General features: G+C 40.3%; 106 protein-coding genes, 1 pseudogene, 2 riboswitches and 1 other annotated feature (2 of these 110 only partly in view). Of the genes and pseudogenes, 78 read left to right on the forward strand and 29 right to left on the reverse strand.

The window, feature by feature from the left end; all coding sequences use genetic code 11:
* From L1999_RS11270 to L1999_RS11310, 9 genes are all read left to right on the forward strand, one after another.
* Window positions 1–847, forward strand: partial view of a Glu/Leu/Phe/Val family dehydrogenase gene (locus L1999_RS11270; RefSeq protein ID WP_235744320.1) — the 3' portion only. 419 nt of this gene lie to the left of the window's left edge; 847 of the gene's 1,266 nt are visible here — the last part of the coding sequence; the start codon falls outside the window, past its left edge; its stop codon occupies window positions 845–847.
* A gap of 53 nt (window positions 848–900) precedes the next feature.
* Complete coding sequence (locus L1999_RS11275; RefSeq protein ID WP_345790891.1) at window positions 901–1,155, forward strand: biotin/lipoyl attachment domain-containing protein; 255 nt, start codon at window positions 901–903, stop codon at window positions 1,153–1,155.
* Between the two features lie 317 nt (window positions 1,156–1,472).
* On the forward strand, window positions 1,473–2,915 hold the full coding sequence (locus tag L1999_RS11280; RefSeq protein ID WP_235743628.1) for an amino acid permease: 1,443 nt from the start codon (window positions 1,473–1,475) through the stop codon (window positions 2,913–2,915).
* 90 nt (window positions 2,916–3,005) lie between these two features.
* On the forward strand, window positions 3,006–3,179 hold the full coding sequence (locus tag L1999_RS11285) for a hypothetical protein (RefSeq protein WP_215046277.1): 174 nt from the start codon (window positions 3,006–3,008) through the stop codon (window positions 3,177–3,179).
* Window positions 3,180–3,304: 125 nt separating this feature from the next.
* Window positions 3,305–3,652: a PadR family transcriptional regulator gene (locus L1999_RS11290; RefSeq protein ID WP_215046275.1), complete on the forward strand. Its 348-nt coding sequence runs from the start codon at window positions 3,305–3,307 to the stop codon at window positions 3,650–3,652.
* Complete coding sequence (locus L1999_RS11295; RefSeq protein ID WP_235743629.1) at window positions 3,633–4,271, forward strand: HAAS signaling domain-containing protein; 639 nt, start codon at window positions 3,633–3,635, stop codon at window positions 4,269–4,271. The genes L1999_RS11290 and L1999_RS11295 overlap by 20 nt, the downstream gene beginning before the upstream one ends.
* A 72-nt stretch (window positions 4,272–4,343) precedes the next feature.
* A complete protein-coding gene (locus tag L1999_RS11300) occupies window positions 4,344–5,804 on the forward strand; it encodes a DUF4153 domain-containing protein (protein ID WP_235743630.1) in 1,461 nt (486 codons plus the stop codon).
* A 140-nt stretch (window positions 5,805–5,944) separates the two neighbouring features.
* Window positions 5,945–6,820, forward strand: coding sequence for an ABC transporter permease subunit (locus tag L1999_RS11305; RefSeq protein ID WP_235743631.1), 876 nt, complete (start codon window positions 5,945–5,947; stop codon window positions 6,818–6,820).
* Complete coding sequence (locus L1999_RS11310; RefSeq protein ID WP_235743632.1) at window positions 6,817–7,827, forward strand: ABC transporter permease subunit; 1,011 nt, start codon at window positions 6,817–6,819, stop codon at window positions 7,825–7,827. Before L1999_RS11305 ends, L1999_RS11310 begins: the two co-directional genes overlap by 4 nt.
* A gap of 76 nt (window positions 7,828–7,903) precedes the next feature.
* Here L1999_RS11310 and L1999_RS11315 read toward each other — a convergent pair whose 3' ends face one another.
* Window positions 7,904–8,695, reverse strand: a complete 792-nt coding sequence (locus L1999_RS11315; RefSeq protein ID WP_235743633.1) for a TIGR00266 family protein — start codon at window positions 8,693–8,695, stop codon at window positions 7,904–7,906.
* Between the two features lie 482 nt (window positions 8,696–9,177).
* Between L1999_RS11315 and L1999_RS11320 the strand changes: the two genes are divergently transcribed.
* The 6 genes from L1999_RS11320 (at window position 9,178) to L1999_RS11345 (ending at window position 18,031) form a co-directional block, all read left to right on the forward strand.
* Window positions 9,178–10,539: an IS1182 family transposase gene (locus L1999_RS11320; protein ID WP_235740079.1), complete on the forward strand. Its 1,362-nt coding sequence runs from the start codon at window positions 9,178–9,180 to the stop codon at window positions 10,537–10,539.
* A 341-nt stretch (window positions 10,540–10,880) separates the two neighbouring features.
* Window positions 10,881–12,626 carry a SulP family inorganic anion transporter gene (locus tag L1999_RS11325; protein WP_235743634.1) on the forward strand — a complete coding sequence of 582 codons (1,746 nt, stop codon included), beginning with the start codon at window positions 10,881–10,883 and terminating at the stop codon, window positions 12,624–12,626.
* A gap of 19 nt (window positions 12,627–12,645) precedes the next feature.
* Window positions 12,646–13,002 (forward strand): ArsR/SmtB family transcription factor, encoded by a 357-nt coding sequence (locus L1999_RS11330; RefSeq protein WP_215046265.1) that lies wholly within the window; start codon window positions 12,646–12,648, stop codon window positions 13,000–13,002.
* 404 nt (window positions 13,003–13,406) lie between these two features.
* Window positions 13,407–13,607, forward strand: a complete 201-nt coding sequence (locus L1999_RS11335) for a cold-shock protein (protein ID WP_007083969.1) — start codon at window positions 13,407–13,409, stop codon at window positions 13,605–13,607.
* Between the two features lie 144 nt (window positions 13,608–13,751).
* Window positions 13,752–14,897 (forward strand): exonuclease SbcCD subunit D, encoded by a 1,146-nt coding sequence (locus L1999_RS11340; protein ID WP_235743635.1) that lies wholly within the window; start codon window positions 13,752–13,754, stop codon window positions 14,895–14,897.
* A complete protein-coding gene (locus L1999_RS11345; protein WP_235743636.1) occupies window positions 14,894–18,031 on the forward strand; it encodes an AAA family ATPase in 3,138 nt (1,045 codons plus the stop codon). Before L1999_RS11340 ends, L1999_RS11345 begins: the two co-directional genes overlap by 4 nt.
* Window positions 18,032–18,295: 264 nt before the next feature.
* Here the strand turns inward: L1999_RS11345 and L1999_RS11350 are convergent, their stop codons facing one another.
* Window positions 18,296–19,954 carry an FAD-binding dehydrogenase gene (locus L1999_RS11350; protein WP_235743637.1) on the reverse strand — a complete coding sequence of 553 codons (1,659 nt, stop codon included), beginning with the start codon at window positions 19,952–19,954 and terminating at the stop codon, window positions 18,296–18,298.
* 178 nt (window positions 19,955–20,132) lie between these two features.
* On the opposite strand from L1999_RS11350, the gene L1999_RS11355 reads away from it, so the two are divergent.
* The 4 genes from L1999_RS11355 (at window position 20,133) to L1999_RS11370 (ending at window position 22,353) form a co-directional block, all read left to right on the forward strand.
* Window positions 20,133–20,642 carry a hypothetical protein gene (locus L1999_RS11355; protein ID WP_235743638.1) on the forward strand — a complete coding sequence of 170 codons (510 nt, stop codon included), beginning with the start codon at window positions 20,133–20,135 and terminating at the stop codon, window positions 20,640–20,642.
* Between the two features lie 113 nt (window positions 20,643–20,755).
* Window positions 20,756–21,334, forward strand: a complete 579-nt coding sequence (locus L1999_RS11360) for a uracil-DNA glycosylase (protein ID WP_235743639.1) — start codon at window positions 20,756–20,758, stop codon at window positions 21,332–21,334.
* A gap of 120 nt (window positions 21,335–21,454) precedes the next feature.
* Window positions 21,455–21,838 (forward strand): vWA domain-containing protein, encoded by a 384-nt coding sequence (locus tag L1999_RS11365; RefSeq protein WP_430540031.1) that lies wholly within the window; start codon window positions 21,455–21,457, stop codon window positions 21,836–21,838.
* 50 nt (window positions 21,839–21,888) lie between these two features.
* Window positions 21,889–22,353 (forward strand): GNAT family N-acetyltransferase, encoded by a 465-nt coding sequence (locus L1999_RS11370; protein WP_235743641.1) that lies wholly within the window; start codon window positions 21,889–21,891, stop codon window positions 22,351–22,353.
* A gap of 29 nt (window positions 22,354–22,382) precedes the next feature.
* Here L1999_RS11370 and L1999_RS11375 read toward each other — a convergent pair whose 3' ends face one another.
* Both L1999_RS11375 and L1999_RS11380 read right to left on the reverse strand, forming a co-directional pair.
* A complete protein-coding gene (locus L1999_RS11375) occupies window positions 22,383–23,687 on the reverse strand; it encodes an Nramp family divalent metal transporter (protein ID WP_235743642.1) in 1,305 nt (434 codons plus the stop codon).
* 177 nt (window positions 23,688–23,864) lie between these two features.
* Window positions 23,865–24,329, reverse strand: coding sequence for a hypothetical protein (locus L1999_RS11380; RefSeq protein WP_235743643.1), 465 nt, complete (start codon window positions 24,327–24,329; stop codon window positions 23,865–23,867).
* A gap of 143 nt (window positions 24,330–24,472) precedes the next feature.
* Between L1999_RS11380 and selB the strand changes: the two genes are divergently transcribed.
* Window positions 24,473–26,356 (forward strand): selenocysteine-specific translation elongation factor, encoded by a 1,884-nt coding sequence (gene selB / locus L1999_RS11385; RefSeq protein ID WP_235743644.1) that lies wholly within the window; start codon window positions 24,473–24,475, stop codon window positions 26,354–26,356.
* 41 nt (window positions 26,357–26,397) lie between these two features.
* Here the strand turns inward: selB and L1999_RS29585 are convergent, their stop codons facing one another.
* From L1999_RS29585 to L1999_RS11405, 3 genes are all read right to left on the reverse strand, one after another.
* Window positions 26,398–27,852 (reverse strand): TerD family protein, encoded by a 1,455-nt coding sequence (locus L1999_RS29585; protein ID WP_275677557.1) that lies wholly within the window; start codon window positions 27,850–27,852, stop codon window positions 26,398–26,400.
* Window positions 27,853–28,028: 176 nt separating this feature from the next.
* Window positions 28,029–31,196, reverse strand: a complete 3,168-nt coding sequence (locus L1999_RS11400) for an MMPL family transporter (RefSeq protein WP_235743645.1) — start codon at window positions 31,194–31,196, stop codon at window positions 28,029–28,031.
* 3 nt (window positions 31,197–31,199) lie between these two features.
* Complete coding sequence (locus tag L1999_RS11405; RefSeq protein WP_235743646.1) at window positions 31,200–31,661, reverse strand: MarR family winged helix-turn-helix transcriptional regulator; 462 nt, start codon at window positions 31,659–31,661, stop codon at window positions 31,200–31,202.
* A 169-nt stretch (window positions 31,662–31,830) separates the two neighbouring features.
* On the opposite strand from L1999_RS11405, the gene L1999_RS11410 reads away from it, so the two are divergent.
* The 6 genes from L1999_RS11410 to L1999_RS11435 all read left to right on the forward strand — a co-directional run bounded on the left by L1999_RS11410 (window position 31,831) and on the right by L1999_RS11435 (window position 37,344).
* Window positions 31,831–32,787, forward strand: a complete 957-nt coding sequence (locus tag L1999_RS11410; RefSeq protein WP_235743647.1) for an efflux RND transporter periplasmic adaptor subunit — start codon at window positions 31,831–31,833, stop codon at window positions 32,785–32,787.
* Window positions 32,787–33,497 carry an ABC transporter ATP-binding protein gene (locus L1999_RS11415; RefSeq protein ID WP_275677558.1) on the forward strand — a complete coding sequence of 237 codons (711 nt, stop codon included), beginning with the start codon at window positions 32,787–32,789 and terminating at the stop codon, window positions 33,495–33,497. The genes L1999_RS11410 and L1999_RS11415 overlap by 1 nt, the downstream gene beginning before the upstream one ends.
* Window positions 33,475–34,641 (forward strand): ABC transporter permease, encoded by a 1,167-nt coding sequence (locus tag L1999_RS11420; RefSeq protein ID WP_235743648.1) that lies wholly within the window; start codon window positions 33,475–33,477, stop codon window positions 34,639–34,641. Before L1999_RS11415 ends, L1999_RS11420 begins: the two co-directional genes overlap by 23 nt.
* An 86-nt stretch (window positions 34,642–34,727) precedes the next feature.
* A complete protein-coding gene (locus L1999_RS11425) occupies window positions 34,728–35,399 on the forward strand; it encodes a response regulator transcription factor (RefSeq protein WP_215046239.1) in 672 nt (223 codons plus the stop codon).
* 9 nt (window positions 35,400–35,408) lie between these two features.
* Entirely contained in the window at window positions 35,409–36,677 is a 1,269-nt protein-coding gene (locus tag L1999_RS11430; RefSeq protein WP_235743649.1) for a sensor histidine kinase, read from the forward strand.
* A 103-nt stretch (window positions 36,678–36,780) separates the two neighbouring features.
* Window positions 36,781–37,344 (forward strand): PepSY-associated TM helix domain-containing protein, encoded by a 564-nt coding sequence (locus L1999_RS11435; RefSeq protein ID WP_235743650.1) that lies wholly within the window; start codon window positions 36,781–36,783, stop codon window positions 37,342–37,344.
* A 42-nt stretch (window positions 37,345–37,386) separates the two neighbouring features.
* Here L1999_RS11435 and L1999_RS11440 read toward each other — a convergent pair whose 3' ends face one another.
* Together L1999_RS11440 and L1999_RS11445 are read right to left on the reverse strand one after the other, a co-directional pair.
* Window positions 37,387–38,271 carry a cupredoxin domain-containing protein gene (locus L1999_RS11440; RefSeq protein ID WP_235743651.1) on the reverse strand — a complete coding sequence of 295 codons (885 nt, stop codon included), beginning with the start codon at window positions 38,269–38,271 and terminating at the stop codon, window positions 37,387–37,389.
* A 115-nt stretch (window positions 38,272–38,386) separates the two neighbouring features.
* Window positions 38,387–38,527 carry a hypothetical protein gene (locus tag L1999_RS11445; RefSeq protein WP_235743652.1) on the reverse strand — a complete coding sequence of 47 codons (141 nt, stop codon included), beginning with the start codon at window positions 38,525–38,527 and terminating at the stop codon, window positions 38,387–38,389.
* Window positions 38,528–38,630: 103 nt separating this feature from the next.
* Window positions 38,631–38,850: a binding site (T-box leader), on the forward strand.
* 84 nt (window positions 38,851–38,934) lie between these two features.
* Between L1999_RS11445 and proS the strand changes: the two genes are divergently transcribed.
* Together proS and L1999_RS11455 are read left to right on the forward strand one after the other, a co-directional pair.
* Entirely contained in the window at window positions 38,935–40,365 is a 1,431-nt protein-coding gene (proS, locus tag L1999_RS11450) for a proline--tRNA ligase (protein WP_235743653.1), read from the forward strand.
* Between the two features lie 671 nt (window positions 40,366–41,036).
* Window positions 41,037–41,597, forward strand: coding sequence for a GNAT family N-acetyltransferase (locus L1999_RS11455; protein WP_235743654.1), 561 nt, complete (start codon window positions 41,037–41,039; stop codon window positions 41,595–41,597).
* Window positions 41,598–41,627: 30 nt separating this feature from the next.
* Here L1999_RS11455 and L1999_RS11460 read toward each other — a convergent pair whose 3' ends face one another.
* Window positions 41,628–42,221, reverse strand: coding sequence for a YdcF family protein (locus L1999_RS11460; RefSeq protein WP_235743655.1), 594 nt, complete (start codon window positions 42,219–42,221; stop codon window positions 41,628–41,630).
* 133 nt (window positions 42,222–42,354) lie between these two features.
* Here L1999_RS11460 and L1999_RS11465 point away from each other — a divergent pair, with 133 nt between their 5' ends.
* Window positions 42,355–43,020 (forward strand): vWA domain-containing protein, encoded by a 666-nt coding sequence (locus tag L1999_RS11465; protein WP_235743656.1) that lies wholly within the window; start codon window positions 42,355–42,357, stop codon window positions 43,018–43,020.
* A 31-nt stretch (window positions 43,021–43,051) separates the two neighbouring features.
* Here L1999_RS11465 and L1999_RS11470 read toward each other — a convergent pair whose 3' ends face one another.
* On the reverse strand, window positions 43,052–43,900 hold the full coding sequence (locus L1999_RS11470; protein ID WP_235743657.1) for a DegV family protein: 849 nt from the start codon (window positions 43,898–43,900) through the stop codon (window positions 43,052–43,054).
* Between the two features lie 219 nt (window positions 43,901–44,119).
* Here L1999_RS11470 and hmpA point away from each other — a divergent pair, with 219 nt between their 5' ends.
* From hmpA to L1999_RS11495, 5 genes are all read left to right on the forward strand, one after another.
* Window positions 44,120–45,334, forward strand: coding sequence for an NO-inducible flavohemoprotein (gene hmpA / locus L1999_RS11475; RefSeq protein ID WP_235743658.1), 1,215 nt, complete (start codon window positions 44,120–44,122; stop codon window positions 45,332–45,334).
* Between the two features lie 361 nt (window positions 45,335–45,695).
* Window positions 45,696–46,472, forward strand: coding sequence for an SGNH/GDSL hydrolase family protein (locus tag L1999_RS11480; protein WP_235743659.1), 777 nt, complete (start codon window positions 45,696–45,698; stop codon window positions 46,470–46,472).
* A gap of 12 nt (window positions 46,473–46,484) precedes the next feature.
* Window positions 46,485–47,399: an ABC transporter ATP-binding protein gene (locus tag L1999_RS11485; RefSeq protein WP_235743660.1), complete on the forward strand. Its 915-nt coding sequence runs from the start codon at window positions 46,485–46,487 to the stop codon at window positions 47,397–47,399.
* Entirely contained in the window at window positions 47,392–48,372 is a 981-nt protein-coding gene (locus tag L1999_RS11490) for an ABC transporter permease (protein WP_235743661.1), read from the forward strand. The genes L1999_RS11485 and L1999_RS11490 overlap by 8 nt, the downstream gene beginning before the upstream one ends.
* Before the next feature lie 147 nt (window positions 48,373–48,519).
* Complete coding sequence (locus L1999_RS11495; RefSeq protein WP_235743662.1) at window positions 48,520–48,888, forward strand: VOC family protein; 369 nt, start codon at window positions 48,520–48,522, stop codon at window positions 48,886–48,888.
* Between the two features lie 154 nt (window positions 48,889–49,042).
* Here L1999_RS11495 and L1999_RS11500 read toward each other — a convergent pair whose 3' ends face one another.
* Window positions 49,043–50,275 (reverse strand): NAD(P)/FAD-dependent oxidoreductase, encoded by a 1,233-nt coding sequence (locus L1999_RS11500; RefSeq protein ID WP_235743663.1) that lies wholly within the window; start codon window positions 50,273–50,275, stop codon window positions 49,043–49,045.
* A 265-nt stretch (window positions 50,276–50,540) separates the two neighbouring features.
* Between L1999_RS11500 and L1999_RS11505 the strand changes: the two genes are divergently transcribed.
* A complete protein-coding gene (locus L1999_RS11505) occupies window positions 50,541–51,086 on the forward strand; it encodes a hypothetical protein (protein ID WP_235743664.1) in 546 nt (181 codons plus the stop codon).
* A gap of 306 nt (window positions 51,087–51,392) precedes the next feature.
* Here L1999_RS11505 and L1999_RS11510 read toward each other — a convergent pair whose 3' ends face one another.
* The 3 genes from L1999_RS11510 to L1999_RS11520 all read right to left on the reverse strand — a co-directional run bounded on the left by L1999_RS11510 (window position 51,393) and on the right by L1999_RS11520 (window position 53,439).
* Window positions 51,393–51,608: a twin-arginine translocase TatA/TatE family subunit gene (locus L1999_RS11510; protein ID WP_235743665.1), complete on the reverse strand. Its 216-nt coding sequence runs from the start codon at window positions 51,606–51,608 to the stop codon at window positions 51,393–51,395.
* An 81-nt stretch (window positions 51,609–51,689) separates the two neighbouring features.
* A complete protein-coding gene (locus L1999_RS11515) occupies window positions 51,690–52,274 on the reverse strand; it encodes a hypothetical protein (protein WP_235743666.1) in 585 nt (194 codons plus the stop codon).
* 142 nt (window positions 52,275–52,416) lie between these two features.
* Complete coding sequence (locus L1999_RS11520; protein ID WP_235744323.1) at window positions 52,417–53,439, reverse strand: M42 family metallopeptidase; 1,023 nt, start codon at window positions 53,437–53,439, stop codon at window positions 52,417–52,419.
* A gap of 268 nt (window positions 53,440–53,707) precedes the next feature.
* On the opposite strand from L1999_RS11520, the gene L1999_RS11525 reads away from it, so the two are divergent.
* The 4 genes from L1999_RS11525 (at window position 53,708) to L1999_RS11540 (ending at window position 59,215) form a co-directional block, all read left to right on the forward strand.
* Window positions 53,708–54,022 (forward strand): hypothetical protein, encoded by a 315-nt coding sequence (locus L1999_RS11525; RefSeq protein ID WP_235743667.1) that lies wholly within the window; start codon window positions 53,708–53,710, stop codon window positions 54,020–54,022.
* 599 nt (window positions 54,023–54,621) lie between these two features.
* Window positions 54,622–55,755 (forward strand): MGDG synthase family glycosyltransferase, encoded by a 1,134-nt coding sequence (locus tag L1999_RS11530; RefSeq protein ID WP_235743668.1) that lies wholly within the window; start codon window positions 54,622–54,624, stop codon window positions 55,753–55,755.
* 123 nt (window positions 55,756–55,878) lie between these two features.
* On the forward strand, window positions 55,879–57,291 hold the full coding sequence (locus tag L1999_RS11535) for an MFS transporter (protein WP_235743669.1): 1,413 nt from the start codon (window positions 55,879–55,881) through the stop codon (window positions 57,289–57,291).
* Complete coding sequence (locus tag L1999_RS11540) at window positions 57,284–59,215, forward strand: lipoteichoic acid synthase (RefSeq protein WP_235743670.1); 1,932 nt, start codon at window positions 57,284–57,286, stop codon at window positions 59,213–59,215. The genes L1999_RS11535 and L1999_RS11540 overlap by 8 nt, the downstream gene beginning before the upstream one ends.
* Window positions 59,216–59,291: 76 nt before the next feature.
* Here L1999_RS11540 and corA read toward each other — a convergent pair whose 3' ends face one another.
* Complete coding sequence (corA, locus tag L1999_RS11545) at window positions 59,292–60,248, reverse strand: magnesium/cobalt transporter CorA (protein WP_235743671.1); 957 nt, start codon at window positions 60,246–60,248, stop codon at window positions 59,292–59,294.
* 262 nt (window positions 60,249–60,510) lie between these two features.
* The gene (locus tag L1999_RS11550) at window positions 60,511–61,692 is read right to left on the reverse strand and encodes a TIGR04053 family radical SAM/SPASM domain-containing protein (RefSeq protein ID WP_235744324.1); all 1,182 of its coding nucleotides are present in this window, start codon (window positions 61,690–61,692) and stop codon (window positions 60,511–60,513) included.
* Window positions 61,693–62,057: 365 nt separating this feature from the next.
* Here L1999_RS11550 and L1999_RS11555 point away from each other — a divergent pair, with 365 nt between their 5' ends.
* Both L1999_RS11555 and L1999_RS11560 read left to right on the forward strand, forming a co-directional pair.
* The gene (locus L1999_RS11555) at window positions 62,058–62,825 is read left to right on the forward strand and encodes a C40 family peptidase (protein ID WP_235743672.1); all 768 of its coding nucleotides are present in this window, start codon (window positions 62,058–62,060) and stop codon (window positions 62,823–62,825) included.
* Window positions 62,826–63,015: 190 nt separating this feature from the next.
* Window positions 63,016–64,443, forward strand: coding sequence for a PAS domain-containing sensor histidine kinase (locus tag L1999_RS11560; protein ID WP_235743673.1), 1,428 nt, complete (start codon window positions 63,016–63,018; stop codon window positions 64,441–64,443).
* On the opposite strand, the gene L1999_RS11565 is transcribed toward L1999_RS11560, so the two are convergent.
* Entirely contained in the window at window positions 64,440–64,790 is a 351-nt protein-coding gene (locus tag L1999_RS11565; RefSeq protein WP_235743674.1) for a hypothetical protein, read from the reverse strand. The genes L1999_RS11560 and L1999_RS11565 overlap by 4 nt on opposite strands.
* A gap of 266 nt (window positions 64,791–65,056) precedes the next feature.
* Here L1999_RS11565 and L1999_RS11570 point away from each other — a divergent pair, with 266 nt between their 5' ends.
* From L1999_RS11570 to L1999_RS11590, 5 genes are all read left to right on the forward strand, one after another.
* Entirely contained in the window at window positions 65,057–65,419 is a 363-nt protein-coding gene (locus L1999_RS11570) for a hypothetical protein (RefSeq protein WP_235743675.1), read from the forward strand.
* Window positions 65,420–65,815: 396 nt separating this feature from the next.
* Complete coding sequence (locus L1999_RS11575; protein WP_235743676.1) at window positions 65,816–66,832, forward strand: XdhC family protein; 1,017 nt, start codon at window positions 65,816–65,818, stop codon at window positions 66,830–66,832.
* Window positions 66,833–66,920: 88 nt separating this feature from the next.
* Window positions 66,921–69,188: a xanthine dehydrogenase family protein molybdopterin-binding subunit gene (locus L1999_RS11580; RefSeq protein ID WP_235744325.1), complete on the forward strand. Its 2,268-nt coding sequence runs from the start codon at window positions 66,921–66,923 to the stop codon at window positions 69,186–69,188.
* Entirely contained in the window at window positions 69,175–70,014 is an 840-nt protein-coding gene (locus L1999_RS11585; RefSeq protein WP_235743677.1) for an FAD binding domain-containing protein, read from the forward strand. Before L1999_RS11580 ends, L1999_RS11585 begins: the two co-directional genes overlap by 14 nt.
* Before the next feature lie 18 nt (window positions 70,015–70,032).
* Window positions 70,033–70,488 carry a (2Fe-2S)-binding protein gene (locus L1999_RS11590; protein ID WP_235743678.1) on the forward strand — a complete coding sequence of 152 codons (456 nt, stop codon included), beginning with the start codon at window positions 70,033–70,035 and terminating at the stop codon, window positions 70,486–70,488.
* Between the two features lie 71 nt (window positions 70,489–70,559).
* On the opposite strand, the gene L1999_RS11595 is transcribed toward L1999_RS11590, so the two are convergent.
* Window positions 70,560–72,629 carry a peptidoglycan D,D-transpeptidase FtsI family protein gene (locus tag L1999_RS11595; protein WP_235743679.1) on the reverse strand — a complete coding sequence of 690 codons (2,070 nt, stop codon included), beginning with the start codon at window positions 72,627–72,629 and terminating at the stop codon, window positions 70,560–70,562.
* Window positions 72,630–72,849: 220 nt separating this feature from the next.
* Here L1999_RS11595 and L1999_RS11600 point away from each other — a divergent pair, with 220 nt between their 5' ends.
* The 4 genes from L1999_RS11600 to pssA all read left to right on the forward strand — a co-directional run bounded on the left by L1999_RS11600 (window position 72,850) and on the right by pssA (window position 76,944).
* Window positions 72,850–74,385, forward strand: a complete 1,536-nt coding sequence (locus tag L1999_RS11600; RefSeq protein ID WP_235743680.1) for a carboxypeptidase M32 — start codon at window positions 72,850–72,852, stop codon at window positions 74,383–74,385.
* Between the two features lie 266 nt (window positions 74,386–74,651).
* Window positions 74,652–75,425: a TerC family protein gene (locus tag L1999_RS11605; protein WP_235743681.1), complete on the forward strand. Its 774-nt coding sequence runs from the start codon at window positions 74,652–74,654 to the stop codon at window positions 75,423–75,425.
* Between the two features lie 127 nt (window positions 75,426–75,552).
* Entirely contained in the window at window positions 75,553–76,224 is a 672-nt protein-coding gene (locus L1999_RS11610; RefSeq protein ID WP_235743682.1) for a phosphatase PAP2 family protein, read from the forward strand.
* A gap of 93 nt (window positions 76,225–76,317) precedes the next feature.
* Window positions 76,318–76,944 carry a CDP-diacylglycerol--serine O-phosphatidyltransferase gene (pssA, locus tag L1999_RS11615; RefSeq protein WP_235743683.1) on the forward strand — a complete coding sequence of 209 codons (627 nt, stop codon included), beginning with the start codon at window positions 76,318–76,320 and terminating at the stop codon, window positions 76,942–76,944.
* Between the two features lie 74 nt (window positions 76,945–77,018).
* Here pssA and qoxD read toward each other — a convergent pair whose 3' ends face one another.
* Genes qoxD through qoxA form a run of 4 tightly spaced genes read right to left on the reverse strand, consistent with a single transcriptional unit; the run spans window position 77,019 to window position 80,859 of the window.
* Window positions 77,019–77,312 (reverse strand): cytochrome aa3 quinol oxidase subunit IV, encoded by a 294-nt coding sequence (gene qoxD / locus L1999_RS11620; protein ID WP_235743684.1) that lies wholly within the window; start codon window positions 77,310–77,312, stop codon window positions 77,019–77,021.
* 1 nt (window position 77,313) lies between these two features.
* Window positions 77,314–77,919 (reverse strand): cytochrome aa3 quinol oxidase subunit III, encoded by a 606-nt coding sequence (qoxC, locus tag L1999_RS11625; protein WP_235743685.1) that lies wholly within the window; start codon window positions 77,917–77,919, stop codon window positions 77,314–77,316.
* Complete coding sequence (gene qoxB, locus L1999_RS11630; protein WP_430540012.1) at window positions 77,909–79,891, reverse strand: cytochrome aa3 quinol oxidase subunit I; 1,983 nt, start codon at window positions 79,889–79,891, stop codon at window positions 77,909–77,911. The genes qoxC and qoxB overlap by 11 nt, the downstream gene beginning before the upstream one ends.
* A complete protein-coding gene (qoxA, locus tag L1999_RS11635) occupies window positions 79,888–80,859 on the reverse strand; it encodes a cytochrome aa3 quinol oxidase subunit II (protein WP_235743686.1) in 972 nt (323 codons plus the stop codon). The genes qoxB and qoxA overlap by 4 nt, the downstream gene beginning before the upstream one ends.
* A 376-nt stretch (window positions 80,860–81,235) precedes the next feature.
* On the opposite strand from qoxA, the gene L1999_RS11640 reads away from it, so the two are divergent.
* From L1999_RS11640 to L1999_RS11705, 14 genes and pseudogenes are all read left to right on the forward strand, one after another.
* On the forward strand, window positions 81,236–81,541 hold the full coding sequence (locus tag L1999_RS11640; RefSeq protein ID WP_235744327.1) for an iron-sulfur cluster assembly accessory protein: 306 nt from the start codon (window positions 81,236–81,238) through the stop codon (window positions 81,539–81,541).
* A 151-nt stretch (window positions 81,542–81,692) separates the two neighbouring features.
* Entirely contained in the window at window positions 81,693–82,445 is a 753-nt protein-coding gene (locus tag L1999_RS11645) for a Cof-type HAD-IIB family hydrolase (RefSeq protein WP_235744328.1), read from the forward strand.
* A gap of 106 nt (window positions 82,446–82,551) precedes the next feature.
* On the forward strand, window positions 82,552–82,752 hold the full coding sequence (locus tag L1999_RS11650; RefSeq protein ID WP_215046162.1) for a cold-shock protein: 201 nt from the start codon (window positions 82,552–82,554) through the stop codon (window positions 82,750–82,752).
* A 286-nt stretch (window positions 82,753–83,038) separates the two neighbouring features.
* Window positions 83,039–84,499: a catalase KatA gene (gene katA / locus L1999_RS11655; protein ID WP_235743687.1), complete on the forward strand. Its 1,461-nt coding sequence runs from the start codon at window positions 83,039–83,041 to the stop codon at window positions 84,497–84,499.
* Window positions 84,500–84,827: 328 nt separating this feature from the next.
* A complete protein-coding gene (locus L1999_RS11660; protein WP_235743688.1) occupies window positions 84,828–86,075 on the forward strand; it encodes a CapA family protein in 1,248 nt (415 codons plus the stop codon).
* A 112-nt stretch (window positions 86,076–86,187) separates the two neighbouring features.
* On the forward strand, window positions 86,188–86,658 hold the full coding sequence (locus tag L1999_RS11665) for a GyrI-like domain-containing protein (RefSeq protein ID WP_235743689.1): 471 nt from the start codon (window positions 86,188–86,190) through the stop codon (window positions 86,656–86,658).
* A gap of 100 nt (window positions 86,659–86,758) precedes the next feature.
* Window positions 86,759–86,905, forward strand: a riboswitch (FMN riboswitch).
* Window positions 86,906–87,087: 182 nt separating this feature from the next.
* Window positions 87,088–87,747 carry a riboflavin synthase gene (gene ribE, locus L1999_RS11670; RefSeq protein WP_235743690.1) on the forward strand — a complete coding sequence of 220 codons (660 nt, stop codon included), beginning with the start codon at window positions 87,088–87,090 and terminating at the stop codon, window positions 87,745–87,747.
* 27 nt (window positions 87,748–87,774) lie between these two features.
* A pseudogene (gene ribB / locus L1999_RS11675) lies at window positions 87,775–88,401 on the forward strand (3,4-dihydroxy-2-butanone-4-phosphate synthase); the annotation flags it as partial.
* 31 nt (window positions 88,402–88,432) lie between these two features.
* On the forward strand, window positions 88,433–88,903 hold the full coding sequence (ribH, locus tag L1999_RS11680; RefSeq protein ID WP_215046153.1) for a 6,7-dimethyl-8-ribityllumazine synthase: 471 nt from the start codon (window positions 88,433–88,435) through the stop codon (window positions 88,901–88,903).
* Between the two features lie 125 nt (window positions 88,904–89,028).
* Window positions 89,029–89,216, forward strand: a riboswitch (cobalamin riboswitch).
* A 129-nt stretch (window positions 89,217–89,345) separates the two neighbouring features.
* The gene (locus tag L1999_RS11685; RefSeq protein WP_235743691.1) at window positions 89,346–91,175 is read left to right on the forward strand and encodes a DUF4430 domain-containing protein; all 1,830 of its coding nucleotides are present in this window, start codon (window positions 89,346–89,348) and stop codon (window positions 91,173–91,175) included.
* A 54-nt stretch (window positions 91,176–91,229) separates the two neighbouring features.
* Window positions 91,230–92,048 (forward strand): DUF4430 domain-containing protein, encoded by an 819-nt coding sequence (locus L1999_RS11690; protein WP_235743692.1) that lies wholly within the window; start codon window positions 91,230–91,232, stop codon window positions 92,046–92,048.
* Between the two features lie 21 nt (window positions 92,049–92,069).
* Complete coding sequence (locus tag L1999_RS11695) at window positions 92,070–92,948, forward strand: energy-coupling factor transporter transmembrane component T (protein ID WP_235743693.1); 879 nt, start codon at window positions 92,070–92,072, stop codon at window positions 92,946–92,948.
* On the forward strand, window positions 92,930–94,552 hold the full coding sequence (locus L1999_RS11700) for an ABC transporter ATP-binding protein (protein WP_235743694.1): 1,623 nt from the start codon (window positions 92,930–92,932) through the stop codon (window positions 94,550–94,552). The genes L1999_RS11695 and L1999_RS11700 overlap by 19 nt, the downstream gene beginning before the upstream one ends.
* Entirely contained in the window at window positions 94,552–95,244 is a 693-nt protein-coding gene (locus L1999_RS11705) for an ECF transporter S component (protein WP_235743695.1), read from the forward strand. Before L1999_RS11700 ends, L1999_RS11705 begins: the two co-directional genes overlap by 1 nt.
* A gap of 335 nt (window positions 95,245–95,579) precedes the next feature.
* Here L1999_RS11705 and L1999_RS11710 read toward each other — a convergent pair whose 3' ends face one another.
* Window positions 95,580–97,682 carry a transglycosylase domain-containing protein gene (locus tag L1999_RS11710; RefSeq protein ID WP_235743696.1) on the reverse strand — a complete coding sequence of 701 codons (2,103 nt, stop codon included), beginning with the start codon at window positions 97,680–97,682 and terminating at the stop codon, window positions 95,580–95,582.
* A 160-nt stretch (window positions 97,683–97,842) separates the two neighbouring features.
* Here L1999_RS11710 and L1999_RS11715 point away from each other — a divergent pair, with 160 nt between their 5' ends.
* Together L1999_RS11715 and L1999_RS11720 are read left to right on the forward strand one after the other, a co-directional pair.
* A complete protein-coding gene (locus tag L1999_RS11715) occupies window positions 97,843–98,118 on the forward strand; it encodes a phage holin (RefSeq protein ID WP_235743697.1) in 276 nt (91 codons plus the stop codon).
* Between the two features lie 129 nt (window positions 98,119–98,247).
* On the forward strand, window positions 98,248–99,468 hold the full coding sequence (locus L1999_RS11720; RefSeq protein WP_235743698.1) for an MDR family MFS transporter: 1,221 nt from the start codon (window positions 98,248–98,250) through the stop codon (window positions 99,466–99,468).
* A gap of 38 nt (window positions 99,469–99,506) precedes the next feature.
* On the opposite strand, the gene L1999_RS11725 is transcribed toward L1999_RS11720, so the two are convergent.
* Complete coding sequence (locus L1999_RS11725) at window positions 99,507–100,451, reverse strand: aldo/keto reductase family protein (RefSeq protein ID WP_235743699.1); 945 nt, start codon at window positions 100,449–100,451, stop codon at window positions 99,507–99,509.
* 187 nt (window positions 100,452–100,638) lie between these two features.
* Here L1999_RS11725 and L1999_RS11730 point away from each other — a divergent pair, with 187 nt between their 5' ends.
* Complete coding sequence (locus L1999_RS11730) at window positions 100,639–100,851, forward strand: hypothetical protein (protein WP_235743700.1); 213 nt, start codon at window positions 100,639–100,641, stop codon at window positions 100,849–100,851.
* A 35-nt stretch (window positions 100,852–100,886) separates the two neighbouring features.
* Here L1999_RS11730 and L1999_RS11735 read toward each other — a convergent pair whose 3' ends face one another.
* The gene (locus tag L1999_RS11735; protein WP_235743701.1) at window positions 100,887–101,126 is read right to left on the reverse strand and encodes a YczF family membrane protein; all 240 of its coding nucleotides are present in this window, start codon (window positions 101,124–101,126) and stop codon (window positions 100,887–100,889) included.
* A gap of 156 nt (window positions 101,127–101,282) precedes the next feature.
* On the opposite strand from L1999_RS11735, the gene L1999_RS11740 reads away from it, so the two are divergent.
* From L1999_RS11740 to L1999_RS11750, 3 genes are read left to right on the forward strand one after another with little or no spacing between them, the layout of a single operon-like run.
* Entirely contained in the window at window positions 101,283–102,884 is a 1,602-nt protein-coding gene (locus L1999_RS11740) for a spore germination protein (protein ID WP_430540032.1), read from the forward strand.
* Window positions 102,881–104,092, forward strand: a complete 1,212-nt coding sequence (locus L1999_RS11745) for a Ger(x)C family spore germination protein (protein WP_235743703.1) — start codon at window positions 102,881–102,883, stop codon at window positions 104,090–104,092. The genes L1999_RS11740 and L1999_RS11745 overlap by 4 nt, the downstream gene beginning before the upstream one ends.
* A gap of 22 nt (window positions 104,093–104,114) precedes the next feature.
* Window positions 104,115–105,239 carry a GerAB/ArcD/ProY family transporter gene (locus L1999_RS11750; protein WP_235743704.1) on the forward strand — a complete coding sequence of 375 codons (1,125 nt, stop codon included), beginning with the start codon at window positions 104,115–104,117 and terminating at the stop codon, window positions 105,237–105,239.
* 28 nt (window positions 105,240–105,267) lie between these two features.
* Here the strand turns inward: L1999_RS11750 and L1999_RS11755 are convergent, their stop codons facing one another.
* From L1999_RS11755 to L1999_RS11765, 3 genes are all read right to left on the reverse strand, one after another.
* The gene (locus tag L1999_RS11755) at window positions 105,268–106,926 is read right to left on the reverse strand and encodes a PAS domain-containing sensor histidine kinase (protein ID WP_235743705.1); all 1,659 of its coding nucleotides are present in this window, start codon (window positions 106,924–106,926) and stop codon (window positions 105,268–105,270) included.
* Window positions 106,927–107,071: 145 nt separating this feature from the next.
* Window positions 107,072–107,575: a GNAT family N-acetyltransferase gene (locus L1999_RS11760; RefSeq protein ID WP_235743706.1), complete on the reverse strand. Its 504-nt coding sequence runs from the start codon at window positions 107,573–107,575 to the stop codon at window positions 107,072–107,074.
* 479 nt (window positions 107,576–108,054) lie between these two features.
* Complete coding sequence (locus L1999_RS11765) at window positions 108,055–108,207, reverse strand: YpzG family protein (RefSeq protein ID WP_098531610.1); 153 nt, start codon at window positions 108,205–108,207, stop codon at window positions 108,055–108,057.
* A 165-nt stretch (window positions 108,208–108,372) separates the two neighbouring features.
* On the opposite strand from L1999_RS11765, the gene L1999_RS11770 reads away from it, so the two are divergent.
* The 8 genes from L1999_RS11770 to L1999_RS11805 form a co-directional block, all read left to right on the forward strand.
* On the forward strand, window positions 108,373–109,140 hold the full coding sequence (locus L1999_RS11770; RefSeq protein WP_235743707.1) for an SDR family oxidoreductase: 768 nt from the start codon (window positions 108,373–108,375) through the stop codon (window positions 109,138–109,140).
* Window positions 109,141–109,377: 237 nt separating this feature from the next.
* Complete coding sequence (locus tag L1999_RS11775) at window positions 109,378–110,556, forward strand: acyl-CoA dehydrogenase family protein (RefSeq protein WP_235743708.1); 1,179 nt, start codon at window positions 109,378–109,380, stop codon at window positions 110,554–110,556.
* 49 nt (window positions 110,557–110,605) lie between these two features.
* Entirely contained in the window at window positions 110,606–111,370 is a 765-nt protein-coding gene (gene fabG / locus L1999_RS11780; protein ID WP_235743709.1) for a 3-oxoacyl-ACP reductase FabG, read from the forward strand.
* Between the two features lie 19 nt (window positions 111,371–111,389).
* Entirely contained in the window at window positions 111,390–111,839 is a 450-nt protein-coding gene (locus tag L1999_RS11785; protein ID WP_235743710.1) for a MaoC family dehydratase N-terminal domain-containing protein, read from the forward strand.
* A complete protein-coding gene (locus tag L1999_RS11790; RefSeq protein WP_235743711.1) occupies window positions 111,836–112,240 on the forward strand; it encodes a MaoC/PaaZ C-terminal domain-containing protein in 405 nt (134 codons plus the stop codon). The genes L1999_RS11785 and L1999_RS11790 overlap by 4 nt, the downstream gene beginning before the upstream one ends.
* A gap of 119 nt (window positions 112,241–112,359) precedes the next feature.
* Window positions 112,360–113,508: an acyl-CoA dehydrogenase family protein gene (locus L1999_RS11795; RefSeq protein ID WP_235743712.1), complete on the forward strand. Its 1,149-nt coding sequence runs from the start codon at window positions 112,360–112,362 to the stop codon at window positions 113,506–113,508.
* Window positions 113,509–113,631: 123 nt separating this feature from the next.
* Complete coding sequence (locus L1999_RS11800; RefSeq protein WP_235743713.1) at window positions 113,632–114,810, forward strand: thiolase family protein; 1,179 nt, start codon at window positions 113,632–113,634, stop codon at window positions 114,808–114,810.
* A gap of 107 nt (window positions 114,811–114,917) precedes the next feature.
* Window positions 114,918–115,343, forward strand: partial view of an acyl-CoA dehydrogenase family protein gene (locus L1999_RS11805; protein WP_235743714.1) — the start only. The gene runs 780 nt beyond the window's last position; only the first 426 of its 1,206 coding nucleotides appear in the window; the start codon lies at window positions 114,918–114,920; the stop codon falls past the right edge of the window.

A 115,343-nucleotide genomic window follows, 5' to 3' on the forward strand; every position in this document is an offset into this window, starting at 1 on the left:
CCAAATTGTTGGGCCTTCAAAAGATATTCCTGCACCAGACGTGTATACCAATTCACAAATCATGGCCTGGATGATGGATGAGTACAGCCGTTTACGTGAGTTTGACTCACCAGGTTTTATTACAGGAAAGCCATTAGTCCTTGGAGGATCAAAAGGCCGTGAGACGGCAACAGCTGCTGGTGTGACAATCTGTATAGAAGAAGCGGTTAAAAAGAGAGGCATCGAATTAAAAGGCTCACGTGTTGTCATTCAAGGCTTTGGAAATGCTGGCAGTTATCTTGCAAAATTTATGCATGATGCCGGTGCAAAGGTAGTAGCTGTTTCAGATGTATACGGCGGGGTCTACGATTCAAATGGACTAGATATTGATTTCTTGCTTGATAGAAGAGATAGCTTTGGTACTTTCTCGCAATTATTTACTAACACGATTACCAATCAAGAACTGTTAGAGTTAGATTGTGACATACTTGTCCCTGCGGCAATCTCAAACCAGATAACCGCGCAAAATGCCGCCAATATTAAGGCTTCGATTGTTGTGGAAGCTGCTAATGGGCCGACCACATTGGAGGCAACCACAATCTTAACGGAACGAGGTGTCTTGCTTGTTCCCGATATTTTGGCAAGTGCCGGCGGTGTAACGGTTTCCTATTTTGAATGGGTTCAAAACAATCAAGGCTATTACTGGTCGGAGGAAGAAGTGGCTGAAAAGCTAGTAAAGGTAATGACTAAGTCCTTCGAAACGATCTATGAAACGGCCAAGGCACATCAAGTAGATATGCGCCTAGCAGCCTATATGGTCGGGATCAGAAAAGTAGCAGAGGCCTCTAGCTTCCGTGGCTGGGTATAGAAGAATGATTTCGTTTTGTCAATACGAAATTCAAGATATGAGGAGTGAACAATTTGTTAAAGATTGAAGAAACTGTTTACAGTCCATGTTCTGGTACCGTTGAAAAAGTATTAACAGAAAAAGACAGCCATGTATATGAATGGGAGAGGCTGTTTTTAATTAAAGCTCACAACGGTAAAATTGAAGAGATTTCGGTTGGCATAAGCGGACATATCACTTCGTTAAATGTGAAGGATGGCCAAAAAGTGGATACTGAAACTGCCTTGGCAGTGATAGAGGACGATTTAATTATTACGGGTAGTGACTGATCAAGGAACCCCCTTTCCTTAAGCTGGAAAGGGGGTTTTTGCATCAATATGCAAAATTTTTATCAAGGATGCCAAAAAAATTGGCGGTTCAGGTCAAAAAATGTTCACATTTAAGCGTTTTATGTTTGGCACAAAAATTGCAATATAATGATTGGAAAAGTGAAAAAATTAAAAAGATTTAGTTGTTCGTAAAAGGTAGGTCGGCTAAGATCTTTTTATCAACTGGAAGTGTTCCTGTTGAATGTTTACTTTCCAGGTTGGAATGGGATGGGGAAATATTGTAAGCGTATTCTCGAATAGAAAAAGGGGGAAACTTAATGAATTTACAAGAAAACAACACCACACATGAATTAAAACGAACGATGAAGTCGCGGCATCTATTCATGATTTCTTTAGGAGGGGTTATTGGTTCAGGACTTTTCTTGGGTTCTGGCTATACGATTAGTCAGGCCGGTCCAATGGGAGCGATTCTTTCTTACGTTATCGGCGGCTTTATAATGTTCTTAACGATGCTTTGCTTAGGGGAATTATCGGTCGCAATGCCGGTTTCCGGGTCATTTCAAACCTACACCACAAAGTTTATAGGTCCTGGCACAGGGTTTGCACTAGGCTGGCTGTATTGGCTAGGCTGGTCCGTAACCGTTGCATTGGAGTTACTTTCTGCCGGCCAGCTCATGCAAAGATGGTTTCCTGATTCACCTGTTTGGATATGGTGTGCGATTTTTGCCATCGTTCTTTTTTCCCTTAACGCACTTTCTGCCCGTGCATTTGGCGAAACAGAATTTTGGTTCTCGAGCATTAAAATTTTCGCAATCTTAGCATTCATTGTTCTGGGCGGCGCTGCTATGTTTGGGTTAATCAGTTTGAAGGGTGGACAACCCGCGCCATTTTTATCCAACTTCACTGCCCATGGTTTGTTACCTCATGGTATTACCGCCCTTTTAATTACAATGATAACCGTTAACTTTTCGTTTCAAGGAACAGAACTTATTGGGATTGCCGCAGGAGAAAGCGAAGAACCCGAGAAAACGATTCCAAGGTCGATTAAACAAACCGTTTGGCGTACATTGTTTTTCTTTGTCTTAGCCATTTTTGTTTTAGCAAGCTTAATCCCAATGAAACAAGCAGGGGTTGTCGAAAGCCCATTTGTTGTCGTATTTGACAGTATCGGTATTCCATATGCAGCCGATATTATGAACTTTGTTATCTTAACTGCGTTACTTTCAGTTGCTAACTCAGGCCTTTATGCCGCAACAAGGATGTTGTATGCGATGTCAAAAGAGAAGATGGCAAGTGAAGGGTTGGCAAAAGTCAATAAACAAGGGGTTCCGTTTAACGCGCTTGTTTTAACCATTGGAATTGCACTTCTATCATTATTATCAGGCTTTTTTGCCGAAGAAACAGTTTTTGTTTGGCTGTTATCTGTGGCTGGACTGGGTGCACAGGTTGGCTGGATTTCGATTACAGCTTCCCAAATTGCCTTCCGCAGGAAATTTATTCGTGAAGGCGGAAAAGTTGAGGACTTAAAGTTTAGAACACCACTATTCCCAATCTTGCCGATTATTGGTTTAACCTTAAACTGTCTGGTTTTGACAAGTTTAGCGTTTGATTCTGAACAGCGTCTGGCCCTATATTTAGGCGTTCCTTTTGTTGTAGCCTGTTATATAATTTACCATTTTAAAATCAAAAAGAACCGCGAAATGGAACGGGGGGCTGTACAGGAATTAAATCTAAATGAAAATAAAAAAATGATTATCTAAATCAAATCAACAGCGTTTGGCTCCGTCCAAGCGCTTTTGTTTTGGGATAAAGTAACTGAAAAAAAGAATACTATGAAAGAGGTGATTGTTATGAAAGATTGGAATGAACAGGCCGCCCCCAATAATAATTTAGCACCGAAGACGTTAAAAACAGGCGAATTTGTCGGGAAAGTACCAGATCACGAATTTTCCGAGGAATTATCTGATGGCGGCGAGCGAGATCAATTCATTCAAAGACAGAAAAAGAATTTAAAAATGAAATAACGATTGGACAGGTGACGAACATTTCGTCACTTTTATTTTTTGAAAAAGTGGTAAAACCTACTTTACAAAGAAGCAAAATAGCTATAGAATTTCTATGTACCTAAAAATTCTAGGTAGGTGAAAATATGTTTAATCGTGAATTGGTAAAAGGGAGCACTTCCCTAATCCTTCTGCAATTATTAAATGAGCGCGATATGTATGGCTATGAATTAGTAAAAGAGTTAGAACAGCGCAGTGACAATGGGCTAAGCGTAAAGGAAGGCACTTTATATCCGGCGCTTCATAAACTTGAAAAACAGGAATACATTGAATGCTATTGGGTGGAACAGGAAAAGGGACCAGCACGTAAGTACTATCGGATCACCGATGGTGGAAGAGACTTGTTAGGCGAGAAAACGCGGGAATGGCAGGATTTTGTTAAAGTAATGAACAAGGTAATAGGGAGATCAACACATGGAACGGCCGAAGAATGATTTTCTTAGACAATTAGATAAAGGGCTTGGCAGCCATCAAGAGAGGCAGAGTATCCTTCTAGAATATGAATCCCACATTGATGAAATTCTGCTGGAGTCTTTTGATTGTTCAACAGAAGAGCAAGTGATGGACCGACTTGTATCGAGGCTCGGATGCCCTGCGGAAATTGCCGCGATGTGGCAGGAAGAGTTGTCGGTTACTCCTAGTAATATGAAGTGGCTCTTTATTTTCCTAAACATAGTCTTTTTTGGCGGCGGAAGTATGATTACACTCGCACATAATCTTTATGAATGGAGCTGGTTAACGGCCCTTTGGGGTCAATTAACATCCATTCGAACCTTAATTGCTTTTTTATACCTGTTTTTCTGGGCCTTACTTGGGTATGAAATTGGCAAGGGCTTTGGACATGGAGGACGGAGACTTTTAAGAAAAACTTTCTTATTATCTTTGATTCCAAATATCATACTGATGATTTTGACAGTATTTGAAATTATTCCGCATTCTTGGTTCGCGCCACTTCTAACAAAAACCTTTATTATTGCTTGTATCATTTTTACGATTATTCTTTATCCGGTTAGCTGGCTGGGATACCGGTGGGGAAGGAAAGCTTCGATATAAGCAGTTTTTTTTGCTTATATACCTAGTAAAACTATATATATAGAATTTCTATACAAAGGTGAGGGATACACAATGGAAATAAACGTAAACAAAAAAGATTGGCTGTTTTTATTATTATGCTTGCTGCTTGGAGTTTTAGCGGAAGAATCTTTTTTCCGAGGTTTAATTGGAATTTCATATCTTATCTTTATCATGGCGTTTTATGCAGTATTTTTTTGGAGATACAAACGCTTTTCCTTTTCCCACCAACGCTTAGGCTATCTGGTTTTAATCTGTATTTGGTTATTATCCGCGGGTTATGTATTGAATGAAAATATCCTTTTTTACATTTTGAATATCGTGGGGATACCAGTATTGGTTATCTTTCATCTTGTGTTAGTAACCAGCCCAAAACATTTCCGTTGGAACCAGCCGACATTTATTCTTTATATCTGCAAAAAACTTATTGGCGCTATAAAATATAATGTGGCATTTACGGCATCATTGGGAAAATCTGCAAAGAACGGTGTTGACGATCATAAGCTCTTAGTTTGGAAAAAGATCTTAATTGGGGTTGTTATTTCTTTACCTGTTCTAGCCGTCGTATTGCAGCTGTTGATGAAAGCTGATAGCCAGTTTGCGCTGATGGTTGGAGGTATTCCCAATCTGTTTCGAGTGGTTGATGCTGAAGGGGTCATGAGACTGGTCGTTGTTCTAATTTGTATGGGTGCTTTCTTTGGATTGATGCAAGTGCTAGTAAAAAAACAAGTCGAAGCCATGAACCAGCAGGTTTGGCAGGCATCGGTAAAGCTTGATACGATTATTTCGGTAACCGTTCTGGTCTTAATTAATCTGGTTTATATCCTATTTACGATCGTTCAATTTAGATATTTCTTCAGCGGCAGCCTGCAAGGGGATTATACTTACGCAGAATATGCAAGAAAAGGTTTTTTTGAACTGCTTTTTGTGACGCTGATCAATTTATCAATCACCATCGTGGTTCTATCGTTTGGTGAGAGCGGGAAAAATGGAATCAGAAGAATGAGGCAGGTGTTGCTGACCATTCTTGTTCTTTCGAGCGCAGTTATGCTTAGCTCCGCCTTCTTACGATTAGGAATGTATGAGGAAGCCTATGGATTTACCTTCACTAGGGTTTTAGTTCATTCCTTTATGATCTTTCTGGTTGTCATTTTTACCTATACATTGGTCAAAATTTGGGTGGAAAAACTGTCCCTGTTTCACTTTTATTTTATCACGGCGTTGATTTACTATACGACTATAAACGTTATGGATCTGGACCGAATAGTGGTTAAGGAAAATATCAGCCGTTTTGAAGAAACCGGTAAAATTGATGCGTACTACTTAAGTAGTTTATCGGCAACTGGGGTGCTTGGATTAGTAGAATTATATAAACGCGGTGAATCCATTCCTCAATTAGAAAAAATATTACGTGATAAGAAACTCGAATCCCGAGCGGAAAGTCATACTTGGCAATCTTATAATCTAAAAAGAGAACAAGTTTCGGAAAAATTAAACGAACTTCCAATTAAGTAGTTTTTGGTTTCGTGGCATGCATAAACTATGCATGCTTTTTTCAGTTACCAGATTTTGAATTGAGAATATTAGGAAAAATAGGTTACAATGGATAAAGGAAAATTTAGGGAAATACAAAATTATAAGGGATGGGGGATGAAATGAAACGGTTATTCCGTATAGTAATTAGGATTGTACTAATACTAGTAAGTTTTCTTGTTGTCTTTAATTTACCCTCTTTATTAGGGATAGGAACAGACAGAGTTCAAATCCATTTCCATACCTTTTGGAGCAATGTTCGATATGATTTTCATAGTCTTATCACGATAAATGATCCAAGATATTGGGAGTTCCTCCATACGGTAGACATAGTGGAAAGCTACCGTTATACGATGACCATATTATTGCTAAGTTTTATAATAGTCATCATTTTAGCCGTGTCCATGGCTATTGTTGTGATTCTTTCACCGCCCAAAGTGAGGAACGGTTTAAAAAATATTGTCAATTTTTTTGAGGGAGTACCAGATTTACTAATTATTTTTTTATTTATGTTTTTTGTAATAACCCTTTATAAAACAACTGGTTTGAAATTTTTACAACTTTATGGGGTTTTCGGAAATAAACCTTATTTTGTGCCTATTATGACAGTCTCGTTTTTACCATTATTTTTAATGTTACAATTTTTAATCAAAATCATTACGGATGAACAAACAGAGCCCTATGTGGAATATGCAAAAGCGAAAGGAATCGGGCAAGTCAGGGTACTGCTTATCCATATTTTGAGGAACATTTTTCCGCTTGCCATCGTGCAATTAAGGACGATTGTCTGGGTATTATTATCCAATATTTATTTAGTAGAAGCGATCTTAAATATCAATGGGTTTAATCAACAATTATTAAAAGTAGTTTCTTTAGGTGGGAATATAACGACCCTTGTTATCTTCTTACTGATGTTAACGTTTCCCATGCTGGTTATTGAAACAGTGGGCTGGTACTTATCGACAAGGATGATAGGAAAGGAGGAAGCAAATAGATGAAGATGTTTCGAAAAACCATAATGGGGTCCAGCATTTTGTTCGTCCTGTTAATGCTTAGTCTTTTTTATCCTTGTTATGGTCCGATGGATTTTAATCATCAGGTAATTGTTACTAACGAACATGGCGATGTTGTTGGACGTGCACCGTTTCCTCCTTCTGGAGAACATCTGCTGGGAACGGATCGAAATGGTGAGGATATTCATTTATTGTTAGTATACGGTGCAAAGTTTACGCTGATCACGGCATTGAGCGTAGCTTTCATTAGGGTTCTTGGTGGTGGGGTTTTAGGCCTGATTCTCTCCCTTTGGGCCCCGTTTTTAAAAAGCTATATACAGGATCTGTTTATTATTTTTCGGTATATCCCATCTGTCCTTTTAGGTTTTATTTTAATGCTGCCAATCGTAGGGGACTTTACTGATGTTGCGATATCTTCTATTGTTACCTATCAAATTATTATTCTCGTTTTTATTGGGATCCCATCGGTAACGCTGTTTGCTTCAGATGTTACCGATGATCTGTTAAAAACCACCTATGTACAAAGCTCCTATTTAATGGGGGCAGGCAAACTGCATATCATCAGGCGGCAATTATGGCCGCATATCCGCTCATATGGTATCTTGTTTACAGTTCAGCAGATTATCAGTACACTGCACATTACGATGCAGCTTGGCCTATTTGGAATGTTTTTAGGAGGCCGCAACCGGGCAGGGGTTATGGGGTATGATGAACCGCCCAAGCCAGCGACTTTATCGAATGAATGGGCAGGTTTAATTGGCCAAAATTTCAGTGAATTTATCCGTGCACCATGGACGATTTTAGCTCCGATTATTGGCTACTTTGTGGTGATTGTGATCGTGAATATGATTAAAAAGGAATTAGAGGAAAATTTAGATGGACGAGAGGTACTGAAAAGGTATCGGAAAAGGAAAATAGTAAAACAGGTTTCAGTCCAACCTTCATTAGGTGATGACTTTGAATTTGTTGGCCGGAGGAAGGTGGAAGGGTAGCCTAGTTCATTTAGCCATTTGGGACGAATGGAAAACATAAAAAAGCAGGGTCCCGATTTCGACCCTGCCAGAGATATTAATCTCCATTAAACATATCAAAAATTCCACGTGCGAGACTTCCTTCATCTTTAGCGCCGCCGCGTGATGGGGCAGCAGCAAATACTCTGCTTGCCAGCCTGCTAAATGGCAGTGATTGAATCCAAACAGAACCCGGTCCTCGTAACGTTGCAAAGAACAAACCTTCACCGCCGAACAAGGCCGTCTTAACCCCTTTTACAAACTGGATATCATATTGGACATTGCTAGTCATCGCGACTAAACAACCGGTATCTACTTTTAGTGACTGGCCAGGGAGGAGCTCTTTACGAACGATTGTTCCTCCAGCGTGAACAAAACACATGCCGTCGCCTTCGAGTTTTTGCATGATGAAGCCTTCTCCGCCAAAAAAGCCGACACCGATTTTTCGTTGGAACTCAATCCCTACTTGAACCCCTTTAGCTGCTGCTAGAAAGGCATCCTTTTGACAAATGATTTTGCCGCCTAGTTCACTTAAATCCATTGGAATGATTTTACCAGGGTAGGGGGATGCGAATGAAACATGTTTTTTACCAACGCCTGTATTGGTAAAGGTAGTCATAAACAGACTCTCGCCCGTAATAATCCGTTTTCCAGCACTAAATAATTTGCCCATTAGCCCGCTGCCAGCACCGCCTGACCCATCCCCAAATATAGTTTCCATATGTATGTCATCTTCCATCATCATAAAGCTTCCTGCTTCCGCCACAACCGTCTCTTGCGGATCAAGTTCGACCTCAACGAACTGCATATCATCGCCATATATCTTAAAATCGATTTGGTGGTTATTCATCCGGATCCCTCCACATTTAAATAAAATATAAGCCTATTTTTATTATAAAAAAATTAGGAAAAAAGTGCTAATTTTAAATATAACAAATCAGGGAGCATTGTAAATTTAACAGTGTTATGCTTCAAGGTACACTAGGCTTCACCAACCGTGCCCTCCACTTTTTAAAAATGGCTGTGTTAATCTTGAATGTTGATTTCTGCTCCAGGCGGCTTGGCTTTCCGCAGGCGTGCCGGGGAGCCTCCTCGACGCTAAAGCGCCTGTGGGGTCTCCCCAGCCCCGTACTCCCGCAGGAGTCTTCGCCGCCTTCCGCTCCAATCAACGTGCTAAAATTCAACTATAACCTTTAACACAGCTTTAAAAATAAAAAAGACGCCTGTATATACAGGCGTCTCAGACTGTCGACAAATCCGAAAAAATTAAGGGTTTGTAGGCAGTCCTTTTTGTATAATTGGGATATAGATAATTTTTTTGAGGTGGATAAGATGTTAAGTAAGAATACACAGATAAATCGTGACCAATTAGAAATGATAGCTTTAGAACAACTTGTGCCGGCCAACCATTTAGTACGCAAGTTAGAAGCTTCTATTGATTTTTCATTTATCTATCCCCTGGTTCAAGAAATGTATTCTACTGAAAGAGGACGCCCAAGCATTGATCCTGTGATATTAATTAAGATGGCATTCATCCAATACACCTTCGGTATTCGATCTATGCGAAGAACTATTGAAGAAATCGAAACAAATTTGGCTTATCGTTGGTTCTTAGGCTTTGGATTTTATGATAAAGTGCCTCACTTCTCTACCTTCGGTAAAAATTACGAACGACGTTTTAAAGATACAGATTTATTTGAACAGATCTTCTATCGTATTTTGAAGGAAGCCTCTGATAAGAAATTGATTAGTAGCGAGCATGTATTTATAGATTCAACCCATGTAAAAGCAAGTGCAAATAAACATAAATTCGAGAAGAAATTAGTTAGAAAAGAAACGAAAGCATACGAAGCAAGACTACAAGAAGAGATTAATAAAGACCGTGAAGAACATGATAAAAAGCCATTTCCACCAGATAAGTTTGAGAAAGAGGAATTTAAGGAAATAAAAAAAAGTACTACTGACCCTGAGAGTGGTTATTACGTAAAAGACGAGCGTACGAAACAGTTCGCATACTCATTCCATGCGGCCGCTGATCGAAATGGTTTTGTATTAGGGGCAATTGTAACTCCTGGGAATGTCCATGATAGTGTCATTTTCGAACCACTATTGGAAAAGGTAATCGAGAAACAAGGAAAACCTTCTGCTGTTGCTGCTGATGCTGGATATAAAACACCTGCTATTGCCCAATACATATTTGAAAATGATATGACACCTGCTTTACCTTATACTCGCCCTCGTACGAAAGAGGGGTACATGAAAAAATATGAATATGTTTATGATGAATACTACGATTGTTATATCTGTCCGCAAGGACAAATATTGAAGTATGCAACTACGACGAAGGAAGGCTACCGTCAATACTTCTCTAATCCGATTGAATGTGAAAAATGTCCCTTACTTTCAAAATGCACGCAGAGTAAGGAACATAAAAAACTCATTCAGCGTCATGTCTGGGAACACCATATAGAAGAAGCCGAATATCTTCGTTCGACACAAGAGAATAAAAGCATTTACGCAAAACGCAAAGAAACCATTGAACGTGTTTTTGCAGATGCCAAGGAAAAGCATGGTATGCGTTGGACAACCTTAAGAGGCCTAAAAAAATTGTCCATGCAAGCGATGCTTACTTTTGCTGCCATGAATTTAAAAAAGATGGCCAATTGGACTTGGATAAGTCCAGAAATGGCGTAGCAATAAGCATAGGATAGGCCTAACTTTTGCTCTTACGAGCAAAAAAACAACAAAAAGACACCCAGATTGGCACATCCGGATGCCTTTTGTCTACAATCTGAGACGCCTGTATATACAGGCGTCTTTGCGTATTGAGGCGAAAAACCACACTCCACATAGTGTGCTCCAGAAAGGAATGTTTCTCGGCTTACACAACTCAGCTCATCGCTTAATCATTATAACACGATAATAATCAAGAAAACAAGTAAAACTTTTTTAAGTAAACTACTTGAATATTACTTTGTATTCCTCCATATTCAAATAATCAGATATACTAAAATAAAACGATAAGAAGGGTTACTATGTTTTTTGACAAGAGGTTCCAACATTATTCAGTAGGAAGTTTTCAAAAGGATTTGCTTTCAGGCTTAATTGTAGGTGTGATTGCAATTCCTTTGGGGATGGCGTTTGCCATTGCTTCAGGAGTGAAGCCGGAATATGGAATCTATACGACGATCGTAGCTGGGATTCTAATCTCCCTTCTTGGCGGTTCAAAATACCAAATCGGTGGACCAACTGGAGCGTTTATCCCGATTTTATTTGGAATCGTCATGTCATATGGTTATGAAAATCTTCTTATCGCAGGATTTATGGCGGGGATTATTTTAACACTAATGGGGATATTCCGATTAGGCTCATTAATAAAATGGATCCCTAGACCCGTAACAATCGGATTTACAGCAGGAATAGCCGTTACGATTTTCACTGGACAAATTGCTAGTTTTCTAGGATTAACAGGAATCAAAAAACATGAAGAATTTATTCTCAACGTAAAGGAAATCTTTGTTCACTTAGACTCAATCAATCTATTTAGTCTGCTTACGGCAGGGGTTTGTTTAATGATGGTAGTAGTAACGCCAAAAGTTGCGCCAAAAATTCCTGGTCCGTTAATTGGACTTTTGGTTTCAACACTTGTGGCTGCAGTATTTTATCCAGGTCAAGTTGCAACAATCGGTACAGCATATGGGGAAATTCCTAGTACATTACCACAGATACATGTACCTGAACTTAATCTGGACCTAATCACAAAGCTGTTAAAGCCGGCGTTTGTGATTGCGATGCTTGGAGGAATCGAATCCCTTCTTTCTGCTGTTGTAGCTGACGGAATGACCAATAGCCGCCATAACAGTAATAAAGAATTGATAGGTCAAGGGATAGCAAACATGATTACCCCGCTTTTTGGCGGTATTCCAGCCACGGGGGCATTAGCACGGACTGCGACAAATATTAAAAACGGAGCAGTTTCCCCGTTCTCCGGTATGATTCATGGCATCGTGGTTCTACTTGTTTTAATATTCGTTGCCCCAAAGGCATCTTATATACCACTTGCGAGTATGGCGCCCATCTTAATGGTGGTTGCTTGGAATATGAGCGAACGAAAGGTATTTGCTCACATTGTGAAAACAAGATCAACGGATTCAATCGTGCTTTTGGTTACCTTTTTCCTTACCGTATTTGTGAACCTAACAACAGCCGTTGAAATTGGGTTAGTCATGTCTGCGATACTGTTTGTGAAACGAATGAGTGATGTGACTACGACGGCAAAGGCGCTGCCTAATCCACAGAATCGACAAGGAAAAGTTGAAACATCCATGGTTACTGATACTCACGATTGCCCGCAAATTAGTATCTTTAATGTGGAGGGACCGTTATTCTTTGGAGCAGCTCAAACATTTGAGAAGACCATTATGGAAACCATTAACTATCGCCCTAAAATCCTTCTTTTGCGGATGAGCAAGGTACCGTTAATGGATACAACCGGTGAAGCCATCCTTGCAAGCATTGTGAAACATTTTGCCAAAAGTGGTATAGTGTTGGTATCAGGATTGAATTCACAGCCGGAAAATGTTCTTAGAAAGACAGGTCTATTTGATTTAATTGGGCAGGACCATTTTTTTGAACATACAGGGGATGCTATTCAATATGGATTATCACAGATAAATGAAAATAAATGCCTTGGCTGCAAGCATTTTGCTTTTAGAGAATGTAAACAACTATCAACAAAAGAGGTTGTGGAAAATCGGGCAAAATTAACAGCCACCTTTTAAGATAAGAGGAAGTGATGATTTGAATTTAGAGATGCAGCAATTTAAAGCAGAATTTTTCAAGGCACTTGCCCATCCATTAAGAATCCGAATATTGGAGCTGCTGGCAGAAGGGGATAAGAATGTTAATGAAATTCAAACCCTTGTTGGAAGCGAAGGTTCTGCTGTGTCACAGCAGCTGACCATTTTACGGGCGAAAAATATTGTTTCAGGTACAAAGGAAGGAAATAAGGTCATTTATACATTGAAGGATCCTATGATTATTGAACTGCTGGCCGTTGCCCGCCAAATTTTTAATAATCATTTAGTCGATACGATTACCATCCTCGATAAGTTTAAGGAAGAGGAAGAAGAAGTCCTGCCACAGCCGAAGATTTAATGTCTTCGGCTATTTTTATGGATTTAAAGGGAAATTTCTTATAGATAACACAAAATGATCATTCTGGTTATAAAAATTTGTACTACAATAGAAATCCGCCTAACTATTTTTCTTCAAAAATCGACAAAACTGGTTTGTTGCGGATTATAGGAAGGTAGAATGAAATAGATAGATATAGAGATTTGCAGAACCTTGTAAAACTGTGTCATAAAGCCCTTTCTTGACATATTTTAATAGAAATGATAAATTTTAGACAGCCGTTGAACACGAGATTAGATTTATGTTACAGCTTGTTCAAAGTTTTAACTGATGTTTGGATGAGGAAATGAAGTAAAGCTATCACGTTGTCCTTTGGTGAATTTTACACATGGCTTCATTGTAAGCCAATAGGAGGATTTTTTTACATGAAAAACGGTAAAGTAAAATGGTTTAACTCAGAAAAAGGTTTTGGATTCATCGAAGCAGAAGATGGAAACGACGTATTCGTTCACTATTCTGCCATTCAAACAGAAGGTTTCAAAACTTTAGAAGAAGGTCAAGAAGTATCTTTCGAAGTTGTTGAAGGAGCTCGTGGGCCACAAGCTGCTAACGTAACAAAGAAGTAATCCTACCAAAAACTACAATCTCAACAGCCTGGACAAAAAAGTCTCAGGCTGTTTTTTATTGTCCAAATACAAGTGATTACCAAGCTCATTCCAATTGGTATTTTGCTATAATAGAAGTATTCGAATATGCAAGAGGTGACCAAAATGAAATTTATTCACACCGCTGATTGGCATTTAGGTAAATTAGTCCACGGTGTCTATATGACGGAAAATCAACGTGCTGCACTTGAACAATTTGTATCAATTGTGGAAGAAGAAAAGCCGGATGCGGTGGTCATTGCCGGTGACCTTTATGACCGGTCTGTGCCGCCGACTGATGCGGTTGAGTTATTAGATGAAATTCTTTTTAAAATTAATGTTGAGCTAAAAACACCTGTTGTAGCAATTGCTGGGAACCATGACAGTGCAGAGCGGCTATCCTTCGGCAGTTCATGGTATAAACATAGTCAATTCTATTTAACCGGTAAACTATCAAATAACTTCAAGCCCTTTCAGATTAATGGAGTTAATTTTTACCTTGTTCCTTATGCAGAGCCGGGGGTTGTTCGCCAGCTGCTTGACGATGATTCCATTCATTCCCATCAAGAGGCGATGAAGGCTCTGATTGGAAAAATAGAAGAGACCTTGAACCCGAATCAACCAAACGTTTTAGTGGGACATGCCTTTGTTCTAGGCGGCCAAACTTCCGATTCTGAACGGATCTTATCTGTTGGCGGTTCAGGTTGTGTCGGAGCAGAATTATTCGCTCCTTTTTCCTATACAGCTCTTGGACATCTCCATAGTCCGGATGCTATTAACCACGAGAACGTAAAGTATTCAGGGTCTCTCTTAAAGTATTCGTTTTCCGAAGCAAAGCAAAGAAAATCGATATCAATCATTGAAATGGACGAAAAAGGAAATTTCACTCACCGTTACCGTTCACTTACACCAAAACATGACATGCGAGAGATTGAAGGACATATCGAAGAATTACTTGACCCTAACTTTTATGCTAATGAACGAGTGGATGATTATTTAAAAATTACCTTGCTGGATCAAGGGGCCTTGCTCGATCCGATTAATAAATTGCGTCAGGTTTATCCAAATGTTCTTCATCTGGAAAAAAAGATTGAGCTGACAGACAGCAAGAAAAAACAATCCTACATGGCTCTAAAAAGTGAGAAGAAGTCTGAGCTTGAACTGTTCGAACAATTTTATACAGATATGACAACCTCTGAATTTACAACGAAAAAAAGATCTGTTATGACCGAGATCATTGAAAAGGTATTACGAGAGGAGGGAAATAGATGAAACCTTTGAAATTGACTATGCAGGCATTTGGTCCATATGCAGGCAAAGAGGAAATTGATTTTAACCAGCTTGGAAACCGGACCATGTTTGTCATCTCCGGGAAAACGGGCGCGGGAAAAACCACCATTTTTGACGCGATTAGTTATGCCATTTATGGAAAGGCCAGCGGGGAAGACCGAAACGGTCCCGAACTACGGAGCCAATTCGCAACGGAAGAGATGTTAACAGAGGTTTCTCTGGACTTTACCCTGCGTAACAAAGTCTATTCGATTACCCGTTCACCGCAGCAGCTAAAAAAGAAAGATAGAGGCGATGGCTATACCACGATTGGCGCGAAAGCGGAATTATATATGTGGGATGCTGATGGGGAAAGAAAATTGCTTGCCTCGAAAACAAGTGATGTCGAGGAAAAAATTAAAGAAATCATGTTGATTGATGCCAATCAATTTCGGCAAATCCTGATGATTCCACAAGGAGAATTCCGCAAGCTGTTAACGTCAGACAGTAAGGATAAAGAAATGATCCTGCAGCGTCTGTTTCACACCCAGCTTTATAAACTAATAGAAGAAAAGCTGAGAGAGGAAGCAAGTGATTTGAAAAAGACGGTGGAAGAAACTGAGAAATCACGAAATGAATCCTTACGCCGAATCCATGCATTTACAAATGATGAGCTCGGTCAAGCGCTAGAATCGGACCCAGAAAATCACACCATTATCATGCCGCTTTTACAAGTAGAAATTGCCGGCATGGTCGAAAAACTCCAACAATTAGCTAATCAATTAACAGACAAGGAACAAGCCCAAGACAAACTAAAGGCACAGCTATTTGAAGCAGAAGCAATCCTAAAACAGCTGCAAACAAAAGCGGAGTTAAAAGGGAAAATGTCGCGTTTGCTCGCTCAAGAAGATGAGTACAAAGAGAAAGAAATCCAAGTTCAGCGGGCGCAAAAGGCCGCACTTTTAGCGAAACAAGAGGAGTTATGCCACCGGTTAAAACGGGAGGCAGACCAGCTTCAGGAGAATATAAACGTGATTGCTGCCCAGATTGACAAATTAAATGGACTCTCTGAAGAATCTGCACAGCAGCTGCAAAGGGAGCAGGAGCGTGAGGGTGAGCGTCAGTCTGTGCTCGATGAAGTGAATCGATTGGTAAGCATGAAGGAAGATGTCTACTCGTTTTCGGCATTGCTCAAAGAGACAAAACAAAAGGATGCCGAGCTCAAGGAAGCAAAGGAAAAGCAAGCCAATCATGAACAGAGACTTCACCAATTGGATGAACGAATCAGTACGTTAAAGTCTCATAAAGAAGAAATCGAAAGAGGAAAGCTAACCTTTTTAGAAAATGAAAGCAAGCTTGAAAAACTGAAAGTTGATCTTGCTCGGCTCGAAAAGCTAGAAACATTGCTTGCACGTCATCAAAAGGCAGAACAAAACCTAGTTACAACTACAGGACGATTCGAAAATACACTGGCTCGTTATCATGATGCGAAAGCGATTGTCGAAGAGTTGGAGAAAAAATGGATCCATGGTCAAGCAGCCATTCTAGCTGCTAACCTCCATACTGGTGAAGCGTGTCCTGTTTGCGGTTCTTTGGATCATCCTAGACCGTCGATTGAACAAGAAAATCAGATTCCTACGGAAGAAGATTTGAAGTCTGCTAAGGAGCAAGCTTCACAATGGGAAAATGAAAAATCAAAAGTAGAAGCGAGTTTTTATCAGTGTCGCTCGGAAGAAAGTGCACAGAAAGAAGCAGTTCAGGACCTACTTAACGAAATATGCCTGCATCGTCCAGATTTTACTGTTGAAGAGTTGCCAAATGTAAAAATGGAGGCATCTGCGGCTAAAACTCAACTTGTTCAACGTCAAGACAAGCTAGAGGAACAAATGAAGCTCCTTGAACGGCTCAAGTCAGAAATGGAGACAAAAGAGTCAGAAAGAGTAGCCTTACAGTCCGGAATTCAGCAGCTGTCAGCATTGGTGAATGATTTAACGGTTCAGTTTACTGAAAAGAAAACCGATCTTACTAGAATGATGAAGGTGATTCCGGAAAATCTTCGTTCAGAAGTGGAATATGAGAGGATGCTTGCATCATTAAGAAATCGTCATGACATGTTAGTGAAACAGCTGGAAGTAGCACAGAAACGCCTCCAAGAGGTGAATGAAAAGCTATCGAGTGAAACGGCTAGATTACAAGATGCAAAGAAGCATCATGCTGCCAAACAGCAGGAGCTGGAGACGGAACGCGGAATCTTTGTTGCCAAATTATCAGAGCAGGGTTTTGAAAAATATGGGCTTTATGCTGCTTCTAAAAAATCAGAAGGAGAAATTCAGTACCTTCAAGATGAGATTCGGAGCTACCGTGAAGAATTACGATCTGTATCTGACCGCTTGAAAGAACTGACTGAGCTCCTTACTGATGTGAAAACACCGGATGTTGAGGGGATCAAGCTGGAGTTAGCAAAGTTTACTGCCGAAATTGAAAAGCTTACTCAAGAGAGAACCGATTTATATGTTAAAAAGCGGGATAACGAGGAAATTTATCAGCGGGTTGAACGCCTGAATAACGAGGTAAAGGCGCTTGAGGAACGGTTTAGTATTATTGGCGACCTTTCTGATATTTCCAGGGGGCAGAATCATTTACGGATAACATTTGAACGATATGTTCTGGCTGCTTTCTTGGATGATATTTTACATGAAGCCAATATCCGGCTGCGAAAGATGACCTCTGGGCGCTATCTGTTACAGCGGAAGACAGATCGGTCGAAAGGGAATGCCCAGAGCGGTTTGGAATTGCTTGTGTTTGACCAATATACCGGTCAGGAGCGTCATGTTAAAACGTTATCGGGAGGAGAAAGTTTTAAGGCATCGTTGTCGTTGGCCTTGGGGCTTGCTGATGTAGTGCAAAATTATGCCGGCGGCGTTTCGTTGGAGACGATGTTTATTGATGAAGGATTTGGTACGCTTGACCCTGAATCACTTGACCAAGCCATTGAAGCCTTAATGGATATCCAAAGCAGCGGCCGCTTGGTTGGTATCATCTCGCACGTACCCGAACTAAAAGAGCGAATCGATGTTAGACTTGAAGTAATTGCCGGTCAGACGGGCAGCCGGACGGAGTTTATGTTTACGAATTAATTTGAAAAAGCAGTGGGTTTCCTTTGAAAGGGGAATTCACTGCTTTATTGTTGTTGTTGGATTCTAATTGTGCCCGCGAATCGGGTAAAAATAGTTTGGACGGTCAAAATAAAAGGTAATTGTGCCCGTTAACCCGGAGAAATAGTTGAAGCGGTCAAAATAAAGGGTAATTGTGCCCGCTAGCCGGGAAAAATAGTTAGAACGGTCAAAATAAGCAGGGGGACGGTTCTTATGCTTCGGAAGCATAAGAACCGTCCCTTTGCTTCACCCATTTAATTCTTGTACAAGTGCCCGTCCCGCTTGCCGGCCTGTGAATAGACAGCCCCCGACGAATGTTCCTTCAAGGGAGCGGTACCCATGTATCCCTCCGCCGCCAAAGCCTGATACCTCGCCGGCGGCATATAATCCAGGCACTGGGCTGCCTGAAGCATCAAGCACTCTTCCGGATAAATCGGTTTGCAGACCGCCCAGCGTTTTACGACTGACAATATTTAAACGGACAGCAATGAGGGGGCCCATTTTTGGATCAAGAATCTTATGTGGTGGTGCTACGCGAATTAGTTTATCCCCTAAATAATTTCGAGCCCCGCGCATAGCAGTAATTTGCAGATCTTTTGTAAATTTATGATCGATTTCCCTGTCACGTGCTTCAATTTGCCGTCTTACTACATCAACATGGAGGAGCTGATCACCGGTCAGCTTATTCATCCCTGTAACCAATTCATCCAACGTTTTCGCAATAACAAAATCCTCCCCCTTATCCATGAACGCTTTCACTGGTGCCGTCGGACCTGGAAGGACTCGGGCCAATACCTTTTTAATACTCTTTTCTGTCAAATCTGGATTCTGTTCCGATCCGGAAAGGGCAAACTCTTTTTCAATAATTTTCTGAGTTAAAATAAACCACGAATAATCGTAGCCTGATTTCATTATTGCTTCCAGAGTTCCCAGCGTATCAAAGCCTGGGAAATTTGGTGCGGGAAAGCGGTTCCCTTTAGCGTCAAGCCAGAGGGAGGAGGGACCAGGAAGGATTCGAATTCCATGGTTAGACCATACGGGATTCCAATTTTTTATGCCTTCTGTATAGTGCCACATTCGGTCACGATTCACAATTCGGCCGCCGGCTTTTTCAGTAATGGCGAGCATCCTGCCATCAACATGTTCAGGCACGCCGGAAATCATCTGTTTTGGTGCCTCACCTAACCGGGAGGGCCAGTTTTTTCGAATCAGCTCATGGTTTCCGCCGATGCCGCCGCTTGTTACCACAACTGCTTGGGCAAGGAACTCAAAATCCCCAACAACCTCCCGGGAGCTTGCTTCCCCACGAGCAGCGGAACTAGCGATAAGAACATCACCCCTTACCCCAGTGACCGTTCCAGCATTTTTTATTAATTCATTCACACGATGGCGCGGACGATAGTCAACAAGACCTTCCGCTATTGCTTGCCGGACTCGTTCCTCAAACGGCTTGACAAGTCCGGGGCCAGTCCCCCAAACGATATGGAAACGGGGAACAGAGTTACCATGACCTTCTGCTGTATACCCTCCACGCTCAGCCCAGCCAACCACTGGAAAGAAACGGACCCCCATATCATAGAGCCATTGACGTTTTTCGCCAGCAGCAAAATCAACATAGGCCTCTGCCCACTTTTTACCCCAATAATCTTCATCGTACGCACGGTCAAAGCCGGCCGATCCTAGCCAGTCCTGCCAGGCAAGTTCCCTCGAATCCTTTATCCCCAACCTTCTCTGTTCGGGTGAGTCTACTAAAAATAGACCGCCGAATGACCACCATGCTTGGCCGCCAAGAGAGGCTTCCGGTTCTTGATCTAAAAGTAATACTTTTTTACCGGCATCAGCAAGTTCGGCAACGGTTACCAAGCCGGCCAGACCAGCCCCCACTACGATGACATCGTATGGCAATTTTATCCCTCATTTCACAGACGTATTGTTTTCTGAATAGTCAATATTTTCATTATAGCATGTATAATCTATTAAAGCTGTCACTTTCTTATCTAAAAAAAGGGCGTTTTTCCTCTAATTGAATAAATTTTCCAGCCATATCGAATAATAAGTTCAAACATGGTTAGGGGGTTTTTAGATGAAGAAAATGGCAATCCTCTTGTGGAGTCTATTCGTAACTCTCTGTCCACTCAATACACGTGCCGAAGATCTACCTAGGTTGTCTTCCGATTGCCTTGAAGATATGAAAAATCGTGATGTATTATATAATAAAGCCATCATGAGAGATATCATAACTGAACTTGGATTGGATATTGATTCGCAAAACTATTTAGAGGTTTCGGACAAGGATTTAGATGCTGCCCATCTTATCTACGGCGGAAAAGAAGTCGATGAAAATTATCAGTCCTTACATGAACAATTTATTGTCGCATCTCGTGGAAAACCGACTCTTTTTGTGAAACCATCGGAAGCTTATTTACTTTATAAACAGCCCGATAATACAAATGTAGCGGTGCATTTAAAGCTCTCAGACCTTAAGTGGGTGGTTGTAGGGAAGAAAAAGCAAGAAGGAAATATTGTTCATTATAAGCTTTTAAAATGTGAAAAAGAATACTTGAAGAAAAAGCGAGAGTTTTCTAACCATTAAGCTTATTATTAGCGGTAAAACAAAAATTCTCCTGAGAAAATAATCCTGAATTAAAAATGAACTTGACCATGGGTAACATTAGACGAAGAAGCAAGCCATCGGAGGGATAAGCATTGACTGACTTTTGTCCAATATTATGGCCGGAAGAGCCAGCTCCGGAAGCATATATAAATTGTGGTGAATGCGGACTTGATCAGCATGGATCAAGGCTAATCTGGGGGGAAGGAAATCCGAATGCACCAATTATGATTCTTCTTGATAATCCGGGGACCCGTGAAGACCGCGAAGGGAATCCCTTTGTATGCGGTACAAGACAAACACTGCAAAAAGCGGCACAAGAGGCAGGTCTAACAGAAGAGGATTTGTATGTAACCTATATCTTAAAAAGAAAACCAGTCAGGGCTTATGATAAAGATGAGGTCCGGAAAACATGTATGATGCATCTAAATCAACAGCTCTCGGTCAAAATGCCTGAGTTCATTCTTTGTCTTGGAAATGTAGCGGTTCAGTCCTTTTTTCAGGATGCTGAAGTGAATGTAAAGCAATTGCATGGAAAATTACATAAAGTCCATGGTTATCATACTACGGCTAGTTACCATCCTTTGGCAGTAAGACGACGGCCAAATCTTTGGCCGATTTTTATCAAGGATTGGAAGTACTTGGCAGATACCTACAGAAATTCATTAAAATAGACACTATTTTCCCGCAATTAACCAATCATAAACCCTTACCTTAAAACCCAAAATAAGATAGTTCACTCATTCAAAGCAAAGGGGTTGTTGGGGTTGAGATGGCATAAAACAATACTTTCTATGATTCAGCAGAGGCAGGAGAAAAGGATTGCATTAGCAGTAGATACGTCAACAAATGAAGCGCCGGTTATTCTTATTAATAACATAGTCAAACTGTTTGAACAATTAAAACCAGATACGTTGTTAGTTCAAGCGGATTTTAAAATTAGAAGTATTTCCCCCGTTCAAAGCGATTCCATTAAATATCATACACATGGGAAATCTTCCTATACATTAGTTTTAGAGTGGGCAAAGGAAGAGAAGATTGATACACTATTTTATATTACCGATGTTACCGGCTTTTTTTCAGAGGATATGGAAAAGGTTGATTTTGAATTATTTTGGCTTGTACCTGGGGATTTTCTGCCGCGCGTCCCATTTGGAAAAGCAATTAAAGTTGCCTAAAATAGGGTCCCTCACCAGGTGGGGGATTTTTTGTTAGGAGGGGAAACCAAATGATTAAAGAACTGGATTTACATCATCCAGAAATAGTAACAGACGTCTTTGAACTGCAAAGAGCATCGTACATAATTGAGGCACAATTAATCCATTACTATGATATTCCCCCTTTACTAGAAACGATGGCGGAACTAAAAGAGTGTGGAGAAACCTTTTTGGGGTATTATGAAGGTGAAAATCTTGCTGGTGCTATTTCTTACACGATTGAGAAGGATGAACTGACCATTTGCCGGATGGTCGTACATCCAAGCCAATTTCGGAAAGGAATTGCCGAAAAGCTGTTAACGAGAGTGGAAGAGCAGAATCCGGACATTTCCGTTCTATCTGTATCAACAGGAAAGGATAATCCTCCCGCTAAAAATTTATATTTAAAACATGGTTTCAACCATGTATCTGACCTTGAGGTTATCCCAGGATTATTTATTAGCCATTTTAAAAAGGAAAAACACCATCGCCAATGATGGTGTTTTTCCGCTCTATTCTATTCTGTTCAACCCATTACTATTTGCAAAACCATCCAAATATTTAAGCCAAGGATGATGATGGCAAAGAGGGAAGAAAGGATGGTAGTAATTTTCTTATTGGTTAGTACACCCATTAAATCTTTCTTTTGTGTGAAATAAATCAAGGCGATAATCGGGAAGGGTAGTACAATACTTAGAATGACCTGGCTAATAATGAGTGTCTGGGTTGGATCGACTCCGAGTGCCACAATAATGACAGTTGGAAGCATGGTTACCAACCGGCGTATCCATAACGGAATGCTAAAACCTACAAATCCCTGCATAATCACTTGACCCGCCATTGTTCCGACAACTGAACTTGAAAGACCCGAAGCAAGCAATGAGACAAGGAAAACACTAGCGGCAGCTGCGCCTAGCAACGGTGTGAGGGTATGGTAGGCAGTGGTCAAGTCAGCAATATGGCTTTGACCTGTTGTGTTAAAAACAGAGGCCGCCATATACATCATCGCCAGATTAACGAATCCTGCCAATGTCATCGCAATGATAATTTCTTTTGTACTAAATTTTTGGATCTTTATTTTTTCTGTATCATTTCTTGGCACGATTCTATTCTGGGTTAAGCTTGAGTGTAAGTAGATGGCGTGCGGCATAACGGTTGCCCCAATTACGCCGACAGCTAGCATAATACTTTCATTATTACCGAGCCATGGGACCACACTATGATAAGCAATCTGCGAAAAATCAGGCCGTGACAGTATGGTTTCCACCAAGTAGCATAAACCAATTAGCATTGCGAAAGCAGCGATAAATTTCTCTAACGGCCGGAAGCCAAATTTTTCAAGCATTAAGATTAAATAGGTTACTACCCCTGTGATGATTGTGGCATAGATCATGGGAATACCGGCTAGTAAGTTTAGTGCCAGTGTTGCTCCTAAAAATTCAGCGAGATCCGTTGCCATAGCGGCAAATTCTGAGACAATCCACATAATCATCGTGAGCCATTTTGGCATCCGATCACGGCATATTTCAGGTAAACTCCTGCCAGTAGCAATACCAAGCTTGGCTGACATATTCTGCAAGAGCATCGCCATCAAGTTCGCTAAAACAATTACCCAAAGCATTTTATAACCAAAACGGGCTCCACTTTGTATATTAGTGGCAAAGTTTCCCGGATCTACATAAGCAATTGAAGCAATAAAAGCTGGTCCAAGGAAGGGCAATAAGGCCCTGATGCCTTTTACTTTTCCATTTATGGCATCTCTTGCGGCAGAAACTGTTTTTAATTCTGCGGCTCGAGCCTTATCAACTGCAAAGGAATCTGACTGACTCATAAGACACCAACCTTTCTTCATTTGTTTTTCATAGGCGCAAGGTTTGTTCGCTAATCAACAAATGTTGCACTCGTGCAAATTCTTTAGTTTTATTATAATAAATTTCACAATATTTGTGTATATTTTTGCCTAGTTTAATAGTGTTTTTTTAAAATAAAAAAACCAGAAAGCTCTGGTTTAGTTTGCTGGAGGATTTTTTTGTAGAAAACTGATTAGTTCTGGCAGGTTTTTTGCTTGATGAACAATCCCCGTGTGGTTGAAGAGAATATAGGCGATGGTTTTACTAATCTCAAGCTCGGGATACGCTTTTTGGGCTAGTTCCTGACTAGGTAAACTCAAGATGTTTTTTACATGTTCGGTGACCTTTTGATTTTTTTCAATCGGAGTTTGTTCTTCGGTTTCTCCTATGACTAATAGAGAATAAGTCCGTTCGTCTTGAGCAAGCAAATTTGGATAAGGAAAACTTTGCACAGACTTTGTTACGATTGCTATTTTGTGCTGTGGATGGGCTTGTTTTGGTTCGCTTGCCTTTGTGTCATTGCTTTGACAGCCAGCTAATAGGATAAAAGAAGTAAGCATTGTTATCATTATTTTTTTCATTTGTCTTCGTCCCTTGTTGTTTGAATGTAGTATCCTCAACATAGCATATCCTCCTTACCAGTGGACATGAATAATGTGGAGGATTCGTGAAAGAAGAGGCATTTTGTTTTAAAAAAAAGTTCGCTTGTACAAATGCCTATTTAAGGCTACAGTAGAATGGTAGAACGATTAAGAAGGTGTTAATCTTGGAAAAGCGATATTTTACGATTGGGATGGCCGGGCATATTGACCACGGGAAGACCTCCTTAACAAAAGCTTTAACCAATGTGGATACGGACCGGTTAAAGGAAGAAAAGGAACGGCAAATCTCGATTGAATTGGGCTTTGCGCCCCTTTATGAAGACGAAGAAATTCAAATTTCTGTGATCGATGTTCCTGGACATGAACGGTTTATCCGTCAAATGATTGCCGGCGTGGCTGGGATTGATTTAGTCGTCCTCGTGGTGGCAGCAGATGAAGGGGTAATGCCGCAAACGAAGGAGCATCTCGATATTTTAAAGTTTTTAGGCGTGAAAAATGGAATCGTAGCCATTTCAAAAATGGATCGAGTGGATGAAGAATTCATTGAACTGGTGAAAGATGATATTTTAGGTGAGCTTGCTGGGACCGTGTTTGAGGACGCCCCCTTTGTTTTAGTTGATAGTTTATCCAAAAAGGGAATCCCTGAAATCAAAGAATTAATCATTGATACGTTAAAGGGCCTAGAAATGCGTGATGCAAAAGGAGCCTTTCGTCTGCCGATTGACCAGGTTTTTACAGTTAAAGGACAAGGGACGGTTGTGCGCGGAACGGTATATGAAGGAACAGTCGAAGAGGGACAAGTTTTAAAGATCATGCCAAAAGGTCTTGAAGTAAGAGCAAGGCAAGTACAGGTCCATCATCATCCTGCAAAAAAGGCCTATGCTGGTCAAAGGGCAGCGATTAACTTATCAAATGTGTCGAAGGAAGACCTGCAACGCGGCGATGTTTTAGTGTCATCCGAACATTTCATTGTATCCAAAACAGTGGATGTCGCCATTCGAGTTGTTGAGGACCTAGAACATATTGTCAAACAGCGGATGCCGATAAAGCTTCATATAGGAACAGCAGAGGTCATGGGCCGGATTGTGTTTTTCGACCGAAATGAAATTAAAGAAGAAAACGGGGATATCCTTTGTCAGCTTCGACTGGAAGAGGAGATTTTGACCAAGCGGGGGGATCGTTTCATTTTACGTCGTCCAAGTCCACAGGAAACCATTGGCGGTGGCTGGGTGATCGACCCGCGAGCGAATAAATATCGGTTTGGGAACCAGACGATCGAAGAGTTAGAAAAAAAGAAAGCAGGCACGCCTAGAGAGCGGATTACCGCTGCACTCATGGATGCGAAAAGCCTTCCATTAACGGAACTGATTAAGCGGACTGCCCTGGATGACTCAACATTAATGGAACATTTGGTTCACCCTGAATTTGTTTTCTATAATGGGAAGGAATATACACTTAAACTCCTAATCGATTCAATCGAAGAAGACATGTTTGATGTCTTGCAAGAGTTCCATCAATACTATTCAATGAAGGCAGGAATGAATAAAGCGGAACTTTTACAATCACTGCAAAAAAGATTTCCTAAATCCTTGCTTGATTTTGTTGTAGAAAATGGAATTACGAGTGGGGCGTTTAAGAGAAAAGAACAATTTGTTTCTCTTGCAGGATTTGTACCACATGTGCCGAAAAGCTGGGCAAAACGGGCAGAGAATCTCCTCCAAGATCTCAAAAAGGATGGGCTTAAGGTACGCTATCTAAAAGATTATTTTTCTGCTGCAGGAATTCCCGAATCAATCGAATATGATTTAAGAAAATTTCTTGAAGACCAACATTTACTGGTGCAGCTTGATGACCAATTTGCTTACCATGGGGATGTCTTCAAAGAAGCGGTTGAAAAACTGCAAAAGGGGACGAGTGACGAGTTTGAGGTGGGAGCGGCAAAGGATGTCCTCGATTTATCAAGAAAATACATGATCCCATTTTTAGAAAGATTGGACGCCAAAGGAATCACCAAGCGTGTCGAAAATAAACGTGTTTGGAAAAAATAATCAAGAAAAAGCCTCCATCCCTAATGGGTTGGAGGCTTTTGTTAAGAAAGAAACTCCGTTGGATTTAGGCCAAGCTCCCGGCAAATGTCAGCAACCATTTGCTTTTCATTTTGATCAAAATCCCCATCCGCATAGCCAATGGCAATACAATAGCGGGCCACTAATCGAGCTATTTCAGGTTTTGTCCTCATTTTTCCAAGGGCACGAAAAGCCTCGGCACGACCCATCATACGGTCATTTTCCATCCGTGATACAAATAGGTTGAATTTCTGAATAACCTTATTTGTATCAAAAACGCGTAATTCTTCACTTTGATGGACAAATTCCATCATCTTTTGCCGCTCTGCCGGATCTAAATAACCATCTGCCATGGCCACTAACGCACAGGCAGCTGTGACAGCATCAAGAAGGTCCTGACTTTTATACCGAGTGAACAATTCTTGAGCCTTTCTTTTTTGATTATTTGCCCATTCCACATAATCTGTTTGAGAAGGGGACCAGGCATTACCGCAATGATTACAAGTAAACTTTAATTGGTTTTTTCCAATAAAACCACCAAGTAATCCAACCGGTCCAAGGATCAAACCACCGATGGCGGCTTTTCCTAAACCAAATCCCTTTTTTCCCGTTGTCACACTGGTCGAATGACAGCGTGGACACATAATCTCATCTCCGCCGTAAACAGAATGACTGGAAATTGGCGGGGGTGCTTGAGTTGACTGCGGATACCCATAGGCAGGCTGCCGTTGCGTCAATTCGGGCTGAAGAGAAAAGCGCGGTTGGTTTGTATTTGGATTGAACTGGTTTTGCTGGTAGGGATCATAGGTCTGCTGATTTTGTTGATATGGATTTGTGTTAGAAGGTTGAGTTCTCAAATCCTGCTGATAATTTGGCTGCTGAACTTGGGAGTCTTGAGGCGGGTCATCAACCGTAACTCCAAAGTTTCGGCATAAAGCCGCTAATCCACCCTGAAAACCACTGGCAATGGCATTAAATTTCCACTCTCCGTTATGGCGGTAGAGCTCTGCTGCAACAATCGCTGTTTCAACGGTAAAATCTTTTCCTAGGTTAAAACGCAATAATTCCTCATTGGTAAGCTCGTTAAAAATTCGAACGTAAGAATCAGAGATTTGTCCAAAATTTTGCCGTTTTACTTGTGCATCATGGATTGTAATCGTAAAGGCAATTCGGTGGATATGGTCTGGAACCTTTGCCAAATCAATCTTAATTTGTTCATCATCACGGACGCCGGAACCAATCCGATTATCACCACTATAAATAATAGAACCATTGCCGCCCGAAGGGTTATTATAGAAAACAAAATCTTGGTCGCTGTTTACTTTCCCCGAAGGTCCTAATAAAAAGGCCGAAGCGTCCAAGTCAAAAATTGAGCCCAGCTGGCTAATATTCCAGCCTAATCCGACAACCACATTTTTAAGACCGGGGTAAGATTTCGTTAGATCAACTTTTTGCCCCTTGCTAAGAGTTACACCCACAATTTTCACTCCTTCATCATATGTTCTATGTAGATTATACTAGGTAAATCATAAAAGGGAAAAATTTCTAGTTCACCTGATTAGATCGTTTCTTTACTATTTACGAATGACTCGTTAAAAAGTTTCATGCTGATAAGAGAAAACACACTGTTCACGGTCGAACAGTGTGTTTTCTTTTAAAGGGTATGATTGATCCTGCGATCATTATTTTTCATAAACGGCCACCAGTTTGCCTGACCAAACGTTCTTACCATTACCGGTACAAACAATGGTAGAATCACCAAGGAATACAAGGCCAATCCAATCAAGAGAATCGTCGCAATTTCTACCAATGAAAGAACGCCAGACGGCATCATTGCTGCGAATGTACCCCCTAAGATTACCGCAGCAGAAATGATGACACTGCCCATCTTTTTCATTGATAGCAGGATTGCTTGTTGGACAGGCATATCCCGGTATTCGTTGAATCGGTCCATTAAGAAGATGCTGTAGTCAATGCCAAGTGCTACGAGGATCACAAAGGCAAAAAACGGAACAGCCCAGCTTATTCCCGTGTAGCCAAGAATATGGACAAAAATAGACTCTGAAATAGCCATTGCTGTGTAATAGGTTAGAACGAGGGAACCGATTAAATATAGCGGCATGATCAGTGAACGAAGAAGGATAATGAGTATGATGCTGATACCTGCAAGCATTAATATTACTGTTCGTGCATAATCCGCTTTTGAAATCGTATCAAGGTCATGGTGCATACTGGATACACCGCCAACTTCTATTTTCGCATTTTCAAGCTTCGTGTCTGTCACCGCTCGGTTTACTGCTTGCTTGATGTCAGTCACGCTGTTAATGGCTTCATTGGAATAAGGATTTTTATTAAAAATAACATCTATTGTCATGACCTTGCGATCTTGCGACATATAGGAATTTAACACTTTCTGAAAATCCTTGCCATTTAGGACATCTTGTGGAATATAAAAGCCGTTTTGTTTTTGTTTTGAAACATTTGAAAGATAGTCTTGTGCTGAATTAAGGCCGTTTGATACTTGATTTAAGCCGTCTGCACTTTGTGTTAAACCATTTGATAGTTTCGTAATTTGGCCGCCAATATCTTGGAACCCTGACAAAAGCTGCTGCTGACCAGTTGCGAGTGCCTGTAAGCCGCCTGAGAATTTTGGCAGATTGGCGATTGCTGTTCCTTGACCTTTCTCCATTTGGTTAAGCCCAGTTTCAAGCTGCCCAATACCATTGATCAACTGGTCCATTCCATCAATCAGAAGTCCTTGACCGGCAATCATTTTCGTTAAGTTTTGATTGGCAGTTTCAATGCCGTTTTGTGCACTAGTTAAGCCAGCATTGAGAGTGTTTAGGCTTGTAAGTAAAGATACCCTTGGGTCTTTCACCGTGGCATCGGTAGCCGTTTTCACTCCAGCAACTGTCATTTTAATAGCTTGATAGTTTTGATTTTGAGCAATGTCCGCATATTGTTTTTCTAAATTAGCAAAGGCTTGGTCGGTGTTGACAAGATTTTGATGAATGACAGATAAGCCGCCGGCAATTTCATCATAATGTCCTTGAAGTGTGGCAAGACCAGAACTGGCAGCCTTATAACCTGCTAATAACTGTTTGTAACCTGCTAAAAGCTGTTCAGATTGAGATTTTATATTTGCTAACCCGTTACGTGCTTCCTTGGCCCCGATCGAACTATCCTTAAGACCATTTTGTATTCTTGTTAGTCCATCTTGAAGGGAGCCCATTCCTGTTTTAAGTTGATTAGTCCCTGTGATAAGTTGACTAATACCATCTGTTGCTTCCTTCATTTTGGGCTGATTAGCAGCCATTTGGCTGCCGGCATCAGAAAGGCCGGCACTGATTTTCTTAATGCCGTCATTTCCTTGGCCAAGTCCATCACCAAGGCTTGCTGCTTGGTTAGAAATATAAAAATCATCGATCGGTGTGCCGGTCGGACGGGTGACCGAGCGAACAGTTTCCACATTATTAACTTTCAACAATTCCTGGCTGATTTTATCTGTCAGAGTTATATATTCAGAAGTATTGAGTTGATCATCATTTTTAATGACAATCTGCGTTGGCATCGATTCACCGGGACCAAAAGAGTCTGCAATAAGATTAAATCCTTTGATTGAAGGATACTCATCACTTATTTCTTCTAATGAATTAAATGATAGTTGATCTTGGAACGTAAATAAAAATGGAACGGAAATAATCACAACAAGGATAAAAGCCAGCAAAGGCTTCGATAGAGCAAATCTACCCATGGTGCCCCAGATTTTACTGTCACTGTGTTCAAGCTTGCCTTTTGATGGCCAGTAAAGTTTTTTTCCAAGGACAGCCATAAAAAAAGGAACAACTGTAAGTAAGGCAAGTAAAAGAATGGCAACTCCAACAGCTACCGCTGCTGCTGACTTATAAAGCTGGAAGGTGGATAGGCCAATGGAGGCAAACCCAATCATAACAGCAATTCCGCTGAAGAAAACCGTTTTTCCAGCAGTCCGGTAGGTTTCTACAATTGCTTCGATAACATTATCCTTTTTCGCCATTTCTTCTTTAAAGCGGCTTAAAAGTAAGATACAATAGTCAGTTCCGATTCCAAAAAGGACGGCAACTAAGAAGGTTTGCGTAAATGTGGATAATGGGAAATTCACATGGTCGACTAATAAACCAACAACTGATTGAGCTGTTAGATAACTGAATCCTACTGTTACCAACGGTATAATTGGAGCTACTACCGACCTAAATACAAGCAAAAGTACCGCTAAAATAAATACAACGGTAATCCCTTCTGTTTTTTTCAAGCCTTCCTGAGAATTGGTGACAAGATCCTCGCTGATGACCCAATTTCCGGTATAATAATGATCCAGCTTAATGTTATCAATGGCGTGATAGAGATCCCTTGAAATTTCTTTTGCTTCCCGTCCGTTCGCTGTTACCTTTACGGAAACAAGGATGGTTTTCCCGTCTTTTGAAACGAGCTGATCCTTTAACTCCTTTTGATTGAAATGAGTTAGGATCTCAGTAATGCCAAGGTGAGCTTTTTCTTTTTCAAGTGTATGAACCGCTTTTTCAGCGTTCGCAAAGTCTTCCTTTGTCAGTCTCTTATTACTGTGGAAGACCAGCGCAGTTTGTAAACTGCTGCCTGTATTTTCACTTGATTGGACATCTTTCAGAATCTTGGATGCAATCGTGGATGAATATCCATCTGGAACCGATATTTGCCCCTTTTCGCGGACGAGTGACTCCATATTAGGCGCTGCCATAAAGAGGGCAGCGATAACAGCGATCCATGCGATGAGAATAAACCATCTTCCTTTAATAATAGCTCTCACACGCTATTCCTCCATTTCTTCCTTTTTCTTGTTGTCTAAAATAGATGCTAACTTTTCATAGGTATTGATAAAATTCTTTATTTCGACTTCGTCAAATTGAGAAATGATTGACTCTACTAACTGTTCAATTTTTTCCTGACAAGTCTGATAGAGTGTCTTTCCTGCATCTGTTAACGTTAAATAGATGACACGCCTGTCGTTCTGATCCCGAGTTCGCTCAATTAGTCCTCTTTCAGCCATCCGGTTGATAATAGCTGTAATAGCACTTTTATTTACTTCAAAAGCCTCAGCTAATTCAGACGATGTGCATTCTTCAGACTGTGAAATATATCTTAATATGTAGTGCTGATCATTGGTTAACTCATCGCCAATCTGACCCTTGATTAAGGATTCAGCTTTTTTATGAACACGAAAGGAAACGGATACATAGCGATCAATTAACTCTTGAATGGTAGGATTATTCATTCCAGATATCACCTCTTAAAAATTAGTTAAACTCGTTAACTATTCACGTGTTTAACTATAATCGAAAAGAAATTGACCGTCAATTCATTCCTTTAAGGAAAAGTTAAGAAACTAAGATAATAATAGGCTTATTCAAATGAAAACCGTATAGGAAAAGGAGCCAGCACAGATGAAAAAATGGATTTTAATAGCGGTGGCTGCCATAGTCGTTAGTTTCTCGGGCTATCAATGGTACGCAGTAAAAACAAGTGCCAAGACTACATCATCACAAGAACGTACGGCCATGGTGAAAAAAGGAACAGTAGCTGTCAATATCAGTGGGTCCGGAACTGTTCAGGCAGTTACTAGTCAAGACATTATGTCAACATTTAATAATGATGAAATTGATGAAGTATTGGTCGGGACAGGCGAAAAGGTAAATAAAGGTGATGAACTGATTACATTTATGGATGGCAGTGACCCGATCACAGCACCTGCAGCTGGGAAGATTACGACATTATCTGTTTCTGCAGGAGATAGTGTTACTTCCGGACAAGTGGTTGCCCATGTAACGGACTACAGTGGATTGCAAACAGCTGTGCAAATTGATGAACTTGATATTTCTAAAATCCAAAAAGGACAAACGGTCAATTTAAAAGTAAGTTCATTCCCAGATGAGAAATATACTGGAACAGTCAGCGATATTTCAAAAGAAGGTACTTCTTCAAATGGAATTTCTACCTTTACCGTTACAATCACGATTGATAAAATTGCTAACCTTAAAGTAGGTATGAGCGTGGAGGCTAGCATATTAACAGAAAGTAAGCAAAATGTCATGTATGTTCCACTTGATGCAGTCCATTCGTCAAATGGTAAAAAATATGTCAATGTTGTTTCATCAGATGATTCTTCAAACATGACAAAGAAAACCGTAAAAACAGGCATTGCCAATGAAGATTATGTAGAAATAACAGAAGGGCTCTCAGCGGGAGATACCGTACTACTTCCAAAATTAGCGAAAGCAAGTACAACAACTACTGCAACACAAGGAAATAGTTTATTTAGTGGTATAGGAGGAACAAGTAGTATGAGAGGAATGTATCGCAGCAGCGGTACTGGACAGTTTAGTGGAAGGAGTGGAAACTAATGACTAAACCGATTATGCAAATTAGTAACCTAAAAAAAGCATACAGACTGGGCGGAGAAATCGTCCATGCATTAAATGATGTTTCCATTGAAATTCAAAAAGGAGAATTCCTGGCAATTATTGGCCCATCAGGTTCGGGTAAATCAACTTTAATGAATATGATCGGATGTCTAGACAAGCCACAGTCGGGAAAATATCACCTAGATGGTAAGGATATTTTTAGAATGGATGACAATGAATTGGCGACAATTCGAAATCAAAAAATCGGCTTTATCTTCCAAAACTTCAACCTGCTGACAAAATTAACAGCAATTGAAAATGTGGAGCTTCCTTTATTATACGCTGGGGTATCCACAAAGGAACGAAGGGAGAGAGCTTTCGAAGCTTTGGATAAAGTGGGATTAAAGGAGAGGGCTGGTCATTTGCCAACACAGCTGTCGGGCGGACAGCAGCAGCGGGTTGCTATTGCCCGAGCACTCGCAGGTAATCCAGCTATCCTGCTAGCCGATGAACCAACTGGTGCCCTTGACAGTAAAACAAGTAAGGAAATTATGCAGATTATGAAACAACTAAATGAATTGGGCCATACGATTATCCTCATTACTCATGACCTTGAAATTGCCAAACAAGCAAAACGAATGGTCAGTATCCAGGATGGTCAATTACAGGAAAAAGGAGGTGAGCTCATTGGGCATCTTGCAATCCATTAAAATGGCTCTTAAAAGTATCAAGGGAAATAAACTAAGATCGATACTTACCATGCTTGGGATGATTATTGGGGTCTCATCTGTAATTGTTTTAGTGTCCATTGCCCAAGGATCTACAAAAAATGTAACGAGTCAAATCAATCAATTAGGGACCAATCTATTAACCATTAATACATTTAGTACGGATGTGGCTTTAACAGAGGACAAAATTAGCGAAATTAGTAAATTAGATGGTGTAAAAGCAGTATCACCTGTTGTATCAGGACGGGTCAACGTTAAAAAGGGCCGGACAACTTCACAGGTGACGATGACAGGAACCAATGCTGCCTATTCGGAGGTGCGTGATACCAAAATAAGTGCAGGACGATTTATTACTGATTTGGATATTGAATATAGACAAAAGGTTGCTGTTATTGGTTCATCTACGGCGACAACTTTCTTTGGAACAGAAGACCCTGTTGGTCAATATCTGCAAATTGAAGGAACCTCCTATAAAGTTGTTGGTGTTCTTGTTTCGAAAGGAAGCTCAATGGGACAAGGCGGCGACAATACCGTGATCGTTCCACTTAGCACGGGCCAGCGTTTAATTGGAAGTACAACGATTAGCACAGTCTATTTAAAAGGGAAAAGTGAAGACCAAATGGATGCAGTCATGAATTTGGTTGAAACAAAAATGGCGTCCCTTTTCCCAACTCAAACTGATTCTTATAGTGTGACAAATCAGCAGGATGTCATGGACACAATGAGCTCCGTATCGGACACGATGACATTGATGCTCGGCGGTATTGCGAGTATTTCCTTGCTGGTCGGTGGAATTGGTATTATGAATATTATGCTCGTATCTGTTTCTGAACGAACAAAAGAAATAGGTATCCGTAAAGCAATTGGCGCCAAAAGGCGGGATGTCCTTGTCCAGTTCCTAATTGAAGCGGTCGTATTAAGCGGTGTCGGCGGACTAATCGGGATTATCTCAGGGGTAGGGATCGGGAAATTAGTATCATCTCTATTTAGCTTAAGTGTCTCCTTCTCTTCCAACGTAATCCTATTTTCATTTTTGTTCTCGTTAGTAGTTGGAGTCGTATTCGGTGTATTCCCAGCAAATAAAGCTTCCAAGTTAAATCCAATCCAGGCTCTAAGATACGAATGATTAAAAATAGAAGCGGTCGCTGCTGTTGCGTCCGCTTCGTTTCTTATATAATGGGATGAATGAAATTATGTTAAGGAGAGATAGAAATGCGTTTATTGGTGGTAGAGGATAACCTTTCATTATTAGAATCGATTGTTCAACTTTTATCCGATGAATTTGAGGTTGATCAAGCTTCAAACGGAGAGGATGCTTTATTCTTAGCGATGCAAAACATCCATGATGTTATTGTTTTGGATGTCATGATACCTGAAATCGATGGTTTTGAAGTGCTGCAGACGATCCGCAAGGAAGGGTTAAAGATCCCTGTCTTATTCTTGACAGCAAGAGACTCTTTAGAGGACCGTGTAAAAGGACTTGATTTTGGAGGTGATGATTACTTAGTAAAACCGTTTCAAGCTGCCGAATTAAAGGCAAGAATCAGGGCGTTACTAAGAAGAAGCGGCAGCTTAACGACGGATCAAACCATTAAATATCGCGGCATCGAGTTATTAGGCAAGGAACGTGATATTTTGGTCGATGGAGAATCCATTAAACTAACAGCTAAGCAATATGAGCTATTGGAATATTTAATTCAAAATAAGGGAGTTATTTTAACAAAAGAACAAATCTATGATCGTGTATGGGGATTCGACTCCGATACTACGGTTGCGATTGTAGAGGTATTCATGCATCATCTTCGCAAAAAATTAGAGCCGTTCGGCTACCATACGGATATTAAAACGATCCGCGGTGTGGGCTACATGCTGAACGAAGAATAGGGGCCGCCTATGTTTCGTCAAACACATATTCGACTTACTTTTATTAATTCAATCGTATTTATTGTTTTAATTAGTATACTAGGAAGCATTATTTATTTTTATACTGATAATAAACTATATCAGGACGTTAACCAATCCTTAATGGATTCTGTTGAACACTATCAGCAGCCAATCGGGCAAATGGATAAACAAGATGGGAAACCTGATGGGGATGATCAGACAGAACCAAAATTTATGCGTAGAGATCCACGGATTATTACGTTAATTTGGGATGAAAAGGGGAATCTGTTGGCAGGGCAAGATCGCGGTGCAGCTCTGTTTCAGGACAATGAAAAACGGATTCGTCCCAAGAAATACGGCACATTAGAGGACGTCGATGTCGAAAATTTTACTTTTCGCTATGTGGCATTTAAGGCGCAAGTTCCTGAATTAGGAAATATTACAGTCCAAGTAATTCGTAATGTGAATTCAGAAAATGAACTACTTGACAGGCTTCTGTTAATCCTGTTAATTGGCTGCGGTGCAGGGATTATTTGTGCGGTAGCTTCTGGCTATTTCCTTGCTGGAAGAGCATTGGTTCCCATTAAAAAATCATGGAACAAACAGCAAGAGTTTGTTTCCGATGCCTCACATGAGTTGAGAACGCCATTAGCCGTTATTCAGGCCAAAACAGATATCCTGTTTCGCTCACCAACGGCAACCATTCAGGAAAAAATATTAGATATCTCCACGATTTCAAAGGAATCTAGGCGGCTTTCAAAACTGGTAACAAACTTACTTACATTGGCCAGGTCGGATTCTGATCAAATGGAAATGAAAAAATCAGAATTCCAATTGGATGATCTTTTAAAAGAGATTATTCAACAGTACGAAGAGTTTGCGATGTATCAAGAGAAAACCTTGCTCCTAGAAGCTGCTGAGCCTGTTACGTTTCTAGCCGATAAAGAAAGGATTCATCAATTAATTGTCATTCTATTGGACAACGCCATAAAGTATACAAAAGAGGGTGGAGAAATCTCGCTTTCCTGCACGCAAAGTCATTCCTCTATCTATCTAAAAGTAAACGATACAGGAATCGGAATCCCCGAAAATGACATTCCAAAGATATTTGACCGTTTTTATCAAAGTGATAAAGCTCGGACGGAAGCTGACGGCGCTGGACTCGGCTTGTCGATTGCTAAGTGGATTATCGAGAAACATCATGGTAAGACAAGGGTTCAGAGCGCTTTAGGTGAAGGAACAAAAATTGAAATGATCTTTCCGAAGTCCCAAAAATAATTTTTGGGGCTTGTTTAAATCTTAAGAAAAACTTAAGGAAACCGATTCATAATTTGTTTGACTACTTACAATAGCTTTAGGATATTTGAAGGGAGAAAAACAGGTGAAGAATACTAGAAAAACTCATTTATGGATTGGTTTAATTGCGTCTATTTTTATTTTTATGGAGTCGATTACTGGTCTATTGATAAATGAACCATGGTTAATCGGACAAACATCAATGGAAGGCGGCAGGGCCAATTTTCAACAGGGTCAAATGAATCAAAGCCAATTCAATAACGGTCAGACCAATCAGGGACAAGCAAGACAAGGTATGACGCAGAATTCTGGACAAACGTCCGGTCAACCACAAGGACAAAATGGGAATCAAAACCAAAATTTTAATCATAATGGCCAATTTCAAGGACGCCGTAATTTTAGCGGAAATGGGAACTTTCCAGCTGGTATGATGATGAACAGAGGAGGAATGGGACAAACCTCAGTTATGGGAATCATCCGCGGTCTCCATGAAGGGCGAATTGGCAATACCAATATTAAATGGTTAATCGATTTAGTGGCGCTGGCCATGATCGCATTAACAGGTACTGGAATCTACTTGTCAATTAAGGTCCTAGGTGCGGAAGCGAAACGAAAAAAACGTCAAACAGATATGTTTAGTGATATCTGATAAAAACAAGCACACGAGACTTTGCTCGTGTGCTTGTTTGTCTTACTCGACAATGATTTTCCCTTTAAACATTTGCATTCCACAGCTAAATGTATATTCACCTGTTTTATCTGAAGTAAATGACAGTTTTGTTGTTCCGGTCTTCAATTTTATATTGTTAATGTTTAACTCTGGTATCATAAAGGTAGATAAGCAGTTACTGCTGTCTAAAGGATTAGTAATATCAAGTTCGACCATAACCCCTTTTTTAACCCGGATCACGTTGGGGGAATATCCTTTATCTGTTACAAGCATTTGGACCTTTGGGGCAGAACCTCCGGTGACATTTACTTCTGTTTTGGCTGTATCAGCTGCTTGGGAAGTTGGAGTTTGAGCAGCTGCGCTTTTACCAGGAATCTTTACCATATCACTACTGTACATAAATAAGAACAAAGAAACGAGGACAATGCCTCCACTAATTATTGCAAAAGGTGAAAGTTCTTCCGTGTTAATCGAAAATTTGCTGTTTGTCGTGACATGGATATAAACTATTACAAAGCCAATGATGACAACATAAAATCCTAATAAGATGCCCAGCAATATTGTAGGGTTAATATACTGGAGAAAAAGTCCAAGAATAGCGCCATTTATTCCGCCCATTAAACCAGATATGGCTCCCATCAAAATCGCTAAGATCCCAACCGGATGTCCGGCTAAGAAACCAACGAAGAAACCAATAATCATGCTGATTCCTACTGTCAGGAAGGTTTCACCGGAAACCAGCCCAATGATGCTTCCGGCAAGTAACCCAGTGATCACAGCAATTACCATACTTACCAGGATTCCCGGCGTATTGTTCAATTTGCTTTTATTTCGATAAACTAGATAAATTGAATAGCCTGTTCCAATGGCCACAAAAGCGGCTGAAATAATCGAAAATATATTCATGCTTTGTCTCCTCTTATGTGCCTTAATAATTAAACAACATAAGAGTATTATAAATGTAAAGAATAGATTGTAATTTGTATTTTCTGTGATTTATATGAACGTTTTATGACTCTTATCAAGAGTTGCCGTCGCTTTTGTCTTTATCCAGAGTGTTTTTATAAATTCTTTTTAAGACTTCATTTTGAAGTTTCATATATTCGAGTAAGATTTCTTTTTCTGCTTCTTCTTGTGCTAGTTCGTCCTTTTCTTTTGTCATTCTTGTACCCCTTTTTGTCCTAATTTTAGCTCAAAGAGTAGAATAATTCATAATTTATTTGACTTTTATTATAGAGAAATATATAATTTTTTCAAAAATACTATTTGAAACGTTGACGGGGATTAGTAAATTGACGTGGTCTTACCAAGAGAGGAAACCATTGGTGTGAGGTTTCTTAAGACAATCAATTGAACCTGCCTCACGAGTTCTGTATCGGATTATTACTTGAAGATACATGCGGATAAAATCCGTTATCATGCGAGAGAGTTTAAAGCTTTTGCTTTTTGAATTTAGGGTGGTACCGCCAGGCCTTGGTCCCTTTTTTAGGATCAGGGTCTTTTTGTATTCAAAAAGCGAGTAAAGGCTGAATCATTCTTTCGATATAAAAATAATAATGGGGTGTCAAAATGGCAAAGGAATTTGTAAAAGATGTAACCAGTATGGACGAGGATTTCGCCCAGTGGTATACAGATGTTGTCACGAAAGCAGATTTAATTGATTATTCAAGTGTTCGCGGTTCAATGATTATCCGCCCGTATGGGTATGCATTATGGGATAATATTAAAAACGAGTTAGACCGACGCATTAAAGAAACAGGGCATGAAAATGTTTATATGCCATTATTTATTCCTGAGAGCCTGCTTCAAAAGGAAAAAGACCATGTTGAAGGCTTTGCTCCTGAAGTAGCCTGGGTTACTCACGGCGGCTCTGAACCATTAGCCGAACGTTTAGTGGTCCGTCCAACATCAGAGGTATTATTCTGTGAGCATTACAGTAATATCATTCACTCATACCGTGATCTGCCAAAACTATATAATCAATGGGCTAACGTAGTCCGTTGGGAAAAAACAACCCGTCCATTTTTACGGACATTAGAGTTCTTATGGCAGGAAGGCCATACTGCCCATGCAACAGATGAAGATGCAATGGAAGAAACGATTAAGATGTTAAATGTCTATGCGGCTATTTGTGAAGAAATTCTTGCTATTCCTGTGGTAAAGGGTCAGAAAACCGAGAAAGAGAAGTTTGCTGGTGCTAAGGCTACTTTTACGATTGAAAGTTTAATGCATGATGGAAAAGCATTGCAATCCGGAACTTCCCATCACTTTGGTACAGGGTTTGCTGAAGCGTTTAACATTCAGTATACAGACAAAGAAGGCAAGCTGCAGTATGTTCATCAAACGTCATGGGGCTTTACAACCAGAATCATCGGTGCATTAATCATGGTTCACGGCGACGACCGCGGTTTGGTAATACCTCCTAAAGCTGCGCCAACTCAAGTAATGATTGTTCCGATTGCGCAGCATAAAGAAGGCGTGCTTGATTTTGCTTATGATTTGAAAAAGTCTCTAGCTTCTGTTGCTCGCGTTGATATTGATGCCAGCGATAAAAAACCAGGCTGGAAGTTCAATGAGTATGAAATGAAAGGGATTCCTGTTCGTCTTGAGGTCGGACCTAAGGATATTGAAAATAAGCAGGTTGTCTTGGTTCGAAGAGATACATTAGAGAAGATTGTTGTTTCTTTAGACGAGTTAGAAACAAAACTGGTTGAATTGTTAGATGATATTCAATCAAACCTTTACAATAAGGCATTAAATCATCGTGAAGAGAGAACTTCGGTTGCGACGACTCTTGAGGAGTTAAAGGATAGCCTTGAAGCGAAACCAGGGTTTATCAAAGCTATGTGGTGCGGCGATTTAGCCTGTGAAGAAAAGATCAAAGAGGATACTGGCGCAACTTCCCGCTGTATTCCTTTTGAACAGGAAAAAGTGGCTGATAAATGTGTTTGCTGTGGTAAAGAAACAGACAAAATGGTTTATTGGGCTAAGGCTTACTAAAATATTAGAGGACTCTTCCGGTTTCGGGAGGGTCTTTTTTATATAATGGGAGAACGGGCGTGTGGAGGCATGAGGGTTCATGAGGACAATCCAAGAGAGAAAACCGAGCAACTTGTCCTCATGGCGAGTTCGTGAGGACAATCCAAGAGAGGAAACCGAGCAAGTTGTCTTCATGGCGGGTTCATGAGGACAATGCAAGAGAGGAAGGCGAGCAACTTGTCCTCATGACGGATTCATGAGGACAATCAAAGAGAGAAAGCCGAGCAACTTGTCCTCATGATAGGTTCATGAGAACAATTCAAGAGAAGAAACCAAGCAACATGTCCACATGACGGGTTCATGAGGACAATTCAAGAGAAGAAACCAAGCAACCTGTCCACATGACGGGTCCATGAGGGCAATCCGAGAGAAGAAACTAAGCAACCTGTCCACATGACGGGTTCATGAGGACAATCCAAGAGAAGAAACCAAGCAACATGTCCACATGACGGGTTCATGAGGACAATCCAAGAGAAGAAACCAAGCAACCTGTCCACATGATACTTTTATAAAAACCAGGGTCGTCAAATCTAGTGAATGTTTGCAAAAGATCTCTCAAATTGACACTAAAAGAAAGGAAAACTTAAGATCTATGGCGAATTTTAATGATTCAGAAGGGGGGAAGTACCTATATGAAACCAATCTTAATAGATTTTCCAGAAGAAATTTATACGGAGAGACTATATATTCGAAAGCCGATGCCTGGAGATGGAAAAGTGGTCTTTGGAGCCATGCAGGCATCTATAAATGAACTGAAACCGTGGATGCCCTGGGCTAATCGAGAGCAAACGGAGCAAGAGGTAGAGGCAAACATGCGTGAATCCCATGCGAAATTTTTAACCAGAGAGGACCTAAGACTACATATATTCAACCGAGAAACAGGTGAGTTTATCGGTGCCACTGGTTTGCACCGGATGAATTGGGACATACCAAAATTTGAAATCGGCTACTGGATTGATACCAGACAAAGCGGAAATGGATATATTACGGAAGCAGCAGAGTCAATCACGGAATTTGCCTTTCGTGAACTAAACGCAAAACGCGTAGAAATCCGTTGTGATCGTAAAAATAGCAAAAGCCGAGCAATTCCTGAGAAATTAGGTTTTACCTTAGAAGGGATATTAAAAAATGACGGAATTTCTGCCGATCAGCAAGAACTCCGCGATACTTGTATCTACGCAAAAATCAAATAATAAGTAAAAAACTCGACGCCGTCGAGTTTTTTACTTGAAACCGATTATATATCTTTCTAAATAGAATTTTGTAATGGCTAAATATTCACGTGAGTAGGACTTTATTACGGCTGACCAAGGAGTCTCAGCAGAAAGACCTTTCACACGTAAACCTTGGTAATTCGCAATTGAAAGGGCTCGATATATATGGAAAGTATTGGTTACTACTAGACCTAGCTCCGCAGTAGGAGGAATGAATTTCTTCGAGAACTCAATATTTTCATACGTATCCGTAGAATGCTCTTCTAATAGTATACGAGATTTGTTAATACCTTGACTTATTAACTCTCTTTTAATTGCCTCCGCCTCCGTTATATCTTCGCCCGGACCTTTACCCCCGGATGCAATCACAAGTGTATCAGTATTTTCCTTTAAGTACTTTGCTGCAGCATCGATCCTACTGGCTAATACCTTAGATGGTTCCGTACCTTTAACCCTTGCTCCGAGAACAATTAGATAATCGGCGTTTTTAGGAGCAATTAAATGACTATATTGACTAATTATCATGTGTAATATGGCAACATATATCAGACTCATTACAACAAAGGAACTTATAATCCATTGCACTCTTTTGTTTTTCATCATCAGTTCAAATCCATTCCACAAATTTATATGACTATATTATACAAAATAATCTAACATATTTTTGAAATGAAGTATAATAATAGAAGATGCTGATATTCTACGAATAGCACCATAAAGAAATGGGAGGTACATAATGTCATCCATTAGCTTATTGAAACAAAAAGCAGGAATTGTTTTAGAAAAAAAGAAGCTTACGAATGTCGTTGCTAGAGTTGGATTAGTGTTGGATATTTCAGGGTCTATGAGAGGGTTATATAAAAATGGTACTGTCCAAAGGGTAGTGGAGAGAATCCTTGCTGTTGCCAGTCAATTTGATGATGATGGTACTTTAGATGTTTGGGTATATGATAATGAATTTTCCCGATTAAAATCAGTTACCGAACAGGACTTCGTCAATTATGTTGAAGAGTATATTTTAAACAACGACCTGATACATAAATTCGGAAGAAACGATGAACCTCCTGTCATGGAAGATGTAATTAAAAAATATACGATTGAATCACCTTCCTCGGATCCTGCTTTTATCGTTTTCATTAATGATGGAGGATGTAAAAGAACGATTAAGAAACCAGTAGTTGAATCATCGACTAAGCCAATCTTCTGGCAATTTGTTGGCATTGGGGATTCGAATTTTGAGATACTTGAAAAATTGGATACAATGGAAGGTCGCTTTGTAGATAATGCTAACTTTTTTCATATAAAAGAGATTGAAAAAACAACAGATGAGGAATTATTTAACCAGTTGCTAAATGAGTTTCCGGGATGGATAAACGAAGCGAAAACGAAAGGCATTTTATAAAAGGAAAAAAGGACTGATGAGAATCAGTCCTTTACTCACAAACCCACGAAAGCCCCATGGTCCCGACACCAGTATGAACACCAGCAACAGTGATCAGCATCAAAACCTCTGTTTCAATACCAGGAAAATTTTCGTTAATGTATTTTTCAAACTCAGAAGCCTTTTTGGGATCGTTCGCATGAACAACCGCAACTTTTTTTACTGTTTTTGTTTCAAGATCTTCTCTTAATTTAGAAGCCAGCCAGAACATCGCTTTTTTATCGGTACGAACTTTGTCTTTAATCTGTGCAGTACCGTCTTCTATAGCTAAGATTGGTTTTATATTAAAGAGAGAGGCCAAGATTTTTTGGCCGCCAGATACCCGGCCGCTTTTGTGAAGCTGATCCAAATTTGATGGGACTAAATATAATCGAGTATTGCTCCGTAAAGCATTTAGATGTTCAACCACTTCCTCGGCCTCCACACCCTGCTCGACAAGCTCCATTCCTCTTTTTATTAAAAATGAAAGTGGATAGGATCCAATTTTAGAATCGATCGCAAATAACTTGAAATCTTCCATATTAGCGGCCATGAGGGAAGACTGATAGGTCCCTGTTAAAGTACTAGAGGCATGTATGGCGATTCCAAAATCATAGTCTTCTTTCAATTTTTTATAAAGTTCAACAAAGTCGTTAATGGAAGGTTGAGACGACTGGAACTTTCCTTCCTCGTTTTTCATCCGCTCATAAAATTCCTGTTCTGATATATCAATCGTTTCTTTATAAAACTCATCGTTAATGACAACGTGTAAGGGGACGACAAAGATATGATTTTTCTCAATAAAGTCTTTGCTAAGAGAAGCAGTTGTGTCAGTAATCCATGCAATTTTTGCTTTGCTCATATTTTTTCCTCCGGTAAAAACTTTCAATATATTAAACATTACTATATTGAAAACAGTTTCACTAGTTATATTTGTCATATGAAACTTTGAACATTTTGTGAAAATTACAGGAGTTGTTATTTAAAAATATTAAAGTGTGATTTGAATCACTTAGTTGTGATGATTTATTTCATATAATCACTATGGAAATAGTGATAACTAAATAAGGAGTGTTTCATTGTGTTAGATCAAAAAACAATCGATATTATTAAATCAACAGTACCGGTATTAGAAAAACATGGAGAAACCATAACAACCCGCTTTTATCAATTAATGTTTGGTAACCACCCAGAATTATTAAATATCTTCAATCATGCCAATCAAAAACAGGGAAGACAGCAAAAGGCACTTGCAGGGACGGTATATGCCGCTGCTATGTATATTGATAACCTTGCAGCTATCCTGCCAGTAGTTAAACAAATCGCCCATAAACATAGAAGTCTTGGAATTAAGCCAGAGCATTATCCTATTGTCGGAAAACACCTTCTAATGGCTATTAAGGATGTACTGGGCGATGCGGCAACAGACGAAATTATTGATGCTTGGGCACAAGCTTACAATTTAATTGCGGACGCCTTTATCAGTGTGGAAGCAGAAATGTATGATGAAGCTGCACATCAACAAGGGGGCTGGAGCGGCTTCCGTAATTTTGTAGTTGACCGTAAAGTAATCGAAAGCGACGTTATAACCTCTTTTTACTTAAAGCCTGAAGATCAACGCGAAATCGCTGGTTTCATCCCTGGCCAGTACATTAGCATTAAACTAGAAATAGACGGTGAGAAGTTTACTCACATCCGTCAATATAGTTTGTCAGATGCCCCTGGCAAAGATTATTACCGCATCAGTGTAAAGAAAGAGGCTGGAACGGCAAATCCTGATGGAATGGTTTCTAATTACTTACATGACAAGGTGAGCGAAGGAGACATACTTAAAGTCAGCGCACCTGCAGGTGATTTTATTCTTGATACTCAAAAGACGACTCCTGTTGTGCTTTTAAGTGGCGGGGTCGGCTTAACACCTATGATGAGTATGTTAAAAACAGTTGTAGAGGCGCAGCCTGGACGTCAGGTAACGTTTGTCCATGCAGCAGCAAATAGCAATGTTCATGCCCTAGGTGATGAAGTGAAAGGATTATCAAATCTCGATTATGTTAAGTCATATGTGTTTTATGATACACCTACAGAAGAGGACCGCCTAAACAATCGATTTGATGTTGAGGGCTACGTAACTCGTGAGTGGCTAAAGGAAAATGTATTAATAGAGGAAGCAGATTTTTATTTCTGTGGACCAGTGCCTTTTATGAAAGCCATCAACCGTTCATTAAAAGAATTAGGTGTCAATGAAAGCAGAATTCACTTTGAGTTCTTTGGACCAATGGGGAATTTAGAAGAATAGAAAATGAATTAGCCGGTTTCCAATTTGGAAATCGGCTTTTTTTATGGCTGTGTTAAAGGCTATTGTTGATTTTTAGCAAGTTGATTGGAGCGGAAGGCGGCGAAGACTCCTGCGGGAGTAAGGGCCAGGGGAGACCCAACAGGCGCAAGTGCGCCGAGGAGGCTCCCCGGCACGCCCGCGGAAAGCGAAGCCGCCTGGAGGGGAAATCAACATTCAAGATTAACACAGCCTTTTTTATATAAAATAAAATGTTAACAAATAATGAATTTTTTATTTTCACGGGAAAACACAAGCGTCAAAAGTTTGTTTCAAACCACAACTGTGATTAAATAATAGAAAAAGGCCAGAAAGGGTGTCACACATGGGTAAGAATACCATCCGCTCCTTCACGGCCATAGGAGTATTGTTTTGTCTCCTGTGGCTGATTGGACTTGGCTGGGCAGTAGGTCAATATTATGCCGACAAACCGGACAATGTTCCGATGACAAAAACTGTTAGCAAAAAAGTGGAGAACAAAAAAGGTCTAACAATCGTGGCATTAGGGGACTCGTTAACCAGGGGGACTGGTGATGAGACAGGAAAAGGCTACGTTGGGGATCTGACTGATCAAATAAAAGAAAAAACAAAAAAGCAGGTTCAGCTCACCAATTTGGGCATCAATGGGCAGACCTCCGACCAACTTCGGAAACAGGTCCTGCAAACAGAAGTCGGACGGCAAATCCAAAAGGCTGACATAGTGTTAGTAACGATTGGCGGAAATGATTTGTTTCGCGGCGGACAAGGATTAACCGATTATTCAACTGGTAATATCGCAGCCATTGAAAAAAAATATTTAACTAATTTAAAGTTTATCTTTGAGCAGATCCGTAAGAACAACAAAACCGCCAATGTGTTTTTCATTGGATTGTACAATCCATTTATTGAATTAGATCAGGGAAAAGAGATGTCAAAGGTGGTCCGTCATTGGAACTATGATAGTGCCGAGGTAAGTGCTGGCTATCCGAAAATTGTCTTTGTGCCAACATTTGACTTGTTTGAATTAAAAGTAAATGATTATCTATATTCCGATAAGTTTCATCCGAACGCAAAAGGGTATCGTTTAATTGCAGAACGTGTAGCCTCACTGCTTACCTGGTAAGGAGAAGAAAAAATGGAGAAAAAAATCACCTTAGCTGTGGAAAATTTAAAAAAAGTCATTGGAAAACGGGAAATTATTAAAGGATTAACATTTAATTTGCGCGAAGGGGAAGTATTTGGATTTTTGGGACCAAATGGCGCAGGGAAAACGACCACCATCCGGATGCTGGTCGGACTCATCAAACCGACAGCTGGTAAGATCCAAATTTGCGGCTACAATGTAGCGGATCAATTTCAAAAGGCGATGAGCAATCTCGGCTGTATTGTCGAAAATCCAGAATTATACCCGTATCTATCAGGCTATAACAACCTGCTCCATTTTGCCCGTATGCTAGACGGGATCGGCGAAGAGCGCATTAAAGAAGTCACCGAGCTGGTTGGCTTATCGGACCGGGTTCACGATAAAGTGAAAACTTACTCATTGGGGATGCGGCAGCGCCTTGGAATCGCCCAAGCCCTTTTAGGAAGGCCTAAGGTATTAATTCTCGATGAACCGACAAATGGTTTAGATCCTGCTGGAATTCGGGAAATGCGCCAATTTATCCGTTTTCTGGCAGAAAAAGAAGGGCTAAGCGTTCTTGTCTCAAGTCATTTATTAAGTGAGATTCAGTTATTGTGTGATCGGGTTGCGATTATCTCAAAAGGAACGATTATAAAAATTGATACAGTCGAGCAGCTCCTTGCGAATCGTGAACGGGCTGTCTGGCGTGTTTCCCCACTTGAAAAAGGGAAACAGGTATTAAGTACATTAACGGAAATGCAAGTAAGTGACGATGGGACATTTGTAACGGAATATGATGAACAGAAGATACCGGAATGGAATAAACAGCTTGTGACGGCAGGGGTTTCTGTCACGGAAATTAATCGAAAAATGCCTGTGTTGGAAGATTTATTCCTCGAACTAACGGGGGGTGACTCGATTGAGTAAATTAATTCAAAATGAAATGATGAAGCTGATTGCCAAGAAAAGGCTAGTGGTCATTGCCCTGATCATCGGTGTATTAGTGTTATTATTTACATATGCCCAATATAAACAAGTTGAGACACAGCGGGAAAAATTAGGAACAAGTGATTGGCGCACGATTCTCCAGCAGCAGATTGTCGATACGACCAACCGTTTAAGCAGCAGCCGATTATCTGACGAATGGAAAAAGCAGCTGCAAATCTCATTACAGCAGCAACAATATTATTTGGATCATGATATCAACCCATCAGAGCCTGGTGCACCCACGTTTATGCGTATCTTTTTAGAGAATTCTATTGATTTATTTATCCCGTTGATGGTCATGGTTATTGCCAGTGATTTAGTTTCCTCGGAACACAGTCTTGGTTCGATTAAGCTATTGCTGACGAGGCCAGTTAAAAGGTGGAAAGTGCTTTTAAGTAAGTACATTACGCTTTGTTTAGCGGTATCGTTAATTATTGCTATTACCGGTATCCTGTCTTATCTCATTTCTGGATTAGTTTTTGGCTATAAAGGCTGGGGAGCGCCAATCCTGACAGGATTTAACGTGACTGATACAGGATTAAATACCACGGATGTAAAACTTCTCAGCTTATGGAAATTTCTATTGATGGATTTTGGATTAGTTTGGTTTGTCGCGATTGTGGTTGGTACGTTATCGTTTATGTTGTCAGTCCTTATCCGGAGCACGGCCGCCGGGATGGGGGTTATGCTCGCAGCACTCATATCAGGAGCAATCTTAAGCAACATGGTATCTTCATGGGAATCCGCTAAATACTTTTTTATGGTCAATTTACGATTAACGGATTACATGAAGGGGTCAGCGCCGCCGATTGAGGGAATGGATCTGTCCTTTTCCATGATGGTCCTATTTATTTGGTGGGCTGTAGCTTTACTTGTTTCTTTCGCTGTCTTTACAAAAAAAGATGTTTATTAGGCTTAGAAGCTATTCCTATTCTGGGAATAGCTTTATTTTGTGTGTTCCTAGACTATTAGGTAAGTGAAAAGTGGTATTTCTTAAAATTTGATTGAATATTATTAATTTTATAAAATAGTGATGACACACGAAAAAAGGAGGGATCAAATGACATTTGCGATAAAAAAAATTGATCATGTGCAGCTTGCCGGTCCGAAAGGGTGCGAAGATGCTGCAAGAGCATTTTTTTCAGACATCCTTGGATTAACAGAGGTGGAGAAACCAGAAGAGTTAAAAAAACGCGGAGGAGTTTGGTTTGAGTTTGGTACCTTTCAGCTGCATATTGGCATAGAAGAGCCATTTTTACCTGCTAAAAAGGCACATCCAGCATTAATCGTTGAAAATCTAGAAGGTTTAAAAAGCCACCTAAAAGAGCAAGAAGTTGCTTTTACAGAAGATGATAACCTCCCAGGAGCAAGGAGAATTCATGTTATTGACCCATTTGGCAATCGGCTTGAATTTATTGAATGGGATTAAGAGATGCTTGTAAAATAAAAACCCCCGATCCCTTTAGTTTATGGAATCGGGGGTACGCCTTACTATCAGGGGATTTCAGGCCATCACTTTTTGGAATCTATCAAATCAATGGCAGAGAAGAGGGGGATTCCTCTGACCAGGAAAAGAAAACAAATTAATTTATCTTGCTTTTTGCTGCGGCATGAATAGGTGCACGGTTAACCCCAAAATGCTGTTTAAGGATTAAAGATGGACCGCCAAGATTAAACAGATAGCGAGCTTCAATAACTAATTTCATAAAGCCGCCAATTAAGCCGGATAAGCGGACACTTCCAACCTTTCCGACCCCTACTTTTAGCCCAATAGAGGCAACAGAGCCCTTATGATGATAGTCAAAAGCCTTCAAAGATTCTCCGCGAATGGAAGCAATAATATTCTTTGCACATATAGGTGCTTGCTGCAGGGCAACCTGGGCAGTTGGCGCTAATGCATTTTTTTCATCCTTCATAAATAGCGAGCAATCTCCAAGACTAAAGACATTTTTCATGTTTTTCACACGAAGGTATGAATCAACCTCAATTTTTCCTCTTACAATTGGCAGTCCCCAATTATGAACAATCGAATTTCCTTTTACACCACAAGACCAGATTAAAGTCCGGGTTGGGATGTCGATATTTGGATCTATGACAACCTTTTCAGGTGTACATTCAATAATTTTTCTACCTGTAATCAGTTCAATATTCATCTTTTCTAAGACTTCTGTTGTATATTCAATCGATTGCTGAGGGAAGAACGGAATGACAGAAGGTGCCGCCTCAATCGCCACGATTTTTACTTTTTCAAATGGAATATCGTGTTCAGCACATAGTTTTGGCAGTCCATCAGCCAACTCTCCCAGCAGCTCGACACCAGTAAAACCGCCGCCGGCAACAACAAAAGTTAAGCGAGAAGGGTCTTGATCTTGTTTATATAAGTTAAATTGTTTAATAATTTGATTATAAATAGCTTTTGAACTTCGAAAACTTCTAATTTGAAAAGCATTTTCCTTAATACCAGGCGTTCCATATGTTTCAACCTCAAACCCAAGCGCGATTAATAGGTAATCATATTGGACTGAATCGCCGCCTTCAAGGTGTACTTCTTGTTTATGAATGTCCACAGATGAAACAGCTGATTGCAGAAAGCGAGTTTTGCTAGGAGTAATTAGTTCAGGAATGGACATCGCAATTTGACGATCGGCTGCGGTTCCAACTACTGTTTTGTGAAGCTGCGTGGTAATGTAGTGATATTCATGCTTATTAATCAGGGTAACATCTGCTTCTCCTGATTTTAAAAGTTTCTCAAGACTTTTACTGGTGATCATTCCACCATATCCAGCACCTAAGATGACAACTTTCGGCTTATTCATTTAACTCCCCACTCCAAACCTATTTATCTATTTTTATTTTGTGAATTTATTCACATTCAATTTATTAAAAAAGAGAGCAAAGCTCCTTCTTTTTTAATTGTGAAATAATTCACATATAGTTTATGATTTTAGGATACGCTAATCCTAAAAAAATCTCAAGTGGTTTTTAGTTAAAAATTTGTCAGATTGGTAAATTTTTTTTGACAAAGAGGGCATGATAATTCCGTGCAAAAAGAAATTTTAACACAAATGGAGGAGAGTTAGGATGAAGTTTAAAGGCTTAATTTTTACACTAGCATTATTCTTAATGCCTGCTGCTGCGCTGGCTAATGATACGACCCCTGCGAATCATGAGGCAAAACCATGTGATTGCAAAGATGGGAAACGTCACCATATGAATCATAAAGATTGGCAGGTCATGATGGCGGAAAGGGAGCAAAAGCTTCTTGGCTGGGTAAGTCAATATACCCCTGAAAAAAAGGCAGAATGGTCTAGGGTTCTCAAGGAAAAGAAAGACCTCCGTACCCAATGGATGAGCCCGGAAAATTCCGCCAAACGAGAGCAATGGAAAAAAGAGAGAATCGCTAAAATTGAGGGACTGAAGAAGCAGTTTGAATCAGGAAAGATTACAAAAGAGGAGTTTATGAAGCAAGCACATGGCGGGAAAGAAATGGGACATTGGAAAACCTTCCATGAACTTAGAATTGCTATTGATAAAAAGGATAACAAACAAGCAGCGATTCTGTTAAATCGGCTGTTAGAACAAACGAAACAGCATAATAAGCTAATGAAAGAAAAACTAGCTAAGTAGAACCGGTGAATTACCGTTTTCGACTAAGTGTTATGAAAAGTCAATTTCCATCTGGGGTTGGCTTTTTTCCCTTTTGTGTTTTAATAGCACACTTAAAGGGAAAATTAATAAGGAAAGAAATTCCGAGGAGGTTGATGATTTGAAAAGAAAAACACTGATGATGACCACTATTGGTTTAGGTGCAGCCTATTTATTACGAAATCCCGATTCGCGAAAAAAATTAATGGATCAATTCCAGGCAATGGCAAAAAAACGGTAAACGCAGAGGCATCCCTTGACGAGTCAGGAGATGCCTCTATTTATTCCCTATTTTTTTAAATTGATTTGGTCTTTCTTTGCTTCAATAAGATCCTCTTTAATTTCTTCCTTGATATCATCTGCGATTCCCTCTGTTGCTCGTTTGAATTCGCGGATCGATTTCCCAAATGCTCGTCCGATTTCAGGAAGTTTGTTTGGTCCAAAAATGACTAATGCTACTACTAAAATTAAGATTAAGCCAGGTACACCAATATTAGAAAACATATCTTCATCTCCTAGTGATGAGTTGTAATTATTCAACCGCTATTATAACGTTTTTTTGTCGATTGTACTAGGGAGAATGTTTTAAGAGAAATTCGCATGAATGAAAAATATAATCAAGAAAGTGATGCCAAGTTTGAAATGCCAATTGCGGTCATTTCTCTTAAAACGCTTAAGTCCCATATAGATTAAGGGGAGAAGAATAAGGACTGTCATAATTCCTGAAATATAAGTAAAATCAAGCTTAAACCCCCGTAAAATGGCCATATAAACATGGAGAAATATGACTCCTGTAGAAAGTAATGCAATTGGAACATGCCAAGTTCGGACCAGCTTACCGACAAATTGTAAGATGGTTTTTAACTCAATTTTTCCCCATTTAATCCCTTTGAGCTGTTTATTTTTTACTAGTAGAAAAACAGGATAAATAGAGACTGCGGCATAGAAACCGATTTGTGCAATGGAACCAAACTGTTTAAATGTCCCTTTGTATTGTCGGAAATCTTGGGCCATTAGCTGTTCTCGATCCAAATAAACAAACAATACTTCAGCCAAAATTATGACAACCATCATCATTAAAAATAAATTGGTTCTTCGTCTTTCTTTCGGATTAGCGATGAAATTCGCTAAGAAGCCGGTTTTTCTCTGTGAAAGGGAACCCTGTTTCATTTTTATCACCTTCCTTACAACTTTTCTTTGATTATAAATGACAAATAGGAAAAATGTTTAATTTTAAGGGGAATTTAATGTACGGGAGTTTTAAGCATCGGCCGGGAGAATGCATTCCGGCCGATGTTTGATGATGACAATACTAAATAACAAGTTTAGATTGAACGTAATAATATAAAAGTTTGGCCGTATTTTCAATCGAAGATACATGTGTCCGTTCAAATGCATGTGATGAGTCAATTCCAGGTCCGATTAAGCCATGAACGATATCATGTCCGGAGCGAATTGCCGCAGAGGCATCTGAACCATAGAAGGGATAAATGTCCAGTTTGTAGCCTATCTTATGTTCTTCGGCAAGACGAACCAGGTGTTTCCGGAGTTCATAATGATAAGGGCCGCTAGAATCCTTTGCACAGATTGAAACCGTGTATTCATCTGTGGACTGACCATCACCCATAGCCCCCATGTCGACTGCTAAGTATTCGACTGTCTCTGGTGTAATATTGGAATTTCCGCCATAGCCAATTTCCTCATTGTTTGAAATTAAGAAATGTGTCGTATATGGCAAAGTAATTCCTTCTTTTTTGATTTGTTTAATCAATTGTAAAAGAATCCCTACACTTGCTTTATCATCTAAATGGCGTGATTTTAGATAGCCGCTCGGGGTAAGTTCTACACGCGGATCAAACGCAACAAAATCACCAACTTCAATTCCAAGTGCACGCACTTCTTCAGCAGTATGTACTTTCTCATCAATACGTATTTCGATATTATCTTGGTTCCGCTCGGCTTTGCCCGCATCTTTATACACATGGACAGAGGTTTGGTGCATCAGGATGGTTCCGGTATATTTTTTGCCATTTTGCGTTTCAATTTGGCAGTATTCACCTTCGATTGAGTTGTATTTAAATCCGCCGATTAAGTCAATTTTTAATCTGCCATTTGCTTTTACTTCTTTTACCATCGCTCCAAGAGTATCTACATGGGCGGTGAGCATTCGATGTTTGCTGCTATCTTGTCCTTTTATAGTGGCAATTAAGCCGCCTTTTCGATTCCGATATGTATCAACCTCTAACTCCTTAAGGAATTTCTCTACAAAAGTGATGACTTCATTCGTATTTCCGGTTGGGCTCGGAATAGAGACTAAATCTGCAATTAACTTCATTGTTTCATCTGAGTTTAGTTGAACCACTTGCAATACCCCTTTCTGTTTTCTCTCTCTTTTATTATACCTAATCTTGTCTAAAGAAGTGTTTTTAAACCATTTTAGGTTCAACTTTTTGCTATTGATGCATAGGTTAACAAAGGTCGTATTTTTAATCTTTAGGAATAAGAATAATAGAATCTGGGAATAAAGGGAATATGACATATATAGAAAAATCAATGGTTGGACCTTGATTCAACCTGCTTTATAGAATAGGGAGGAGAAGAAGTTGACCAGATTAGAGCTATATCATCAACAAAAAACGAAGCAGTTTCCGTGGAAGGGTCTAATTATTTCCATAGCAGTAAGTTTAATCTTAACTGCCGGTTTCTTTGTTTTTCGCTTTTACGATCAAAGTTCCATTAAAATTGACGCACCTTCAGAGCAACTAGGAGAAAAAGTGGTGATTCACTTGCCAAATGGGCAAAAGGTCTACACCTATGATAATTTTATTATTAAAAAAAATGGAAAGACTTATTATAAAGGGGAACGAAATACCATTGATCTAACGGGAGGCACCGTTACATACGAGGATTGGAAGTGAATAGTTTGGAAAACATCAGCGGATGCAGCAGCGTGTACTTTTATATTCCCTTTTTCGTTATGGACAATCTAGTTTTAGATCATGTTAAATGGTAATCTATTAATAATCGTGTAGGAGTATTTTATTTTATTTTAACACCTCTAAATATATAAAAGGATGATTATGACATGAAATACTTCGTTTGGACACTAATCATAGTAGATTTCCTTATCATTTTGGCTGTCATTTGTGGTGAAATATTTTTTAGTATATGATGTTTCTCTAAGTCTATTAGATTTACCAATAGGAAAAACAGCTTTTATTTTTTTTCGATAAAAAGACTTTAGTGTCCATCCGCTTGAGTCTTTTTTCTTACCTAAGGTTGTTTGGTCTATAGTGATTGAGGGTCTTAGGCGATAAATTAATAAACTTTTAATAGTAAATTCCTTTTATTAAAAATAGAAAGGGTATATATTTAAGTTTAAGTCTGTAATTAGATTTATTTCAAATTTGGATATTTCTACCTCTTTTGAAGGTGATTAAACGTTTCAGTTTTGTTATTATAGAATTATAATGGGATACCTTCCATGAATATTCGGTTTTAAGTGAGGGTCATAAGTATGGTAAAAAAAATTTTAATTATTTCTTCTGATAATACAGGACATGGACATAAAAGTATTACAGAATCTTTGAATGAAAAACTCAAACTCGACCCTAATATCGAGGTTAAAGTAATAGACGGCTTTTCACTTGGCGGACCATTTTTGATGCGAATTGGCAAGTCGTATGGCCCAATAACAAGAATGTCAGAAAATTTATGGAAAATGGTCTTTAACTTTTCGGCTAAAAACCCAGAATTGATTAATAAATTTATAGAAAATCTCATAAAAAATACTTTTTTAAAAGTATTGACGGAAGAAAAACCTGATTTAATTTTATCTGTTCATCCCAATTTTAATGGGTCAATTTTAAATATTTTAGAAAAACTTCCTATTAAAATACCATTTTTTGTTCTTATTGCCGATCTTGTGAACATATCCCCGCTTTGGGCCGATAAGAGAGTTGATTATACGATTTGTCCAACGATGGAAGCAAGGGACAAGTGTATCGAATATGGCATACCAGTAGAGAGACTTAAAATGTTAGGATTTCCTGTACGCTCAAGATTTTTTAGAGACAGTACGAATAAAAAGGTAAGTTATAGTGGTGGGGAACCCTTAAAATGTTTAATCATGAGCGGTGGCGAGGGTGTTGGCAATATGTTGAATATTGCCGAAGTTCTGCTTGATCATTTTGATTGCCATGTAAAAATTGTAGCAGGAAGAAATAAAAAGTTAAAATCAATGTTAAAGGAATCGCTCTCAAGCAAGTATGGAGACAAAGTGGAGATTTTTGGATTTACCGAAAACATTCAAGATCTTATGTTCGATTCCGATATCGCATTTACCAGAGGAAGCCCAAATGTTATGTTTGAGGCCATTTCTTCCAATACACCCATTATTATAACCGGAGCTTTACCTGGTCAAGAAGAGGACAATCCCTACTTTGCGGAAAGCTTAAATTTGGGGGTAATCTGTGAGGGGACAAGTGAAATTAAACTTATGATCTCCGAATTACTTGCAAATGAAGCGGAGAAACTAAAAAATATTATCGATTGTCAAAAAAATTATATAAAGCCTGAAGTGGCAGACGAAATCATTCAATTCCTTTTAGAGGAGGAAAATCGTTCTGAGAGGAAACTGCAGCTTGCCTAATAGTTAGGAAAAGAGTTTATTTTTAATAAGAAGCAAAACGATTGGTGAGGAACGATCCGTTCCGCACCTTTTCTGTATGATGGCAAGTCTTTTCAGCAATGGCAAACGATAGGGGGGGATGTTTTGAAAAATAAAAATGCCAAAACGCAATTCACGATAGCAGTATTTATTGCGCTGGCAGCCTTTGATAATATTATTATTGGATTATTTCCACCACTATTTAAGTTTATCGCCCAAGACTTACATGTAGATATCGCTAAATTGGGGATTGTTTCCGCTGTTAATATTATCGTTACAGCCATTTCTTCTGTTTATTGGGGCTATCTTTCTGGGAAATTTAAACGAAAACGATTGATTATCATCGGAACGTTAATCTGGGTTGCAGCTGTGTTTCTAACAGCCATAAGCAAAAGTTATATGCAACTTATCTTTTTTCAAATGGTAACGGGAATTGGTTTAGGTTGTATTGCTTCGATTGGCTTTAGTATATTAACAGATTTTATTCACTATGAAAAAAGAGGTACGGTGTTGAGTCTTTGGGGTATGGCGCAGGGGCTGGGAGGGATCACTGGATCGCTATTGGCTTCTTTGACTGCAACAAGCCACAGTTGGAGATGGCCCTTTGAAATCGTAGGTATTATTGGCTTTTTCCTGATTTTTTTATATCTTTTTGTAGAAGAACCATCGAGAGGCCAGTCGGATCCTGAATTGCGCCATTTTATTAAAAAGGGACAGGCCTATGATCATTTTATTGATGCAAAGCAAATCCGTTCTATTTTATTAAAGAAAAGTAATGTGTTACTATTTTTACAGGCATTTTTTATGAATATTTCAACGGGAAGTCTAATTTGGATTCCGACCTTATTTATATTTAAAATTCAACAGCAAGGATATAGTGTGGAAACGGCCATGATCGCCTCGGGTTATCTTTATGGTATCTTACAAATTGGCGGGATGACTTCCGCTTATTTCGGTCATCTTGGCGATAAATTTCAAAAAAAATCCTATAAAGGGCGAGCTTTTTTTACAGCCATTTTTGTCTTTCTTACGATGCCTTTTTATATCGGAATGTTTAGTATTCCAATGGATCACTTGATACTGCCTCATGACGATCATGCTATTCTGATTTTAGTCAATCTAATTAAACAAATCTTTCTAAATCCATGGATTGCTTTACTGTTTGTTGTAGCTTTTTTTGCATCCGCAGCACAGTCCGCCAATACTCCAAACTGGCTTGCGCTCATCACAGATGTGAATCTTCCTGAACACCGTGGAACAGCCTTTAGTGTTGCTAACCTCTTCAATAGTTTAGGGAGAACGATTGGAAACTTGGGATTCGGTACGCTGCTTGGAGTTATTACTGTCCACTATCAGGAACCAAATAACTATATAATGACCTTATCATTCCTGGAAGTTTTTCTTATTCCGTCTGCTTTGTGTTATTTATTTATGGCAAAAACCAATATGTCCGATATACATATTATGAAAGAAACATTGAAGATCAGATCGAACAAAATGGAGGAGCAGCATGAGTAATCTACTTCATAAAGGTCAACAAATGATGAACAAGTATTTGGGATTTTTCTTTTTAGCTGTTCTCTTCTTGTGGATTAAAACATATTTAGCGCAATTAACACAGTTTAAATTGGGAATTGATGGCCCATTTCAGCAGTTCCTATTATTTATTAATCCTCTGGGTTCATCACTTCTTTTTTTAGGACTGGCCCACTTTTTAAAAGGACGGAAAAAGTATATTTGGCTTATGGTCATCTATTTTTTCTTATCCGCTTTGTTGTACAGCAATATTTTATATTACCGATTCTTTAGTGATTATATTACTTTGCCGACACTGACTCAGACAAAAAATGCTGGAGAAATAGGCGGTAGTGTCATTTCTTTATTAAAACCGTATGACTTTTTATTTTTTATTGATTTTATCCTGCTGCTTTTACTACTTTGTTTCAAATTTGTGAAAATGGAAATGAAAGATTTGAAACGTCGGAAAGTTAGTGCATTCTATTCGCTAACCCTAACTATTCTATGTACGAATATAGGGCTTGCTGAAATAGACCGTCCTGAATTATTAACGAGAGAGTTTGACCACAATTATTTAATAAAATATATAGGTCTATACAATTACTCCATTAATGATATCGTTCAAAGCACGAAAGCATCCGCTCAGAGAGTAATGGCTGACAGCAATGATATTACAGAAGTTTATAATTATACAAAATCCAATTATGCTGAACCAAATCCCGAATACTTTGGAAAAGGCAAGGGAATGAATGTCATCTATTATCATCTTGAATCCTTCCAGAACTTTTTGATCAATTACAAATTACAGGGTGAAGAGGTAACTCCATTTTTAAATTCCTTGACCAATGATAAAAATACCCTTTATTTTGATAATTTTTTCCATCAGACATCACATGGTAAAACCTCTGATGCTGAATTTATGCTGGAAAATTCCTTATACGGGCTGTCACAAGGCTCTGCTTACATGTTAAAAGGCTACAACACCTACCAAGCAGCTCCTGCGATATTAGGACAGAAAGGGTATACCTCGGCCGTCTTTCATGGTAATTCGGGAAGCTTTTGGAACCGTAATATCATTTATAAATCATTTGGATACGATAAGTTTTTTGATTCAAGTTATTATGCGATGAATCCAGAAGATCTGACAGAGTACGGTTTGATGGATAAACCGTTTATTAAGCAGTCCATGCCGCTTTTAAAAACGTTACAGCAGCCATTTTATACGAAACTAATAACCTTGACGAATCATTTTCCATTTCCTATTGATAAAAAAGACGCCACGATCAAACCAGCTTCAACCGGTGTCCCATCTGTTGATTCGTATTTTCAAACTGCCCGCTATGCGGATGAAGCTGTAAAGCAGTTTTTTACTGATTTAAAAGAATCTGGATTAGCCGATCATACCATTGTTATTTTATATGGCGACCATTATGGGATTTCAAAGGAAAACAATCCAGAAATGGGGAAAATCCTCGGAAAGGAAATAACTCCTTTTGAGAGCACCGGATTACAAAGAGTGCCTTTATTCATTCATGTTCCAGGTATAAAGGGAGGGATAAACCACGAATATGGCGGGCAGATTGATGTTCTTCCGACCCTTCTTCACCTGTTAGGGATTGATTCCAAAGAATATATCCAATTCGGTACTGATTTACTGTCGACCCAGCATGATGACCTGATTCCTTTCCGCAATGGTGACTTTGTTAGCTCGAAAATTTCCGCGATCGAAGGAAAGTACTATGACACAGCTACGGGTCAGGAATTAGCTGAGGACCAGTTATCTGAGGCCGGGAAAGACCAGAAAATGGTGGATGAAAAGTTAATCCTATCCGATAAAGTCGTAAATGGTGATTTACTTCGTTTCTACTCTCCGAAGGGTTTTATACCCGTAAACCGATCAAATTACCACTATAAAAAAGAGTGATCATACAAGACAAAAGTAAACAAAAAATCCTGGCGAAGTAATTTGCCAGGATTTTTTAGATGCTTTCCGCTTGCAGTTAAAACCATCCCTTTTTTTTAAACCAAAGAAACATCGATAATCCAATGATCCCCATTAATCCAAGTGAATAGCCATAGCCATATTTCCATGACAATTCAGGCATATGTTTAAAATTCATTCCAAAGATTCCTGCGATTAGGGTTAATGGAGCAAAAATAGAGGTCATAATCGTTAGAAATTTCATCACATTATTTGTTTGATGTGAATTGATTGACAGATAATTTTCTCGAATGTCTGCTGTTATTTCACGATTCGACATGACCATATCGGAAAGTTTTAAAAGATGGTCATAGATATCAGAGAAATATTCTTTTCTATTGATAATATCACTAAGACGATGCGAGTTTAGCATCCGATAAAGCAGGTCACGCATTGGATTAACCGTGTGCATTAAATTAAGTAACATATACCTTGTGTCAAACAATTCATTCAATAAATTGTTCATTGGTTTATTATAAGTATTTTCTTCGATTTCATCTAATTTATCTTCAATCCTGTTAATGATCGGGAAGTAATTATCGACTATTTTGTCTAGAATCCGATAAAACACATGTAAACTTCCGAATTTATCCACATCATTTTGAGTAGATGCTTCATCCCAAACCTGGGAAACCTCTTTTGACGGGTTAAACTGAAACGTCACGATAAATTTCTCGCCAACAAAAAAATCTAACTCTTCTTTTAAGATCTCATTTTCTTTTTCCCGAACAATATGGGTAACAAAAAATGTATGGTCATCATAGTAATCTAATTTTGGTCTTTGGAGTATTTTATTCAGACAATCTTCAATAGCAAGCGGATGAAAATGAAAAATATCTGATAGACATTTGTTCTCTTCATCAGTTGGGTCATTTATATCTACCCAAAATCGGCTATATTTCTCAAAATTTAGATTGTGGATGGAGCTATGCTTTTCCAGAATATGTTCTTCAGTAACGCCCAAGAATCTTATCATTTTTAACATCCTTTTTTAACAATAAAAAATTTTTTTATCAACATCAATACACTTACTATATAGGAATGACCGGAAAAGAAGAAGATTAAATTTGTCCAATTCCAGATGTTAACGCTAAAAACAACTTTCCCAATAAGAAAGAAACATAACCAGGTTAGTAATGTTAAGATTATGATTGTCTCGACTGTTCCATCTCCAATTCTGTTGTTCCGATCAATGTAAAAGGCATTCCGAGTAGGAATGCCTCATAGCGTTAGGAAGGTTAGAGAGTAGGTGCTGTTTCTTTGTTGCGCATGGACTGTGGAATGTACACACAGAATGGCTCGCTTTCTAAATAATCACCTGTTACCGCATACGTACGTGAACGGGAGCCGCCGCACATTTTATTATATTCACAAACGCCGCATTTCCCTTTATAGTTATCAGGCTGACGCAGTTCTTTAAATACTTTTGCCTCACGATAAATCTCTGCAAGCGGAGTTTCACGAATATTACCGCCGACAATTGGGAGCAAGCCGCTGGGCATTACATCGCCGATATGTGAAACAAAAGCAAATCCATCCCCGTCGTTAACCCCTTTTGGAGCACGTTTCAAGCCATCGTGCATGGAGGCAAAATCGGTTGTAATGGAATCTTCGTAGTGAATTTCTCCTTTTTCAATTAAATGATCCCGGGTTTTTTGCTGTAGGACAACTCGGCGGTAATGCTGAGCAGCCGTTGTTTTAATATCATATGGAGCGGTTTTACTTAACTCATATAACCATCTGAATACCTTTTCATGTTCAGCAGGTGAGATACATGCATCCATTTGGCCTCTGCCTGTTGGGACAAGCAGGAAAATATACCACATCACTGCCCCAAGCTCGGCAACTAATTTCGACATCTCCTCAAGAGAGTCATAATTATACCGAGAAATAACGGTGTTGATTTGTAATGGCATCTCGAGTTCATTTAAGTATTTAATTTTTTCAACTGTTAATTCGAATGAACCTGGAGTTCCGCGGAAATGGTCATGGATGGCTGGAGTAGGTCCGTCTAAGCTAAAGCCCCAGCGTGATAGTCCAACTTCTTTAAATAGCTGCATTTTTTCTTTTGTTACATTAGCCGTTGCGCTTGGAGTCATCGAGACACGCATACCTTTTTTAATAGCATAATCAGCAAGTTCGTATAAATCTTCTCTCATCATACAATCCCCGCCAGTGAATACGAGCATTGGATTATCCATTTCATAGATTTGGTCAATTAGATTGATGCCTTCTTCATGTGTTAATTCCCTAGGATCAGCGGTAAGCTGAGCGTCTGCCCGGCAATGAACACATTTTAGCTGGCAAGCCCTGGTTACTTCCCAAATTACAATAAAAGGGTTTTCATCATAATCTATCTTTTTTCCGGCCCCATGTGGATGACCTATGTTTTGTGGGTGTCCCTTACTAATTCCTTGCATCATTATCACCAAAATTCATAATTATTTTCTTACCATTTAAATTGTTTCTATAGTTTTATTATAAATATGCCAATCTCCTTTGGATGAGGGGTTTGTTACAATATTTCTACATTCGATTCCAATGGCTTATATTATTACAAGAATGTTACAATTTGATGAAGGGAAATGAGTGGAGTTTAAGAGATTTGTAATACAAACCTGATTATCTGTGGATTTTTCGGTAATACCTGTTGTCACAATTGATGATTTTTTTTCCATATATGGCAATACCTTTATTGAAAACCATATCTTTGGCAGTACAACCATCTACAGCTCTCTATTAAGATAAAAGTATTAAAAAACGAATCGAAGGAGAGCTGCCATCTATGAAAAGGCCCTTATTGTCAGCTGTGGCAACTGCAGGCATCTTATTTGCATCTTTTAGTGGCACTGCGAGTGCACATGAAAATATCTATACCGTCCAATCTGGTGATACGCTCTGGAAAATCTCGCAAGCTAACCAAATATCTGTAATGGACTTAAAGGCTTGGAATCAGCTTACAAGTGATACACTCTACATTAATCAAAAACTATCATTACTGGCCCCGCACAGCCATGACACCACTTATACGGTGCAAAGCGGGGACACACTTTGGAAAATTAGTAATCGCTTTAACATTCCTGTCACCCAGCTTAAATCTATTAATAATTTAACATCAGATATGATTAGAGTAGGACAAGTCCTTAAAGTTCCTACAGCGGATACCACCTTACCTGCTCCACAAACTACGGTTCCAAAAGCACAAATGGTCATGAATGTGGCCAATAAATACATCGGTACACCCTATTTATGGGGAGGAAACACACCGGCTGGATTTGATTGCAGTGGGTATACAAAATACGTATTTGAACAAGTAGGAATCTCTATTCCTAGGACCGCTGCCACGCAGTGGTCAGGCTTAAAAGTAGTTAGTACCCCCATTGCAGGAGATCTTGTATTTTTCGAAACGTATGCACCTGGTCCTACACATGTCGGTATTTATTTAGGCAATAACAAATTCATACAAGCTGGCTCATCGGGAGTATCAATTGCTGATATGACAAACTTGTATTGGAAACCAAGATATCTTGGCGCACGAACCGTGTTAAATTAATACTTCAAAAATAGGATGTCTTAAAGCGAAAGGACCGTTAGAGATGTCCTTTTTAAGTTTTCTGAAAATCAGAAAATTAATACTTTAAGAATTAGCCGTTTCACTATATACTTATAAAGTGTCTTTTTTTTCTAAATGACTGATGACCTCAAAATCTTCAAAAAATGGAATAGAATGGTTGGAGGCTTAGATGTTAAATTTAACACTATTTCGAGAGATTTTTTATCAATCCCGAATCCCGCAGTTAATAAGTACAATCGATTTTACCATGGTCCAATTTAATCCAGCTTTTTGTGAGTTTGTTGGCTATTCGTCCGGTGAGCTGGAAAAATTGTCGGTGGAAGAGATTTCTCACCCTGATGACATGATAACCGATACGCGGTTATTTAAAGAACTATTAGATTATCAAAGAAATGAATATCAGTTTGAAAAGAGGTATATCCACAAGTCAGGTGAAATTAAAACAGGGGTACTAACGGTATCTAGGATCAAGGAAAAGTTGACGGGTGAGGAGTTTTTACTCGGTCAAGTTCTCGATATCACGGAGAAAAAACAAATGGAGAACGCCCTAAAATATAGAGAGAAAAAATACCGGCTTCTAGCTGAGCATTCTTCTGATATCATCATGTTACATAAAGTTGATTTTACCTGCCTTTATAGTTCTCCTTCCGTTCAAACCTTATTAGGATATCAGCCTGAAGAAATGATTGGAAAAAATCCTCTAGAATTTATCCATCCTGACGACCTTATCGAAATAAGAAAACAGCAAATTTGTGCCCAAGTTGAAGAAATTAAGCTGATTACCTGCCGTTGTCGTAAGAAGGACGGTTCTTTTATTTGGATTGAATCGACGGTTAAGGCATTGAGTGATCCAGAAACTGGAGAAGTAAAGGAGATCGTCACGGTTACACGGGATATTGAGCAGCGAATGGAGACGCAGGATCGACTGCGAAAATCTGAAAAATTAGCAGTGGTAGGGCAGATGGCGGCCGCTGTGGCCCATGAGATTCGAAATCCGTTAACACCCATTAAGGGCTTTATGCAGTTGCTAAATGCAGAAAAAGAAATGAACCCGGTTTATTTAAAAATTGTTCTTGATGAATTGCATCGAGTGGAGGTCATTATCTCTGAATTTTTGACAATGGCCAAACCACATACGGAAAAATTAACAAATGTTTGTATTGATCAATTAGTTGAACAGGTCGTCCAACTGTTAAAACCCGACGCAAATCTGACAAGTAAGGAGTTACATTTTTATGTGGAACGGTCGAATTTATCGATTATGGGTGATCCGAATTCGTTAACACAGGTGTTTCTAAATATCATTCAAAATGCGCTCGAGGCAACAGAAAAGAAGGGACAGGTTCATATTAAAGTGATGCCGGAGAGCACAGGTGTGACAATCAAAATTAACGATAATGGCTGCGGCATTCCCCGTGAACGATTATCGAAGCTTGGCGAGCCGTTTTACTCAACAAAGGAAAGAGGGACAGGCCTTGGTCTCATGACCTGCTACCGAATTGTCGAGGCACATCAAGGAAGGATCAACATTGAAAGTCAAGAAGGAAATGGGACAACCGTTTCCATTTGGCTCCCCTGTGAATCAATTAACAGCTAAATGGCTTGCTGTTGCTCAAAATCTGTTTGTTTTTTGATCATGATCGTATTGTTAAAATAGCTTTTTAATATAAGCCATTTTGCTGGATAGGAATTAATAAATTCTTCAACGGCTTGTTGGGAATAATAGATGAAATAATCAAATGAGGTATTCGCTTTATGTAAATCATACAGTAACGCATGGGGAACAGAATAATACTCCTTCAATTGATACGGGTTTAGGGTAACGATCTGAATACTTTGTTCCTCAAGGTGTTTTTTTATGGCTTGTTCTTGTAAAATACTACTTTCTTCCCTAGTTAGACCTCCAATGGAAATACGGTCATTAATAAAATATATTCCGTTCATTGTTATCATCCTCTCAAGTTCCATTGGTATTGTTATTGACAGGGATAGTTAGAAGTATACTTAGAGAGTGGAGATGATTTTTTGTAGGGGAACAGCTTTTTTCCTTAGTTTTTCCCTAATAATAACGTGACACTCACACATTTATTGGTAGTTTTATTCAGAATGAATGCCTCTAAAAGTGCGAATTATAATCTTGGGTTGAATTTTCAATCCATTGATCCAGCAGGTTGTATTGCATTTGATATCCAAATAATGGAGGTAATGACATGAACGCTCAACATACGATTACACACGTTTTTCAATGCCGTCAGCTTTCACAGCAGCTTATTCAGCAGACACAATTAAGTAATCAGCAATACCAACAAATGCTGCAAAACGAGCAGCAAAATGTTCGAATGCTCGAGCAAATGCTGCAAAAAGAAAGAATGGCGGTTCAAACGATTCAGCAAAGCTTACAAGGGCATGAGATAGCGATCCAACGATGCCAAGAAGTTATTGCACAGTGTAATCAATTGGAGAGAGAGCTTGCGGGACAGATGGGGACATATGGATATCAAACAGGTACAAATGTACAGCCTGCTTTCCAAACCCAGACATTCCAACAAAACCAAGTCCCATCATTCCGCTAAAGCAAAAAAGCGCGCACATTTCGATGTGCGTGCTTTTTTTATTAGTTGTGTAAATGGATTCTGTTTAGCCGTCTGGAGCGGAAATCAACATACAAGATTAACACAGCCATTTTGTTAAAAAAATAACCCGGCAAATGCCGGGCAAATCAAACCTAATCTATATAAAGGGGGGCGGAGGTTAAAGGTTCTTACGAAGAACCTATTTATATCTTAAAAGATAATTATGACTAAACTATGAAGGAATAATTAATAGTTTTTGAAGTTTTTAATAGATACTCATAGGGTTGAGTTCTGCAACAATTCCGACGTAGAAATAAATAAATCATTCTAGGAATAGCATCCCGCTTAATATAAATAACAATAGTGGATATTTATGCTTAAAAGTGGGGGAAAAGTGTGGAGGATTTTTATCAAATTTTAGATGTTCTTCATTATCCTGAAGAAAAAGTCATCGCAACCATCGTCGGTGTAAACGGGTCGGCCTATAAAAAAGAAGGTTCTTCGATGCTCTTTTTTTCGGATGGAACACAAATAGGGATGTTAACGGCAGGCTGTCTAGAAGAAGACCTGGCTGTAAAAGTGAGAGAAGTTTTTCGTAAACAAGAGGCGACGATCATCCAATACGATCTGTACATGGAGGATGATCTGGACTGGGGGCAGGGCGCAGGCTGCAATGGCATAATTGATATATTACTTGAACCGGTAACCGAGCAATTAACAGAGGACCTTCATATGGTTAAAGAACTTCTACGTCAGCAAAAGCCTGTTATTCTCTTAAAAAAACTGGTGGATATTGGAGAATATGTGTTTATTGAAGAGGATGGGGAGCCATTTGGAAACTGGTCGGGATCATTGCCGACAATTGAATTTACCTCGAAAAGCGGCATCATTACAAGAGATGGGTCATCTATCTTTCAACAAACGATTTATCCGAAACCGCGTTTAATTGTTTTCGGTGCGGGCCCTGATGCAAGACCACTTGTAGCATTAGCTGCCGAAACCGGTTTTACAGTCATGGTTTGTGACTGGCGGGAAGCCTTATGTCAAAAGAAGCACTTTCCAGCAGCAGCTTTAGTGATTCAGGGATTTCCACAGGATCTGCTTAAACAAATCTCATTTTCCCCTTATGATTTTGTCGTGGTTATGACCCATCAATTTAAACGAGATCAAGAGTTAGTAAGAAGAATTTTAAATGAAAATATCCGCTATTTAGGAGTTTTGGGACCTAAAGAAAGAACAAGACGATTGCTAAATGGGGAAGAAGTTCCCAAGGGGATGTTTTCGCCGATGGGAACTTCAATTGGGGCGAGAGGTCCTGTGGAAATAGCCGTTAGTATCGTGGCACAAATGATTCAAGTATGGAGAAAACCAGCGCACGAAAGAGTTGAACTGCTATGGACCATTCCAGATTAACGGATGTGTGTTAGGAGGTTTTACTGTGGAGGTAATTGGAAAAAGTGTTATTCGTAAAGATGCGCTCGATAAGGTGACAGGTCGGGCCATGTATACGAATGATTATTTTAACAAGCCAATGCTGTCCGGAAAAATGGTCATCAGCCCGTATGGTCATGCCAAGATTGTTAGTATTAACACAATGGAAGCATCACAGGTACCGGGCGTCAGAGCGATCCTTGCCGGCCGGCACTTTCCGTTAACAGGGGAAGCGATTCGGGATCGGCCGCCTATCGCGGTTGATAAGGTTCGATACCACGGTGAACCAGTCGCACTTGTCGTAGCAGATACCCCTGCTCAGGCTAAGAAGGCGGCAGACCTGATAAAGGTTCAATATGAATTGCTTCCAGTTGTCAATTCGCCGACCCAGGCATTTAAACAAGGGGCACCACTGGTCCATGAAGAGCTTGGTAACTATGATAAGGATGAGGATTCCCACCCGGTACCTGGAACCAATATTGCGACCCTGATTAAAATTCGGAAAGGAAATTTGGAGGATGGCTGGGCAGCGAGTGAAATAGCAGTCCAAGAGAGTTTTGCCTTTGCACCTTCTGATCATGCTGCCATGGAAACAAGATGTGCAACCGCTGAAATCAGGCCGGATGGAACGATCATCATCATGACCTCATCACAAGCTCCATTTATGGTCAAACAGCTAATCGCTAAATACTTTAATGAAGATATGGGCAAGATTATTGTCCATACACCGCTGGTTGGCGGCGCCTATGGAGGGAAAGCAGCCGTCCAATTAGAGGTCCTTGCTTACCTTGGTTCCAAGGCGGTCGGCGGAAAGCCTGTTAAAATACTAAATGATCGCGAACAAGATATCATTACCTCTCCCTGTCATATTGGCTTAGATGCCACCATTAAATTAGGAGCAGATCGGAATGGGAAAATAATGGCGGCGGAAATCGAATTTCTATGGGATGGTGGTGCCTATTCAGATAAGGCAATTGATGTGACCCGGTCTGGTGCTGTCGATTGTACGGGACCCTATAACATTGAAAATGTCTGGTGTAATTCCTACTGTATGTATACGAATCATCCCTATGCTTCGCCATTTCGGGGCTTTAGTCATTCAGAGTTGTCGTTTTGTATAGAACGAACCATGGATATCCTCGCGCAAAGATTAAATATGGATCCGCTAGAGCTGCGCTACATCAATGCAATTATGCCAGGTCATACCACGCCAACAAGGGTGAGGCTGAATAAAAGCAATGTCGGTAATCTGCAAAAATGTATTGACATGGTCCGGGATTTAATGAAATGGGATGAGGGTGCGATAAAGGAAATAGATGAACGATATGTGAGGGTTAAGGGAGTAAGCTGCAGCTGGAAAACTTCGACCATTGACCCGAACGCACCATCAGGGGCGATTATTACCTTCAACCGGGATGGCAGTCTAAATTTGATGTCTGGGGTCATTGAAATAGGCACTGGCACTAAAACGATTCTTGCTCAAATCCTAGCCGAACGGTTGAAAATGGATGTGGATAAAATCCATGTCAGAATGGAAGTTGATACACAAACGACTCCTGAACATTGGAAGACCGTGGCGAGCCGTGGTACTTACATGGGCGGAAGGGCCGTCCTTAATGCAGCAGATGATGTGATTCGTCAGTTAAAAGAGACTGCATCATGTGTCCTGCGGGCACCAATCGAAGATTTTGAAGTCGCCAACAGTCGTGTCTTTTTACGGGATGATCCGTCTATCGGTCTTGATTTCAAGGATGTAGGCTACGGCTATCAATACCCAAATGGAAATTCAATTGGGGGGCAAATTATTGGCCGTGGCAAATTTATCTTACGCCATCTAACCCACTTGGACCCGGAAACAGGTGAAGGAAAGCCAGGTCCAGATTGGACTGTTGCCGCTTATGGGGTTGAAATTGAGTTAGACCGAAGGGATTATACCTATCGGCTGTTAAAAGCATGTACGGTAGTAGATATTGGAAAAGTAATGAACGAAAAGGCAGCCCTTGGTCAAGTAATGGGAGCAATGAGCATGGGATTGGCCTTTGCTGGACGAGAAACATTTTATTTTGATGAACTTGGCCGGGTTTTAAATCCTCAGCTGCGGACGTATCGGCCGTTACGCTACGGTGAACATCCCGAGTATTTGGTTGGCTTTGTCGAGACACCCCAGATAGATGGCCCGTATGGTGCGCGCGGGGTCGGGGAGCATGGGCTAATGGGAATGCCAGGGGCGCTCGGAAATGCTTTATCGATCGCTGCAGGTGTTTCGCTTGGGAATCTTCCGCTCATCCCTGAATTAATCTGGAAGGCAAAGGAGGCGGCTGGTCATGCTCCCCTTTGATTTTGATTATTACCGCCCAGAAACGTTAAAAGAGGCGGTCGATTTATTTCAATATTTAGATCAACAGGGGAAGCAGCCGTTTTATTTTTCGGGTGGAACGGAATTATTGACGCTCGGAAGAATTGACTTAGCGTACACCGAGGCAGTCATTGACATTAAAGGGATTCCTGAATGCAAGGCCATGGAGGTAAGTGGAGACCAATTGTTGCTCGGAAGTTCACTCTCGTTAACTGTTATCGAGGAGGCGAATCATTTTCCACTTTTAACGAAAACAGCCAGTGAAGTTGCCGATCATTCGGCTCGTGGAAAAATTACATTGGGCGGCAATATCTGTGCGCGGATTTTTTACAGGGAAGCGGTTCTGCCCCTTTTACTGGCCGACAGCAGAGTCATGATTAATGGACCTGAAGGAAAAAAAATTGTTCCAATTAATGATGTATTTCAAGGTCATTTGCACTTAAACAAAGGAGAATTTTTAGTGCAAACGGCTACGAATCTTTCGTTTATTCAGGCCCCGTATTTTACCGTTAAACGAAGGCAGCAATGGGAGACCGGTTATCCGCTGATTACGTTGGCTGCCATAAAATTTAATCAAAAGATCCGAGTAGCAGTTAGTGGGTTATGCCCATTTCCGTTCCGCTCTTCCGCAGTGGAGGAATCGCTCAATGCTCAGGGACAATCGCTTGCAACAAGGATTGACAGAGCCATTGCTGGATTACCTCAGCCAATTTTAGAAGATATTGAGGGGTCCAAGGAATACCGGCTATTTGTGCTGCGAAATTTACTCTTGGATGCGGTAGAAAGTCTGGAGCGTGAACAGTATTAATAGGGGAGGAGAAAGGGTTTGAGAAGCTATCCCATAACGTTGGATGTAAATGGAGAAAGTCATATTTTATCGGTCAGACCGGCTGATACTCTATTATTTGCCCTTCGCAGTTACCTAGGCCTGACTGGCGCAAAGCCCGGCTGTTTAAATGGTGACTGCGGCGCATGTACGATTAATATTGATTCATGGCCGATGAAGTCATGTTTGATGCTGGCAGTGGAAGCAGTAGGGAAAAAAGTGACGACAATTGAAGGTCTAAATGGTGCTCCTATTCAGAAAGCGTTTATTGAAAAATTTGCTTTTCAATGCGGTTATTGTACGCCCGGTTTTATTATGAATTGTCATTCGTTAATCCAACAGCATCCTGAGGCTGATGATGAAACGATTAAGGAATGGCTGGAATCCAATATCTGCCGCTGCACGAGTTATGCAGAGATAGAAGAAGCTGTAAAATCGGTGTTACGAAAAAGTTAGCAATGCCTAGTCAAACTAACCGCTAGGCGTTTTTCTTTTCCAAAAAACACGAATAGGGTGCAACGGGCACCCTATTTCTTGTTCATTTGAAAATAGGTGTCTAAAACACGGCGGCCTATTTTTAGATTCGCCCGATTATCATCTTTGCCATCGTATGCCCACGGTACGATCACAGCCATCGCGACCACTGGATTAGAGCTGGGAGCATAACTTACCAGACTTAAATTCATGACTGGCGGCGGCTCTTTGCCAAAATGGCTGCGTAAGGGTCCATCATAAAAGGCTTCAGCCGTTCCTGTTTTACCAGCTGGTGAGTAGGGAGTACCTTTAAAAAATTTGTAAGCAGTTCCGCCAGGTTCCTGCATTACCTTTTTAAATCCAACTTGTACACGTCTCAGCCATTCTTTTTTTACATCGACCGTATTTAAGACAGTCGGATTGATTTCCTTCAGCACTGGACCCATCGTCTCGCCATCGCGGGATGATTCCCGTATTTCTTTAACGATATGCGGCTGCATCCGATAGCCTCCATTCGCAATGGTTGAAACATATTGTGCAAGCTGCATAGCTGAATAAGTATCGTATTGTCCAATCACGAGGTCAAGTAAGTATCCAGGAAGCCTGCTTTGTCCCTTGAAACCTGTCTGCTCATTTGGTAAATCAATTCCCGTTCTTGTCCCTAATCCAAAGGAGGCAAACGAATTTCTAATTGTTTCAAATGCCTGTTTATTTAAGAAATTTAAGGGCTTGTCGTATTGATAATGGCCTTTGCCAATCCTTAAGGCAGTACGGAACATGTATACGTTTGACGACTTCTTTAAGGCAGTAATTTCATTTAAACGGCCTAGATAAGTATAGGATTTTTTGATTGGAGTATCTTTAATTTTAATTCCTGCATCATCAAAATAAGTATTTGGGGAAATAGCGCCTGTTTTATATCCGGTTAAAATCGTGGCCCCTTTTACAGTAGAGCCTACACTATAGGTGGTCGTAAACGTTCCGAGGGCATCATCTATCATGACTGCCCTTCCAGTTTTTCTGTCTTTGACGATTTTTTTTCCTGACATCGCAAGTACATCCCCGGTGTGGGGATCCATTAAGACCACATAGGCCCGGTCGGTAAACCGAGTCCCCGGCCATTTCTTTGCAGCCCAAAGCTCTTCTTCAATAATTTTATCAACAGCGATTTGCAAATCCATATCAATCGATAACACAAGGTCCTTACCTTTGTTACCTGCCAATACGGTTTCGGTTTCAATGACATTTCCTGTTTTGTCTGTGATATTTTTTACCTTTGATTTAGTTCCGTGCAGGACATCCTCGTATTGCATTTCCAGTTGACTTTTTCCAACCCGGTCATTTCGGTTATAGCCTCTGGCCAAAAAATGTTCTAACTGATCCGCGGGAAGTCCTTCTCCGGAATTGGTCACGTTTCCTAAAACAGACCTTATTGTATTGCCATAGGCATAGGAGCGGTCCCAATCCGTAGTGGTTTCCACCCCAGGAAGGGACTGTAGATTCTCACTAACAACGGCATATTCCTTCTCGGTAACACCTTCATTCTTAACCATCTCCGGGATAAATTTATAGCCTTTGCTAAATTGCCGATAAATCGCTAATATTTCAAGATCATTAGGTGTTAATTGATTTAATTCTTCGGTTGTGATTCTCGCCAATTTTAATTTGTAAAGATCTTGATCTGTTAGTTTCTTGTTGGCATATAAAGCTTTTTCTTGATCCGATATTTTGGCGTCAGCTTGATCAGGATGCTTCATCATCCAAAAGTCTAGCTTCTCCCTCTCAGTGATCATATCCGTTTTTTGCTCAATGAGCTTTGCAAGATTCTCAGCTGTTTTCAGCATATCTGTCTGACTAAAGCCTTCATTGGTAAAGGAAATGGCGCTCTTAGGGACATTATCAACGACCACCTGATAATCTCTGTCAAAAATCTTTCCTCTAGGGACAGGGTTACTGACAGTAATGTCTACTTTTCTTTCCAAATCCCTTTTAAAGTTTTCTCCGTAAACAATTTGAACGAAACCTAATCTTAGAATTAGAACGGAAAATAAAAAAAACACTCCAAAAAAAAGCAAATTTAGGCGAAAAGGAAAATGGGATTTTTTCTTTTTCTGCTTCTCCAAATGGGTCGCACATCCTTTTATCCAAATAGTTTCCTTTTCATTATTATGCCTGATTGTAATAGGAAATATAGGTGAATTTGGTTGATCCATTTATTTTTTAGCATAGTAAAGTGGGAGGATCCTTTAAAACTTAGAGAAATGAGTTTTTAGAAACTTCACCAATATTTGAATTTTTACTTTATAATAAATGAGTATGAAGTCAGATAGGGGGTCGTCTATAATGGAGCAGAACATGGTTCAACCATCCTCATTAAAAAAGACATTGGAACAGTTTAACCTGCTGGACGAGAAAATAACGCACTACTCTAGCATCTTGGGATTAGTGGATTGGGACCAAAAAGTGATGGCGCCGAAAAAAGGCCGCAACGTTTTTGCCAAAGCCACCGGAACCTTACGAACCGAAATCTTTCAGTTGTCGGTATCACAAGAAATGGGTCAATTGTTAGAAACGCTTACTCTAAAAGAAAATCGTTCACAATTGGACCAAGTGACAAAGGCAAAAGTACGCGAATATAACGATTATTATCAAAAATCTCAAGCCATACCTGCTGATCTGTTCAAGGAATATAGTATTCTAACTGCCCAGGCCAATGATGCCTGGGAAGAAGCTAGAGAAAACAATGATTTTGCCAGCTATCTGCCCTTTTTAGAAAAAATAATTGACTATAAAAGGCAATTTGCTGAAATATATGGCTATGATGACCACCCTTATGATGCTTTGCTCGATGAGTATGAGCCAGGATTAACGGTGAAAAAATTGGATCCGTTATTTGCCAAATTACGGAAATCAAGTGTGCACTTGTTAGACAGAATCAGGAAGGATGGTCAACCAACAAATGTGGAGATGTTTAATCAATCCTTTGAGATTGAAAAACAAAAGGCCTTTAATCGGTTTATTTTACCTTTGATTGGTTTTGATATGCAGGCCGGGCGACTTGATGAAACTGTCCACCCGTTTGCGCAAACCGTTAATATTGGAGATGTCCGTTTAACAACGCGTTATTTAGAAAAAAATGTGCGCTCGGCATTATTTGGGACGATTCATGAGGCAGGACATGGCATTTATGAACAGCATATCAATCCAAGCTTCGAAGAATCCGTACTCCAGAGTGGGGCATCTTTTGGAATTCATGAATCACAATCGAGATTTTTGGAAAATATGATCGGCCGCAGCAGGGAATTTTGGCATTTCTTTTTTCCTAAGCTTGCCGAGTATTTTCCCGTTCAATTGCAGAATGTGACGGAGGAGGAATTCTATCGTGCCGTTAATACCGTTGAGCCTTCAATGATTCGTGTCGAGGCAGATGAACTCACCTATAACCTGCATATTATGCTGCGCTATGAAATCGAAAAAGCCTTAATCGGCGGAGAAATTGAAGCTAGGGATTTACCGGCAATTTGGAATCAGAAAATGAGGGATTACCTGGGGATTACGCCTAGTACGGATACAGAAGGGGTCTTGCAGGATGTACACTGGTCCTTTGGCGGGATTGGCTATTTTCCATCGTACTCATTAGGAAATTTATATGCAGCGCAAATTCTCCGCACCATTCAACAGGACATCCCGGATCTCTACAGCCAGATTGAAAACGGCAATCTTGAGATTATTCAAGACTGGTTGAAGGAGAATATCCATCAGTATGGAAAACTTTATACCCCGAATGAGTTAATTGTTAAAGTAACTGGTGAGGAGTTAAATGCCGATTACCTCATCGAATATCTGGAGAAAAAATATACAGAGGTATATGGCCTATAAAAATCATTGACATCTTTATTCCAGTTTAGTATATTAATAGTAATTAAATATTTCCTTTTAAAGGGGAGTAGCTGCTACAATAAAGTCGTCATTTCGAGAAATAACTTTCTCCGGCTTTATTGGCAACATGAACGTTGTTAGCAAGACCTTTACTTTACTGTAAAGGTCTTTTCTGTGTTTTTTAGGCCTTTACTGTTACAGTAAAGGCCTATTTTTATGGCGTGAGGGAGTATTTGAAAAAATGGACCCTTAGGGAGGAATTAGGTATGGATGTTACTTTATTATTGGAATATGGCTGGGTGTTACTCATTTTGGTCGCTTTAGAAGGACTGCTAGCAGCAGACAATGCCCTCGTCCTTGCAATTATGGTAAAACATCTTCCTGAAGAAGACCGAAAAAAAGCATTGTTCTATGGTTTAGCAGGGGCGTTTATATTCCGTTTTGCCTCTTTATTTGTTATTTCGTACCTTGTAGACGTTTGGCAGGTGCAGGCTATTGGAGCACTATATTTAATTTTTATGGCAGTAAACCATATTTTCCGGAAAGTAGTAAAGAGAAAAGCAGAAGACAACGTCGAAACAGTTTCTAAGAAGAGCAGCGGATTTTGGATGTCGGTATTTAAGGTGGAAGTGGCGGATATTGCCTTTGCCGTTGATTCAATTCTGGCAGCAGTAGCGATGGCAGTGGTTCTTCCAGACACACCGCTTCCAAATATCGGTGGCCTTGATGGTGGTAAATTCCTTGTCATTTTTGCTGGTGGTATTATCGGCCTTGTCATCATGCGTTTTGCCGCAAATCAATTCGTAAAACTGTTGGAAAGGAGACCTGGACTCGAAATTGCAGCCTTTACGATTGTGGGCTGGGTAGGAGTAAAGCTTGCTGTTTATACACTGTCACATCCATCATTGGCGATTTTAAATGAGGAATTTGCCCATTCCACGGAATGGAAGGTAAGCTTTTATTTCGTGTTAGTTGGAATTGCAGCAGCTGGCTGGGTCTTTTCAAAAGAGCAGCGAGAAACAAAAAAAGCAAATGTTTGAGAAAGGACTCGCCATTTGGCGAGTTTTCCTTTATTCTCTAAGGTAGTGTCCTTCTATGTTTCACATACTATTCCAAGTAAAAGAGATATTAAGGTTAGGACACATTAGCGTCTAAAGAGGATCATTCATGAAATTAAAATCACATTTAACTTTGGCGTTCCTCATTAGTTTAGCCTCTATAATTGGTTTTTGTTTTATGTCATTATGGATTAGTGACCATAAAATTATTCGTTTTGACAGCACCATTATTGGGTATGTCCAAGGATGGGAAACTCCCGCCCTTACTCGGATCATGATGTTTTTTACTTTTATTGGTTCAGCGCCATTTGTTGTAGTGTTAAGTCTCATCTTGTTATTTTTTCTATATAAAGTTCTGCATCATCGTCTGGAACTCATTTTATTTGTTTATGCTGTTATCGGTTCAGCCATACTTAATCAACTTTTAAAGCAATTTTTTCATCGAATGCGTCCTGATTTTAATCGATTAATTGAGATTGGCGGCTATAGCTTTCCCAGTGGTCATGCGATGAATGCTTTTACAGTTTATGCAACCATCACTTTTTTGCTTTGGCGTCACATTTCATATCGATGGGGCCGGGCTATTTTATTAGTGGGAAGCATATTTATTTTTATATTGATTGGGAGGAGTCGAATTTATCTCGGGGTTCACTACCCGAGTGATATTATTGGCGGGTATTTTGCAAGTGGCTTTTGGGTGGGAACGGCCATTTTGTTTTTCCAAATTTACAAAGAAAAGCGTTATAATAGAAATCATAACCGGCAAAAAAAACCTGCCTAATTTTATTATTTTTTTGGAGTGATACATATTATCAGAAACAGTATTCCTAACTTATTTACACTTGCAAATTTATTTTTTGGTTTTTTATCTGTAATGAGTTCCGCAGAAGGGGATTACAAGAATGCAGCGATTCTAATTTTAATTGGGATGATGCTTGACAGCATGGATGGCCGGATGGCCAGAATGCTGCGGGCGGATAGTGAATTAGGGAAGGAATTGGACTCATTGGCCGACATTGTCACTTTCGGAGTGGCTCCTGCGATGATGGCCTATTATTCGTACTTTTCTTCCTTTGGCATACTTGGAATGGCTGTTGCTGGACTATTCCCGTTATTTGGCGCCTATCGGTTAGCTCGGTTTAATATCAACGCTGTTAAATCCTCACTAAAACATTTTACAGGTGTTCCGATTACAGCAGCAGGCGGTCTATTAACCCTTTTAACCTTATTTCAATTGAAAATGCCAGGGTTCATTTTTGTAATTGCTTTTTTCGTATTATGCATTTTGATGGTGAGTACCATTAAAATCCCAAGTTTAAAGGAAATACCCTTGCCGAAATATGGAATCATCATTACTCTATTCCTAGGATATGCAATCTACATTGTCTTTAAAAAAGAATCGCACCGTTTTCCATACTTCATTTATGTCGCCATCCCACTTTATGTAGCCTTCATTGGTTACCAAATGGTCCGGACAAAAAGAAAACACACGACAAAATAAAGAAAAGGTGACAGGCACCATGTGAGAATTCACATGGTGCCTGTCACCTTTATTACTGTTATCACTATTTAAACTTACATTCCGAATGACATGACCCAAATAGATCCGGCTACCGCTACGAATGCGATGAACACTCCGGAAGCGATGTTGATGATATTTGATTTGCCGTCTTCACCTTCGTTCAAGTGCATGAACATGAAGAGCTGCAGGGCAGCTTGGATGACGGCTAAGCTGCCAATCACCCAAAGAATGGTCTTGAAGGAAAGAGATGTTTTTAAAGCAATACCTAATGCTGCGAAGGTAAGTACCAACGAAGCGATAAAGCCCAAGACGTGAGTTAACGGAAATCCTTTTGTATTTTTAGCCATTTTATGCCACCATCCTTGCTAAATACACAAATGTGAAGATAAAGATCCAAACAACATCCAAGAAGTGCCAGTATAGGCCGATAATAAACGTCTTTCTTGCAGTAACAGGTGTTAAACCTCTTTGCAGTAATTGAATAATAACCATGGTTGCCCAGCCAATACCCATACTTACGTGAAGACCGTGGGTACCAAGCAAGACAAAGAAGCTAGATAAGAAAGCGCTGGTTTGCATAGTAGCACCTTCATGAACATAATTAATAAATTCAGTTACTTCAAAGAATACGAAGCCTGCACCAAGCAGCAGGGTAATGACAAACCAGAGAATTAACCCATTACGATTATTCCGGCGCATTTCATAAATAGCAAGACCCATGGTAAAACTACTTGTTAACAGCAAAATGGTTTCAATCATGACACCCTTTATTTCAAAAAGATCATGTGGAGTAGGACCACCCGCATATCTTGCATTAAGGACCGAGAATGTTGCAAAAAGTGTACCGAAGAGGATAATCTCGGCTCCTAGGAAAATCCAGAAGCCAAGAAAGTTCATACGGTTTTGTTCTGTTTGATATTCAAGTGGTAAAGCTGTATTTACATTAGCTGACATGGTTGTTCACCCCTTTATCTTTACCGCGCCATGCCTTCTCAATTTTTTTAATTTCATCGACTTTCACATGGAAGCCGTCATTATAATCGAAAGAACGTACGATTAATCCGCCAAGGATACCGACAGTTGCCACAAGGGCAGCGATCTTCCATTCAAAGACAAGGAAGAAACCGGCAACTCCGAAGATAACACCCATATAGAATGGCAGACCTGAATTGCTAGGCATATGAATTTCTTCAATTTCTTCGTCTTTCAAAGTAAGACCTTCATTATGCTTTTTCATATACCAGAAAGCATCGATTGACTTTACTTCTGGTTGTTTAGCAAAGTTATAGAATTGAACAGGTGAAGCAGTTGCCCATTCTAGTGTTCTTGCATCCCATGGATCGTTAGAAATATTACGGTCTGCATATCTAGCACTCCAGTAAATGTTGTAGCAAAGAACCGCAAAACCAGCCGCTAAAATTACCGCACCAATAGCAGAAACTAAGAACAATGGTGCAAATCCTGATTCCGCAGAGAATGTGTACGCACGGCGTACCGCTCCATCAAGACCAAGGAAGAACATTGGCATAAATGTTACGTTAAAACCAATGACGAATAACCAGAAATGAATTTTACCAAGCTTTTCATTTAACATATGACCGAACATTTTTGGCCACCAGTAATATAGCGCCCCGAATACCGCGAACACGACACCAGGTATTAAGACATAGTGGAAGTGAGCAACAAGGAATAGGGTGTTATGATATTGATAATCTGCTGCACCCATTGCAAGCATAACCCCTGTGACACCACCGATGATAAAGCAAGGAACGAATGCAAGTGCCCAAAGCATCGCTGTCGTAAATTGAATCCGGCCTTTTCTCATCGTGAATAACCAGTTAAACATCTTAACTCCTGTCGGGATCGCGATCATCATCGTTGTGATGGAGAATACGGAGTTAACAGCAGGGCCTGAACCCATTGTAAAGAAGTGGTGAACCCATACTAACATACTTAAGGCTGCAATACCGACAATCGAAAATACCATTGATTTATAACCAAAAAGCGATTTGCGAGAGAAAGTTGAAATGATCTCAGAGAACATCCCGAATGCTGGAAGTACCACGATATAAACCTCAGGGTGTCCCCATAACCAGAATAGGTTAACCCACATCATATCCATTCCGCCGCCGCTTAATGTAAAGAAATGAGTACCGAAAATACGGTCAAAAGTCATCAGCGCTAGGGCAACTGTGAAAATTGGAAAGGCCGACACAATGATTACAGACGCAATAAAAGAAGTCCAAGTAAACATTGGCATTTTCATAAGGCCCATGCCTTTTGTTCTCATCTTTAGAACTGTAACAACAAAGTTAATCCCGGTCATCAGGGTACCGATACCTGCAATCTGCAAAGCGACCGCATAATAATTGTTCCCGATACCTGGAGTAAATTCTTTACCCGCTAGAGGGAAGTAGGCAGTCCAACCTGCATCAGGAGATCCGCCGATAACAAACGAAATGTTGAAAAGCATCGCACCTGCAAAGAATAACCAAAAGCTTAGTGCATTCAATTGTGGGAACGCAACATCACGTGCCCCAATTTGTAAAGGAACAACAACGTTCATAATCCCAATTAATAATGGCATCGCTGCAAAAAGAATCATGATAACGCCGTGTGTTGTAAAAATTTCATTGTAGTGCTGCGCATCTAAAAACTTTAATTCCGGACGTGAGGTTTGGGCTTTCATTAAAAGTCCATCCACACCACCGCGGAAAAACATTAACACACCCGAAAGGATATACATAATCCCAATTCGTTTATGGTCAACAGTGGTCAACCATTCGCGCCAAAGCCACTTCCATTTTTTTAAATAACTTACTAAAGCTACAATACCAATAACAGTTAGTAAAATAGCAATCTGCGAACCTAGGATGAGAGGGTTGCCGACGATAAAGAAATCATGCCAATTTATGCTTCCCATCATTGTTCACCTCCGTTTGAATTATCTTTCGAGCTATCCGATGTTTCTTTTGATGTCTCGGTAGAAGGCTCTTCATCCTTAAAGATTTGACCTTTTACGCCATGGACTTCATATAATTTTGGATTCGTATAAGTTTTTGAGTTCATTTGTCCATGGTCAACCCATTGCAGATGTGTACCGACGAAGGTTTCACGCCCTAAATGGGTTGGTTTCAGCAATTCGTCGTATTTTTTCTCTGTTAATTTAGGAGCCTTAGATTTTACATCTTTAACCCATTTTTGAAAGTCTTTTGTAGACTTAGCCTCAACGGTAAACTCCATATCAGCATAGCCTCTTCCGTTAAAGTTCGTGTTTCTTCCTAAGTACTCTCCAACTTGATCGGCAGTAAGATACAATTCAGTTTCCATTTTATTCATTGTATACTTCTGACCGCCTAATTGTGGAACCCAGAATGATTGCATTGTACCGGCAGATGTTAATTTAAACTTAACAGGTGTGCCAGCAGGAATGTTCACATAATTGACCGTTTCAATTCCTTGTTCCGGATAACTAAAAATCCACTTCCAGTCAGCTGAGGTCACGTTAATCGTAATCGGCTTCTTATTTTCATACCCAGCAGGAACCTTTTCAAGCTTGTAAATCGTTTTTACAGTCGGAATCGTGAGAGCAATAACGATTAGAATTGGAATAAAAGTCCAAATTAACTCTAATTTTGTACTGCCGTGTTCCTCTGGAGGCTCATAGTCTTTATTCGCATCTGTTGCACGGTATTTCCAAACGATGTATCCGAATAAACCAACTACAACAACAACCACAAGAGCCATAAAGACTAATGACCAGTTAATTAAGTCAAGAATTTCTCTTGCTGCAGGCCCTTTTGGATCAAAAACAAGCATTTTTGAATCACATCCGCTAAGGAGCAGCACAGGCAATAAAGCCAAAAGTGGAACAATATAGTTCTTTTTAAGCATGTTTTATTTCCCTCCAAAAATATTTGTTCATTTGTTCACAATTCCAACGTGAATGTATTCACAAACTTCATTAGAATAATACATTTACTTTGAAATTACAAGTAATTGAATTTAAATTAATTCTTAACTAATATTCATTAGCTGAACAATTTTGCTATCACAATATTAACAATTTCGCCATAATGTTTATATAGGTTTATTGAAAAAGTTGTGACAAATTTGTTAAGGATTTAAAATGCTAATCTGGAAATGGAATGGAAAAGGGGAAATGAATTACCAATTTACCTACATTATAGCTCATTTAGGTTTTAAAATTGTCTATTTTGAGCCTATCGTGGGATAATAAAGCAGAATACATAATAGAGGAGAGCACATGATGAAGGTAAAAGTTAATCGGCATGCGGCAAAAGCATTGAAAAAGATGTTGGAAGAAGCTGGGGCAGAAGGCAAATTATTTCGCGTTTATGTGACAAGTGTGCACGGAGATCATGCCCATTATGATTTGAAGCTTGATACTCCAACTGAAAATGACGAAGTAGTCAAATCGGATAAGGAAATAGATTTCATCCTCGATAAAAATGATGAATACCTAGACGATATCTGGATCCAATTTTTCCATGTTCCAAATGAAGAGTGGCTGATTACGAACCCTTCAAAAGGTGGACATCATCACCATCATTAAGTTTATTTATAATCCAATTCCTGCTGGGACAGCAGGAATTTTTTGCACCGATAATTATATTATGTAAACTGATGATTGATCATTTTTGAAATCAACCTAGTAATAATGGTATCTTATATAAGAACACGGGAGAAGGGAGTTTATGACAATAATGGAAAACTTCAAAAGTGATGTTGAGGTTAAATTAGTTGCGCTCGATATGGATGGGACCTTATTAAACAATAAAGGGTGTATTTCACTAGCCAATCGTCAAGCCATTAAATCTGCAAAAGATAAAGGGGTTATCGTTGTTCTAAGTACCGGCCGTTCATTGTTAACCTGCCGTGAACATGCAGATGACTTAGAACTCGGCTCCTATTTGGTAACCGTAAATGGGAGCGAGATTTGGGATGAAAATCGGGAATTAGTTGAGAGAAACCTCGTAAGCCCTGAGCATATCCAGTGGATGTGGAATCTTTCAAATCAGCATAAAGCCAAGTTCTGGGCAATCAATACAGAACGGACCTTGCATAATGAATTACCAGAGGATCTTTACAATTTTGAATGGTTGAAGTTTGGTTTTTCGATTGATGACGACGCAACAAGGGAATTAGTACTAAATGAACTCACCGCAAAGGGTGAATTTGAATTAACTAATTCTACTTTAAAAAACATAGAAGTCAATGCGGCCGGAATAAACAAGGCCCGCGGGCTGGCGGTTGTCTGCGAGAGATTAGGAATAGACATGAAAAATGTGATGGCGGTTGGCGATAGCCGGAATGATTTAATGATGATTAAGGAGGCGGGACTTGGGGTAGCCATGGGAAATGCCCAAGAAGTGGTGAAGGAAGAAGCCGACTGGATTACGTCTTCAAATGAAGAAGATGGGGTCGCTAAAGCAATACAAAAATGGGTACTAGAATAATTAAAATTTTACTGGTATAAAGAGTTATCACCTTGGTAAAACTAGATGTGCAAGTTTATTTTGCAAAATTTATGATATGGCTACATGCTAGGAGGCTACAACGAAAATGGAACATGGTAAAGTAAAATGGTTTAACAGTGAAAAAGGATTTGGATTCATTGAGCGTGAAGGCGGAGAGGATGTATTTGTTCATTTCTCAGCTATTCAAGGAGATGGATACAAAACTTTAGATGAAGGTCAAGAGGTTACATTTGAAATCGAAAATGGCCAACGTGGACCGCAAGCAGTCAACGTTCAAAAACAATAGACCTATCAGCAAAATAGACTCTCTCCCTGGAGGGTCTGTTTTTTTTCTCCATTTAACTTCCTACACGAAGGTTTCCACTTCTAACCAAAATAAATAAAATTTTTGGACGTTATTTCTTATTTTTGGGAATAACGTCCTTCTTTTTTTAATACGAATGTAATAGTGAGTACAAGTTAGAATTGATATTGTTTATTAGATTATAATAATTATTATTTAGTATTGATTTCTACTAAATTTATATTATAATCTAGTTAAAGTTTTAAAAAATAGTTTACGAGGTGATTAAATGAGTAACACAAACAAACATTTAACGACAGGAACAGGTGCCCCTGTAGGAGATAATCAAAATTCCATGACGGCAGGTTCACGAGGTCCAACCTTAATTCAAGATGTTCACTTACTGGAAAAATTAGCTCATTTTAACCGTGAACGAGTTCCTGAACGTGTGGTTCATGCCAAGGGTGCCGGTGCACATGGTTATTTTGAAGTGACAAAAGATATGTCGGAATTTACAAAGGCAAAATTGTTTAATGGGGTCGGCAAACGCACGCCGATGTTTATTCGCTTCTCTACGGTTGCTGGTGAGCTGGGTTCAGCTGATACGGTCCGTGACCCGCGTGGTTTTGCCGTAAAGTTTTACACAGAGGAAGGGAACTATGACTTGGTAGGAAATAATACACCTATCTTCTTTATTCGTGATGCGATCAAGTTTCCTGACTTCATTCATACGCAAAAAAGAGATCCAAAAACGCATTTGAAAAATCCGAATGCGGTCTGGGATTTCTGGTCATTATCGCCTGAATCCTTACACCAAGTAACCTATCTAATGGGTGACCGTGGTCTTCCGGCAACATTGCGTCATATGAATGGTTACGGCAGCCATACATTTAAATGGGTGAATGAGAATGGTGAAGCGGTCTGGGTAAAATACCACTTTAAGAGTGAACAAGGTGTTAAAAATATGTCTGCGGACGTGGCGGCAAAATTAGCTGGAGAAAATCCGGATTATCATACGGAGGATTTATTTAATGCTATTGAGAATGGTGACTTCCCAGCGTGGAGGCTTCATGTCCAAATCATGCCATTTGAAGATGCCAATACGTATCGATTTGATCCATTTGATGTCACAAAAGTCTGGTCTCATAAAGATTATCCTTTAATTGAGGTCGGCAGAATGGTTCTAAACCGCAACCCGGAGAACTATTTTGCCGAGGTTGAGCAGGCAACCTTCTCGCCAGGAACGATGGTACCCGGGGTAGAGGCTTCACCTGATAAAATGCTTCAAGGCCGATTATTTGCCTACTCTGATGCCCATCGCTACCGTGTAGGTCCTAACCATAACCTCCTGCCAATCAATCGTCCAAAGGCAGAGGTGAATAACTACCAGCGTGATGGTGCTATGCGGTTTGACAATAATGGCGGCGGCTCCGTTTATTATGAGCCTAACAGCTATGGCGGTCCTAAGGAAGCTGCCCAACATCGTCAAACTGCTTTTGAGGTAACAGGTGCTGCAGCACAAGTTGCCTACGACCATGATGACCATTATACGCAAACTGGTGATCTATACCGCTTAATGTCTGAAGAGGAGCGAACTCGATTAGTCAATACGATTGTAGGGGCGATGAAACCGGTCGAGCGAGAGGATATCAAATTGCGTCAAATTCAGCATTTCTATAAAGCAGATCCAGAATATGGCGAGCGAATTGCCAAAGGGTTGGGATTGGCTATACCGCAGGAAGTAAAGTAAATCGAATGCAGAAGGTGTCCCAAAAGTATTACTTTTAGGAGCACCTTCTTTTTTATTCATTAAACTAGTCTGTTGATCTCCGCTCCAGGCACTTCGCTTTCCGCGGGCGGTACGGGGAGCCTCCTCGTCGCTTCGCTCCTGCGGGGTCTCCCCTGCCCCGTACTCCCGCAGGAGTCTTCGCGCCTTCCGCTCCAATCAACAGAGTGTGCTAAAATTATTCATCACTCACTTTTGGGTCAGCCACTGTTTTTATTTTTTCAACAAATTCCGACAGCATTTTTACGTCCTCCTGATTACACTAGTCTTCAGATAGGAGGAAATTGCTTTCATGTCTAGAAAATTATTATTTGCCTTCTTATGGATCCTGCTATTTGGAATAAGTACTCCAGTCCATGCACAGGAAAACAGTAAGACAATAGTATTAAATAAGGAAAACAACAAAATCAACTTTGGAAACTCTTCCTTCTATTTAAAGAATAGGTTCGGTAGATTCTTTCCAATGTCCGCTCAATTAAACCTTAGGGGTACCTTTTATGAACAGGTTACACTTCTTAGAAGGGATTATTCGAGAGAAAGAATAAGAAATGATACTGAAAATTTCAACGAGGTTCACAAGGAGCCGATCCGCTTAACCTTTGCTGGGGATACGATGATGGATTGGTCCGTAAAAGAAACGGTGCAGCAAAAGGGACCGGACTATCCTTTTATACATATAAGAGATGAACTGGTTTCAAGTGATCTTAGCATCCTGAATTTGGAGACATCGGTTACTACGGGTGGGACAAAACAAGGAAAGCAATATACCTTTCGTTCAAATCCAAGTGCCTTGCCGGGATTAAAAAATGCGGGCTTTCAGCTTGTCAGCCTAGCGAACAATCATTCTCTTGATTTTGGACAAACAGGGTTTACCGATACACTTGCATCCATAAAACAGGTTCAATTAGATTACGTCGGCGGAGGATTAACGAAAGAGGAAGCTTATAGCGCAAAAACCTTCACATTAAAAGGGAGAACAGTAAAAATACTCGCTTTCTCAAGGGTGCTGCCAGACTATTCGTGGGTCGCAACAGAGACTAAACCCGGCCTTGCTAATGGATATGATCTAAGCCTAATCGAATCCACTATTAAAAAAGAAAAGCCAACCGCTGACTATCTTTTCGTGTTTATCCATTGGGGAGTAGAAACTAAACGTTCTCCCGAGCCGTTTCAGCGGGAGTGGGCAAGGAAGATGATCGATTCAGGTGCAGACGGGGTAATTGGCAGTCATCCCCATGTGCTCCAAGGATTTGAATACTACAAAGGGAAGCCAATTGCCTATTCGCTAGGGAACTTTTTATTCCCCAATTATATAAAAGGGAACGCAGCTCAAACTGGAATTCTTCATGTTGATATTGATAACGAAGAAATGAAGATGTCCTTTGTTCCATTTAGGATATCACACGACCAAATTGTAAACCAAAGTGATCAAGAAAAACGAGCTGTTTGGAAGGAACTTCAAGGATTGTCCTATGGGGGATTAACAATCGAAAATGGAGATATGTCTGAAAAAACAACTGTAGCAAAAACAAATCCATAAAAAAGAATTTTTGTAGAAAAATTTTTGTGAAGGTCGAATGATTTAGGAAGGAATTCATGGATATTATTCGAATTATAGGAATAGGATGAAGTAAAAAAAGGGGGTCTTCAAAGTGAGTATTAAGGTGATAGAGAAAGACGAACTAAAAGTAGTTGGTATACCTTGGACAGGTACCTTCTCTGAAGCACAATCAATTCCAAATCTTTTTCGTAAAATGGAGGATCGGATAGAGGAAGTTTCTTGCCTGACCAGCGAACCGGTTGTGATTGCACCGTTTCATAGCAGGGAGACAGAGTTAACTTATTATGTTACAAAACCTGTTGGGGAAATTGAAAATGTACCGGATGGTATGGTGGGATTCTCCATTCCGAGAAAAAACTATGTTTGTACAACCCATAAAGGCAGCTTGAATGAGGTAGCAAATACATATCGACAGCTGATCACTTGGATGAAGGAATATGGTTATGAACAGGATTACCAAGCCTTAGGATTAGAAATTTTTAAAGAAGAATATAAGCATCAAAATAGGTCAGGAGACTTGTATTTTGAAATCTGTTTACCGGTGAAAACCTATAAATTGTAGTGGTGAAGGAGTTTGTAAACTCGGTTACTAAAATTATGTGACCGGAGCATTTCCCTTTACTATTTCCCTTTAGTATAATAAAATAACACACAAAGCTAAATATTTCCTTCGGGGTCAGGTGAAATTCCTAACCGGCGGTGATGAAGCGATTGCTTCTTAGTCCGTGACCCGTTTAACCATAAGTTAAACGGTGGATCTGGTGAAACTCCAGGGCCGACAGTTAAAGTCTGGATGGGAGAAGGATAAAATGGCGGGTAATGGATAGGGAAAAAATATGCCTATCAATACCCTTTATTTCCTATTGTCATTTTCAAAGACCCTAAAGAAATTCGTTTCTTTAGGGTCTTTTTTATACTCTGAAGGAGTTTAGATTTTATAGTCCTGTTAAAAGATAGTAGAAAAAGGCAAGCAAAAGTAAGGAGAAGGATAATGTTTACTGGAATCATTGAGGAAATAGGTAAAGTGGCAAAGATCCAGCGAGCGGCAAATTCGTATGTATTAACGATAGAAGCGGAAAAGATACTACAGGATATACATCTTGGTGACAGCATCTCTGTAAATGGTGTTTGCCTGACGGTTACTTCTTTTTCAAGTAGGCAGTTTACAGTGGATGTCATGCCGGAAACAGTCAAAGCGACCAGCCTAAATCATGTCCAGAGTGGAACAAGGGTCAATCTTGAGAGAGCAATGGCAGCTGGCGGCCGATTTGGCGGACATTTTGTCTCGGGTCATATCGATGGTACTGGAATGATTAAAAGAAAACAAGCACTGGAAAATGCCGTTTATTATGAAATTGAGGCTGATCCTGAGGTTCTGAGATATGTGATTGTACGTGGATCGGTGGCGGTAGACGGGACAAGCTTAACAGTATTTGATGTTTCAGACACGAGTTTTACCCTTTCGCTCATTCCACACACCTTATCCGAATCTGTAATTGGCTTAAAGGGCTCAGGCGATATCGTCAATTTAGAATGCGATATGATCGGCAAATATGTCGGCCATTTTATCAAAAGTATTGGTAATGAATCAAAGCAACAGAAAAAAACTGGGCTTACTCAAAGTTTCTTAGAAGAAAACGGATTTTATTAATGATAGAAAAAGATAAGGAGTGATTAGATGTTCGATTCAATAGAGGAAGCCATAGCGGATTTAAAAGAAGGAAAAGTCATTATCGTTTGTGATGATGAAGACCGGGAAAATGAAGGGGATTTTATTGCCTTGGCTGAAAAAGCAACTCCAGCGGTTATTAACCTTATGGTTACCCATGGCAGAGGGTTAGTCTGTGTGCCTATAGAGGAAGAATTAGCGAAGAAACTGGATTTACAGCCAATGGTTGAACACAACACAGACTATCATGGAACGGCTTTTACTGTCAGTATTGACCATAAATTTTCAACGACTGGAATATCGGCTTATGAACGCTCGGCCACAGTGTTAAGTTTACTCGATCCAGAAGCAAAAGCGGAGGATTTTAAAAGGCCTGGACATATGTTTCCGCTTATGGCGAAAAAAGGCGGGGTCTTGGTAAGAAACGGGCATACAGAAGCTGCCGTTGACCTAGCCAGATTATGTGGAGCAAAGCCTGCCGGAGTGATCTGTGAAATCATGAATGAAGATGGCACAATGGCACGTGTACCACAGCTTCGCAATTTAGCTGATCAATTGAACCTAAAAATGATTACCATTGAAGCATTGATTGAGTATCAAACCAAAAAAGAAAGCCCGTCAAAAACGAAGGCTGAAAATAAATAAATTAATCTTGGAGGAAATCAACATGACAAATATTTTTGAAGGTAATTTAGTAGGGACTGGGTTAAAAGTTGGGATTGTGGTCGGGAGATTTAATGAGTTTATTACTGGTAAATTATTAGATGGTGCGCAGGATGCGTTAAAACGTCATGGTGTAAGCGAATCTGACGTAGATATCGCTTGGGTACCGGGCGCATTTGAACTACCGCTGATTGCTCAAAAGATGGCATTCAGTAAAAAGTATGATGCGGTTATTACCCTTGGAACAGTAATCCGCGGTGCCACACCACATTTTGATTATGTTTGTAACGAAGCAGCTAAGGGGATAAATGCAACTGCATTAGCAAGCGGTATTCCTGTCATTTTTGGCGTTCTTACTACAGATTCAATTGAGCAGGCGATTGAACGTGCTGGTACGAAAGCTGGAAATAAGGGTTGGGATTCGGCAGTATCAGCCATTGAAATGGCGAATTTGTGCAGAAATATTGAACAGTAATGCCTGTGGGCAGTAAAGGATAAGAACAGGCAGGATAATGCCTGTTCTTATTTAAACTATTTATGATTTTAAGATAGGTGTATACAAAGGAAGCCATTTGTCGATATAATAGTCCTATCATAAAAAAATAGCACGGTAAAATAGGTGCTTAAGTCTTTACTAGACTCTAAGCTTAATAGGGAAGTTGGTTTAAAGCCAACGCGGTCCCGCCACTGTAAATGGGAGCAGCCTGCAGATGTCACTGTCGAAAGATGGGAAGACGCAGGAAGCGATGATCATGAGCCAGGAAACCTGCCTGTTTTCGACACAACAGCCTACGCGGATAGGAGAGTGTTAAGAATAGAAACGTACTATGGTTTCTAGCTTAACGTACATAACACTCCTCCTTCTATTAGGGGGATTTTTTTATGTCTATTTTTCTAATGAAAGGGATGCAAGTAGAATGTTAAAAAGAAAGAATTTATGGATGGCTTTGTTGTTAGTCATGATGGTACTGACAAGCGGCTTCCAAACACCAGTACTAGCGGCAGAGGGAAACCAAGGTAGTGTCACGGTATTAGGGTTGGACACGGCAGCTGTAGTACCGGAAAAAACACTCCAATATAGGGAGAAAGAAACAGCTGCCGAGGCTCTGATTGATGCGGTTGGTAAAGAAAATCTTGAATATACAGATAGCAGTTATGGACCGATGCTAACTGGTATTAATGGAGTAAAAGCAGGGGATAAACAATTTTGGGCCTTTTTTATTAATGGTATTTCCGCTCAGGTTGGACCGGACTCTTATGTAGTTCAAAATGGTGACAAAATAACATTTAGGCTAACCGATTATACTAAACCAGCACAGTCGACGGTTTCTTTAAAAGTTGTCGATGATAAAAAGAACCCAGTTGCAGAGTTTTCATCGTTAGAAGTGATTGGGAATCCTAATGCTTTTCAGTTATTACAAGTAGCGTTAGGAAATGATCAGGTTGGGTTTGAGGAAACACAGTATGGTAAGATGATTACCACATTAAAAGGTATTAAAGCCGAGGGATCTAACTTCTGGGGATTCTATGTGGATGGAAAAATGGCTCCTGTTGGTGCAGAAAGTTACCAGCTTCAGAATGGAAATCAAATCAGTTTTCAACTTGAATCCTATACACCTGCTCCAGGAGATGGAGGTAATGGAGAAACAACAACACCGGCAACACCGGCAACACCGACAACACCGACAACACCAACAACGCCATCCCCAGGGGGAATATCAGCTGATATTCTTCAAACTGCGGTAAATTCTACGAGTGCTTATGTACTGAAAAACGAAGTGGGCGAATGGCAGGTCATTGCCTTAAAGCAAGCGGGAAAAGCACTTCCGAAGGACTATCTTGCTGGAGTTAAGGCAATCGTGAAAGAAAAACAAGGAAAGTTTTCAAGAATTACTGATACCGAACGATATGCTTTAGGGATTTTAGCTGCGGGTGGTAATCCGACAAATGTAGAAGGATATAATCTAATTGAAGCAATCTATAATGGAAATGTGACAAAACAAGGCTTAAATGGGGTTGCCTATGCATTAGTTGCCTTAGACAGCGCGGAATTCACAATACCGAATTCGGCCCTATGGACAAAAGAAAAACTAATTAGTTATTTAACGGATCGACAAAACAGTGATGGCGGCTGGGCATGGGACGAAAGTTCAACTAGCGATATTGATACGACTGCAATGATTTTAACTGCACTTGCACCATTTAAGGATCAGCCTGGTGTAAAGGAAAAGGTTGAGGCATCCGTCAAGTATCTGTCTACTCAATATCAAGCATCCAAAATTGATAATAGTTCAACAGCTGCCCAAGTGGTTATCGCATTATCGGCGCTAGGAATGGATGCCAATAGCGGTGATTTTTCGAAAGACAATAACGGGCTTGTACAATATATGCTCTCATTCCAAAATAAAGATGGCGGTTTTGACTGGCAGGGAGGAGATGTGAGTGATCCGTTTACAACCTCACAAGCGGTTCAAGCATTAGTTGCATATAAACTGTTTACAGATGGAAAAGGTTCTTTATACCATCTCACCCTTTCGGCAGATAATCCAGCCGTCGAGACCCCGGCTGTTGTCACTCCGCAAACGGAACAGCCGGCACCGACAGCTACCGTTGTGAAAACTAACAGTCAAACAGGACACGCACTTCCTAATACAGCGACGAATATGTATAACCTTTTGGCTTTAGGACTTTTATTGATCATCGCGGGTAGCGTTTTTTATATCAAACAAAGAAAACAAAACCCATAAAAATCAATAATCCCCTCTTTGAATGATAAGAGGGGATTGTTTGGAGGTAAAACAATGAAAAGCAAGTTTAACTTTGCGGTTCTTTTTGCCATTTTAGTAGTCATCTTTAGTTTAACCGGATGCGGCTCAAGTTCCGCCAGTAACCAGGAAACGAAGAAAGAAACAAAAACGGTTGAAGTAACCGCAAAAGCAGACAATAAAGCTGAGCAAGACTCACAGCAACAGAATGTAGTTGACCAAACGAAACCGTTAGCAGCAGCTCCGGCCGTAACAGAAGAAAAGCAGCAGGCAGCCTCAAAACCGGCTCCGCAAACGGAAAGCCGACAAAGTGCACAGCCGGTTCAAAAAAATTCTGCCCAGGCAAGGCCAACTCCCCCAGCTACAACTAGTAATAAAAGTGCAACATCTGCAGCAAAGCCGGCTGGAACAACGGCAAGCACTCCTACAACTCCAGCTGCAAAGGCAACAACAAGCACACCAGCAAAAACGAAGACTACAACTCAGACAACCACAAGTCAGACAACCACAACTACTCCTGTTGTGAAGCCGGCAGCCCCAGCACCAAAGCCAGTGACGACGGTTACGTTATCAATTGTTGGGCCGAAAGACAAAGGGACCATTCTTGCTCCTACTAAGATAAAAATAAATGATGGTGATACAATCTTTGATGTTGTAAAACGAACAAATATTGAAATAGATTCAAGAGGGAGCGGTGCAACAGCGTATATAGAGGGTATTGATAACATTTATGAATTTGATTATGGAGCAAAAAGCGGCTGGGTGTTTAAGCACAATGGTGTTAGTATCACCAAGAGCATCGGCGTCATAAAGGTAAAAGCTGGTGATCGGATTGAATGCTACTATACAGAATAATAACTTTAGGAGGAACAAGCGATGAGACTACGGTTTGATCGCTTTCATCCGTTGGTACCCTTTCTTTTTTATGCTGGAGCGGTATCCTTGCTTATTGTCATGCTGCATCCTATTTTTTTAGTCACCTCGATTGCAGTTGTTTTTTTGATTAATATCCTTCACGATCGCCTAAACGGATTACGGCGCTGGTCGTTCTTTATTCTCGCGACCTTCGTGCTAATGGTGATAATGAATCCGCTGTTCAATGAGCGGGGGCGGCATTTGATAGTAGAAATCAACCAACACCGTGTCACGGTGGAAGCGGTTGTCTATGGTGGAATGAATGCCCTCTCGATTATTGGGATTATCGCCATATTCGTGTCCTATAATGTCATCATGACACCGAATAAACTATTATTTTTATTTGCCAAAATTTTACCACAATTTGCTGTCCTTCTCATGTTAACCCTAAGATTTATTCCGTTAATGAGAAGAAGACTGGATGAGATATCGGTGGTCCAAAGAAGTAAAGGTCTTTCCGTAACGCATGGCAGCTGGAGGGCGAGAGCTAAGAATGGTATGCTCTATGTTCAAACATTATTAACCTTTTCATTAGAAGAAGCCATTCAGACTGCTGACTCAATGAAAGCGCGGGGTTACGGGCGCGGTCCACGTTCCTCCTATGAATATTTTAAAATGAACCAAGCAGATCGGATTGCAATGATCTATCTACTTGGTCTGTTGTCCTTTATCTTAGTTGAACGGGTTTCAGGATATGGTTTTCTTACAATCTACCCACTGATGGAAACTTGGCATCTTTCGTCGATGGATACAGCAGTTTTCATTTCTTACACATTATTTTTAAGTTTCCCATTATTAGTTGAGGCAGGTGGAATGTTCCGATGGCGCTTATCGAATTAACAGATGTCAGTTTTACCTATCCAGACAGTAAGGAACCTGCCATTCGGAATCTTTCTCTAAACATCGATAAGGGGCAATTCGTTGTCCTTTTTGGGGCATCAGGTTCTGGAAAAAGCACGCTGTTACGTTTATTAAAAAAAGAAATCCAGCCGCATGGTACGCTGGCAGGGAGGATTTCCATTAATGGTCAGGCTGTAGCAGAGACACTAGGGCTAAGCCAGGAAGTTGGTTTTGTGTTTCAAGATCCGGAAAACCAGATGGTCGCCGATGATGTTTTACATGAAATTGTCTTTGGATTGGAAAATATCGGCCTAGATCCAAACGAAATGAGAAACCGAGTGGCGGAGATGGTTCACTTTTTCGGGGCAGAATCCTTGCTGAATCGAAAATCGCAAGAACTTTCCGGAGGGAAAAAGCAGCAAATAAACTTAGCCTCTGTTTTATTAATGCAGCCTAGTATTTTACTGCTAGATGAACCTACTGCTCAGCTTGATCCCGTCAGTGCAAGAGAATTTATCGATTTGCTTAAGAGATTGAACGAAGAATTTGGGATGACCATTATTATGGCAGAGCACAGGCTTGAAGAAGTTTTTACCTTGGCCGACAAAATCGTCATGATGGAAAACGGTCAAGTGGAAATTTCCGGGGAACCGAGACGGGTCCTTCGTGAGCTGTGGAATTCGGAATATAAGGCATATATTCCGAAGATTCCTGCCCTATTTTTAAGTATGGATGGGCATGGCAGTCTCCCGTTAACGGTAAAAGAGGGCAGGGACTGGGTCCAAAAACAAAGCGTAATACCTACTTTATCAGGAGCCTCAAGGGTCTCTCCCAAAATGACAGAACGGATCAAGCTAAAAAATATTTCCTTTCGTTATGAAAAAAAAGGGGACTATATTCTAGATGAACTTGAACTGTGCATAAGTCATGGTGAGTTTTATGCTCTGCTGGGAGGAAATGGTTCAGGGAAATCTACCTTGTTAAAGTTGATGGCTGGCTTGTTAAAACCTGATAACGGCACTGTATTTTTTCATGAGAAACCTATGAAAAAATATAAACAGGTCGAAATTGCGGCGAAGATTGGCTATTTACCGCAAAATCCTAAACTTTATTTTATGCAGGACACGGTTGAAAAAGAGCTCCAGATGGCGTTAGCGCAGTGGGAGGTATCAAAACCTACCGATGCACAACAGCTTTTCGACCAATTAGGGATTGCCCATTTGATGTCTAATCATCCTTATGACCTTAGCGGCGGAGAACTACAAAAGGCTGCCTTGGCATGTATTCTAGTCAGGAAGCCTGAGGTTCTTTTATTGGACGAACCGACCAAAGGATTGGACCCCATTTCAAAAAAGAATTTGGCAAAAATTCTTTTGTCCCTTCATGCAACTGGAATGACAATCCTGATGTCCACTCATGATGTTGAGTTTGCAGCACAGTATACGACAAAATGCGGAATGATGTTTCAAGGAAAGATTACTTCTGAAGATGTACCGGAGAAGTTTTTCAAAGGTAACTTCTTTTATACGACGATGATCCAAAAGGTATTTCGCGGGCTGTCTGAGAAGGAAATTCCAATGACTCTCAAGGGGGTCATGCAGTAATGCGTAAAAATAGGGCCGTAATCAGCGGCTTAATTCTTATTATCATGTTTGTGTTATTAGGACTAAATTATATCTGGGAGAATTCCTATTTATGGTTGAGCTTCGGCTTAGTCTTTTTAGCGATTATTCTTTTTCTTTTTCGGTTTGAGACAAGAAAGGTGGAACCGCAGGAATTGGTGCTTTTAGCCGTCCTTGCTGCCATTGCAGCGGTAGGCAGGATTCCATTCGCTAGTCTGCCAAGTGTTCAGCCCACGACCTTCGTCATTATCATGTCTGGGTATGTGTTTGGGGCGGAAAGCGGCTTTGTCATTGGGGCTGTAGCTGCACTCGCTTCGAATATGATTTTGGGGCAGGGGCCATGGACGCCATGGCAGATGGTCTCATGGGGCTTAGTGGGTCTGACGGCCGGTCTGTTAAGAAATACTGCGTTCATGAAAAGAAGATGGGGGCAGATCCTCTTTGGAGTGATCTGGGGTTACCTGTTTGGCTGGATTATGAATTTGTGGGGATTTATTGCGTTGATTCAGTCTGGCGGTGCGCAGTCTTGGAAGGCGTTTGTCTTGTATATGGCAGGCAGTGCCACCTTTGATACCTTTCATGCCATCTCCAACGTCTTCTTTTTAGTCGTATTTGGCGGGATCTGGGTGAAGATTTTAAGTCGCTTTAAACGGAAGTATGGATTATTAGAATAAAAAAACTCCAGTTTTTGCTGGAGTTTTTTTCGTGTTTTAAGAAATTATAGATTTACTACTTGTGGATAACTTTTTACAGGGTTAGATACGTCCAGCTCCAGCGCCTAGCCCCTCGAGGTCATAAGCTTATCCAGTTGCGGCTCCTTGGGACTCGAGTCATAAGCCATCCCTCGAAGAAGGCAAAAAGCGCCTTCTTGCGGGGGCCGTCTTATGCCTTCGTCCCAGGGCAGTCGCCTCCACATTTAGGTCAATCCGTCCAAAAGGTTAAAGAGCAACCTTTCAGCCGGCTCGTCTTATGCTTGTCGGGGCTAACCAAGGCGCTTGCGCTTTTGTTCTTATTTACTAAGCTCTTTTGCTTTATCGATTAAGGCATTGATCCCTTCCCCAATCGTATATAAGGCCTTTTGAAGACCATTTTTCAACTCAGGTGCATGCTCTTTTATGGTTGAGCCAATTTTCTTTGCATTATCATTCAATTCTGCACCAATGGCCTTTGCTTGATCATTGATGCTCTTTTTAACGGCTGATTTACCCGCCAGCTGGTCATTGATCGAGCTCACTTCAAAGCTCTCATGAGGGAGATGGGTGATCGATTCCCGCATAATCTCTTTAAAAATCGGTACGACATTGGATGAACTAGCACTTGGCAGATAGTGCTGTCTGTCCGTTTGATCATAGCCAATCCAAATTGCCCCGACTAGGTTCGGTGTATATCCCACCATCCACTGGTCCTTTGTTCCGTTTACCCCGTTGAATGGCAGTTGGGTAGAGCCTGTCTTACCGGCAATCTGGACCCCTTGGATATGGGCTTTTCTTCCCGTTCCCGTCTCAACTACATTCAATAACATCGAAGTCATGTCATTTGCAACCTTTTTAGTGGTTACTTTAGTAGTCTTTTCCTGGCGCTCGGCGATTACATTTCCTGTCGGACCAACAATTTTGGTAATTAAGTGACTGTCCTCCCGCTTGCCCTCATTCGCAAACACTGAAAAGGCATTGGCCATTTGCAGCGGAGAAACACCTTTACTCATCCCGCCCAAGGCAACCGCAAGATTTTCGTCTTCTTTTTCTACTGGAATTCCAAACCGCCTTAAGGAATCCAAGCCTTTGTTCAAGCCAATTTTATTTAATAGCCATACGGCGGGAACATTTAATGATTCCTCAAGGGCCTTGTACATTGGAACTTCGCCAGAGAATGTCTTTGAAAAATTCTCTGGTTTGTAGTTTCCAAAAGTGATCGGTTTGTCCTCGAGCTCTGAGGAATATTGATAGCCATTTTCTAAGGCAGGAGTATAGACTGCCAAAGGCTTAATGGAGGACCCCGGCTGGGCCTGTAATTGGGTGGCCCTGTTAAAACCACGGAAAACGTGCTCACCGCGCCCGCCAACGAGGGCTCGCACACCGCCAGAGGCAGGATCCATTAGGACCGAACCACTTTGGACCAATTTCCCTCCCGTACCCCTAGGGAAAAGATAATTTTTTCTATAAACATTTTCAATTCCAGATTGCAGATTTTGATCCATCTCCGTATAAATCCGATAACCTCTTGTTAGAATTTCATCCTGGGTCAATCCGTATTTAGAGATGGCCTCATTTAAAACAGCATCGACATAGTATGGGTATTTCCGTTCAATCGTGCTGCCGCCGCCATCGTGAAGCTTAATCTTTTCATTCTTTGCTGTATTGTACTGAGCGGCCGTAATCATCCCTTGTTCTTTCATCTTTGCTAAGACAACATTTCGGCGCTTCATCGCTAAATCGTAGTTATTATAAGGGTTAAGATAGTTCGGCGAGTGTAAGAGGCCTGCCATCATCGCTGCTTCGCTGATGGTCACATCCTTAATATCCTTATTAAAATATTTTTTCGAGGCATTGCTGATTCCCCAAGCACCGCCGCCAAAATAAACTTGATTTAAATACATTTGCAGAATCTCATCTTTTGTATAAACCTTTTCAATTTTTACAGCTAAAAACAGTTCTTCTGCCTTTCGTTTATAGGTCCTTTCAGGGGAAAGCAGGGCATTTTTAGCAAGCTGCTGGGTTAGGGTACTGCCGCCGGCGGTAACCCTTCCAGCAAATATGTTCCCGAAAAGGGCACGGGCGATTCCTTTTATATCAAAGCCGCCATGCTCATAGAAGCGTTCATCCTCAATCGCCACCACTGCGTTAGGGACATATTTGGGTACTTCACTAATCGTTATACCCTTCGTTCGATTGGTTGCCACATTGCTGGCCACTTGTCCATCTTTATCATAAATAACCGTTGGCTGACTTAAGCCTTGTTTTAATTGATCAACGTTTGCCCGTGATGCCAGCCAGCCAAAATAGGCAATCGTAACTAAGACGACAACTAGAAGCAGTAATAATAAAATTTGGGTAAGATGTGTCTTTTTCCAGAAACGGACCATCATTCCCCAAAAGGGCTGTAATTTGTCCATGTTATCTCCTAACTTTCAAAAAGGAATTTTCAATTTCTTTATTATAGAATTTCTCAACTAAAAAAACCAATATTTAGACATATGGCACGAAACACGTGATAACCGTGGACAACCTTTCCATTTCGTCAGCATATAGTAGTAGAAAAAGGATATGGAAGGGGTGGGAATATTGATTAACTGGAAAGTCCGGTTTAAAAACCGGAATTGGGTCATTGCATTTATTTCTCAAATAATGATTATAGCAGAAATGGTCATTGCCGGCTTGAACTCAATGGGACTCATTCATTTTCAATTAACGGATGCAGTACAAAACTCAATTTTAACGATTGTTAATGCAGTGTTTGTGTTGTTGTCTATGGTGGGTATTATCCAAGATCCTACAACTAAAGGGGTTAGAGACTCAGACCAAGCGCTACAATACAAAGAACCTAAATAATCTGGACTGACAGTCAGTATCTATATGGTACTGGCTTCGTTGTTGTAAAAAATGTAAAAATAATCTTTACATCGATTCCATAAATTGGTTTACTAGAAAATGAATCTTTAAGATTGTGAGGATTACATAATGGTTAAAGCAAAAAACTATATTGGTCAGTTTCATCCCATTGTATGGGTTTTATTAATTGGTACGGTCTTATCAAGGGGATCGGCCTTTATGACCTTACCGTTTCTTTCCATCTATTTATCAAGAACTATGGATCTTTCGCCGATTATCATTGGGTTAACGGTGGGGATGAGTCCTTTAATGGGGACAGTCGGAGGATTTATCGGCGGACATTTGTCGGACCGGTTTGGCCGTAAACCAGTGATGCTGATCTCACTATTTGCTGTCGCGTTTGTTTATTACGGATTTACAATTGCGACAGGACAAGGTTGGTTTATTCTGCTAAACGCCATAAATGGACTGAGCAACTCGTTCTTCGAACCGACTTCTCAAGCATTGATGGCGGATTTAACGGATAAGGAGCGGAGGATGAAGGTTTATTCCTTAAGGTATACGGCCATGAATATCGGTGCTTCAGTTGGCCCTTTAATCGGTGCATATTTAGCTACTGCCTCTGCTAAGCTATCGTTTGCGATAACAGGAACGACTTATTTACTTTATGCCATCGTTTTGGTGTACTTTTTAAATAAATTGGTTATACAAAACCAAGGTCAACACGTTAAGAAGAACGTTCCCTTCGGCGATGCTTTTAGAATTATTCGAACGGATAAAGCCTTAAGGTATCTCATTATTGGAATTACGCTTATTAATATGGGCTACGCGCAAATTGATTCTAATTTGCCACAAGTGTTAGAAGGGAAATTTGAAAATGGAGTTGTTATTTTTTCGAGTCTATTATCGATTAATGCTATTATGGTCGTTTTCTTACAAATGCCGATAAGTCATCTAGCCGAAAAATTTAGATTAATGCAGGTGATGTTTGTTGGATCGTTTTTTATAGGAGCAGGGTTAATCGGTTTTAGTTTTGTGAATGGCTGGGTCACAGCAGTCCTTGCTATGGTTCTAGTAACATTGGGTGAAATTTTAATTTTTCCCTCTAATAGTTTAATGATTGATCAACTGGCACCTGAGCATTTAAGGGGAACCTACTTCGGAGCAGGGCAATTTCGAAAGATCGGGAACTTTCTCGGACCCATTTTTGGCGGTTTTCTTCTTAGTCATTTCCAGGGGCAAATCATGTTTATAGTCATCGCAATTATTTCCCTATTCAGTATCGTCTTCTTTTCTAGCGGTAACAGGTCATTCCTAAAAATGAAATCTATCGATAGTAAAGCCTTATAAAAAATGCCTCCATAAAACCTTGGAGGCATTTCTTACGATTATCTTAGGATATCTTCAATTCTTGCTAATGTTTCTGAACTTAGCTTAACACCAGAGGCTTTGACGTTTTCCTCCATTTGTTCAGGACGGCTTGCACCCACTAATGCACTTGCGACATTACTTTGTCGTAAAATCCAGGCTAGTGCTAGATTAGCTAAGGAAAGCTCATTGTCAGCGGCTACCTCTTTTAAAAGTTCGACTCGATCAAGATTCTCGTCCGTTAACAATCCAAACAGACCCTTATAATTTTCTTGAGCTGCACGGCTGCCTGCAGGGGCTTTTTCCCCTTTTTTATATTTGCCAGTCAATACTCCTTGAGCAAGCGGAGACCATACTACTTGGCCAATTCCATGTTTTTCGGAGACAGGGATGACCTCTTTTTCAATATACCGCTGCAGCATGCTGTATTGTGGTTGATTGACGACAATCCGGTCGAGTAATTTTTTATCTGCAAGATGAACGGCTTCGGTAATTTGCTCGGCTGTCCACTCACTAACACCTACATATAATACCTTTCCCTGACGGACAAGGTCATCTAATGCCCGCAGGGTCTCCTCGAGCGGAGTTTCTGGATCATAACGGTGGCAATAATAAATATCCACATAGTCAGTATTTAGGCGTTTCAAGCTGGCGTGACATTGTTCAATGACATGCTTTCGTGAAAGACCACGGTCATTTGGTCCATCACCCATTGGCCAGAAAACCTTGGTTGCCAGTACATAGGAATCACGAACATATTTTTTTAGCGCTTTACCAACAACAATCTCCGCTTCCCCGCGCATATAAACATTGGCCGTATCAAAAAAGTTAATTCCCAAGTCGTATGCCTTGTCAATTGAGGCAGCAGCATTTTGCTCCTCAACATATCCTCCATATGTAAGCCAGCTTCCCAAACTAATTTCACTAACCTTCAAGCCTGTGTTCCCCAAACGACGGTATTCCATAACATCCACTCCTCCCAAAAATTTCGAAGCACAAAATAAAAATACTATATAAATGCCCAAATTGTCTACAAATTGGAAAAACTTTGATAAGATAAACTATATAGGAAAAAATTAACAAAAAAGATCATGCACCTTTGAATGAATGGCAAATTAAAAAATTATGAACCGATAGAAAAGGGGCCTGGATATGTCAGTCTGGTACATCATTACAGCGGCATTCTTCCTGTTTGTCGTTTTGGAGGAATCGATTTATTATAGTTGGAATCGGTATGTGTATGGAAAAAACGTTGAGAGGAGAGGGAAATGGAAACACCGATGGCTGGTTGTTTTACGGCTATTTAAACGAAACAAACGAATTGTGGTCGAAACAAAAAATCAGGAAAAGAGCTCCAGCTTATAATGGAGTTCTTTTCTTTTTATTTTTGTTAAAACTTGTCAGTTGGTTTTTGACTCACGCTGTTTTCTCATCTTTTTAAGAAAAGATTGGAACAATCGAATGCTAAAGAACAAGGCAAATAAAAACACAATTACGTATTCCGCTGGTTCCATTACTCGGAAAGGGTTTAAGGCCTTCCAAATAAGCAATTTAGGTTCGGTACCCATGATGAAATCCAGGAGAATAATTAAGCCGAGCATCCCGCCGGCTAAGACAAAAACAACCATTATGGCTTTCATTTTGTTCACCCTCATTCATGTTACCGATAGTATTCAGATTTATAAAACTCCTTATACTGTGTTCCCAAAGTAATTTTGCTTGAATGGATATTGGTGTGGTTTTTGGGGAAAATAGCCATTATCAATCTCTTGGAAATGGGGTGGAGGCTTGTGTCAATCCTGTCACAAATATTGAAAAAGAAACAACAAAATCGACAGAATGATAATTATCGGCAAAAACAAGATCCACTTAAGCCAGAGGAATTGCCCATCCTGCGCGATATTAAAGAAAATCTAGAAAGAATAAAAGGGGAATTAGGAAATAGTTCTGACGTTTCGATTCGCACGGTTACAGTCAGCAGTCATAAGACTGCATTGGTTTATATTGATGGACTAGTCGATACCGTAAGCATTAGTGATTTTCTACTGGAGCCTTTTATGGAGAAAACGGTCATTCCAGAAAATCAGGATATATTTCAATATCTCGTCGATAAAGCTGTTGCTATGGGAAGTGTACAATCGATCGATAATTGGAATCAGGTATATGATTCTTTGCTATCTGGAAATACTGTCATTTTTATAAATGGCTGTACGAAAGCGATTAGTGCGGAAACAAAGGGTTGGGAAAAGCGTTCAATCACGGAACCTACTACACAGCTATCGATCCGTGGCCCAAAGGATTCATTTACAGAAACCCTTAGAACCAATACAGCGTTAATCAGAAGGCGGATTAAAAGCCCTAATTTATGGCTAGAAGCGATGAAGTTAGGGACTGTTACCCAAACGGATATTGCGATTATGTATATAAAGGGAATTAGTAACGATAAAATTGTGAAGGAAGTTAAAGAAAGATTACAACGAATCGATATGGACTCTATTCTTGCGTCAGGATATATTGAGCAATTAATTGAAGATCAATCGTGGACCACATTCCCAACAACATTTCATACGGAACGTCCAGATGTCGTCGCATCACAGCTGCTTGAAGGAAGAATTGCTATTGTGGTAGATGGAACACCATTTGTGCTGACAGCACCAGCCTTATTTGTGCAATTTTTTCAGGCGCCAGATGATTATTATTCCCGGTTCGATATCTCAACAGGAATTAGACTCCTTAGGATTATTGCTTTCTTAATTGCCCTGGTAGGACCAGCCACCTATATTGCTGCTACCACGTTTCACCAAGAAATGATTCCAACCACAATGGCCATTGCGATCGCAGCTCAACGTGAAAATGTTCCCTTTCCAGCCTTTGTTGAAGCTCTTATTATGGAAATTACCTTTGAAATCTTACGGGAGGCTGGTTTAAGACTTCCACGTGCCGTTGGCCAAGCTGTTTCGATTGTGGGTGCGTTAGTTATCGGACAGGCTGCAGTACAGGCAGGATTTGTTTCACCTGTTATGGTTATCGTCGTGTCGGTCACAGCCATCGCCAACTTCTCCACCCCTATATTTGCCATGGCCATTGCTGCGAGATTACTTCGCTTTGTCTTGATGGGACTTGCGACGATGTTAGGTTTTTATGGGATGATGCTCGGTCTCATGTTTATGGCGATTCATTTATGCTCGCTACGCTCGTTTGGGATCCCTTACATGATGCCGCTAGCACCTTTTAACTTAAAGAATCAACAAGATGCCTTTGTACGCTTTCCACTATGGGCAATGAAAAATAGACCCCCATTTATTGCGAAAGGAAATATCATTAGGACGGGAAAGGATCAAAAGCCAGGTCCTCCTAGTCCTGATGATGGAAATAGTAATCAAGGTGAAAAGTCATGAAAAAAAGTCTAATCATCGTAACGATTATGCTAATGCTTTTGCCTCTGCTTAGTGCATGCTGGAATCAGAAGGAACTAACTGATTTGGCGTTTGTCATGGCAATGGGAATTGACAAGGGAAAGGATAAGAAATTTAAAATCTCTTTTCAACTTGTCAATCCTGGTAACGTAACAACCGGACAAAATGGAGGCGGGGGGGGTCAAGGGCTCCCAATTGCTGTTTATCGAAGTACCGGGGACACGATCACAGAGGCGGCTAGAAACGCTACTAAAAAGGTTTCCCGGCGCCTTTATTATGCACACACCAATATTGTTGTCGTCAGTGAAGAGATTGCCAAAAAAGAATTGCTTTATATTATTGATGCACTAGACCGTGATCCCGAATTTCGAACCACGACTGAGATGGTTGTCGCAAAAGGCTGTACAGCAGAAGAAATAGTCACAACCCTTACCATTCTCGACAGGCTGCCAGTTAACAAGATTACTAAACAGATTAAAGCATCAGAAGCGATGCTCGGTGAAAATGCATCGGTAAATATTGATGAATTTCTTACCGGTTTAGTAAGTAAGGGAAAACAGCCTTTTTTAAATGGATACAGCCTTGTCGGCATAAAATCAAAAGCTAGAACAAAAGAGAACCTGGAAAAAACGACAACCGATGCGTTTCTGTCTTCAAATGGGTTAGCGATTTTTCATGATGGGAAATTACGGGGCTGGGTCAATAATGACAAAGCTCGAGGATTTATCTGGATTCTGGATAAGCTGAAAAGTACGGATATTAGTATCGCATGGAAAAAGAAGAAAAAGGCAATTGTTGTGGCACCGATCCGCTCAAAAACAAAGGTGTCGGTTCAGTTTATTCATCAAAAGCCGCATATAAATATTAAAGTAGATAGTGAGGGCTGGATTAGTGAAGCCAACACAGACATCGATTTAACGAATCCCGAAATTATAGGTCAAATAGATACACTAGTTGAAAAGGAAATAAGCAGTCAAATTCTGGATTCGGTTAAAGCCGCACAAAAATTAAAATGTGATATTTTTGGATTCGGAGATAAAGTGCATATTGCAAATCCTACTCTATGGAAGAAGCTCGAAAAGAATTGGGATGAAGAATTTGCCACATTAAAGGTCAATGTGAAAGCAGACTTTTATATTCGCCGCGAAGGAATTCGAACGAAGTCGTTTTGGTCTTCAATGAACGAATAAACTATGGCATGGGGGGGTGTGTATGGAAAACGCGAAAATTAATGCCTATCAACTATTTGTCGTAATCGTTCTTTTTGAGATGGGGAGTGCAATCCTCGTAGGCCTTGGGGCCGAGGCCAAGCAGGATGCCTGGATCGCGATTTTATTAGGTCTAGTAGGGGGGTTAGCAGTCTTTCTTATTTATTATCAATTGTATAAATATTATCAAGACATCCCCCTTACTAGTTATGTGCAAAAAATTGCAGGTAAATGGATTGGCCGAATGATCGGGGTTTCGTATATCATTTATTTCCTCTATTGTGCTGCCAGGGTCCTTCGAGACTTTGGGGAATTGCTAACCTCTACCATATACACCGCGACCCCTCTAATTGTCATTAATTGTTTAATGATTTTTACGATCATTTATGGGATCCATAAAGGGTTTGAAGTAATTACAAGGGTGGGCGAGCTGTTTTTTATTGTGATCTATATGATGGCGTTTGTAGGGTTCGGATTAATCATGTTTTCAGGATTAATTCATTTGGAAAATCTTCGGCCTGTCTTAGAAAATGGCTGGAAACCCGTTCTGAGTACTTTTCTAACGGAAACCATTAACTTTCCGTTTGGAGAGATGGTGGTCTTCACCATGTTACTGCCTTATTTAAATGATTCAAAAAAAGCAAAATGGGTATGTCTAGGCGGCATGATTCTCGCTGGCATAAATATTACGATCACTGCGGTCATTAATGTGGCTGCATTAGGTTCAGCTTTATTTACACGAGCTAATTTTCCGCTATTATCCACGATCAGCAGGATCCAATTAGCCAACTTTATTGAACGGCTCGACGTCCTTTTTATGCTATATCTGGTCATTGGCGGTTTTTTTAAAATATCCATCTTTTTCTATGCGGCTGTTGCAGGAGCCGCTGATATCTTTGGATTTAAAAATTATACAAAGCTAAGCTTTCCAATGGGGGCACTTGTTTTATTTGCATCTATTACGATTGCATCCAATTATGCTGAACATATCAAAGAGGGGCTTGAAGTGGTCCCTGTCTATTTGCATTGGCCATTTCAAATCTTGATTCCTTCATTTTTGTTAATGATTGCCTTTTTTCGAAACAGGAAACAAAAGGCGGAGAAATCAAAAAAACTGCCCATGGAATAATGAGACCAGATGGCAGTTTTTTTGATTTTTATCTAGTCCTACTGACTGCTGTTGCCAATCTCTGCTTAATCGGCAGGGAGATATCAACGGATGTTCCTTGATTCTTTTGACTATTAAAACGAATGGTTCCATTGTGAGTTTGTACAATTTTAAAGCTGACGGTTAATCCAAGACCGGTTCCTTTTTCCTTCGAAGAATAGAACGGCTCACCGAGCTTTGCTAACCGTTCCTTAGAAATACCTGAGCCATTATCCTTTACCGTAATCATCACTTGTTCACCTTGTGCAGGATGAATGGCAATTTCAACCGATCCCTCTTTACTAGAAGCCTCGATTGCATTTTTAATAAGATTAATAAACAATTGTTTAAGCTGATTAGGTTCACATTCAATAAAGATTTCCTCTTCCGGAAAAGAAGAAACGATTTGCACATTATAGTAAATGGCTTCCGTATTTAATAGCGAGATGACATCACTTAAAAGCTTTTGGATGTCGGCTGTAGAAAATTTAAGATGCTGCGGCTTGGCTAAAAGCAATAGTTCGCCGACAATATGATTAATACGATCTAATTCATCAAGCATGATTCGATAATAGAACTGGTGTTTTTCGTTTTCCATTTGTAAAAGCTGCACAAATCCCTTTAAAGAGGTAAGTGGATTACGAATCTCATGTGCCACACTAGCAGATAGCTCCCCTACGACGGTAAGCTTTTCTGTTCTCCTAAGCCGTTCCTCCGTTTTTCTAAGAGTAGTGACATCGCGGCCGTAGCCAATTATTCCGGATATTTTCCCATTTACAATAATCGGGACTGAAGTACATTGCAAGGTAATAGGATCCTCATTCCGATGGGGAATTTTAATTTCATACATAATCGGTTTAACTTCTCCAACAACAGATTGAATAAAAGTTGGCAGGAATTTTTTATATTTTTTAGGTAAAAAGGTTGTTACAGATTGACCAATCCATTCTTCTCGTTTATATCCTGTAATCAAGTCAAAATAAGGGTTTAAATTGGTAATGGTTCCTGCTAAATCAAGCATATAGACAATATCCGGGCTATATTCGAACAATGATTTATATTTCTGTTGGCTTTCTGCTAATCGTTTGGCCATTTCCTTTTTTTCAGTAATATCTCGTCCAATAACTACTAACCCTTGTCTGCTGCTATCAGGATTGAATAGCGGGACCTTGATGGTATCAAACGTTCTAGATGTCCCGTCAGGCATTTGAAGAACCTCTTCGATTCGGGTTATATCTCCATTCATCCATGCCTGCTCATCAGATTCTTCACAGTATCGGAGCGCATCGCCATGATAGTTGGAATAATCAGCAAGCTCGGAGTCCTTTTTGCCACGATAGTCTACATTTTCTAGACCGAATAATTGCAGACCAAATTCATTTGATTCAATCCATCTGCCTTCACCATCCTTAAAGTTAACAAAGTCAACCATTGAATTGATAAGGGTGGAAAGCTTTTTTTGATCTTCTTTGGAATCAGTTAGTTCCTGTTGTTTACTGTACGAGAAATAAATAAATGCCCCTGTCACAACGATATATAGGATTTCTTTTGACCTCTCAACAATCCAAATATGTGGTGATGGGACAAATTCTTCAATTAGATAGTTTGATCCATAAATCCAAATCACACTGCTTATTATATAAAGGAAAACCAGCTTTTTTTTATCCATGTCCTTCTCCAGTTCTTTCTAGGAACTAGTTTCCCAGAATAATAGAAAACATTTCTACTATATAGTACTAGAAAATGTTGATTTTTGGAATAATAAAAAGCAATCTGTTATTTTATGGAAGTTACACCGTATTCAATGTGTAATTTTAGAAGACCCTTTTTCCGAGAATCAGTAAATCTCTTTCGACTCCATCTAATTCGGCCACATTTGGAAGGTGAGCCCATTTTTCAAATCCAAAGCTTGTAAACAGCTTGATGCTTGGTTGATTATGTCCGAAAATGAACCCAAGTAAGGTCTTAATCCCAAGCTTTGGACAAGCATCTATTGCTTTTTGGATCAAGTACTTGCCGAGCTTTTTCCCGCGATAATCGGGATGAATATAAATACTTACCTCGGCGGTGGCGTTATAGGCAGGTCTGCCATAAAATGATTGAAAGCTGACCCAGGCACAAATTTCTTCGTTCATTTCGACCACCCATAAGGGACGAAACGAGGCTGAGTGCTCGTTAAACCACGGCATCCTGCTTTCAACCGATACCGGTTCTAAATCGGCCGTAACCATCCGTCCTGAGATGGTGGTGTTATAGATGTCAATAATGGCCGACATGTCATTTTTTTCTGCATCTCTAATTGAAATAGCTTCATACATAGGAAAGGTCCACTCCGTTTTAATTAAGATAGATTTTATGATATCTCGGTATACCTTTTATTACAAGAAGAATTCACAAGAAAAGCGCAAGCGCCCTGGTCAGCGGCGTATGGCCTGGAGTGCTCCAACCGAGATAAAGGAAAGTCGAAAAGCTGAGGCGCCTTGATCAGGGGCGACAGGCATAAGACGAGCCTGCGAGAAGGCTGCCCTTTAGCCTTCTTGAAGGATTGGCTTATGACCCCGAGCCCCTAGGCGCCGGAGCTAGACAACACGAAGAGCGGCAGCGATTCGATGTTGACTTATCGTAGGGCGGAGCGCGAAGGACACTAGCCGCTAGGGCGCTGAAGCTGGATAATTTTCAAAGTCAATATTTATATTTTAATCTTCAAAGAAAGACCCTTTCCAAAAATGAAAAGGGTCCTTTCTTTTAATGGCACCATATTGGCTGCCATTTGTCGTTTCGATACTGAGGCTCTCACTTACCAGCGATGGGCCTTAGCATTGCTCCTTAAGATGATCTGATTTTGCGACACTCTTGTTTGACCATTCACCTGTGCTTTGGTGTGTTTAGGTCTCGTAAAAGTGTAGTGAAAAAGCTCCGATTGGGAATCTAATTGATCTCTGTAGCTCATCAACTATCACCTCATCATAGGATTTGAAACGGATATTCCAAAGAATATCATCCTTATTATTTGTAAAAAGGAAGGAAAATAGTCAATAATCTTAAATGAATCAAAAAATAACTAAACGTTAAAATAAAAAGACAGTCAAAAACAATGAAAAAGGATGATGTTTAAATGAAAATGTCTGGAAATACGATTTTAATTACCGGCGGGGCATCAGGTATTGGATTAGCATTTGCCGAGCGCTTTTTGGAAAGAGGCAATCAAGTCATTATTGTCGGCCGCCGCGAAGAAAAATTACGTGAAGTTAAGGACAGATTTCCAAATATACATACCAAGGTATGCGATGTCTCAAAGCAGGACGAAAGAATAAGTTTGTTTGAATGGGCAACGAAAGAATTTCCTCAAATAAATGTACTGGTTAATAATGCCGGTATCCAGCAAAGAGTCAACCTTTTGAATCCACAAGAGAATTGGGACTATTACCGCAATGAAATTTCTATAAATGTCGACGGTCCGATTCATTTAACGATGCTGTTTACACCGCACCTTCAAAAACAAGCGCAGGCAGCCATCTTAAATGTAACCTCTGGATTAGCGGTTATGACTGGTGTATGGGTGCCCGTGTATAGTGCAACCAAAGCAGCACTTCATTCTTTTACCACATCACTGCGCCATCAACTCGCCGAAACAAACATAGAGGTCATTGAAATCCTGCCTCCTGCAGTCAACACCGATTTAGGAGGAGCTGGTTTACATACATTTGGTGCTCCGTTAACCGATTTTGCCGACACGATTTTTGCCGAACTTGAAAAAGGTGAAATTGAAATTGGTTATGGCGGCACAAAAGAGAGACTTCATGCGACAAGAGAAGAAATTATGCAAGGAATTAAAGGAGCATGGCAGAACTTTTTAAAAAATAACCCTGGCTTTCGCAGCTGAAGGACTGGTCCGAAAAGAAAAGCGATCCCATTAAGGACAAACAAGTATAAATCCTCTGTCGTTCGTTCGTTTGCGGAGGATTTTTTTCTAAAAAGACAATTAACACTTGTATTATCTGAAAGTTCCGAATAAAATTAAGGATGACATACTAACCGGTAGGTATGTATCTACTTGTGCCTGCATACTCTTTTATAGAAGAAAAAACTAGATTTCAAGAATAAGAATGGAGTGAAAAAAATGCATTTACGCCTAACGGACGAACAAAAAATGGTGCAAAAGACAATTAGAAGATTTGTAGAAAAAGAACTCATTCCACTTGAAAACGATGTATTGAGAAATGAACGAGAAGGCAGGCCAAGTCTATCTCCCGGCAAATTAAAAGAGCTGCAGTTAAAGGCTAAGGAAGCTGGTTTTTGGGGAATCAATACGCCAGAGGAATATGGCGGTGCTGATCTAGGACAAATGATGATGGCCATCGTTTTAATGGAAGTATCAAAAACCTTTGTCCCATTTTCATTTGGGGGCTCTGCAGATAATATTCTTTATTATGGAAATGAAGAACAAAAACAAAAGTATTTACTTCCAACCATTAATGGCGAGAAAAAATCCTGCTTTGCCATGACTGAGCCAGGTGCAGGCTCTGATACAAGGAATATAAAAATGACAGCTGTGAAAGACGGAAATGACTGGGTTTTAAATGGTGAAAAAACGTTTATTACCGGCGGGAATGAAGCTGATTTTGTCATGGTTATTGCGATTACCGATAAACAAAGGCATCAAGAAACACAAGGCCGTGAAGGTGTAACGTGCTTTATTGCCGACCGTGAGATGGGCTGGAAATCCGAGTATATACATACGATGGGGGAATGGGGTCCAGCCGGCTTAGTATTTGATAATGTTCGTGTTCCAGAGGAAAATATCCTTGGCGAATTACACAAGGGGTACAACCTCGGACTGGAATGGATTGGTTTTGCCAGATGGATTGTAGGGGCAAGAGCTGTTGGATCGGCTGAACGGTTATTGCAAATGGCAATTGATTATTCGCGGGAACGGATTACCTTTGGAAAGCCAATTGCCGAACGACAAGCCATTCAATGGCAAATTGCCGATTCTGCGGTTGAAATTGAAGCGGCCAGATGGCTTGTATTAAACGCGGCGTTTACGCTCGATCAAGGTGAAGATAATCGTCATCTTGCTTCGATGGCTAAACTTTATGGCTCTAATATGGGCAATCGAGTAGTCGATCGTGTTCTGCAAATTCATGGCGGAATGGGATATACAAAGGAATTGCCAATTGAACGCTGGTACCGTGAAGCAAGATTATGGAGAATATACGACGGAACGGATGAGATCCAGCGCATGATAATCGCCCGCAACTTAATAAAGGGTCATGTGAAGGTGGGGCAATACGTATAGAAAAAATGTAAGCGTTATCTACTATATTTCCTAATCAGGAGGAAGAGAAATGGCTGGAAGATTTACAGGAAGAGTAGCATTTGTAACAGGTGGAAGCCGGGGGATTGGTAAAGGGATAGTGGAGCTTTTTGCCGAAGAGGGAGCAAAAGTAGCGTTAATTGATTTAAATGAAGAGGCATTAAATGCCACTGCCAGTGAATTAAAGGAAAAGGGCTATGAAGTCTATTCAAAGGTTGCAAATGTGGTGGAAGCTAACCAAGTAGAAGATGCTTTTAAAGAAGTTTATGAAACGTTTGGTTCAGTTGATATATTAGTCAATAATGCTGGAGTAATCAGAGACAATCTATTATTTAAAATGACAGATTCCGATTGGCAAACCGTCATGGATGTGCATTTAAAAGGATCATTTAATGCCGCAAGAGCAGCTCAAAAATATATGGTCGAGCAAAAATATGGACGAATTATCAATATTTCGTCTACTTCAGCGCTGGGCAACCGCGGCCAGGCCAATTATGCTGCGGCAAAAGCCGGCTTGCAGGGCTTTACTAAAACACTGGCAATTGAATTAGGAAGATATGGCATCACCGCTAACTCTGTGGCACCAGGCTTTATTGAAACAGAAATGACCAAAGAAACGGCGGCCCGAATAGGAATTACCTTTGATCAGTTAATCCAGGCAAGCGTGGCTCAGATTCCGGTGGGTAGAAGCGGAAAACCGGCCGATATTGCTAATGCCGTTGCTTTCTTTGCGGATGAAAAATCCTCGTTTGTTAATGGCCAGGTCATTTATGTGGCCGGAGGACCAAAATGCTAATAAGGTGAGGTGAAGATCATTGTTTAACGAACAAATCGGTAAAATATCAAACAAGGTGAAAAATACGGTAGAAAGAGGAGCCGTCAAGAAATTTGCTGAAGCCATTGGCGACCTTCATCCAATCTATTTTGATGAAGATACAGGCAGACTATCAAGATACAAAAACAACCTTGCACCGCCAACCTTTCCACGGATTTTTGATTATGGTGTGATAGCAGGGCTAAATCTTCCGAACAAAGGTTTAATCCATGGAGAACAAACCTTTTATTACAACCGGCCATTAGTAGTCGGTGAAGAAGTTTACTGCTATTCCAAAGTAAAAAATTACTTCGAGAAAAAAGGGAACTTTGGTCAGATGGGATTCTTGGTAGTAGAAAGCTTCGGGGAAGATGAAGCCGGAAATATTATTTTCAGCTCTACCTCTACCATTGTCATCTCGGAAGCAGTGAGGAAGGTGTTGGTTAAATGAGTACGTTAACCCAATTGCAAGTGGGTGAGTCTCTTCCAGAAGTGCAGCTTGAACCGGTCTCACGGATGGATCTTATAAAATATTCAGGTGCCTCTGGGGATTTTAACCCTATTCATACCATTGATGATGAAGCGAAAAAAGCAGGACTGCCAGGAATTATTGCCCATGGGATGTGGACAATGGGCAATTTGGCAAAGCTGTTTACTGCTTCTTATGAGGAAGGGTTTGTCCAGGATTACTCGATTCGTTTTAAAGGGATGGTATTTTTAAATGATGTGGTGACCCTGAAAGCAACATTGAAGGAAAAACAGGATCAAAATCTGCGTTTTACCGTTCAGGCGGTGAATCAGCAGGGAAATGTAGTCTTAAAAGGTGAGGTAGTCTATCACCAATACAAATAGCTTCAGCGAAACGATACCCAGCATGCAGTGTAACTCCTATTGATCATGCTGGGTTATTTATGTTCGCCGGAAGGAAAGACACGGCCCTACATAAACCACCAGTTTAGGAGGTGTCAACTTTGGATTTTGCCTTCGACGATGACATTTTATTTTTGAAAAAGAATGTTAGGGAATTTATCCAAACAGAAGTAGAAGCAGCGGCGATGAGGATTGAAGAGGAAAACCAGATTCCTGAAAGGATCTTACAGCTGTCAAAAGATATTGGTCTGTTTGGATTAAGTATACCGGTAGAGTATGGCGGTCTAGGGATTGGGATGGTTGGCAAATGCGCGTTATATGAGGAAATTGGCCAGACACATAACGGATATACAACCTTAATCGGGGCCCATACCGGTATTGGGACAGTCGGGATTGTCGAAATGGGCAATGAACAGCAAAAGCAAACGTATTTACCGATGATGGCTTGCGGCGAGAAAATTGGCGCCTTTGCCTTAACAGAACCTGATGCCGGCTCGAACGCGGCCAATTTAAAAACTACAGCCGTTCGTCAAGGAGATAAATACATTTTAAACGGCTTAAAGCATTATATAACGAATGCCAGAGTAGCTAGCGTGTTTACGGTCATGGCGGTAACCGATCCAGACAAAGGGGCCAAGGGAATAACCTCATTCATTGTCGAAAAAGACTTTCCCGGTTTTCAGGTAGGAGCGGTTGAGAAAAAGATGGGCTTACGCGGCTCGCATTCCGCGGAATTAATTTTTGAAAATTGTGAGGTACCCGTTAAGAATGTATTAGGGGTGGAAGGACAGGGGTATGTCAATGCCTTAAAAATCCTAGCCAACGGCCGGGCCGGCTTGGCATCCCGTAATTTAGGTTCATGTCAAAAGTTATTAGATATGTCAACGAAATATGCCAAGGAACGAATTCAATTCGGTAAACCAATCATCGTGAACCAGGCAGTAAGCCATATGCTGGCAGAGATGGCCGTTGAAATCGAAGCATTGCGGTCCTTTACCTATCGGGTAGCCTGGATGGTGGATCAGGGGATGAAAGTGATTAAAGAAGCCGCTATGTTAAAACTCTATGGGTCTGAAGTTTATAACCGTGTCGCGGATAAAGCAGTGCAGATTCATGGCGGGCTTGGCTATATTGCTGATTATCCGGTTGAGCGTTTTTATCGGGATGCTAGGATTACCAGAATTTACGAGGGGACATCAGAGATTCAGAAAAATATTATTGCTGCACAGTTAGAGAAGGAATACAGCTAAACTGTGAGGTATATTCTCGCGAGGCGGAGGGTTAATTCTTGAGTAAAATGTTTTTACTCTTGACCAAGCTCTTACTTTGGAAGAAGACTTTTCTCGCTGATTAAAAACGAGGAGGATGAAGACTTGGATATCGTCATCTTAAGTGCCGTCCGTACGCCAGTTGGAAGATACGGAGGTGCCTTAAAAACGATCAACTCAGGTTGTCTGGCATCTATTGTTGTGAAGGAAGCGGTTAAAAGGGCAGGAATAACAGCTGGTCAAGTTGATGAGGTGATTTTAGGTGAGGTCCGGCAATCGACCGAGTCATCGAACGTGGCAAGAGTGGCGGCGTTACGAGCAGGTATTCCAGAAAATATTCCTGCTTTTACAGTCAATCGCCTTTGTGCCTCAGGGCTTCAGGCAGTGGCATCAGCTGCACAGCAAATTCTCACTCAACAAGCTGAAATTGTCGTTGCTGGCGGAACGGAAAGCATGAGCAATGCGCCCATCTATCTTAGAAACTCCCGCTTTGGCGGGGATGCTGCTAAGTTAGTGGACTCTAATTCAGAAACCGGGCAGCAGCCGCATGAAATTTATGGGCGAAATCTCAGGATGGGCATTACAGCAGAAAATGTCGCTGAAAGATTCTCGATTACGCGCGAGGATCAAGATGTCTTTGCTCTGGAAAGTCAGCGGCGCGCAGCAAAAGCGATTTTAGAAAATCGATTTGAGAATGAGATTGTCCCAGTTGAGTTGACCGGAAAAAAGAGTTCGTTTGCTTTTACAATTGATGAACACCCTCGGCCTGAAACCACCCTAGAGGCCCTTCGTAAACTACGTCCTGTTTTTAAAGAAAACGGCACCGTTACCGCCGGGAACGCCTGCGGACGAAATGATGGAGCGGCAGCCTTGGTACTGACTTCTTTCAGTCACGCTGAAAAACTAGGCTTGAAACCAATCGCAAGAATAGTAGATTGGGCAGCTGTTGGCGTCTCGCCTGAGGTAATGGGCATTGGTCCTGTTCCTGCAGTTAGGAGGCTCTTAGAACGTACGCGATTACCTTTAGACGAGATCGATTTATTCGAATTAAATGAAGCGTTTGCCTCGCAGGCGTTAGCCGTTGTTCGTTCGCTTAAACTTGATATAGAGAAGGTAAATGTCAACGGTGGTGCGATCGCTTTAGGTCATCCGTTGGGAGCGACTGGAGCGAAGATTTTAACTACCTTACTCTCTGAATTAAATCGGCAACAGCAAAAAAGAGGAATTGCAACACTTTGTGTTGGCGGTGGCCAAGGGATGGCAATGATGATTGAGCGTATGTAAGGGAAGAAAATTGTCGGAAGGTTGGCGGTTGAGTATTCTGAAAATTTACCTTATGATGTGATTAGTAACACATACTGACTAGTAGGTATGTTGAGGGGGGAAATCTAATGAATTTTAGTTATTCCGATAAGGTCCAAGAACTGCAGAAAAAGCTGACAGACTTTATGGACGTTTATGTTTATCCAAATGAAAAGCTCTATCATGAGCAAATTGATAAAACTGACCCTTTTTTAAAAATTCCTCCTATTATGGAGGAGCTTAAAGAAAAGGCGAAACAGCACGGATTATGGAATTTGTTTTTACCAGAGAGTGAATTTGGTGCTGGTTTGACAAACATGGAATACGCACCGCTTTGTGAAATTATGGGTCGTTCAGCAATTGCCCCGGAAGTCTTCAACTGTGCGGCACCTGACACCGGTAATATGGAGGTTCTGGTTCGTTACGGGACAGAAGCTCACAAAGAACAATGGCTGAAGCCGCTATTAGCAGGAGAAATCCGCTCCTGTTTTTCGATGACAGAGCCCGATGTCGCT

Source organism: Neobacillus drentensis (assembly GCF_021560175.1).
In the GTDB taxonomy this organism is placed as follows: Bacteria; Bacillota; Bacilli; order Bacillales; family Cytobacillaceae; genus Neobacillus; species Neobacillus drentensis_A.

Bases quoted from the DNA above. Each gene is read 5' to 3' on its own strand.
- L1999_RS11750 (WP_235743704.1), top strand. From the start codon at position 104,115: ATGGAAAACGCGAAAATTAATGCCTATCAACTATTTGTCGTAATCGTT.
- L1999_RS11755 (WP_235743705.1), bottom strand. From the start codon at position 106,926: ATGGATAAAAAAAAGCTGGTTTTCCTTTATATAATAAGCAGTGTGATT.
- L1999_RS11300 (WP_235743630.1), top strand. From the start codon at position 4,344: ATGGAAATAAACGTAAACAAAAAAGATTGGCTGTTTTTATTATTATGC.
- katA (WP_235743687.1), top strand. From the start codon at position 83,039: ATGAGTAACACAAACAAACATTTAACGACAGGAACAGGTGCCCCTGTA.
- L1999_RS11685 (WP_235743691.1), top strand. From the start codon at position 89,346: ATGTTAAAAAGAAAGAATTTATGGATGGCTTTGTTGTTAGTCATGATG.
- qoxC (WP_235743685.1), bottom strand. From the start codon at position 77,919: ATGTCAGCTAATGTAAATACAGCTTTACCACTTGAATATCAAACAGAA.
- L1999_RS11775 (WP_235743708.1), top strand. From the start codon at position 109,378: ATGCATTTACGCCTAACGGACGAACAAAAAATGGTGCAAAAGACAATT.
- qoxA (WP_235743686.1), bottom strand. From the start codon at position 80,859: ATGCTTAAAAAGAACTATATTGTTCCACTTTTGGCTTTATTGCCTGTG.
- L1999_RS11710 (WP_235743696.1), bottom strand. From the start codon at position 97,682: ATGGACAAATTACAGCCCTTTTGGGGAATGATGGTCCGTTTCTGGAAA.
- L1999_RS11290 (WP_215046275.1), top strand. From the start codon at position 3,305: ATGTTTAATCGTGAATTGGTAAAAGGGAGCACTTCCCTAATCCTTCTG.
- L1999_RS11650 (WP_215046162.1), top strand. From the start codon at position 82,552: ATGGAACATGGTAAAGTAAAATGGTTTAACAGTGAAAAAGGATTTGGA.
- L1999_RS11345 (WP_235743636.1), top strand. From the start codon at position 14,894: ATGAAACCTTTGAAATTGACTATGCAGGCATTTGGTCCATATGCAGGC.
- L1999_RS11295 (WP_235743629.1), top strand. From the start codon at position 3,633: ATGGAACGGCCGAAGAATGATTTTCTTAGACAATTAGATAAAGGGCTT.
- L1999_RS11375 (WP_235743642.1), bottom strand. From the start codon at position 23,687: ATGAGTCAGTCAGATTCCTTTGCAGTTGATAAGGCTCGAGCCGCAGAA.
- L1999_RS11725 (WP_235743699.1), bottom strand. From the start codon at position 100,451: ATGGAATACCGTCGTTTGGGGAACACAGGCTTGAAGGTTAGTGAAATT.
- L1999_RS11480 (WP_235743659.1), top strand. From the start codon at position 45,696: ATGGGTAAGAATACCATCCGCTCCTTCACGGCCATAGGAGTATTGTTT.
- L1999_RS11790 (WP_235743711.1), top strand. From the start codon at position 111,836: ATGAGTACGTTAACCCAATTGCAAGTGGGTGAGTCTCTTCCAGAAGTG.
- L1999_RS11760 (WP_235743706.1), bottom strand. From the start codon at position 107,575: ATGTATGAAGCTATTTCAATTAGAGATGCAGAAAAAAATGACATGTCG.
- L1999_RS11745 (WP_235743703.1), top strand. From the start codon at position 102,881: ATGAAAAAAAGTCTAATCATCGTAACGATTATGCTAATGCTTTTGCCT.
- L1999_RS11505 (WP_235743664.1), top strand. From the start codon at position 50,541: ATGAAGTTTAAAGGCTTAATTTTTACACTAGCATTATTCTTAATGCCT.
- L1999_RS11610 (WP_235743682.1), top strand. From the start codon at position 75,553: ATGAAATTAAAATCACATTTAACTTTGGCGTTCCTCATTAGTTTAGCC.
- L1999_RS11500 (WP_235743663.1), bottom strand. From the start codon at position 50,275: ATGAATAAGCCGAAAGTTGTCATCTTAGGTGCTGGATATGGTGGAATG.
- L1999_RS11690 (WP_235743692.1), top strand. From the start codon at position 91,230: ATGAAAAGCAAGTTTAACTTTGCGGTTCTTTTTGCCATTTTAGTAGTC.
- L1999_RS11465 (WP_235743656.1), top strand. From the start codon at position 42,355: ATGTCATCCATTAGCTTATTGAAACAAAAAGCAGGAATTGTTTTAGAA.
- L1999_RS11370 (WP_235743641.1), top strand. From the start codon at position 21,889: ATGATTAAAGAACTGGATTTACATCATCCAGAAATAGTAACAGACGTC.
- L1999_RS11415 (WP_275677558.1), top strand. From the start codon at position 32,787: ATGACTAAACCGATTATGCAAATTAGTAACCTAAAAAAAGCATACAGA.
- L1999_RS11405 (WP_235743646.1), bottom strand. From the start codon at position 31,661: ATGAATAATCCTACCATTCAAGAGTTAATTGATCGCTATGTATCCGTT.
- L1999_RS11555 (WP_235743672.1), top strand. From the start codon at position 62,058: ATGAAAAGGCCCTTATTGTCAGCTGTGGCAACTGCAGGCATCTTATTT.
- L1999_RS11485 (WP_235743660.1), top strand. From the start codon at position 46,485: ATGGAGAAAAAAATCACCTTAGCTGTGGAAAATTTAAAAAAAGTCATT.
- L1999_RS11520 (WP_235744323.1), bottom strand. From the start codon at position 53,439: ATGAAGTTAATTGCAGATTTAGTCTCTATTCCGAGCCCAACCGGAAAT.
- L1999_RS11335 (WP_007083969.1), top strand. From the start codon at position 13,407: ATGAAAAACGGTAAAGTAAAATGGTTTAACTCAGAAAAAGGTTTTGGA.
- L1999_RS11705 (WP_235743695.1), top strand. From the start codon at position 94,552: ATGCGTAAAAATAGGGCCGTAATCAGCGGCTTAATTCTTATTATCATG.
- L1999_RS11730 (WP_235743700.1), top strand. From the start codon at position 100,639: ATGTCAGTCTGGTACATCATTACAGCGGCATTCTTCCTGTTTGTCGTT.
- pssA (WP_235743683.1), top strand. From the start codon at position 76,318: ATGAGTTCCGCAGAAGGGGATTACAAGAATGCAGCGATTCTAATTTTA.
- L1999_RS11735 (WP_235743701.1), bottom strand. From the start codon at position 101,126: ATGAAAGCCATAATGGTTGTTTTTGTCTTAGCCGGCGGGATGCTCGGC.
- L1999_RS11695 (WP_235743693.1), top strand. From the start codon at position 92,070: ATGAGACTACGGTTTGATCGCTTTCATCCGTTGGTACCCTTTCTTTTT.
- L1999_RS11280 (WP_235743628.1), top strand. From the start codon at position 1,473: ATGAATTTACAAGAAAACAACACCACACATGAATTAAAACGAACGATG.
- L1999_RS11770 (WP_235743707.1), top strand. From the start codon at position 108,373: ATGAAAATGTCTGGAAATACGATTTTAATTACCGGCGGGGCATCAGGT.
- qoxD (WP_235743684.1), bottom strand. From the start codon at position 77,312: ATGGCTAAAAATACAAAAGGATTTCCGTTAACTCACGTCTTGGGCTTT.
- L1999_RS11380 (WP_235743643.1), bottom strand. From the start codon at position 24,329: ATGTTGAGGATACTACATTCAAACAACAAGGGACGAAGACAAATGAAA.
- L1999_RS11605 (WP_235743681.1), top strand. From the start codon at position 74,652: ATGGATGTTACTTTATTATTGGAATATGGCTGGGTGTTACTCATTTTG.
- L1999_RS11355 (WP_235743638.1), top strand. From the start codon at position 20,133: ATGAAGAAAATGGCAATCCTCTTGTGGAGTCTATTCGTAACTCTCTGT.
- L1999_RS11515 (WP_235743666.1), bottom strand. From the start codon at position 52,274: ATGAAACAGGGTTCCCTTTCACAGAGAAAAACCGGCTTCTTAGCGAAT.
- L1999_RS11305 (WP_235743631.1), top strand. From the start codon at position 5,945: ATGAAACGGTTATTCCGTATAGTAATTAGGATTGTACTAATACTAGTA.
- L1999_RS11310 (WP_235743632.1), top strand. From the start codon at position 6,817: ATGAAGATGTTTCGAAAAACCATAATGGGGTCCAGCATTTTGTTCGTC.
- L1999_RS11540 (WP_235743670.1), top strand. From the start codon at position 57,284: ATGAGTAATCTACTTCATAAAGGTCAACAAATGATGAACAAGTATTTG.
- L1999_RS11495 (WP_235743662.1), top strand. From the start codon at position 48,520: ATGACATTTGCGATAAAAAAAATTGATCATGTGCAGCTTGCCGGTCCG.
- L1999_RS11410 (WP_235743647.1), top strand. From the start codon at position 31,831: ATGAAAAAATGGATTTTAATAGCGGTGGCTGCCATAGTCGTTAGTTTC.
- L1999_RS11660 (WP_235743688.1), top strand. From the start codon at position 84,828: ATGTCTAGAAAATTATTATTTGCCTTCTTATGGATCCTGCTATTTGGA.
- L1999_RS11600 (WP_235743680.1), top strand. From the start codon at position 72,850: ATGGAGCAGAACATGGTTCAACCATCCTCATTAAAAAAGACATTGGAA.
- proS (WP_235743653.1), top strand. From the start codon at position 38,935: ATGGCAAAGGAATTTGTAAAAGATGTAACCAGTATGGACGAGGATTTC.
- L1999_RS11570 (WP_235743675.1), top strand. From the start codon at position 65,057: ATGAACGCTCAACATACGATTACACACGTTTTTCAATGCCGTCAGCTT.
- L1999_RS11430 (WP_235743649.1), top strand. From the start codon at position 35,409: ATGTTTCGTCAAACACATATTCGACTTACTTTTATTAATTCAATCGTA.
- L1999_RS11445 (WP_235743652.1), bottom strand. From the start codon at position 38,527: ATGACAAAAGAAAAGGACGAACTAGCACAAGAAGAAGCAGAAAAAGAA.
- L1999_RS11285 (WP_215046277.1), top strand. From the start codon at position 3,006: ATGAAAGATTGGAATGAACAGGCCGCCCCCAATAATAATTTAGCACCG.
- qoxB (WP_430540012.1), bottom strand. From the start codon at position 79,891: ATGATGGGAAGCATAAATTGGCATGATTTCTTTATCGTCGGCAACCCT.
- L1999_RS11585 (WP_235743677.1), top strand. From the start codon at position 69,175: ATGCTCCCCTTTGATTTTGATTATTACCGCCCAGAAACGTTAAAAGAG.
- L1999_RS11320 (WP_235740079.1), top strand. From the start codon at position 9,178: ATGTTAAGTAAGAATACACAGATAAATCGTGACCAATTAGAAATGATA.
- ribH (WP_215046153.1), top strand. From the start codon at position 88,433: ATGACAAATATTTTTGAAGGTAATTTAGTAGGGACTGGGTTAAAAGTT.
- L1999_RS11510 (WP_235743665.1), bottom strand. From the start codon at position 51,608: ATGTTTTCTAATATTGGTGTACCTGGCTTAATCTTAATTTTAGTAGTA.
- L1999_RS11325 (WP_235743634.1), top strand. From the start codon at position 10,881: ATGTTTTTTGACAAGAGGTTCCAACATTATTCAGTAGGAAGTTTTCAA.
- L1999_RS11530 (WP_235743668.1), top strand. From the start codon at position 54,622: ATGGTAAAAAAAATTTTAATTATTTCTTCTGATAATACAGGACATGGA.
- L1999_RS11765 (WP_098531610.1), bottom strand. From the start codon at position 108,207: ATGAGCTACAGAGATCAATTAGATTCCCAATCGGAGCTTTTTCACTAC.
- ribE (WP_235743690.1), top strand. From the start codon at position 87,088: ATGTTTACTGGAATCATTGAGGAAATAGGTAAAGTGGCAAAGATCCAG.
- L1999_RS11645 (WP_235744328.1), top strand. From the start codon at position 81,693: ATGGAAAACTTCAAAAGTGATGTTGAGGTTAAATTAGTTGCGCTCGAT.
- L1999_RS11365 (WP_430540031.1), top strand. From the start codon at position 21,455: ATGATTCAGCAGAGGCAGGAGAAAAGGATTGCATTAGCAGTAGATACG.
- L1999_RS11340 (WP_235743635.1), top strand. From the start codon at position 13,752: ATGAAATTTATTCACACCGCTGATTGGCATTTAGGTAAATTAGTCCAC.
- L1999_RS11565 (WP_235743674.1), bottom strand. From the start codon at position 64,790: ATGAACGGAATATATTTTATTAATGACCGTATTTCCATTGGAGGTCTA.
- corA (WP_235743671.1), bottom strand. From the start codon at position 60,248: ATGATAAGATTCTTGGGCGTTACTGAAGAACATATTCTGGAAAAGCAT.
- L1999_RS11640 (WP_235744327.1), top strand. From the start codon at position 81,236: ATGAAGGTAAAAGTTAATCGGCATGCGGCAAAAGCATTGAAAAAGATG.
- L1999_RS11425 (WP_215046239.1), top strand. From the start codon at position 34,728: ATGCGTTTATTGGTGGTAGAGGATAACCTTTCATTATTAGAATCGATT.
- fabG (WP_235743709.1), top strand. From the start codon at position 110,606: ATGGCTGGAAGATTTACAGGAAGAGTAGCATTTGTAACAGGTGGAAGC.
- L1999_RS11315 (WP_235743633.1), bottom strand. From the start codon at position 8,695: ATGAATAACCACCAAATCGATTTTAAGATATATGGCGATGATATGCAG.
- L1999_RS11700 (WP_235743694.1), top strand. From the start codon at position 92,930: ATGGCGCTTATCGAATTAACAGATGTCAGTTTTACCTATCCAGACAGT.
- L1999_RS11455 (WP_235743654.1), top strand. From the start codon at position 41,037: ATGAAACCAATCTTAATAGATTTTCCAGAAGAAATTTATACGGAGAGA.
- L1999_RS11470 (WP_235743657.1), bottom strand. From the start codon at position 43,900: ATGAGCAAAGCAAAAATTGCATGGATTACTGACACAACTGCTTCTCTT.
- L1999_RS11560 (WP_235743673.1), top strand. From the start codon at position 63,016: ATGTTAAATTTAACACTATTTCGAGAGATTTTTTATCAATCCCGAATC.
- L1999_RS11440 (WP_235743651.1), bottom strand. From the start codon at position 38,271: ATGAATATATTTTCGATTATTTCAGCCGCTTTTGTGGCCATTGGAACA.
- L1999_RS11550 (WP_235744324.1), bottom strand. From the start codon at position 61,692: ATGCAAGGAATTAGTAAGGGACACCCACAAAACATAGGTCATCCACAT.
- L1999_RS11460 (WP_235743655.1), bottom strand. From the start codon at position 42,221: ATGATGAAAAACAAAAGAGTGCAATGGATTATAAGTTCCTTTGTTGTA.
- L1999_RS11720 (WP_235743698.1), top strand. From the start codon at position 98,248: ATGGTTAAAGCAAAAAACTATATTGGTCAGTTTCATCCCATTGTATGG.
- L1999_RS11580 (WP_235744325.1), top strand. From the start codon at position 66,921: ATGTATACGAATGATTATTTTAACAAGCCAATGCTGTCCGGAAAAATG.